General features: G+C 67.5%; 105 protein-coding genes, 1 tRNA gene and 4 pseudogenes (1 of these 110 cut by a window edge). 53 read left to right on the plus strand and 57 right to left on the minus strand.

Annotation, left to right across the window (positions count from 1 at the left end):
- Positions 1–1,020 (minus strand): annotated as a pseudogene (locus A5678_RS19045) (hypothetical protein); the annotation flags it as partial.
- Between the two features lie 223 nt (positions 1,021–1,243).
- Between A5678_RS19045 and A5678_RS19050 the strand changes: the two are divergent.
- The 3 genes from A5678_RS19050 to A5678_RS19060 are packed head-to-tail and all read left to right on the plus strand — an operon-like array spanning position 1,244 to position 4,159.
- Positions 1,244–2,839, plus strand: a complete 1,596-nt coding sequence (locus tag A5678_RS19050; protein WP_068045152.1) for a hypothetical protein — start codon at positions 1,244–1,246, stop codon at positions 2,837–2,839.
- Between the two features lie 7 nt (positions 2,840–2,846).
- Complete coding sequence (locus A5678_RS19055) at positions 2,847–3,500, plus strand: glycosyltransferase family 2 protein (RefSeq protein ID WP_068045155.1); 654 nt, start codon at positions 2,847–2,849, stop codon at positions 3,498–3,500.
- Positions 3,497–4,159: a DUF2064 domain-containing protein gene (locus A5678_RS19060; protein WP_068045157.1), complete on the plus strand. Its 663-nt coding sequence runs from the start codon at positions 3,497–3,499 to the stop codon at positions 4,157–4,159. Before A5678_RS19055 ends, A5678_RS19060 begins: the two co-directional genes overlap by 4 nt.
- 6 nt (positions 4,160–4,165) lie before the next feature.
- On the opposite strand, the gene A5678_RS19065 is transcribed toward A5678_RS19060, so the two are convergent.
- From A5678_RS19065 to A5678_RS28030, 11 genes and pseudogenes are all read right to left on the minus strand, one after another.
- Positions 4,166–5,518 (minus strand): hypothetical protein, encoded by a 1,353-nt coding sequence (locus A5678_RS19065; RefSeq protein ID WP_068045160.1) that lies wholly within the window; start codon positions 5,516–5,518, stop codon positions 4,166–4,168.
- A gap of 11 nt (positions 5,519–5,529) precedes the next feature.
- A complete protein-coding gene (menE, locus tag A5678_RS19070) occupies positions 5,530–6,612 on the minus strand; it encodes an o-succinylbenzoate--CoA ligase (protein WP_068045163.1) in 1,083 nt (360 codons plus the stop codon).
- Between the two features lie 68 nt (positions 6,613–6,680).
- Entirely contained in the window at positions 6,681–6,983 is a 303-nt protein-coding gene (locus A5678_RS19075; RefSeq protein WP_068045165.1) for a DUF3349 domain-containing protein, read from the minus strand.
- Between the two features lie 56 nt (positions 6,984–7,039).
- Positions 7,040–7,339 carry a hypothetical protein gene (locus tag A5678_RS19080; RefSeq protein ID WP_068045168.1) on the minus strand — a complete coding sequence of 100 codons (300 nt, stop codon included), beginning with the start codon at positions 7,337–7,339 and terminating at the stop codon, positions 7,040–7,042.
- Positions 7,339–8,574 carry an inorganic phosphate transporter gene (locus tag A5678_RS19085; protein WP_068045172.1) on the minus strand — a complete coding sequence of 412 codons (1,236 nt, stop codon included), beginning with the start codon at positions 8,572–8,574 and terminating at the stop codon, positions 7,339–7,341. The genes A5678_RS19080 and A5678_RS19085 overlap by 1 nt, the downstream gene beginning before the upstream one ends.
- Before the next feature lie 97 nt (positions 8,575–8,671).
- Positions 8,672–9,079: a VOC family protein gene (locus A5678_RS19090; RefSeq protein WP_067950123.1), complete on the minus strand. Its 408-nt coding sequence runs from the start codon at positions 9,077–9,079 to the stop codon at positions 8,672–8,674.
- A gap of 27 nt (positions 9,080–9,106) precedes the next feature.
- On the minus strand, positions 9,107–10,003 hold the full coding sequence (locus A5678_RS19095; protein WP_068045175.1) for an SDR family oxidoreductase: 897 nt from the start codon (positions 10,001–10,003) through the stop codon (positions 9,107–9,109).
- Between the two features lie 85 nt (positions 10,004–10,088).
- On the minus strand, positions 10,089–10,991 hold the full coding sequence (locus A5678_RS19100) for a 1,4-dihydroxy-2-naphthoyl-CoA synthase (RefSeq protein ID WP_068045178.1): 903 nt from the start codon (positions 10,989–10,991) through the stop codon (positions 10,089–10,091).
- A 14-nt stretch (positions 10,992–11,005) separates the two neighbouring features.
- Positions 11,006–11,461, minus strand: a complete 456-nt coding sequence (locus A5678_RS19105; RefSeq protein WP_068045181.1) for a nitroreductase family deazaflavin-dependent oxidoreductase — start codon at positions 11,459–11,461, stop codon at positions 11,006–11,008.
- Between the two features lie 103 nt (positions 11,462–11,564).
- Positions 11,565–13,166 (minus strand): fatty-acid--CoA ligase FadD8, encoded by a 1,602-nt coding sequence (gene fadD8, locus A5678_RS19110; RefSeq protein ID WP_068045183.1) that lies wholly within the window; start codon positions 13,164–13,166, stop codon positions 11,565–11,567.
- Positions 13,159–13,236: pseudogene (locus tag A5678_RS28030) on the minus strand (hypothetical protein); the annotation flags it as partial. The gene fadD8 and the pseudogene A5678_RS28030, both read right to left, overlap by 8 nt.
- A gap of 72 nt (positions 13,237–13,308) precedes the next feature.
- Here A5678_RS28030 and A5678_RS19115 point away from each other — a divergent pair.
- The 3 genes from A5678_RS19115 to A5678_RS19125 are packed head-to-tail and all read left to right on the plus strand — an operon-like array spanning position 13,309 to position 16,669.
- Positions 13,309–14,913, plus strand: a complete 1,605-nt coding sequence (locus A5678_RS19115; RefSeq protein WP_068045188.1) for an amidohydrolase — start codon at positions 13,309–13,311, stop codon at positions 14,911–14,913.
- A gap of 50 nt (positions 14,914–14,963) precedes the next feature.
- Positions 14,964–15,890, plus strand: a complete 927-nt coding sequence (locus A5678_RS19120) for an o-succinylbenzoate synthase (RefSeq protein ID WP_231983722.1) — start codon at positions 14,964–14,966, stop codon at positions 15,888–15,890.
- A complete protein-coding gene (locus A5678_RS19125) occupies positions 15,887–16,669 on the plus strand; it encodes an alpha/beta fold hydrolase (RefSeq protein WP_068045193.1) in 783 nt (260 codons plus the stop codon). Before A5678_RS19120 ends, A5678_RS19125 begins: the two co-directional genes overlap by 4 nt.
- A gap of 28 nt (positions 16,670–16,697) precedes the next feature.
- On the opposite strand, the gene A5678_RS19130 is transcribed toward A5678_RS19125, so the two are convergent.
- Together A5678_RS19130 and A5678_RS19135 are read right to left on the minus strand one after the other, a co-directional pair.
- Positions 16,698–17,213, minus strand: a complete 516-nt coding sequence (locus A5678_RS19130; RefSeq protein WP_068045196.1) for a hypothetical protein — start codon at positions 17,211–17,213, stop codon at positions 16,698–16,700.
- Entirely contained in the window at positions 17,210–18,655 is a 1,446-nt protein-coding gene (locus tag A5678_RS19135; RefSeq protein WP_068045198.1) for a serine/threonine-protein kinase, read from the minus strand. Before A5678_RS19135 ends, A5678_RS19130 begins: the two co-directional genes overlap by 4 nt.
- An 80-nt stretch (positions 18,656–18,735) precedes the next feature.
- Here A5678_RS19135 and menD point away from each other — a divergent pair, with 80 nt between their 5' ends.
- The 4 genes from menD (at position 18,736) to A5678_RS19155 (ending at position 22,912) form a co-directional block, all read left to right on the plus strand.
- Complete coding sequence (gene menD, locus A5678_RS19140; RefSeq protein WP_068045203.1) at positions 18,736–20,361, plus strand: 2-succinyl-5-enolpyruvyl-6-hydroxy-3-cyclohexene-1-carboxylic-acid synthase; 1,626 nt, start codon at positions 18,736–18,738, stop codon at positions 20,359–20,361.
- Between the two features lie 7 nt (positions 20,362–20,368).
- Complete coding sequence (locus A5678_RS19145) at positions 20,369–20,884, plus strand: DUF3592 domain-containing protein (RefSeq protein WP_156746993.1); 516 nt, start codon at positions 20,369–20,371, stop codon at positions 20,882–20,884.
- Between the two features lie 89 nt (positions 20,885–20,973).
- Positions 20,974–22,128, plus strand: a complete 1,155-nt coding sequence (locus tag A5678_RS19150) for a glycosyltransferase family 1 protein (protein WP_068045209.1) — start codon at positions 20,974–20,976, stop codon at positions 22,126–22,128.
- Between the two features lie 160 nt (positions 22,129–22,288).
- Positions 22,289–22,912, plus strand: coding sequence for an FHA domain-containing protein (locus A5678_RS19155; protein WP_068045213.1), 624 nt, complete (start codon positions 22,289–22,291; stop codon positions 22,910–22,912).
- A gap of 12 nt (positions 22,913–22,924) precedes the next feature.
- Here the strand turns inward: A5678_RS19155 and A5678_RS19160 are convergent, their stop codons facing one another.
- From A5678_RS19160 to A5678_RS19165, 3 genes are all read right to left on the minus strand, one after another.
- The gene (locus A5678_RS19160; protein ID WP_068045216.1) at positions 22,925–23,686 is read right to left on the minus strand and encodes an RNA polymerase sigma factor; all 762 of its coding nucleotides are present in this window, start codon (positions 23,684–23,686) and stop codon (positions 22,925–22,927) included.
- 79 nt (positions 23,687–23,765) lie between these two features.
- Positions 23,766–23,966, minus strand: coding sequence for a cysteine peptidase family C39 domain-containing protein (locus tag A5678_RS28210; protein ID WP_156746994.1), 201 nt, complete (start codon positions 23,964–23,966; stop codon positions 23,766–23,768).
- Positions 23,963–24,418 (minus strand): hypothetical protein, encoded by a 456-nt coding sequence (locus tag A5678_RS19165; protein ID WP_068045220.1) that lies wholly within the window; start codon positions 24,416–24,418, stop codon positions 23,963–23,965. Before A5678_RS19165 ends, A5678_RS28210 begins: the two co-directional genes overlap by 4 nt.
- Before the next feature lie 169 nt (positions 24,419–24,587).
- Here A5678_RS19165 and A5678_RS19170 point away from each other — a divergent pair, with 169 nt between their 5' ends.
- Both A5678_RS19170 and A5678_RS19175 read left to right on the plus strand, forming a co-directional pair.
- Positions 24,588–27,197 carry an alpha/beta hydrolase fold domain-containing protein gene (locus A5678_RS19170; protein ID WP_082945632.1) on the plus strand — a complete coding sequence of 870 codons (2,610 nt, stop codon included), beginning with the start codon at positions 24,588–24,590 and terminating at the stop codon, positions 27,195–27,197.
- Positions 27,198–27,228: 31 nt separating this feature from the next.
- Positions 27,229–27,477 carry a hypothetical protein gene (locus A5678_RS19175; RefSeq protein WP_068045225.1) on the plus strand — a complete coding sequence of 83 codons (249 nt, stop codon included), beginning with the start codon at positions 27,229–27,231 and terminating at the stop codon, positions 27,475–27,477.
- Here A5678_RS19175 and A5678_RS19180 read toward each other — a convergent pair.
- Positions 27,458–28,726, minus strand: coding sequence for a cytochrome P450 (locus A5678_RS19180; RefSeq protein ID WP_068045228.1), 1,269 nt, complete (start codon positions 28,724–28,726; stop codon positions 27,458–27,460). The two genes, A5678_RS19175 and A5678_RS19180, sit on opposite strands and share 20 nt — an antisense overlap.
- A gap of 226 nt (positions 28,727–28,952) precedes the next feature.
- On the opposite strand from A5678_RS19180, the gene A5678_RS19185 reads away from it, so the two are divergent.
- Entirely contained in the window at positions 28,953–32,126 is a 3,174-nt protein-coding gene (locus A5678_RS19185) for an adenylate/guanylate cyclase domain-containing protein (RefSeq protein ID WP_068045230.1), read from the plus strand.
- A 37-nt stretch (positions 32,127–32,163) separates the two neighbouring features.
- On the opposite strand, the gene A5678_RS19190 is transcribed toward A5678_RS19185, so the two are convergent.
- Positions 32,164–32,688 carry an SRPBCC family protein gene (locus A5678_RS19190; RefSeq protein ID WP_197502196.1) on the minus strand — a complete coding sequence of 175 codons (525 nt, stop codon included), beginning with the start codon at positions 32,686–32,688 and terminating at the stop codon, positions 32,164–32,166.
- A 567-nt stretch (positions 32,689–33,255) separates the two neighbouring features.
- Here A5678_RS19190 and A5678_RS19195 point away from each other — a divergent pair.
- From A5678_RS19195 to A5678_RS19225, 6 genes are all read left to right on the plus strand, one after another.
- Positions 33,256–33,423: a hypothetical protein gene (locus A5678_RS19195; RefSeq protein ID WP_156746995.1), complete on the plus strand. Its 168-nt coding sequence runs from the start codon at positions 33,256–33,258 to the stop codon at positions 33,421–33,423.
- 1 nt (position 33,424) lies between these two features.
- Complete coding sequence (locus A5678_RS19200) at positions 33,425–33,751, plus strand: hypothetical protein (protein ID WP_068045238.1); 327 nt, start codon at positions 33,425–33,427, stop codon at positions 33,749–33,751.
- Between the two features lie 4 nt (positions 33,752–33,755).
- Positions 33,756–34,019, plus strand: a complete 264-nt coding sequence (locus tag A5678_RS19205) for a hypothetical protein (RefSeq protein WP_068045241.1) — start codon at positions 33,756–33,758, stop codon at positions 34,017–34,019.
- Positions 34,020–34,105: 86 nt separating this feature from the next.
- Positions 34,106–34,516, plus strand: a complete 411-nt coding sequence (locus A5678_RS19210; RefSeq protein WP_068045243.1) for a hypothetical protein — start codon at positions 34,106–34,108, stop codon at positions 34,514–34,516.
- Positions 34,517–34,816: 300 nt separating this feature from the next.
- Positions 34,817–35,623, plus strand: a complete 807-nt coding sequence (locus A5678_RS27270) for a hypothetical protein (protein ID WP_068045251.1) — start codon at positions 34,817–34,819, stop codon at positions 35,621–35,623.
- Between the two features lie 154 nt (positions 35,624–35,777).
- A complete protein-coding gene (locus A5678_RS19225; protein ID WP_068045254.1) occupies positions 35,778–36,380 on the plus strand; it encodes a DUF2510 domain-containing protein in 603 nt (200 codons plus the stop codon).
- Positions 36,381–36,466: 86 nt separating this feature from the next.
- Here A5678_RS19225 and A5678_RS19230 read toward each other — a convergent pair whose 3' ends face one another.
- A complete protein-coding gene (locus A5678_RS19230) occupies positions 36,467–37,930 on the minus strand; it encodes an FAD-dependent oxidoreductase (protein WP_068045255.1) in 1,464 nt (487 codons plus the stop codon).
- A gap of 234 nt (positions 37,931–38,164) precedes the next feature.
- Here A5678_RS19230 and A5678_RS19235 point away from each other — a divergent pair, with 234 nt between their 5' ends.
- Positions 38,165–38,839 carry a response regulator transcription factor gene (locus A5678_RS19235; protein ID WP_068045258.1) on the plus strand — a complete coding sequence of 225 codons (675 nt, stop codon included), beginning with the start codon at positions 38,165–38,167 and terminating at the stop codon, positions 38,837–38,839.
- Between the two features lie 73 nt (positions 38,840–38,912).
- On the opposite strand, the gene A5678_RS19240 is transcribed toward A5678_RS19235, so the two are convergent.
- Positions 38,913–39,737 carry an SDR family oxidoreductase gene (locus A5678_RS19240; protein ID WP_068045261.1) on the minus strand — a complete coding sequence of 275 codons (825 nt, stop codon included), beginning with the start codon at positions 39,735–39,737 and terminating at the stop codon, positions 38,913–38,915.
- Between the two features lie 55 nt (positions 39,738–39,792).
- Here A5678_RS19240 and A5678_RS19245 point away from each other — a divergent pair, with 55 nt between their 5' ends.
- Positions 39,793–40,485, plus strand: a complete 693-nt coding sequence (locus tag A5678_RS19245) for a demethylmenaquinone methyltransferase (protein WP_068045265.1) — start codon at positions 39,793–39,795, stop codon at positions 40,483–40,485.
- An 8-nt stretch (positions 40,486–40,493) separates the two neighbouring features.
- On the opposite strand, the gene A5678_RS19250 is transcribed toward A5678_RS19245, so the two are convergent.
- Positions 40,494–40,847, minus strand: a complete 354-nt coding sequence (locus tag A5678_RS19250) for a DUF732 domain-containing protein (protein ID WP_068045268.1) — start codon at positions 40,845–40,847, stop codon at positions 40,494–40,496.
- A gap of 90 nt (positions 40,848–40,937) precedes the next feature.
- Positions 40,938–42,185, minus strand: a complete 1,248-nt coding sequence (gene menJ / locus A5678_RS19255; RefSeq protein WP_068045272.1) for a menaquinone reductase — start codon at positions 42,183–42,185, stop codon at positions 40,938–40,940.
- Positions 42,186–42,200: 15 nt separating this feature from the next.
- Between menJ and grcC1 the strand changes: the two genes are divergently transcribed.
- From grcC1 to A5678_RS19270, 3 genes are all read left to right on the plus strand, one after another.
- Positions 42,201–43,217 (plus strand): nonaprenyl/(2E,6E)-farnesyl/geranylgeranyl diphosphat synthase, encoded by a 1,017-nt coding sequence (grcC1, locus tag A5678_RS19260; RefSeq protein WP_068045275.1) that lies wholly within the window; start codon positions 42,201–42,203, stop codon positions 43,215–43,217.
- Positions 43,218–43,301: 84 nt separating this feature from the next.
- Positions 43,302–44,162, plus strand: a complete 861-nt coding sequence (gene htpX / locus A5678_RS19265) for a zinc metalloprotease HtpX (protein WP_068045278.1) — start codon at positions 43,302–43,304, stop codon at positions 44,160–44,162.
- Positions 44,163–44,356: 194 nt separating this feature from the next.
- On the plus strand, positions 44,357–44,713 hold the full coding sequence (locus tag A5678_RS19270) for a type II toxin-antitoxin system HicB family antitoxin (protein WP_068045281.1): 357 nt from the start codon (positions 44,357–44,359) through the stop codon (positions 44,711–44,713).
- 6 nt (positions 44,714–44,719) lie between these two features.
- Here A5678_RS19270 and A5678_RS19275 read toward each other — a convergent pair whose 3' ends face one another.
- Together A5678_RS19275 and A5678_RS19280 are read right to left on the minus strand one after the other, a co-directional pair.
- Positions 44,720–46,273 (minus strand): SulP family inorganic anion transporter, encoded by a 1,554-nt coding sequence (locus tag A5678_RS19275; protein ID WP_068045283.1) that lies wholly within the window; start codon positions 46,271–46,273, stop codon positions 44,720–44,722.
- A gap of 245 nt (positions 46,274–46,518) precedes the next feature.
- Positions 46,519–47,544, minus strand: a complete 1,026-nt coding sequence (locus A5678_RS19280; protein WP_068045286.1) for an NAD(P)H-dependent glycerol-3-phosphate dehydrogenase — start codon at positions 47,542–47,544, stop codon at positions 46,519–46,521.
- 488 nt (positions 47,545–48,032) lie between these two features.
- On the opposite strand from A5678_RS19280, the gene A5678_RS19285 reads away from it, so the two are divergent.
- Together A5678_RS19285 and A5678_RS19290 are read left to right on the plus strand one after the other, a co-directional pair.
- Positions 48,033–48,335: a PE family protein gene (locus tag A5678_RS19285; RefSeq protein WP_068045288.1), complete on the plus strand. Its 303-nt coding sequence runs from the start codon at positions 48,033–48,035 to the stop codon at positions 48,333–48,335.
- A gap of 19 nt (positions 48,336–48,354) precedes the next feature.
- A complete protein-coding gene (locus A5678_RS19290; RefSeq protein WP_068045291.1) occupies positions 48,355–49,488 on the plus strand; it encodes a PPE family protein in 1,134 nt (377 codons plus the stop codon).
- Between the two features lie 3 nt (positions 49,489–49,491).
- Here the strand turns inward: A5678_RS19290 and A5678_RS19295 are convergent, their stop codons facing one another.
- From A5678_RS19295 to A5678_RS19310, 4 genes are all read right to left on the minus strand, one after another.
- Complete coding sequence (locus tag A5678_RS19295) at positions 49,492–51,003, minus strand: NAD(P)/FAD-dependent oxidoreductase (protein WP_068045295.1); 1,512 nt, start codon at positions 51,001–51,003, stop codon at positions 49,492–49,494.
- 71 nt (positions 51,004–51,074) lie between these two features.
- Positions 51,075–51,689, minus strand: coding sequence for an RES family NAD+ phosphorylase (locus A5678_RS19300; protein ID WP_197502197.1), 615 nt, complete (start codon positions 51,687–51,689; stop codon positions 51,075–51,077).
- Positions 51,686–52,192 (minus strand): antitoxin Xre/MbcA/ParS toxin-binding domain-containing protein, encoded by a 507-nt coding sequence (locus tag A5678_RS27275; protein WP_068045301.1) that lies wholly within the window; start codon positions 52,190–52,192, stop codon positions 51,686–51,688. The genes A5678_RS19300 and A5678_RS27275 overlap by 4 nt, the downstream gene beginning before the upstream one ends.
- Positions 52,193–52,328: 136 nt before the next feature.
- On the minus strand, positions 52,329–52,820 hold the full coding sequence (locus tag A5678_RS19310) for a YajQ family cyclic di-GMP-binding protein (protein ID WP_066956577.1): 492 nt from the start codon (positions 52,818–52,820) through the stop codon (positions 52,329–52,331).
- Between the two features lie 69 nt (positions 52,821–52,889).
- Here A5678_RS19310 and A5678_RS19315 point away from each other — a divergent pair.
- Positions 52,890–52,973: transfer RNA gene (locus A5678_RS19315), tRNA-Tyr, on the plus strand.
- Between the two features lie 238 nt (positions 52,974–53,211).
- Here the strand turns inward: A5678_RS19315 and A5678_RS19320 are convergent.
- From A5678_RS19320 to A5678_RS19340, 6 genes are all read right to left on the minus strand, one after another.
- Positions 53,212–53,646: an FHA domain-containing protein gene (locus tag A5678_RS19320; protein WP_068045303.1), complete on the minus strand. Its 435-nt coding sequence runs from the start codon at positions 53,644–53,646 to the stop codon at positions 53,212–53,214.
- A gap of 91 nt (positions 53,647–53,737) precedes the next feature.
- Positions 53,738–54,238: a universal stress protein gene (locus tag A5678_RS19325; RefSeq protein WP_068045607.1), complete on the minus strand. Its 501-nt coding sequence runs from the start codon at positions 54,236–54,238 to the stop codon at positions 53,738–53,740.
- An 11-nt stretch (positions 54,239–54,249) separates the two neighbouring features.
- The gene (locus tag A5678_RS27615) at positions 54,250–54,420 is read right to left on the minus strand and encodes a hypothetical protein (protein ID WP_197502198.1); all 171 of its coding nucleotides are present in this window, start codon (positions 54,418–54,420) and stop codon (positions 54,250–54,252) included.
- Positions 54,421–55,194: 774 nt separating this feature from the next.
- Positions 55,195–56,499: a PPE family protein gene (locus A5678_RS19330; protein ID WP_156746996.1), complete on the minus strand. Its 1,305-nt coding sequence runs from the start codon at positions 56,497–56,499 to the stop codon at positions 55,195–55,197.
- 688 nt (positions 56,500–57,187) lie between these two features.
- Positions 57,188–58,117 (minus strand): DMT family transporter, encoded by a 930-nt coding sequence (locus A5678_RS19335; RefSeq protein WP_068045308.1) that lies wholly within the window; start codon positions 58,115–58,117, stop codon positions 57,188–57,190.
- 46 nt (positions 58,118–58,163) lie between these two features.
- On the minus strand, positions 58,164–59,033 hold the full coding sequence (locus tag A5678_RS19340) for an oxidoreductase (protein ID WP_068045311.1): 870 nt from the start codon (positions 59,031–59,033) through the stop codon (positions 58,164–58,166).
- A 90-nt stretch (positions 59,034–59,123) separates the two neighbouring features.
- Here A5678_RS19340 and A5678_RS19345 point away from each other — a divergent pair, with 90 nt between their 5' ends.
- The 6 genes from A5678_RS19345 (at position 59,124) to A5678_RS19370 (ending at position 68,244) form a co-directional block, all read left to right on the plus strand.
- Positions 59,124–60,110 (plus strand): diacylglycerol kinase family protein, encoded by a 987-nt coding sequence (locus A5678_RS19345; protein WP_068045314.1) that lies wholly within the window; start codon positions 59,124–59,126, stop codon positions 60,108–60,110.
- Between the two features lie 458 nt (positions 60,111–60,568).
- Complete coding sequence (locus A5678_RS19350; protein ID WP_068045317.1) at positions 60,569–63,808, plus strand: fatty acyl-AMP ligase; 3,240 nt, start codon at positions 60,569–60,571, stop codon at positions 63,806–63,808.
- 30 nt (positions 63,809–63,838) lie between these two features.
- The gene (locus A5678_RS19355; RefSeq protein ID WP_068045320.1) at positions 63,839–64,747 is read left to right on the plus strand and encodes a metal-dependent hydrolase; all 909 of its coding nucleotides are present in this window, start codon (positions 63,839–63,841) and stop codon (positions 64,745–64,747) included.
- A 20-nt stretch (positions 64,748–64,767) separates the two neighbouring features.
- Complete coding sequence (locus A5678_RS19360; RefSeq protein ID WP_068045323.1) at positions 64,768–65,673, plus strand: alpha/beta fold hydrolase; 906 nt, start codon at positions 64,768–64,770, stop codon at positions 65,671–65,673.
- A 10-nt stretch (positions 65,674–65,683) separates the two neighbouring features.
- A complete protein-coding gene (locus A5678_RS19365) occupies positions 65,684–66,760 on the plus strand; it encodes a PDR/VanB family oxidoreductase (RefSeq protein ID WP_068045326.1) in 1,077 nt (358 codons plus the stop codon).
- Positions 66,761–66,948: 188 nt separating this feature from the next.
- Positions 66,949–68,244 (plus strand): NRAMP family divalent metal transporter, encoded by a 1,296-nt coding sequence (locus A5678_RS19370; RefSeq protein WP_068045329.1) that lies wholly within the window; start codon positions 66,949–66,951, stop codon positions 68,242–68,244.
- 6 nt (positions 68,245–68,250) lie between these two features.
- On the opposite strand, the gene A5678_RS19375 is transcribed toward A5678_RS19370, so the two are convergent.
- On the minus strand, positions 68,251–69,255 hold the full coding sequence (locus tag A5678_RS19375) for a cation diffusion facilitator family transporter (RefSeq protein WP_068045332.1): 1,005 nt from the start codon (positions 69,253–69,255) through the stop codon (positions 68,251–68,253).
- Between the two features lie 177 nt (positions 69,256–69,432).
- Between A5678_RS19375 and A5678_RS19380 the strand changes: the two genes are divergently transcribed.
- Positions 69,433–69,654, plus strand: coding sequence for a hypothetical protein (locus A5678_RS19380; RefSeq protein ID WP_068045336.1), 222 nt, complete (start codon positions 69,433–69,435; stop codon positions 69,652–69,654).
- 643 nt (positions 69,655–70,297) lie between these two features.
- Here the strand turns inward: A5678_RS19380 and A5678_RS19390 are convergent.
- On the minus strand, positions 70,298–71,041 hold the full coding sequence (locus A5678_RS19390; RefSeq protein WP_068045341.1) for a 2-thiouracil desulfurase family protein: 744 nt from the start codon (positions 71,039–71,041) through the stop codon (positions 70,298–70,300).
- Positions 71,042–71,241: 200 nt separating this feature from the next.
- Between A5678_RS19390 and A5678_RS27620 the strand changes: the two genes are divergently transcribed.
- Both A5678_RS27620 and A5678_RS19400 read left to right on the plus strand, forming a co-directional pair.
- Positions 71,242–72,183, plus strand: coding sequence for a ferritin family protein (locus A5678_RS27620; protein WP_231983723.1), 942 nt, complete (start codon positions 71,242–71,244; stop codon positions 72,181–72,183).
- A 73-nt stretch (positions 72,184–72,256) separates the two neighbouring features.
- Positions 72,257–73,153 carry an alpha/beta hydrolase gene (locus tag A5678_RS19400; protein WP_197502200.1) on the plus strand — a complete coding sequence of 299 codons (897 nt, stop codon included), beginning with the start codon at positions 72,257–72,259 and terminating at the stop codon, positions 73,151–73,153.
- Positions 73,154–73,158: 5 nt separating this feature from the next.
- Here the strand turns inward: A5678_RS19400 and A5678_RS19405 are convergent, their stop codons facing one another.
- The 4 genes and pseudogenes from A5678_RS19405 to A5678_RS19415 form a co-directional block, all read right to left on the minus strand.
- Complete coding sequence (locus A5678_RS19405) at positions 73,159–74,508, minus strand: hypothetical protein (RefSeq protein ID WP_068045347.1); 1,350 nt, start codon at positions 74,506–74,508, stop codon at positions 73,159–73,161.
- Positions 74,509–74,612: 104 nt separating this feature from the next.
- A pseudogene (locus A5678_RS28215) lies at positions 74,613–74,738 on the minus strand (cytochrome P450); the annotation flags it as partial.
- Positions 74,739–74,777: 39 nt separating this feature from the next.
- Positions 74,778–75,971, minus strand: coding sequence for an MFS transporter (locus A5678_RS19410; protein ID WP_068045350.1), 1,194 nt, complete (start codon positions 75,969–75,971; stop codon positions 74,778–74,780).
- Positions 75,958–76,857, minus strand: a complete 900-nt coding sequence (locus A5678_RS19415; protein WP_068045353.1) for an NYN domain-containing protein — start codon at positions 76,855–76,857, stop codon at positions 75,958–75,960. The genes A5678_RS19410 and A5678_RS19415 overlap by 14 nt, the downstream gene beginning before the upstream one ends.
- A 109-nt stretch (positions 76,858–76,966) precedes the next feature.
- On the opposite strand from A5678_RS19415, the gene A5678_RS19420 reads away from it, so the two are divergent.
- Positions 76,967–77,839, plus strand: coding sequence for an alpha/beta fold hydrolase (locus tag A5678_RS19420; RefSeq protein ID WP_068045614.1), 873 nt, complete (start codon positions 76,967–76,969; stop codon positions 77,837–77,839).
- 45 nt (positions 77,840–77,884) lie between these two features.
- On the plus strand, positions 77,885–79,255 hold the full coding sequence (locus A5678_RS19425) for a cytochrome P450 (protein WP_068045356.1): 1,371 nt from the start codon (positions 77,885–77,887) through the stop codon (positions 79,253–79,255).
- Here the strand turns inward: A5678_RS19425 and A5678_RS19430 are convergent, their stop codons facing one another.
- Genes A5678_RS19430 through A5678_RS19440 form a run of 3 tightly spaced genes read right to left on the minus strand, consistent with a single transcriptional unit; the run spans position 79,256 to position 81,136 of the window.
- On the minus strand, positions 79,256–80,437 hold the full coding sequence (locus A5678_RS19430; RefSeq protein ID WP_068045360.1) for an FAD-binding domain: 1,182 nt from the start codon (positions 80,435–80,437) through the stop codon (positions 79,256–79,258). It lies immediately after the preceding gene.
- A 7-nt stretch (positions 80,438–80,444) separates the two neighbouring features.
- A complete protein-coding gene (locus A5678_RS19435) occupies positions 80,445–80,810 on the minus strand; it encodes an STAS/SEC14 domain-containing protein (protein ID WP_068045363.1) in 366 nt (121 codons plus the stop codon).
- Positions 80,807–81,136 (minus strand): hypothetical protein, encoded by a 330-nt coding sequence (locus A5678_RS19440; protein WP_068045368.1) that lies wholly within the window; start codon positions 81,134–81,136, stop codon positions 80,807–80,809. Before A5678_RS19440 ends, A5678_RS19435 begins: the two co-directional genes overlap by 4 nt.
- 82 nt (positions 81,137–81,218) lie before the next feature.
- On the opposite strand from A5678_RS19440, the gene A5678_RS19445 reads away from it, so the two are divergent.
- Positions 81,219–81,638 carry a MerR family transcriptional regulator gene (locus A5678_RS19445; RefSeq protein WP_231983716.1) on the plus strand — a complete coding sequence of 140 codons (420 nt, stop codon included), beginning with the start codon at positions 81,219–81,221 and terminating at the stop codon, positions 81,636–81,638.
- Here the strand turns inward: A5678_RS19445 and A5678_RS19450 are convergent.
- Together A5678_RS19450 and A5678_RS19455 are read right to left on the minus strand one after the other, a co-directional pair.
- Complete coding sequence (locus tag A5678_RS19450) at positions 81,616–82,125, minus strand: SRPBCC family protein (protein WP_068045374.1); 510 nt, start codon at positions 82,123–82,125, stop codon at positions 81,616–81,618. The genes A5678_RS19445 and A5678_RS19450 overlap by 23 nt on opposite strands.
- 112 nt (positions 82,126–82,237) lie before the next feature.
- A complete protein-coding gene (locus tag A5678_RS19455) occupies positions 82,238–83,491 on the minus strand; it encodes a cytochrome P450 (RefSeq protein ID WP_068045376.1) in 1,254 nt (417 codons plus the stop codon).
- A gap of 99 nt (positions 83,492–83,590) precedes the next feature.
- Here A5678_RS19455 and A5678_RS19460 point away from each other — a divergent pair, with 99 nt between their 5' ends.
- Positions 83,591–83,998 carry a hypothetical protein gene (locus A5678_RS19460; protein ID WP_156746997.1) on the plus strand — a complete coding sequence of 136 codons (408 nt, stop codon included), beginning with the start codon at positions 83,591–83,593 and terminating at the stop codon, positions 83,996–83,998.
- Here A5678_RS19460 and A5678_RS19465 read toward each other — a convergent pair.
- Positions 83,968–86,236 (minus strand): annotated as a pseudogene (locus A5678_RS19465) (FUSC family protein). The gene A5678_RS19460 and the pseudogene A5678_RS19465 sit on opposite strands and share 31 nt — an antisense overlap.
- Positions 86,237–86,339: 103 nt before the next feature.
- On the opposite strand from A5678_RS19465, the gene galT reads away from it, so the two are divergent.
- The 4 genes from galT (at position 86,340) to A5678_RS19490 (ending at position 90,318) form a co-directional block, all read left to right on the plus strand.
- A complete protein-coding gene (gene galT / locus A5678_RS19470) occupies positions 86,340–87,419 on the plus strand; it encodes a galactose-1-phosphate uridylyltransferase (protein WP_231983719.1) in 1,080 nt (359 codons plus the stop codon).
- The gene (locus tag A5678_RS19475; protein ID WP_068045386.1) at positions 87,416–88,507 is read left to right on the plus strand and encodes a galactokinase; all 1,092 of its coding nucleotides are present in this window, start codon (positions 87,416–87,418) and stop codon (positions 88,505–88,507) included. The genes galT and A5678_RS19475 overlap by 4 nt, the downstream gene beginning before the upstream one ends.
- Positions 88,504–89,223 (plus strand): Mut7-C RNAse domain-containing protein, encoded by a 720-nt coding sequence (locus tag A5678_RS19480; RefSeq protein ID WP_068045390.1) that lies wholly within the window; start codon positions 88,504–88,506, stop codon positions 89,221–89,223. Before A5678_RS19475 ends, A5678_RS19480 begins: the two co-directional genes overlap by 4 nt.
- Before the next feature lie 417 nt (positions 89,224–89,640).
- Entirely contained in the window at positions 89,641–90,318 is a 678-nt protein-coding gene (locus A5678_RS19490; RefSeq protein WP_068045396.1) for a PAS and ANTAR domain-containing protein, read from the plus strand.
- A gap of 2 nt (positions 90,319–90,320) precedes the next feature.
- On the opposite strand, the gene A5678_RS19495 is transcribed toward A5678_RS19490, so the two are convergent.
- Positions 90,321–90,806: a hypothetical protein gene (locus A5678_RS19495; protein ID WP_068045398.1), complete on the minus strand. Its 486-nt coding sequence runs from the start codon at positions 90,804–90,806 to the stop codon at positions 90,321–90,323.
- 90 nt (positions 90,807–90,896) lie between these two features.
- Positions 90,897–91,217: an LpqN/LpqT family lipoprotein gene (locus tag A5678_RS19500; protein ID WP_255396928.1), complete on the minus strand. Its 321-nt coding sequence runs from the start codon at positions 91,215–91,217 to the stop codon at positions 90,897–90,899.
- 12 nt (positions 91,218–91,229) lie between these two features.
- On the opposite strand from A5678_RS19500, the gene A5678_RS19505 reads away from it, so the two are divergent.
- Positions 91,230–93,860 carry a GH92 family glycosyl hydrolase gene (locus tag A5678_RS19505; protein WP_068045401.1) on the plus strand — a complete coding sequence of 877 codons (2,631 nt, stop codon included), beginning with the start codon at positions 91,230–91,232 and terminating at the stop codon, positions 93,858–93,860.
- A 17-nt stretch (positions 93,861–93,877) separates the two neighbouring features.
- Here A5678_RS19505 and A5678_RS19510 read toward each other — a convergent pair whose 3' ends face one another.
- The gene (locus A5678_RS19510) at positions 93,878–96,256 is read right to left on the minus strand and encodes a lysylphosphatidylglycerol synthase transmembrane domain-containing protein (RefSeq protein ID WP_068045404.1); all 2,379 of its coding nucleotides are present in this window, start codon (positions 96,254–96,256) and stop codon (positions 93,878–93,880) included.
- 158 nt (positions 96,257–96,414) lie between these two features.
- Here A5678_RS19510 and A5678_RS19515 point away from each other — a divergent pair, with 158 nt between their 5' ends.
- Positions 96,415–97,362: a class I SAM-dependent methyltransferase gene (locus A5678_RS19515; protein WP_068045407.1), complete on the plus strand. Its 948-nt coding sequence runs from the start codon at positions 96,415–96,417 to the stop codon at positions 97,360–97,362.
- Here the strand turns inward: A5678_RS19515 and A5678_RS19520 are convergent.
- The gene (locus A5678_RS19520; RefSeq protein WP_068045410.1) at positions 97,359–98,081 is read right to left on the minus strand and encodes a TVP38/TMEM64 family protein; all 723 of its coding nucleotides are present in this window, start codon (positions 98,079–98,081) and stop codon (positions 97,359–97,361) included. The genes A5678_RS19515 and A5678_RS19520 overlap by 4 nt on opposite strands.
- A 132-nt stretch (positions 98,082–98,213) precedes the next feature.
- Here A5678_RS19520 and A5678_RS19525 point away from each other — a divergent pair, with 132 nt between their 5' ends.
- A complete protein-coding gene (locus A5678_RS19525; RefSeq protein WP_068045413.1) occupies positions 98,214–99,332 on the plus strand; it encodes a DUF2235 domain-containing protein in 1,119 nt (372 codons plus the stop codon).
- A gap of 12 nt (positions 99,333–99,344) precedes the next feature.
- On the plus strand, positions 99,345–99,905 hold the full coding sequence (locus A5678_RS19530; RefSeq protein WP_068045415.1) for a phospholipase D-like domain-containing protein: 561 nt from the start codon (positions 99,345–99,347) through the stop codon (positions 99,903–99,905).
- Here A5678_RS19530 and recD read toward each other — a convergent pair.
- From recD to recC, 3 genes are read right to left on the minus strand one after another with little or no spacing between them, the layout of a single operon-like run.
- Entirely contained in the window at positions 99,902–101,614 is a 1,713-nt protein-coding gene (gene recD, locus A5678_RS19535; RefSeq protein WP_068045621.1) for an exodeoxyribonuclease V subunit alpha, read from the minus strand. The two genes, A5678_RS19530 and recD, sit on opposite strands and share 4 nt — an antisense overlap.
- A gap of 11 nt (positions 101,615–101,625) precedes the next feature.
- Entirely contained in the window at positions 101,626–104,925 is a 3,300-nt protein-coding gene (recB, locus tag A5678_RS19540) for an exodeoxyribonuclease V subunit beta (protein ID WP_068045618.1), read from the minus strand.
- Entirely contained in the window at positions 104,925–108,227 is a 3,303-nt protein-coding gene (gene recC / locus A5678_RS19545) for an exodeoxyribonuclease V subunit gamma (protein WP_068045419.1), read from the minus strand. The genes recB and recC overlap by 1 nt, the downstream gene beginning before the upstream one ends.
- A 156-nt stretch (positions 108,228–108,383) precedes the next feature.
- On the opposite strand from recC, the gene A5678_RS19550 reads away from it, so the two are divergent.
- Both A5678_RS19550 and A5678_RS19555 read left to right on the plus strand, forming a co-directional pair.
- Positions 108,384–109,217, plus strand: coding sequence for a lysophospholipid acyltransferase family protein (locus A5678_RS19550; RefSeq protein WP_068045422.1), 834 nt, complete (start codon positions 108,384–108,386; stop codon positions 109,215–109,217).
- Positions 109,217–109,651, plus strand: coding sequence for an SRPBCC family protein (locus A5678_RS19555; protein WP_068045425.1), 435 nt, complete (start codon positions 109,217–109,219; stop codon positions 109,649–109,651). The genes A5678_RS19550 and A5678_RS19555 overlap by 1 nt, the downstream gene beginning before the upstream one ends.
- Positions 109,652–109,673: 22 nt before the next feature.
- Here A5678_RS19555 and A5678_RS19560 read toward each other — a convergent pair whose 3' ends face one another.
- Positions 109,674–110,540 carry a cyclopropane mycolic acid synthase family methyltransferase gene (locus A5678_RS19560; protein WP_068045428.1) on the minus strand — a complete coding sequence of 289 codons (867 nt, stop codon included), beginning with the start codon at positions 110,538–110,540 and terminating at the stop codon, positions 109,674–109,676.
- Between the two features lie 178 nt (positions 110,541–110,718).
- Between A5678_RS19560 and A5678_RS19565 the strand changes: the two genes are divergently transcribed.
- The 3 genes from A5678_RS19565 (at position 110,719) to A5678_RS19575 (ending at position 112,786) form a co-directional block, all read left to right on the plus strand.
- On the plus strand, positions 110,719–111,234 hold the full coding sequence (locus A5678_RS19565) for a nitroreductase family protein (RefSeq protein WP_068045432.1): 516 nt from the start codon (positions 110,719–110,721) through the stop codon (positions 111,232–111,234).
- 87 nt (positions 111,235–111,321) lie between these two features.
- Positions 111,322–111,789, plus strand: coding sequence for a cyanase (cynS, locus tag A5678_RS19570; protein ID WP_068045436.1), 468 nt, complete (start codon positions 111,322–111,324; stop codon positions 111,787–111,789).
- 1 nt (position 111,790) lies between these two features.
- A complete protein-coding gene (locus A5678_RS19575; protein ID WP_068045438.1) occupies positions 111,791–112,786 on the plus strand; it encodes a patatin-like phospholipase family protein in 996 nt (331 codons plus the stop codon).
- 104 nt (positions 112,787–112,890) lie between these two features.
- Here A5678_RS19575 and A5678_RS19580 read toward each other — a convergent pair whose 3' ends face one another.
- Together A5678_RS19580 and A5678_RS19585 are read right to left on the minus strand one after the other, a co-directional pair.
- Complete coding sequence (locus A5678_RS19580) at positions 112,891–113,370, minus strand: hypothetical protein (protein ID WP_068045441.1); 480 nt, start codon at positions 113,368–113,370, stop codon at positions 112,891–112,893.
- A protein-coding gene (locus A5678_RS19585) for a molybdopterin oxidoreductase family protein (RefSeq protein WP_068045444.1) crosses the window boundary here: on the minus strand, positions 113,367–114,754 show its 3' portion. The gene runs 1,075 nt beyond the window's last position; the window shows 1,388 of its 2,463 coding nt (coding positions 1,076–2,463); its start codon lies off the right edge, out of view; its stop codon occupies positions 113,367–113,369. Before A5678_RS19585 ends, A5678_RS19580 begins: the two co-directional genes overlap by 4 nt.

Raw genomic sequence — 114,754 nt, forward strand, 5'->3', positions numbered from 1 at the left:
CGCCGCCCGCCAGGCGCCCTCCTCTGCCCCGGTCGTGTTGCGGTGACCGAACAGGGTTTGCGGCGCGAAGATCGCGGCGGCCGCCGCCCACGCCAGGTAGCCCTCGAACCCGACCCCGGCGGTCGATGTGTTCTGCGCGATGCCGTGGAACGCGTCGATGTCCCGCCCCAGAGGCAGGACCCACACCAGGATTCCGGCGGCCAGGGTCGACGTGCCGAGCGCGACGGTGGCCAACCGCGCGGCCCTGGTGCTGCGCAGCAACCACCTGGCCGCGACCAGGACGGCCACCAGCGCCACCACGCCGTACACCACCGCCGTCACGATGACGGCGACGTTCTGCTTGCCGAACGCGGCTTCCCCGCCGGCGCTCTGCAGCGCGTAGCGCACCCGCCAGTACAGGTTGAAGCCAAAGCTGAGCACCGCCAACGCCATCGATGCGTAGCCGATGAGCCTGGCCCACCTCAGCCACCCGGTGTGCTCGTCGCCCTCGGGAACCGGTCCCGTGCGAGCCCCGGCGGCCACCGCTTGCGCGCTCAGCATGCAGCCGGCGATTCCCACCCACGCGCCCGGCCCCACCCCGCCCGGCACGTGCACCGTGCCACCGAACCGGACGGTCTCGACCGCGTCGAAGACCACGAACACCAGCACCAGCAGCGCGTAGGGGACGTTGAGCCCCAGGCGAAGTCGGCCCGACCAAGCGGGGTTGAACCGCGCGCCGGAGGACCTCCAGGAACCCGCCACGGCGACGGCGATGACGGACAGCGCGGTCACGGCGAGCAGCACCGCGAACAGGGCCGGGCGGCTGTCGGGAATCCCGACGCCGAAGTACAGATTCCACGGCAGGAACAGCGCGGCGACGAGCAGCGCGACGGCGGTCAGGTCGCTGACGATGTGCAAGCGCCGCGTCGCATCCCCCGCCGGCGGAGCGCCGGGGGCCGGCCGGATGATGCGAGCGGTCTGCTGCGCCTGCCCGGGATCGATCGGGCCGGTAGGCGCGTCGTCACTGCTCTGGATCACCATGCCCCCCGGAATTCACGCGGCGGGTGAATACCCTGCCGGGTCGACCGCACCGCTCGCTTGCGAACATATTCTCCGGCGACCGTCCTGTCGTTCGAGAAGCTGGTTACGCTGCGCTAGTAAGCAAACCTTGTCGCCCGAATAACGGATACTGCCAACGGTATCGCAAGTGTAATGATGCCGGGACATTGCTGGTCGTGGGGTAGCCAGCCGAAGGAGAACCGGGATGGACGTCGTGTTGGGGGTCGCGGTCACTGGCCCCGTTGCCCGCTTGGCGCTTGTCGGGCCGGGCGCGGACGTGATCGACCAATCCGTCGTCGACCTGGGGGAGAACCCGGTCGGGAAACTCACCGAGACGGTGGTCGGCACCAATCGGCTTCTGGCGGACGAGAACCACCGGCTGGTCGGCACCCGGGTGTGCTGGAGCGACGATCCGCGGGCCGGTCAGCTGCGGCAAGCGCTGGAGAACTCCGGCGTCCCCAACGTCGCGGTGCTCTCCGAGTCGCAGGCGGTGACCGCCCTGATGCGCGCGGCCGGCCGGCCCGGCGCCGCGCTGGTGATGAACGACGCGACGGCGACGCTGTCGGTGCCGGCTTCGGCCGATGACCAGAACGCACCGCCGACCGTGCTGGCACAGGAGCCACTCGCCGGGGGCGACGCGACGGCGACGTTCAACACGATGATGGCCGAACTCAGCTCCCGGCCCAACGCCCCGAGCGAGGTGTACCTGGTGGGCGCTTCGCCCGAGGTGGCCCAGGTCGCCGACCAGTTTCACGATGCGTCGACGATGCGGGTGCAGGTCGCCGACGACCCCTCCTTTGCGCTCGCCCGTGGCGCGGCGATCGCGGCCGCGGCGACGGCATTGGCGGCCGGGGATGCCACCGCGATGGCGCCGGCCGTGGGGCTCACCGGGGACGAGACCGCGATGGCCCCCGTCGGGCTCACCGGGGACGAGACGACCATGGTGCCCCCGCCAAATGCGGAGCAGCCGCAGCTGGCGTACTCGATGACCGAGGACGGTGAGCCGCTCCCCGACCTCGATGAGTATGGGGACGAATACGACGACTTCGACGAGACCGCGGTCATCCCCTCGCGGCTCAGCCGCCGGTCCTTATTGGTGGGCAACGCCGTGATCGCCTTCGCGGTCATCGGTTTCGCCTCGCTAGCCGCCGCCGTGGCCATTGCGGTCCGTCCCACCGCGAGTCAACAGCCGGTGGTGGGACACCAGAATGCCGCCCCGGGAAAGTTCATGCCGTTGTTGCCCACCCAGCAGCAGGCACCGGTGCCACCACCTCCGGTTGATCAGCCCAACGCCGGTTTCCAGGGCGGCGTCGTCCCGGACGCCAACGGTCTCCTTCCGGCGCAGGGTGGTGGCGGGCCGGCCGTCCCCGCCGCGCCGGTGTCGCCCGGCACTCCCGGCCTCGTGCCCAACCCGAATCCCGCTGTGCCCCTTCCGGTCCCGATCATCGTTCCGGTTCCGGTGTATCCGCCGTACACCCCGCCGACGTTCACGACGCCGACAACCACGACCACGACCACGACAACGCCGACGGGTCCGTCCACCACGACACCGACAACGACGACGCCCACCACGACGGAGCCGTCCACCACGACACCGACAACGACGACGCCGACGACCACGACGTCACCGCACGTGATAACGACGACCCCACCGACGAGCACGAAGGCGCCGTTCACCTCGACGCAGGCGCCGACAACTCAGGCCCTACCCCCCAGCACGCAACAGACGGTGGCCCCGCCGCACACGCAGACCCCGCAAACGCTCGCCCCGCAGCAGCCACGCACCCATCGCGGGTTCTGAGGCGTCCATGCCCGACGCCGTGACGGTGGTGCTGCCCTGTCTCAACGAAGAGGAGTCGCTGCCCGCCGTGCTGGCGGCGATCCCGGCCGGATACCGGGCGCTGGTCGTTGACAACAACAGCACCGACGACACCGCCGGGGTCGCCCGGCGGCACGGTGCCCGGGTCGTGGTCGAGGCGCGCGCCGGCTACGGCTCGGCGGTGCACGCCGGCGTGGTGGCCGCGACCACTCCGATCGTTGCGGTCATCGACGCCGACGGTTCGATGGACGCCGGTGACCTGCCCCGGCTGGTCGCCGCGCTCGAACAGGGTGCCGATCTGGTGATCGGGCGGCGCCGGCCGGTGGCCGGTCTGCATTGGCCGTGGGTGGCCCGAGTCGGCACCGTGGTGATGAGCTGGCGGCTGCGCACCCGGCACGGATTACCGGTGCACGACATCGCGCCGATGCGGGTGGCCCGGCGCGATGCGCTGTTGAAACTCGGTGTCGCCGACCGACGTTCGGGTTACCCGCTGGAGCTGTTGGTGCGCGCCGCGGCCGCCGGCTGGCGCGTGGTCGAACTCGATGTCAGCTACGGACCGCGGACCGGCGGCAAGTCGAAGGTGAGCGGTTCGTTGCGGGGGAGCATCACCGCGATCCTCGACTTCTGGAAGGTGATCTCGTGAGCGTCGCGCCGGTGACGCTGCTGGTGGTCGCCAAGGCGCCCGAGCCGGGCCGGGCCAAGACCCGGCTGGCCACGACGGTCGGGGACCTCGTCGCCGCCGAAATCGCCGCGGCCGCACTGCTGGACACACTGGACGCGGTGGCCGCCGCACCGGCGGCGAGGCGGGTGGTGGCCATGACCGGCGACCTGAGCGCCGCCGCCGGTGCCGGCGACATCCGGGAACGGCTGCGGTCCTTCACGGTGATTCCCCAACGCGGTGACGACTTCGCCGACCGCCTGGCCAACGCCCATGCCGACGCTTCTGACGGCTATCCGGTCGTGCAGATCGGCATGGACACCCCCCAGGTGACCGCCGACCTGCTGACCGACTGTGCGCGCCTGCTGCAGGAGGCGCCGGCCGTGCTCGGGCCGGCCGTTGATGGCGGTTGGTGGGTGCTTGGTTTACGGAGCCCCGCAGCGGCCGAATGCCTGCGCACCGTCCCGATGTCCCAGCCCGATACCGGATTGCTGACGTACCGGGCGTTGCACGACTTGGGAATTGGGGTGTACCCGGCGCCGCAGCTGGCCGACTTCGACGTCGCCGACGACGTCGCCGCGGTGCGCGAAGCGTGCGGGCCCGCCAGCCGCTTCGCGAAGGTGACCCGCGCGGCCGGGCTGTAGCCGCGACTACCAGTTCGTGACGATGACGGTGTTGAGCGCCACGGCGCCGGCGGCGTTGAGCGCCAGCCACATCCGGTGCGACCGTACGGGCAGCAGCGCGGGCGCCGCGGTGAGCCAGATGGTGAAGGGCAGCCAGATCCGCTCGACCTCGGCCTTGCTGAGCATGCTCAGATCCGCGCAGGCGATGGCGGCCAGCACCGCGAGCAGCAGCAGGTGGAATCCGGAGCGGCGGCGGATGGCCGCCACGTCGAAGACCCGGCTGACGCCGGCGACGCTGCCCACCCCGATCGCGCACACCACGGACGCCAGGTTGGCCCAACTCCAGTACTGAAACGGGCGGTTTTTGGCGATGCCCTGCCAATAGCGTTGCTGCACAAGGGTATAGCCGTCGAACCAGTAGAACCCCGCGACCGCGAAGGTTGAGGCCACCGCCACCGCGGCCAGTGTCGCCGGGCCCAGCGCCCGCAGCACCGCGCGCCAGTCGGCGGCCGATGCCAGCACCGCCAGGGCCGGAAGCCCCATCAACATCAGGCCGTAGTTACAGAACACGCCCCAGCCCAGCAGCAGGCCCGCGGCGGCGGCCACCAACGCGGGGAGCCGGACCGGTCGGTGCACCGCCACGGCCAACAGCGCGATGCCCCATGCCGCGACTCCGGCGAAGTAGCCGTCGGCGGAGACCGCGACCCAGATTGCGGTCGGCGCCACGGCCACGAACGGCGCCGCCCGCCGCGCGGTCTGCTCGTCGGCCAGCGCGCGAACGGCGATCAGCACCGCGGCCGACGCGCTGGAGCCGACCAGCAGGCACAGCAGCCCCGCCCACGCGCCCCCGTGCAGGCCGACGCGGTCCAGCCAGACGAACGTCAGCAGCGCGCCGGGCGGATGCCCGGAGACGTGAGTGGTCCAGGAGTTCGGTTGGTAGTCGACGATCCGGCTCGCGAACGTGCGCACCGTGGCCGGGATGTCGGTGATGCCCGGCACCTGTGACAGATACTCGTCCCGGGTCGTCAGGCGGCCGGCGAAGCCGCGCTGCCACCCGTCGATCATCGCCAGCGCGAACGCCCAGCCGCAGGCGGTGACCCAGGTGCTCACCGTCAGGATCCGCCACGAAAGACGTTGCGCCAGAATCGGTCCCCACGCCACCGCGGCAACCGCGAGCGCGATGGCCGGCCCGGTGCCCCAACTGGCGTGGATTTCCCAGGCGCCGAAAATCGGCGCTGCCCCCGCGTGCGTGCCGAACCGCTCCTGGCCCACATCGGTCCGCGGCCGTATGCCCCAGTGCAGTCGCGGCAGGACGAACGCCGCCAACACCAGCACCACTCCGACCGCGACGGTCGCTAGCTCCCGACGTGCCACCCTCACGGTCGACCAGCCTATTGATCGTCCGAACCGCCGAAGCGGCGCGCCAACGCCGCCCGGTCCACCTTGCCGATGCCGCGCCGCGGCAGCGTGTCGACGAGGTGGACCTCGCGCGGGGCGGCGGTGGCGTCGAGGGTGCGCGTCACGTGGGCGCGCAGTGCGTCCAGCGTCGGCGCCGCGCAACCCTCGGCGACCACGATCGCGGCGCCCACCCGTTGGCCCAGCCGGTCGTCGGCAACGCCGAAGACCGCGCAGTCCGCCACGGCGGGATGGGTGCCCAGCGCGGACTCGACCAGCTGCGGCAGCACGGTCAACCCGCCCGTGCTGATCGCGTCGTCGGCACGACCCAGCACGGTCAGGACGCCGGCCTCGTCGACAACGCCGAGATCGTCGGTGCGGAACCAGCCCGGCTCGGCGAACGGGTCGGGGTCCACGGGGTTGCGGTAGCCCTTGGCCAGGGTCGCGCCCCCGAGGACGATGCGACCGTCGTCGGCCACCCGGACCGATACGCCGCCCAGCGGTACGCCGTCGTAGACGCAGCCGCCGGCGGTTTCGCTCATCCCGTAGGTGCGGACCACGGCGATGCCGGCGGCCGCCGCGGCGTCGAGCACGCCCCGCGGGGCCGGGCCGCCGCCGAGCAACACGGCGTCGAGTTCGGCGAGCGCGGCCGCGGCCGCCGGGTCGGTCAGCGCCTTGGCCAACTGCGTGGCGACCAGCGACGCGTAGCGCCGGCCCGACCCCAATCGCCGTATCGCGCCGGGCAATTCGGCGACCTCGAAGCCTTCGGAGACGTCCATCTCGACGGGCGTCGAGCCGGCGAGCGCGCTGCGCACCAGCATCTGCAGCCCGGCGATGTGATACGGCGGCAGTGCGAGCAGCCAGCTGCCCGGCCCACCGAGGCGGTCATGCGTGGCCGCCGCGCTGGCCGTCAGCGCGGCCGCCGTCAGCAGGGCGCCCTTGGGGGCACCTGTCGTTCCCGACGTCGTCACCACCAGGGCCACGTCGTCGTCGATGTCTTCCCCGACCCGAAGGGCCGCCGAAAGCGCATCCGAGGAAGGGCCGAGAACGACCAGTGCGGACTCCCGGCCGTCCAGCACACGTTGCAGAGCGGGTAACAACGACGAGACGGCCGAACCCGGCGAGACGGTCTGGGCGCGCAGTACGGCTATGCGGGGTCCTCGATCTGGTCCGCGTCATCGAACGGCCAGCCCTGCGCCTGCAGCCGGACCCGCACCCGCTCGACGTCGTCGGGTGTGGGCAACTCATCGGTGATCTGCGTGATCAACACGCCGATGTCGACGTCGTCGAACTCGCCGCGCCGGATCAGCTCGTTGGCCACTTCCTTGACCTCGTCGTTGGACATCCGGCGGGCCAGCAGCGCCAGCACCGGGAAGGTGTCCGTCGGCGGGACGCCTTCCGGGTATCCCGCGCGCAGCCACGAGACAATCGAATTCAGAAATCCGTTCACGCTGGTACAGCTCCCCCCGGTGTCCGGCTCGGTAACGCGGTGGGCATCGCTCGATGCTACTTGGGTTTGGCTCCAAGGAAAGCGACGCCGGTGTGATGGGCGATGAAATCCCGGGAGATGTACGCCAGAGCAAAGGCGATGACCAGGAGTACGACCGCATAGATCGCCCATGCGAGGGCCAGCAGCACCGGGTTCTTCGGTGATGAGCTCCCGTTGGCGCTTGCCTGCCCGGCTCCCACCGCGTGGAATCGGAGCCCCAGGGCGAACAGCGCCGGCAACGCGGCTCCGGCCAGCATGGCGAAGAGCAGGATCTTGAGGGAGGCCTGATAGTTGAACCAGTCGCTGAAGTGACTCATCAAACGTGCGCCTTCATCGTGGGGTCGTCGGAGTCGTACCGGGGCTTGGGGCCCACCTTGGGGGCACCGTCCGCCGGCGGCAGGTGATCGTCGGCGGCTTCGAGTCCGGTGGTCAGGTCGCCCTTCCATTCGGCGTTGACATTCTTGTGGTCGACCTTGACCTTGCGCGACCGGATGTAGATGGTGGCCGAAACCGCGACCAGCAGCGCGAAGCCGACGATCGCGCCGGGGTAGCCACCGATGTAGTGCACGATCCAGTAGGTGATCGCACCGACCAGCCCGGCCAGCGGCAGCGTCACCAGCCAGGCGACACCCATGCGACCGGCGACGCCCCAGCGGACCTCGCCGCCTGGCTTGCCGAGCCCACTGCCCAGCACCGAACCCGTGCACACCTGGGTGGTCGACAGCGCGTAGCCGAAGTGGGCGGAGAGCAAAATCACCGCGGCGGAGGAGGACTCGGCCGCCATGCCCTGCGGCGACTGAATCTCGACCAGTCCCTTGCCCAGGGTCCGGATGATGCGCCAGCCACCCAGGTAGGTGCCCAACGCCATCGACACCGCGCAGCCGACGATGACCCACAGCGGCGGCATGGCGGCGTTCTTGCTGACCGAGCCGTAGGACATCAGCGCCAGGAAGATGATGCCCATCGTCTTCTGGGCGTCGTTGGTGCCGTGCGCCAGCGAGACCAGCGATGCCGAGCCCCACTGGCCGTACCGGAAGCCGGCCTCGGTGCGCTTGGTCGGGATGCCGCGGGTGATCCGGTAGACCAGCCAGGTCGCCACGGCCCCGACCAAGATGGCCAGGATCGCCGAAACGACGGCCGGGATGATCGCCTTGGACACCACGCCTTTCCAGATCACCCCGTGCGCGCCGACCGCCGCGATGGTGGCGCCGACGATGCCGCCGATCAGGGCATGCGAAGAACTCGAGGGGATACCGAGGAGCCAGGTCAGCAGGTTCCACACGATGCCGCCGACCAGGCCGGCGAAGACCAACTCCAGCGTCACGATGTGCCCGTCGATCAGGCCCTTGGCGATGGTGGCGGCGACCGCGGTGGACATGAACGCGCCCACCAGATTCAGCACCGCGGAGAGCGCGACCGCCGCCTTGGGCTTGAGCGCGCCGCTGGCGATGGAGGTCGCCATCGCGTTGCCGGTGTCGTGGAAGCCGTTCGTGAAATCGAAAGCCAGTGCCGTGATTACGACAATGATCAAAAGGAACAACTGGATGTTCACAGCGCCCGATTCTGGTGGTAGGGGGATTCCATTGTCGAATGCAGGAAGACCCGAATCGCGGATGTATTTGGAGTCGTCGCCAGATGTTACCTCTCAGTTAACCAGAATTTCCCTGCGGTTTACCTCGGGTGTCGCGGCGCAGCGGGTGGTCAGGCGGGATTTGAACGAAGATCAGCGTGATCCCGTCCGGGTCCGTCACGTGCATCTCGTATAGGCCCCACGGTTCTTGACGCGCCTCACGTGCGATCGGCACGCCCCGGCTTTGCAACTCGGCCTGGGTCGCCTCGATGTCGCGGACCTGCAGCCACAGCGCGCCGGGAAAGGGGCCCCGGGAGTGGTCCGGGGAGCCGTAGCCCGCCAGCTCCAGCAACGACTGGCCGGCGAAAAAGACTGTGCCCGCGCCGTATTCACGGGCTATCGCGAGCCCGATCTGGTCCCGGTAAAAGGCCAACGACTGCTGATAGTCCGCCGGCCGGAAGAGCATCCGGCTGGCCAGGATCTCCATAGCGTCGTGTCTATCACATACGCCGGTTCAGCTGCCGTTTTCGCGGTTGGGCTGAATCCTTTGTCGTTGCATGAGCGTGTTGACCAGCCGCGGGCCGAAGGTGTCGATGGCCTTGGCGGCGATCGCCATCCGCGGGGCGATGCGCACCGGCCGGGTGCGGGCGGCGGTCAGCATCCATTCGGCGGCCTCCTCCGACGTGAGCGCCGGCATGCCCTCGTAGGCCTTCGTCGGCGCGATCATCGGCGTGGCGACCAGCGGGTAGTACAGCGTCGTCGAATGCACACCCCTCTGACCCCACTCGGTCTCCACCACGCGGCTGACCGCCGAGAGCGCCGCCTTCGATGCGTTGTAGACCGCGAACAGCGGCGACGCCTCCGACAGCACCCCCCAGGTGGACACGTTGATGATGTGACCGTCGCCGCGCTCGAGCATCCCGGGCGCCAGCCCGCGGATCAGCCGCAGCGGCGCGTAGTAGTTGAGCGCGATCGTCCGCTCGACGTCGTGCCAGCGCTGCAGCGACTCGGCCAGCGGCCGGCGGATGGACCGGCCGGCGTTGTTGATCAGGATGTCCACCCCGCCGAGACGCTTTTCGACGTCGGCGACCAGAGCGTCGACGGCGTCCATGTCGGAGACGTCGCACGGCAGGGCCAGCGCGGTGCCGCCCGACGTGGTGATCCGTTCCGCGAGCGTGTCGAGCAGTTCCTGCCGACGGGCCACGACGGCCACCGTCGCGCCCTGGCGGGCCAGCAGTTCGGCCGCGGCCTCGCCGATGCCCGACGACGCCCCGGTGAGCAGGATGCGCTTGCCGTTGAGGTCGACCGGCTTGATGGCGGGCCGGTTGACCAGCACCTGCGGGGCCATCGGGGGTCGCATGGTGGCCAGGACGAGCTGATCGGTGATCCGGCGCAGGGGACTCTTGCTCACGTGGGGAGTGTAGGGGCGGCCTTCTCGGCACCGAGCGTCACGCCTGCGTGACGTTAGCCGCCGAGCGTCACGCCAGCCTGACCCGTTAGAAGTAGCGGGGGAACCGGCTCCAGTCCGGCGGCCGCTTCTCCAGGAAGGCGTCGCGACCCTCGACGGCCTCGTCGGTCATGTAGGCCAGCCGGGTAGCCTCCCCGGCGAACAGCTGCTGACCCACCAGCCCGTCGTCGAGCAGGTTGAAGGCGAACTTGAGCATGCGTTGCGCCTGAGGGGATTTGGCGTTGATCTCGGAGGCCCACTCGATGCCCGTCTTCTCCAGGTCGACGTGGTCGACGACTGCGTTGACCGCGCCCATGTGGCACATCTGCTCGGCGGTGTACGCGCGGCCCAGGAAGAAGATCTCGCGGGCGAACTTCTGGCCCACCTGACGCGCCAGATAGGCGCTGCCATAGCCGCCGTCGAAGCTGCCGACGTCGGCGTCGGTCTGCTTGAAGCGGGCGTGCTCGCGGCTGGCCAGGGTGAGGTCGCAGACCACGTGCAGGCTGTGGCCGCCGCCGGCCGCCCAGCCGTTGACCAGGCAGATGACCACCTTGGGCATGAACCGGATCAGCCGCTGCACCTCGAGGATGTGCAGCCGGCCGGCGCGGGCGGGGTCGACGGTCTCGGCGGTGTCCCCGGAGGCGTACTGGTAGCCGCTGCGGCCGCGGATGCGCTGATCGCCGCCGGAGCAGAACGCCCAGCCGCCGTCTTTCGGTGACGGGCCGTTGCCGGTCAGCAGCACCACGCCCACGTCGGGGGACATCCGGGCGTGGTCGAGCACGCGGTAGAGCTCGTCGACGGTGTGCGGCCGAAATGCGTTGCGCACCTCGGGCCGGTCGAACGCCACCCGCGCCGTCGCGTCGGCGACGTGGCGGTGGTAGGTGATGTCGGTCAGGTCGTCGAACCCGGCCACGGGCCGCCAGGCCTGCGGGTCAAATGGATTGACTGTCAAGGTTTTTCGAACTCCTATGCCGGGTCCAAGCGGAACACTGCGCAGCGGCCGGCCAGGGCTTCGAACTCGTCGGGACGCCCTTCGGTGACGAGCCCCGCCCGCTTCATGAAGCCGACGCCCGTCGGCACCTCGGTGGGGAACAGCCGCAGGATCGGCCGCGCGTCGTCGGCCGACAGCTCGGCCATCCGTACCTTCTGCGCATGGCGGCCGCGCGCGATCGTGGCCTCGCCGGCGGCCCGCACGTTGGCCACCCAGTCGGCGCCCGGGAACCCGGCGACGACGTACTGCCTGCCGTCGACGGTCATGGGAGTCACCGGTGTCGAGCGTTGCGCGCCCGACTTGCGGCCGGCCACCGTCAACACGACGGGGCTCTCGCCGCCGAAACTCATTCCCAGCCGCGACATCTGGATGAAGACCTTGTTGGCCGGCTTCAGCCACCACGGCGGCTTGATCGATTTGCCGCTTCCCATAGGCAGCGACGTTACCTCTCGCCCGGTCGGCCGCCGAACGTGAAGTTAGTTTCACCCTCGCGACCGAGCGTGAAACTGACTTCACGCTCGGCACCAGGAGGACTCAGCCGACGGCGCGGTCGGCGCCCTCCCAGAACTGCGCACGCACGGCTTTCTTGTCGGGCTTGCCCAACGCGGTCACCGGCACCGACTCGACGACGATCACCTGCTTGGGCGACTGCACCGAACCCTTGCGCTCCTTGACCGCGGACTGGATCTCGACGGTCACCCGCGCGACCGACTCCTCGTCGGAGGGATGGTCGGGTCGCAGCACGATCACCGCGGTGACGGCTTCGCCCCACTTCTCGTCCGGCGTGCCGATCACGCACACCTGCGCGACGGCCGGGTGCTCGGCGACGACGTCCTCCACTTCCCGCGGGAACACGTTGAATCCACCGGTGACGATCATGTCCTTGACCCGGTCGACGATGAACCAGAAGCCGTCCTCGTCCTCGCGGGCCATATCACCGGTGTGCAGCCAGCCGTCTTTGAAGGTCTCGGCCGTCGCCTCCGGCAAATTCCAGTACCCGCCGCTCAGCAGCGGCCCGGACACGCATATCTCGCCGACCTCGCCCTGCGGCACGGGCTGGCCGTCGGGGTCCAGCAGCGCGGTGCGGGCGAACAGGGTGGGCCGCCCGCAGGAGGTGAGCCGCTTCTCGTCGTGGTCCTTCTTGGCCAGGTAGGAGATCACCATCGGGGCTTCGGACTGCCCGTAGTACTGGGCGAAGATCGGCCCGAAGCGACGGATGGCCTCCGCCAGCCGCACCGGGTTCATCGCCGAGGCGCCGTAGTAGACCGTCTCCAGCGAGGACAGGTCGCGGGTGTGCGAATCCGGGTGGTCCATCAGCGCGTAGATCATCGACGGCACCAGCATGGTTGCGGTGATCTTCTGCTCCTCGATCACCCGCAGCACCTCGGCCGGATCGAACTTGGTCAGCACGACCAGTTCGCCGCCCTTGATGATCGTCGGGACGAAGAACGCCGCCCCGGCATGCGACAGCGGGGTGCACATCAGGAAGCGGGGGTTCTCCGGCCACTCCCACTCGGCGAGCTGGATCGTGGTCATCGTGGTGATCGACTGCGCGGTGCCCAGCACGCCCTTGGGCTTGCCGGTGGTGCCGCCGGTGTAGGCCATCCCGCCGATGTGATCGGGCGGCAGGTCGGCCGCCACCAACGGCTGCGGCGGATACTTCGCGGCTTCGGCCACCAGGTCCACCGCGGAATCGCCCAGCGCTTCGGGGACCGGGCCGATGGTCAGGACCTGCTTGAGGCCGGGCACCTTCTCCAGCAGGCCCAGCGCGCGCTCGACGAACATCGGGTTGGGATCGATGATCAGCGACGTCACGCCGGCGTCGCTCAGCACGTAGGCGTGATCGTCCAGGGAGCCCAAGGGATGCAGCGCCACGCGCCGGTAACCCTGCGTCTGGCCGGCGCCGATGATCATCAGCACCTCGGGCCGATTCAGCGACAGCAGCCCGACGGTCGCGCCGGTGCCCGCGCCGAGCGCCTCGAACGCCTGGATGTACTGGCTGATGCGCTCGGCGAGCTGTCCACCGGTCAGCGTGGTGTCGCCGAGATGCAGCACCGGCTTGTCCTTGTTGCGCTTGAGCGCACCGACCGTCAGGTGTCCGGAATGAATGGGATGGCGCAGCAGCTCGTCACCCATGGCGTCGCTCCTCCTCATCGCTTCGTCCCCCGCAAGCGGGCGGTACCCCCACTGCATCGTCGCCGGCGCGACTCATGTGGCAAGACTAGAACGTGTTGCAATTCCGGTCAGCCACCCCCTCGGAGCACTAGCATCCGTGCACATGGCGCAGGCAGATCTCGTCGTCACCGGAACCGTTCTCACCGTCGACGAGAAGCGGCCCACCGCCGAGGCGCTCGCCGTCGCCGACGGGCGCATCGTCGCCGTCGGCAGCCGCTCCGATGTGGCCGAGCTGACCGGCGCCGACACGCAGACCATCGACTTCGGCGACGGCTGCATCATGCCGGGATTCATTGAGGCGCACGGTCATCCGCTGATGGAGGCCCTGGCGCTCTCGGACCGCATCGTCGACGTCCGGCCCGTCACCATAAGCGAAGCCGACGACGTCGTCGCCGCGGTCCACCGCGAGGTCGCCACCAGGGGAGCGGCCGGCGCCTACCTCAACGGCTGGGATCCGCTGCTGCAATCCGGGTTGCCCCAGCCGACGCTGGCCTGGCTCGACGAGATCGCGCCGGACGGGCCGCTGATCATCATCCACAACTCCGGGCACAAGACCTACTTCAATTCACACGCCGCACAGCGCGCCGGCCTGACCCGTGACACCCCCGATCCCAAGGGCGCCCGGTTCGGCCGCGACGCGCACGGCGAACTGGATGGCACCGCCGAGGAAACCGGCGCGGTGTTCCCGCTGCTGGCCGGCGCCATCGCGCCCGGCGACTACCCGGCGATGCTGCGTGCCGAATGCGCCCGCCTCAACCGCGCCGGCCTGACCACCTGCTCGGAGATGGCCTTCGACCCGGCTTTCGGTCCGCTCGTGGAGCAGCTGCGCGACGAGCTGACCGTCCGGCTGCGCACCTACGAGATCTCCAATCCGCAGATGCACACCGACGCCACCCCCGGCCAAGGCGACGACATGCTGCGCCAGGTCGGCATCAAGATCTGGGTGGACGGCTCCCCGTGGGTCGGCAACATCGCCCTGTCCTTCCCGTACCTGGACACCGACGCGACCCGCGCCATCGGGGTGCCGCCCGGCTCCTGCGGGCACGCCAACTACACCCGCGAGCAGCTGAGCGAAATCGTGGGCGCCTACTTTCCGCTGGGCTGGCCGATGGCCTGCCACGTGCAGGGCGACGCCGGCGTGGACACCATCCTCGATGTCTACGAAGAAGCATTGCGGCGCCACCCGCGTGACGACCACCGGCTGCGCCTCGAGCACGTCGGTGCCATCCGGCCCGAGCAGCTGCAGCGCGCCGCCGCCCTCGGGGTCACCTGCAGCATCTTCGTCGACCAGATCCACTACTGGGGGGACATCATCGTCGACGGCCTGTTCGGGCCCGAACGCGGATCCCGTTGGATGCCAGCGGGTTCCGCGGTGGCCACCGGTATGCGCATCTCGCTGCACAACGACCCCCCGGTCACGCCCGAGGAGCCGCTGCGCAACATCAGCGTCGCCGTGACCCGGACGGCGCCCAGCGGCCGGGTGCTGGCGCCCGAGGAGCGGCTGACGGTCGAGCAGGCCATCCGCGCGCAGACCATCGACGCGGCCTGGCAGTTGTTTTCCGACGACGTGATCGGCTCGCTGGAGGTCGGCAAGTACGCCGACCTGGTGGTGCTGTCGGCCGATCCGAGAACCGTCGCGCCCGAGCGGATCGCCGACCTCGAGGTGCGCGCGACGTATCTGGCCGGCCGCCAGGTCTACGGCGCGTGACGCCAACGGTCCAGGACCTGCTCGACCGCCTGCATGTGGTGGCACTGCCGATGCGGGTGCGCTTCCGCGGCATCACCACCCGCGAGGTCGCGCTCATCGAGGGCCCGGCGGGCTGGGGCGAGTTCGGGGCCTTCCTGGAATACGCGCCGCCCGCGGCCGCGCACTGGCTGGCCGCCGGAATCGAGGCCGCCTACCGCCCCCCGCCGGCGCCCCGGCGCGACCGCATCCCGATCAACGCCACCGTGCCGGCCGTCGACGCCGGCCGGGTGGCCGAGGTACTGGCCCGGTTTCCCGGCGCCCGCACGGCCAAGGTGAAGGTCGCCGAGCCCGGCCAGACGCTGGCCGACGACGTCGACCGGGTCAACGCCGTGCGCGAACTCGTGCCAACGGTGCGAGTGGACGCCAACGGCGGCTGGACCGTCGAACAGGCGGTGCGTGCGGCCACCGCTCTGACCGCCGACGGACCCCTGGAATACCTCGAACAACCGTGTGCGACGGTTGACGAACTCGCGGCGCTGCGCCGGCGCGCGGACATGCCACGCGTGCCGATCGCCGCCGACGAAAGCATCCGCAAGGCCGACGACCCGCTCGCCGTGGTCCGCGCCGGGGCAGCCGACATCGCGGTGCTCAAGGTCGCCCCGCTGGGCGGCGTTTGGGCCGTGGTTGCGATCGCGGCTCAGATCGACATCCCGGTCGTGGTCTCCAGCGCGCTCGATTCGGCGGTCGGGATCAGCCACGGGCTGGCCGCCGCGGCGGCCCTGCCGGTGCTGAACCATGCGTGCGGGCTGGGCACCGGCAGGCTGTTCATCGAGGACGTGGCCGACGTCGCCTCCCCTGTCGACGGCGCCCTGGCGGTCGGGCCGGTCACGCCCGACCCGGCGCGGCTACGGGCCCTCGCTGCGCCCGCGGAGCGGCGGGAGTGGTGGATCGACCGGGTCAAGGCCTGCCACGCGCTCCTTGTACCGTCGTCGGAGTGATCAACCTGGCTTACGACGACCGCGGCTCCGGTGAGCCGGTGGTGTTCATCAGCGGCCACGGCGGGGCGGGTCGGACCTGGCAGCCGTATCAGGTTCCCGCGTTCCTGGCGGCCGGATACCGCGTCATCACCTTCGACAATCGGGGCATCGGCGCCACCGAGAACGCGCAGGGTTTCACGACCCAGACCATGGTCGCCGACACGGCGGCGCTGATCGAGGGACTGAACGCCGCTCCGGCCCGCATCGTGGGGATGTCGATGGGTGCGTTCATCGCCCAGGAGCTCATGCTCGCCCGGCCCGAACTGGTCACCTCCGCGGTATTGATGGGCACCCGGGGCCGCATGGACAAAACGCGCGAATTCTTCCGCGACGCCGAGGCCGAGCTGGCCGACGCCGGTATCGAGGTGCCGAGCTCGTACGAGGCGAAAATCCGCCTGCTGGAAAATTTTTCACACAAGACACTCAACGACGACGTCGCGGTCGCGGACTGGATCGCCATGTTCAGCATGTGGCCCGTCAAGTCCACCCCCGGAACGCGTTGCCAGCTGGACATCGCCCCGCACACCAACCGGTTGCCGGCCTACCGCAGCATCGCGACGCCGGTGCTGGTGATCGGCTTCTCCGACGACGTGTTGACGCCGCCCTACCTGGGGCGCGAGGTCGCCGACGCGCTGCCCAACGGCCGGTATGTGCAGATCCCCGACGCCGGTCACCTCGGGTTCTTCGAGCGCCCGGACGCCGTCAACGAGGCGGCGCTGAAGTTCTTCGCCGGCAACTAAGCCGGAGCTTTGCCGACCGTCGTGTCGGTCACACGGGTTCGAAATGGTTGATGAGCCAGGTTCCGTTTACCTTGGCCAGGCCCACTCGCACCGAGCTCGAACTTATGGTCGGTGATGGCTGGTCCTTTGAGGTCGTCGTTTGGTTGACGAACACCAGAATCGCCGCCGCGTCGACGGTCAACGACTCCACCCCGGCCCGCGGAACGGTGGCGGTGGTTTTGACGCTCTTCTGTTGCGCCGCGGGCCGGACGACCTGCCTGGTGAAATTGTCGTAGTACTGCAGAAACTCACCCGTGAGCATGGCCTTGGCCGCGCCGAAGTCCTGGTCGAGGGTGTCCGGCGAATAGCTCAACACTTTGACGGTTCCGGTGCGAGCGGCCTGTATCGCCGCCTGGCGGGCGGCGGGTTGATCGGCGACCGGCGGCAGGTGGCGATTCTTGACCAGCGCCTGCGAGGCGCCCACCGACGCCGCGGCCAGCGTCCCGATGGCCAGCATCACTACCAGCAACCACCACGCCAAAAGCCGTCCGGTTCCGGTGGTCATGGCACGAACTCCACTTTGGACACCTTGTAGGTGTCGCCGACCTTCTCCACGTCGAGGGCCAATCGCCAGTTTCGTGGGTCCTGTGATGCGCCCGTGTTATTCGTGACTTTCGACGTGGCGGCGACCAGGACATGTGCCGTCGAGCCGTCGATCGAGTCCAGGGCCGCGCTGTTCACGGCTCCTTGACTCGTAACATTCGACTGCACGACCACCTTCCTGAAATCCGAGCCCTGTTTGGCAAAGTCATCGTGAAAGGCCCCGGTCGATCCATCGATGATTCGCTGCACGTCGCTGTCGGCGGACTGTGGGCTCAGGCTGGTCAGCCAGACGGCGAACTGTTTCCCGTAGTCGACATACGGCTGCCATTGCGGCGCCGCGGTGGAGGGCCTTGGATCCGGTCGTAGGACCTGCGCGGCGGCGAAGCCGGCGGCGCCCAGCAGCAGCACCGCCATGATCAACGGCACCACAATCGCCGGCCACTTGCGAGTGGTGCGCTCCTGCACCGGGTGGTGGTACATCGGCGGCCATGGCGTGTTCGCCTGGGTTGCCGGTTCACCGGGCGCCGGTGGCCAGGCGGGGGCGGTCAGGGTCTGATGCTGGTGAACCTCCGAGGCGGCGTCTGCGAGCGCGGCCGCGAAGTCAGTGCACCGTGGATAGCGTTGCGCAGGGTCCTTCGCCAGCGCCTTCGACAACACCGGATCCAGCCGCGCCAACTCCGGGCGGTGGTCCGCGAGCAGCGGCGCCGGGGCGTTGAGATGCTTGCTGATTACGACCGCCGCGTTGGAATGCTGAAACGGGGGCGCGCCGGTCAGCAAGTGAAAAGCCGTTACCGCCAAGGCATATTGATCCGCTCGTCCATCCATCGCCTCGCCCATCAGCTGTTCGGGCGCCGCATAAGCAAGAGATCCGACCGTCACGTTGGTAGCGGTCAAACCGCTGATATCGTCGCTCCGTCGGGCAATGCCGAAGTCTGCCAATAGAATTCGACGCCGATCCGATTCGGATGTCGTCAGCAGGATATTGGCCGGTTTGACGTCACGATGCAGCAGGTTGCGCTGGTGGGCGTAGTCGAGGGCGTCCGCGACGGCCGCGACGATCTCAAGCACCTCCCACAGTGGCAAGCCGTTGTCGCGCATGCGCAGCGCGCGAGCGGCGTCGGTGCCATCGACGTAATCCATGGTGATCCACAGCTGGCCGTCGAATTCACCGCGATCGTGTAGGCCGATGATGTTCGGATGCCACAGTGCGGCCGCCAGGTCTGCTTCCCGGTTGAAGCGCTGCCGGAAGTCCGCATCGTCAGTTAACGAGGCGGGCAGGATTTTCAAAGCGTCCAAACGCGGTAACCGTGGGTGCTGGGCCAGGTAAACCTCGCCCATTCCACCGGACCCGAGCAGGCGCTGAATGGTGTAACCAGCGAAGACAGCACCGTTGTCAAGCGGCATGCAATAGATCCTAATGACCGTGGCGTCGACGACCCCGCCGCTCCACGCCCCCGGTTCCCGGGTTGTGACAGGCTGTACTGGTGAACCCCTCGACGACACAGGCGCGGGTCGTCGTTGACGAGCTGATCCGCGGCGGCGTCCGCGACGTGGTGCTGTGCCCCGGGTCGCGCAATGCGCCGCTGGCGTTCGCGCTGCAGGACGCCGACCGATCCGGCCGGATCCGGCTGCACGTCCGCATCGACGAGCGCACCGCCGGCTACCTGGCCATCGGGCTGGCGATCGCCGCCGGCGCCCCGGTGTGTGTCGCGATGACGTCGGGCACCGCGGTGGCCAACCTCGGGCCGGCCGTGGTGGAGGCCAACTACGCGCGGGTGCCGCTAATCGTGCTGTCGGCCAACCGGCCCTACGAAATGCTGGGCACCGGGGCCAACCAGACCATGGAGCAGCTGGGCTACTTCGGCACCCAGGTCCGCGCCGCCATCAGCTTGGGCCTGGCCGAGGACGCGCCCGAACGGCTGGACGCGCTGAACGCCACCTGGCGATCGGCCACTTGCCGCGTCTTGACCGCCGCCACGGGATCGCGCACGGCCAACGCCGGCCCGGTGCAGTTCGACATCCCGCTGCGCGAACCTTTGGTGCCGGACCCCGAGCCGCACGGCGCCGCGATCCCGCAGGGACGCCCCGGCGGACGCCCGTGGACCTACACGCCGCCGGTCACGTTCGACCAGCCGCTCGACATCGACCTGACGCCCGACACGATCGTGATCGCAGGCCACGGCGCGGGCGTGCACCCCAACCTGGCGGAGTTGCCGACCGTCGCCGAGCCGACGGCACCGGCCCCGGCCAACTCCCTGCACCCGCTGACCCTGCCGCTGCTGCGCCCCAAGCAGGTGATCATGCTCGGCCGCCCGACGTTGCACCGGCCGGTCTCGGCGCTGCTGGCCGACCCGAAGGTGCCGGTGTATGCGCTGACCACCGGGCCGCGGTGGCCGGACGTCTCGGGCAACTCACAGGCCACCGGCACGCGGGCGGTGACCAGCGGGACGCCGAATCCGGCCTGGCTGAAGCGCTGCGCGGAGGTCAACAGGCACGCGAACGAAGCGGTGCGCGGCCAACTCGAGGCGCACCCGCTCACCACCGGCCTGCACGTCGCGGCGGCGGTGGCCGACGCGCTGCGGCCGGAAGACCAGCTGGTGCTCGGCGCGTCCAACCCGGTCCGCGACGCGGCGCTGGTCGGCCTGGACACCCACGGCATCCAGGTCCGCTCCAACCGCGGGGTCGCCGGCATCGACGGCACCGTGTCCACCGCGATCGGGGCCGCGCTCGCCTACGAGGGACGCACCGTCGCGCTGATCGGCGACCTGACGTTCGTCCACGACAGCTCCGGCCTGCTGATCGGCCCCACCGAGCCGACACCGCGCCGGTTGACGATCGTGGTCTCCAATGACAACGGCGGCGGCATCTTCGAACTGCTCGAGCAAGGCGACCCGCGGTTCTCCGACGTGTCGTCGCGAATCTTCGGAACGCCGCACGACGTCGACGTGGGCGCGCTGTGCCGGGCCTATCACGTCGAGAGCCGCCAGATCGAGGTCGACCAGCTCGGCGCGGCCCTCGACGAACCCGCCGCCGGGATGCGGGTACTGGAGGTCAAGGCCGACCGGTCCTCGCTGCGACAGCTGCATGCGGCCATCAAGGCGGCCCTGTGAGAATTTCGTGAACTACCCGAAAAGGTTGCTGCACATACTGATTCACGGCCGCAGCGAAAAGCCGCCGAGCACCCCGTCGAGAATTGCGTTGCGCTGGGCCCGCATCGCGGTGCTCATCGTGACCGGCTTGGTGACCTTGCAATCAGTCCTCCTCGTCGCGGGCGCCTGGCGCAACGACCTTGCGATCCAACACAACATGGGGGTGGCGCAGGCCGAGGTGCTCAGTGCCGGGCCGCGCCGCTCCACCATCGAATTCGTCACACCCGAGCGGGTCACGTACCGTCCCGAGTTGGGCGTGCTGTACCCGTCGCATCTGGCCACGGGCATGCGGATCTACGTCGAGTACAACAAGAACGATCCGAATCTGGTTCGCGTGCAGCACCGCAATGCCGGGCTGGCCATCATCCCGGCGGGGTCCATCGCGGTCGTGTGCTGGCTGGCGGCGACGGTCCTCCTGCTGGGGCTGGCGCTGCTGGACAAGCTGCTGGATCGTCGCACTGAGGCGGAAGTCACACCCGTCTAGCGGGGTTGAAAGCCTTCCGACCAGCAGATTTCGCGCGACGTATGCCCGCAGGCAACCTTCGCGACAAGCGACGCTGACACCGTAGTGGTGTGCGCGTTGCCATCGTCGCCGAATCGTTCCTGCCGGAAGTCAACGGTGTCAGCAACTCGGTGCTCCGGGTGCTCGAGCACCTGCGCCGGACCGGTCACGAAGCCCTCGTCATCGCCCCGGACACCCCACCCGGGGAAACCCCGGCGGATCGCATTCACGACGGGATCCGGGTGCATCGGGTGCCCTCGCGGATGTTTCCGAAGGTGACCACGCTGCCGCTCGGTGTGCCGATGCCCCGGATGGTGAGCGTGTTACGCGGATTCGACCCGCACGTCGTGCATTTGGCCTCGCCGGCGCTATTGGGATACGGCGGGGTGAAGGCGGCCCGGTGGCTGGGAGTGCCGACGGTCGCCGTGTATCAAACGGACGTGCCGGGTTTCGCGGCCAGCTATGGCATCCCCATGACGGCGCGGGCGGCGTGGGCCTGGTTCCGTCATCTGCACAGCCTTGCCGACCGCACCCTGGCGCCGTCCAGTGTGACCATGGAATCACTTGTGGCGCAACGCTTCCCGCGGGTACACCACTGGGCGCGCGGGGTCGACGTCTTGCGGTTCGCCCCCTCGGCGCGCGACGAAGCGCTCAGGCGGCGATGGTCGCCGCAAGACAAGCCGATCGTGGGCTTCGTGGGCCGGTTGGCACCCGAGAAACACGTCGAGCGGCTGATACCGCTGGCGGCCCGCGACAACGTGCAACTCGTCATCGTCGGTGACGGCGTCGACCGGAGCAAGTTGCAAAAGGCAATGCCGACAGCGGTTTTCACCGGCGCGTTGTATGGCGAAGAACTCGCCGCGGCGTACGCCAGCATGGATGTCTTCGTGCATCCCGGCGAGCACGAGACGTTTTGCCAAGTCGTGCAGGAAGCGCTGGCGTCGGGGTTGCCGGTGATCGCTCCCGACGCCGGCGGCCCACGTGACCTCGTCACGCCGTGGCGCACCGGTCTGTTACTGGGCGTCGGCGAGTTCGAGACGAAGTTGCCCGCGGCCGTCACCCATTTGATCGACGAACGCCAGCGTTATGCACTCGCCGCCCGGCGCAGCGTGCTCGGCCGCAGTTGGCCGGTGATCTGCGACGAGCTGCTCGGCCACTACGAGGCCGTCCTCTCGCCGTTTGCCCGCAGGCGGATGTTCGCCAAGCGGTACGCGCAGGGCGGTTGAGCCGGCGGTCGGCCCAGCGCCGGCCCACGCGGACGAAGATTTGCTCGTCAGCTCGGCTGAATGCTTCTCGCGGCCGTGTGTTGGGCTTAACATCCAAGTCTGGTGCCGGATCGGCGGGGCAAGGACAAGGGGCAGAATTGGCCTGATAGGAGGGGTCAGTATGTCTTCCCACTTAGAGGTTTGGAAACCGTCAGGGCGAGAGCTGGTCGCGCTGAGCGGTGAACGGGTGACCCTCGGCAAGTCCTTGACCAACGCGGTGTCGTTCGAGCACGACCCGACCGTGTCCCGCGTACACGCCGTCTTGGAGAACTTCGGTCAAGCGTGGTCGGTGCGGGACCTAGGTAGCCGCAACGGCACCTTTGTCAACGGAGAAAAGATCACTGCAGAACGGATTCTGCGGTCTGGCGACGAATTGCGGCTCGGCAGTTCACGGTTGGTCTTCTGGATGACCAGGGGCGCTGGCGAGGCGCCGGCCGATCAAGAAACCGAAACCGGCAAGTCCATCCTGCGACCGCCGCGGATGACCCAGCGCGAACTCGACGTCCTCAAAGTTTTGTGTCGCCCCTTTGTATCCGATGACCCGTTTCCCGAGCCTGCATCGGTTCGTCGGATGGCCCAGGAGCTATTCGTCACGGAAGCGGCCGTCAAGCAACATCTGCAACACCTGTACGACAAGTTCGGCATCAACACCGATGGAGATCGCCGGGTAAGGCTGGCCAACGCGGCCATCCGGCTCGGTGCCGTCAACCGCTCCATGCTGCGTGACCGTCGTACGCAAACGTGAGCGGCCGGGTGACTAGGAGACCTTGTCGAGCACCCCGCCGCCGAGCATGGCGACGGCATTGAGGGCACTGCGACGGTATTCGTCACATGTGGGGCACGACTCGATATGGCGGGCAATGCGTTTCCGCATCAGGACGGTGAACTGCCCGTCCCAGCCCGACAGCTCCGCGGCGAGCCGGGGGCAGCCGTTCCGCGGGGCGCGCCTTGCCACCAATAGCGCACCCAGGGAGCGTTCGATGGTGTCGCGCAGCCGCTGCAGGAGCTTCTTGCTGGAGTCATAGCTGATGCCCAGCGCTTGCGCGAGTTCGGTTCCGGTTACGCCGTGGCGGTAGGCGAGCTCCAGCACCTGGCGGTCGCGCTCGGACAATCCGCCGGCGGCCTGGGCGATCAGTTGGCGGAGCTCGTTCTGGGCCGTCAGCGTAAACGGCCCCGGACCCGTCGCCACATCATCGGGCAGCTCGTCACAGGCGGCCTCACGGCGACGTTCGGACAGGGCCCGCAGGGCGCGGCGACGGGCGATGGCGTACAGCCACGGCCTCAGCTTGTCCGTATCACGCAGCTTCGGCAACTCTGTCGTCGCGATGCAGAAGACCTCTTGCACGCAGTCGGAGGCCGCGTGGCGGTCACGCAGCATGCCGACGCAGTAGGCGTGAAGTGGGCCTGCATAGCGGTTGTAGATAGCGGCCAACGCCGCGCGGTCGCCGGTCGCCGCGGCGCGGGCGAGGTCGGTGTCGCTGATGATGCGGTTCTTCGGCACCGTGGTCATGGAAGTCATGACTGAAATGCTCGGGGTTGGCGGGTGATTTCGTAATTACCGCGGAAGCCAGTTTCATCTTCCGCAAGGGAAGGGTTTCCTACCCGTTTGGTAAGGGTCGGTACCTGGAGCACGCGTACGACCACCGCCCCATAACCGTGGGCGCGCCGGTGCCGTTTCCGGTGCCGCCGTGGGCGATGCGCAGCTCGCGGCCGTGATAGCCGAGCGCCACGGCAAGTGCGGCGGCACCGCAGTCGGCCATCTCAGCCTGAGCGATATACGGGATCGACCGCCCTTTCATCGCAGCCTCGGCAGCAACACGCTGATCAGCCGCTGCCGGCCCTTCGGAACAACAAGTTCACCGGCCGGCGCCGCAACGGGCCGTTCCAACCTGGCTCTCACCTCGGTAGCGGTCACTTCGACGACGACCGCGCCCTGCGTTGTGCCGGAAGGATCCCGGAATTGCGCGGCAGCGCCTTGGGCGGGCGGTGTCCCGTCGGCACGAATCGCGGTCACCGACATGCCTTCCGCGACTGCGGGCAGCGTCTCGGTCTGGGCAATGCTGATCGTGCAGACGGTCACGACGCCCGCCGTCGACAGCACAGAGAGTGCGAAAAGTCCCGCGTCGACCCACCCCTGCTGCCGGATCACCTCACCGGGGCGGGTTGCCGCGGATTGTCGGTCGCGCCACCGCTGACGAAAGACGGACTCATGCCGGATTTCGCGGTCATCGCTGTTTCGGTCAATTTTCATTCGTCGCTCCTAGGTCGCGGTGGGTCCCGGAAAGGCCACTCTCACGGATAGGAGCTTCAGCCACGCGAAACGGTGACACATTGTGGGGATGCTCGCCGGCGCCGGTCAGTAGCAAATCAAGTATTGCCGTACTCAAGACAACGGGTCAGCGCAGCGTGATGATCAGATGATGACGACCGATGCAGCCAGGACGGACCCATTGAGGCCGGACGTCGACGTCGTCGTGGTGGGCGCAGGTATCGCGGGCCTGTACCTCGCCCACCGGCTGAGCCGCGGCGGATACCGATTTCGTGTGTTCGAAGCGGGCGACGACCTCGGCGGCACGTGGTACTGGAATCGGTATCCGGGTGCCCGGGTCGACATACCCAGCTTCGACTACATGTACAGCTTCGATCCGGACTGGCAGCAGGATTGGCAATGGTCCGAGAAGTACGCCACCCAGCCGGAGATCCTGCGCTATCTGCATCATGTCGCCGACAAGCACGACCTGCGGCGTCACATCACCTTCTCAACTCGAGTCCGCCAGGCACGCTGGGACGACGAATCATCGCTGTGGCATGTGACCACCGACCGCGATGGGGAGGTCACCTCCCGTTTCGTCGTGATGGCCACGGGCTGTCTGTCCGTGCCCAAACACGCCGAGATCGACGGACTCGAGCGGTTCGCCGGCGAGGTCTACTTCACCAGCAGCTGGCCGCGCGAGCCAGTCGATTTCCGGGACAAGCGGGTGGGGGTCATCGGTACGGGTTCTTCTGGGGTGCAGTCGATTCCGGTGATCGCCCAGGAAGCCGAACAAGTGGTGGTGTTTCAGCGCACCCCGACCTTCTGCATCCCGGCCCGTAACGGACCCTTGACATCCGAGATGTTAGCGGTCCTTGCAGACGAGGCGGAATACCGTGCGGCGGCGAGGGTGTCGCGCGGTGGCGTCCCGATGGAGCGCAGCGTCACCCCGACTTTCAGCGTCCCGGAGGCTGAACGTCAACAGCGCTACGAGCGCGTATGGGAGTTGGGTCTACTGTTGGAGTCCATCAACGTCTTCGCCGACGTGATGAGCAATCCCGCGGCCAACCACGAGTTCGCCGAGTTCTTCCGCACCAAAATCCGCTCCCTCGTTGATGATCCACAGACGGCGCTCGATCTTTGCCCGACGGAATACCCCATCGGCTCTAAGAGGCCATGCCTCGACACGGACTATTACGCCACCTACAACCTGCCGCACGTGCGCCTCGTCAACATCAGGAAGGATCCGATCCGGCAAGTCACACAAACGGGCATCGATACCCTCGATGAGTCGTTCGCGCTCGATGCGATCGTTTTCGCAACAGGTTTCGACGCCGTGACCGGCGCGATAATGGCCGTCGACATCCGTGGGCGTAATGGGTTGGCGCTGAAGGAGAAGTGGGCGTACGGACCGCAGACTTACCTCGGGTTGACGACGGTCGGCTTTCCGAACCTGTTTCTCATCACCGGCCCGGGAAGTCCGTCGGTGTTGTCGAACATGACCGTGTCGATCGAACAGCATGTGGATTGGGTGCTCGACTGCCTCGGTCATTTGGACGCCAACGGCTTCGAAGTCATCGAGCCAACACAAACCGCCGAGGCCGGGTGGATGCAGCACGTCAACGACTGTGCCGACATCACCCTCTTCCCAACGGCGAACTCCTGGTATATGGGCGCCAATGTGCCCGGCAAGCCGCGGGTATTCATGCCCTACTGTGGGGGCGTCGACTTCTACCGCGTCAGCTGCGACGAGGTGGTCTCCCGCGATTACCTGGGCTTCGAGAGGTCAGGCCCCAACGGCTCGCGTTGCAACGACGGTGTGGTGCGCCGGTTGCAGCCGGACGTCGAGATGGTCCTCAACGAGGTGGCGGCGATGAACCTGCCGCCGATGGAATCGATGGCGGTCGAGGACGCCCGCGTGGTCTACGCGCAGATGTCGACGGCTCGACCGCCGGGACCGGATGTCGGCGAGATCGTCGACGATGTCCTGCCCGGCGCCGCCGGCGATTTGGCGTACCGGCTTTACCGGCCCCCCACCCCGGGCCCGCACCCGATCGTCGTGTATTTCCACGGGGGCGGTTACGTTTTCGGTGACGCTATCTCGGATGATCCGCTGTCCCGGGACCTATGTGTGCACAGCGACGCCGTGGTGGTCTCAGCCGACTACCGCCATGCGCCCGAGCATCGCTTCCCTGCGGCGGTCGACGACGCGATGGCCGCGGTCCGGTGGGTCGCCGACAACGCCCGGGAGCTGGGGGGCATACCGGGGCGGCTCGCGGTGTGCGGCTGGAGTGCGGGCGGGGGGCTCGCGGCGGTGGTGTGCCGGCTGGCGCGGGACATGGGCGGCCCGGTCATCATGGGGCAGGCGTTGTTGGCGCCGTGCACGGCCGGCGACGTGACACGCGCATCGTTCGCCGAAAACGCGGACGGCTACGGTCTCACGACGCCGCTGGTCGAATGGTTCTACGACCACTACATCGACGCGGCGGATCGAAGCGATCCCCGCTTCGCGCCCTTGTATGCCGCCGACCTGTCCGGGCTGCCGCCGGCGATCGTGGTGACGGCCGAGTTCGATCCCGTGCGCGACGACGGCGCGGCCTACGCCGCCGCGCTCGAGGCGGCCGGTGTCCCGACGGAGTATCTGTGCGCCCGCGGTCACACCCACCAATCGCTGGCGATGGTCGACGTGGTCATCTCGGGTGCACCGGTACGTGCCCGCATGGCGGATTCGCTGCGCCAATTCTTCATGGAGGCAAGGGTTTCGCAGCCCACACTCTGACGGCCCGGCAGCGCAGAAAGGACTCGCAACGATGATCACGACTCGTGCGGAGGCATCGCAATACGTCAAGGACGCCAAAGGCTTGAAGCTTGTCGTATTCGGAGCCGATGGGCACGAGGTCGCCGCGATGTTCGTGCAGGGATCCGTGACGTACAACCCGGAGGAAGCGACCTTCATCGCCGTCGCCGAGGACGGTCATCCGGTGGGCGAACTGTTCGTCGATGAATCGGTCGGCTATGACGAGAACATCGATGCCTTCGTCATCCGCACCGCGCGATAGTCACGGTGTTCATCGATATCGGGTCGAATTCGATTGGCAGCGTGGTCGGTCCGCTCAGCCCGGTGAGGGGCTTCCACGGCGCGGGGCCGGTGCGGCGGGCGTTGGGCATGCGCTGTGCCATGGTCGCCAGGGCTTCGGCGAGCTCGAGGCGGGCCAGGTTGGCGCCCAGGCAGTAGTGCATGCCGGCGCCGAACGTCTGCATTGCGGGGGCTCCCACGCGGGTGATGTCGAGTCGGTCGGGATCGTCGTAGACGGCGGGATCGCGGTTGGCTGCGGCGGTGTTCGCGATGACCAGGGTGCCCGCAGGGATTACCACGCCGGCGATTTCGACGTCCTCGAGCGCGATGCGCAAGGTGGCGGCCGCGATGGGGGAATGCCGCATCGTCTCTTCGACCGCGCTGTTCGCGAGATCGGGATGCGCTGCCAGCAACTCCCACTGGTCGGGACGGTCGCACAGCGCGTGCACGGAGGCGGCCAGCTGGTTGCGGGTGGTGTCGGTGCCGGCCACCAGCAGGCCCGCTGCCAGCATTCGTAGCTCGTCGGCGTTGAGGTGATCGCCGTCGTCTTCGGCGCGAATCAGGTCGGAGACGAGGTCGTCGGTCAGGCGGTGGCGTCGCTGCGCGACCATGTCGTCGATGTAGGCGTCGAGTTCTTCCCAGGCGGACAAGATGGTTCGCTGGTGGGCGGCGGCCTCCCAGCTGAAGGCCTTGAAGATGTCGTCTGTCCATTCCGAGAACAGCTTCCAGTCCTCGGCCGGGGCGCCCAAGAGCGCACAGATGATCGGGATTGGGTATTGACGGGCGATGTCGGCGACGACCTCGCAGCGCCCAATGGCGGCGTGGTGGTCCAACAGCTCGGTGATCACCTCGACGATCGTCGTGCGCAACCGGGCGGTGGCTCGCGGTGTGAAGGCTTTGGACACCAGTCGGCGCAGCCGGTGGTGCTCTGCACCGTCGAGGCTGATCAGGTTGGTCGCGACGCGCTCCCACAGTGGGCCGGTCGTGATCCCTTGGGAGGCAAGGAACATGCCCTGGGGTAAGCGGAATCGCGGGTCGCGCAGCACGCTTCGGACTAGTTCGTAGGTCAGCACCTCCGGCCCGTGTGGGCCGATCGCGATGGGCGCTCGGCGTCGCGCCTCGTGCAGAATCAGGTGCGCCTCATCGGGGCTCTGGCAATGTTCGTAATCGATCGTCGGAAGGCCGGCATCGAAGACGCTCGGGCAAGTCGAGGCGTCAACCGTGGTGATCATGGTGGTGCTCCCGAGGGGCGTCGGTTGAGTACTTCCGCCATCAACTCTCGTTGGTGCGAGAGCACCCCACACGCGTAGTCGACTACCTGTCTGCGGTATCACTACTCTCGCAAAGCGCCTGGGCTCATCGGGCCGGCGGATGAAAACGATGGCGCCGGGAGCAACGAGAAATTAGCGTATTGAGTCGGACGCTTGAACGTGGGTGCCGGGATTGGCGGAGGGTCGGATGACGACCAAAGCAGCGTGCCGAAGGTGCGGCACCGAGTTTCTAGAGAACGCACGATTCTGCCACGGTTGCGGCGCACCGGTCCGGGACCCCGATAGCCGCGCCGAGTACAAGCAAGTCACGGTCCTCTTCGCCGATGTTGTTCATTCGATGGACATCGCGTCGACGGTGGGGGCGGAGCGGCTCCGCGAGATGATGATGAGCCTGGTAGACCGTGCCACCGCGGTGGTGCAGCGGTTCGGCGGCACGGTGGACACGTTCACCGGCGACGGGATCATGGCCGTATACGGAGCCCCGGTCGCGTTGGAGGACCACGCTATTCGCGCTTGCCTTGCGGCGCTGGGCATCCAAGAGGAGACCGCCCGGCTTGCCGCTGAGGTGAGAGCCCGCGACGGTGTCGAACTCGCCTTGCGGATAGGGCTCAATTCCGGTCAGGTCATCGCCGGGGAAGTCGGCTCAACGGCGTTGCGCTACACCACCATCGGGGAGCAGGTCGGTATGGCGCAGCGGATGGAATCGGTGGCGCCGCCGGGCGGGGTGATGCTCAGCGTCTCCACCGCACGACTGGTCGACGGCGCGGCGACACTGGGTGAACCGGAGACGGTCCACATCAAGGGCACCCACGAACCGGTCACCGCGTACCGCCTGCTGGGCATCGGAGACCGGCATCGCGCCACCGAGCGCGCTGAACCGAATCTGGTCGGTCGCGGGTGGGAAATGTCCGCCGTCGAGGGCTTGTTGGACCACGCACTCGGCGGACATGGCGCTGTGGTTGAGGTGGTGGGCGAACCCGGGATCGGGAAGAGCCGTCTGGTGCGCGAGGTCGCCGCGCTGGCGGCGTTGCGGGGCGTGCAGGTGTTCAGCGCCTTCTGTGAGTCACACACCAGCCAGATTTCGTTTCATGCCGTGGCGCGTCTGTTGCGGGCGGCCATCGGCGTCGACGGTCTTGACGGGCAGGCGGCCCGTGCCCGGGTGCGAGAGCAAATCCCAGGCGCAGGCCCAGAGGATGCGCTGCTGCTCGATGACCTGCTCGGCATCGCCGACCCGGGCACTGCCATACCGGCGATCGATCCCGATGCGCGCCGGCGGCGGTTGGCCTCGCTGGTCAACTCCGCCACGTTGTCCCGCCAAAGCCCGGCGGTCTATGTGATCGAGGACGCCCACTGGATCGATGAGGTCAGCGAGTCGATGGTGACCGATTTCCTTGGGGTGATTCCGCAGACGCCCTCGCTGGTGTTGGTCACCTACCGACCCGAATACCGCGGGGCATTGGGTCGCGTCGCCGGTGCTCGCACGGTAACCCTTGCGCCGCTGAGTGATTCGGAAACCGCAACGCTGGTCGCGCATCTCCTCGGCTCCGACCCGTCGGTCATTGCGCTGGGCCGGAGAGTGGCCGAGCGGGCCGCCGGCAACCCGTTCTTCGCCGAGGAGTTGGTGCGCGAACTCGCCGAGCGTGGTGTGCTGCGTGGGGAGCCTGGTGCCTATACCTCGGCGGCGGAGGACGGGGAGGTGAGCGTGCCGGCCACGTTGCAGGCAACCATTGCCGCGCGCATCGACCGGCTCCATCCGAAAGCCAAGCGCGCGTTGAGCGCAGCGGCGGTCATCGGCTCGCGGTTCGGCCTCGACCTACTCACGGCGCTCGGTGTCGAGCCGGTCATTGACGAGCTGGTTGCGGCCCAGGTCATCGACCGGGTCAGCCTTGCCCGGAAACCGGAGTACGTGTTCCACCATCCGCTCATTCATTCGGTCGCCTACGAAGCACAGTTGAAATCGGATCGCTCCGATTTGCACCGACGGGTGGCGGCCGCGATCGAAGCCCGCGACCCGGAATCGGGCGACGAAAACGCGGCGTTGATCGCACAACATCTTCAGGCCGCCGGTGATCTGCACGCCGCCTACGGCTGGCACATGCGCGCCGCAACCTGGGCGACCAACCGCGACATCAGCGCGGCGCGACTGAGTTGGGAGCGAGCGGCGGAGATCGCCGACGCCCTGCCAGCCAACCATCAGCAACGAGCGGCCATGCGTATCGCCCCGCGCACCATGTTGTGCGGGACCGGTTGGCGAGTCCATGCCGGCGTTGCCGGTGACCGCTTCGACGAGCTGCGGGAGCTGTGCAGCGCCGCCGGCGACAAAGCGTCACTGGGCATCGCGACGGCGGGGTTGGTCGTCGGCTACGCGCATCAGGACCGGCTCCGCGAGGCGTCGCAGCTGGGATCGGAAGCCTGGGCCCTCGCCGAATCGCTCGGAGACGCGACCTTGACGGTTGGGCTGTCCTTCCCGGTGATCTACGGCAAGATCGAGAGCGCCGAATGGTGTGACGTGTTGCGATTGTCACAGGCCGTTGTCGACCTGGCCGACGGTGATCCGTCGAAAGGCAACTTTCTCGTCGGGTGTCCGTTGGCGCTCGCCTTGGCGTCGCGGGGCATGGCTCGTTATTTTCTGGGCCGGCCCGGATGGTCGGAAGACCTGCGGCACGGCGTCGCGATGGCCCGCCGCGCTGACCCGGCGTCCTACGCCGGGGCCGTCGGCTATGTCTACTTGCTGGGCGTGCCGTTTGGGGTGCTGATGCCAGACGCTCCTGCGCTGCGCGAGGTCGAGAACGCGCTACAAGTCGCGGAGCGATCCAGCGATGACGTCGTGGTGGGCTTCATCCGGGCGACGTTGGGCGTTGCGCTGGTGCACCGCAACACGATTGGGGAGCGCGGCCGCGGGCAGCAACTGTTGGCCGAGGTCGGGGAGGTGTTCCTGAGCCGACGACACAACCTGAGCGATCTCCCGATCGTCCAGGTCTACTCGGCACGCGAGACGGCGAGGCGCGGAGATCCCGATGCCGCCATACCGGTGATGCGCGCCGCCGCCGACCATCTGTTCGGCCACGGACGTATGCCGCTGTGGGGCATTCCGGCGACGGCTGTGCTAGTGGAGACGTTGCTCGATCGGGGAGCCGACGGCGACGTGGCCGAAGTGGAGGCCGCGATTGACCGACTGGCGGTCGCGCCGGCCGACGAAGGTCTGGTGATGCGCGACATCTGGTTGCTGCGGCTGCGGGCGCTGCTCGGCCGGGCCCGCGGCGATGCGGCCGCCTACCGCGGCGGTCGGGATCGCTACCGTGAGATGGCGAAAGCGCTTGGCTACAAAGGGCATATCGCGTGGTGCGAGGCCATGCCATGACGGCGGCCATTCGCGGGCATGCGCACCGTGTCTTGCGTTAGCCAGTTTCTTCAAGCACGTCGCGCAGGCGGTTGAGCGACGTGACAAATTCTCGTTTGGTGCGGGCACGCAACATTAACAACGGGGCGATCGCCCCCACCTCGAACGTCATCTCACGGCTTATCTCTGTTCTCTGTTCACCGACTGGTGCGCACCGGTAGGTGATGGACCCGATCTCGCGCCGCCACAGCCGCCCGACCTGTCTCCAACCGCGGATGCGCCAAAGATTCGGCGGTTCGTCGGCAACGACGATCCAGGCGATCGGGTCCAGGAACCACGCGAGGCCTTGGGTGCGCTCGACGAACTGGTCCCCGTAGGTAGCGTGGCGATCGACAGGCTCGCCCTCGAGGTCGCGCGTGATCCGAAAGTAGCGCTGCCAGTTACGAGGCGTGCTGACGAACCTGTACGCCACTTCAGGGTCGACGGCCACGGTAACTTGAGTGAGCCATCGACCCGGGGTCGAGAGCACTGCGCGCGCGGTCGTATCAGTCACGGCAAAACGTTGATCGTTCGAGCTGTCCACGACTTCTCCTCTCATTGCGTGCGGGAAAATCGTGCGCCACCAGACGATGACTCTTGCCCCATTGCCCCGACCGGGGTAGGGCCTCCGTGCCATTGGGCAAGGGTCGAAGGTCCTCGTTTTCTAACCTGAATCTGTGGATGGCCGTATTGGTTGGTCGGCCGTGATCTGAAATGCGCAATCGTACTGACTGCATATACGTTCGCGAGGAATCCAGGTCGTCTCGAGATGGACGACACAAGAGGGTCTCGAAACTTCGTTTCGGTCGTCTCACCAGTTGGCGGCAGACCTGCGGAGATCTTTTGTCCGTCGAACGGACGCTAACACCGGTTAGGCCATCGGCTAAGTCACGATTTCAACGAGAGGGCTACAGCCTCTGTCAACCGTTCGGCGGATGGTGAGCTGGCAAGCGTCGGCTTACAGTGACGCCTGGGGGAAAGTCACTCGTCGCGTCCGCAAGCGGATGTTCATTGAGTGCACCGCAATCAATCAATAAAGAAGTGGGGGGACTCCATGCACAAATCATCAATTCTGCTTACCCTTCGTCGGCCACGGCTTTTGATCGGACTGGTGGCCGTCGTTTCAGCAGCGGCGACCATCGCCATGCTGGTAACTGCCGGTTATCCGGACTCCGCACCCCGTTTGATGTGGATTTTCACCGCCGTCACTGCCGTGATGACGGCGATCGCAACCCTGTTGGCCATCGTCACCCAGACCCGAAACGACGGGAAAAAGTGACATGAAGAAGAGCCTCGTCGGCGGCATCGCCGCCGCAGCCGTCGCGGGCGGTCTCGCCCTCGCGGCACCAGCCGGATCAGCACACGCGGACGGCTATTTCGATGTCTGTGGGCCGGGCTACGGCGTCGAGGGCGGCTCCACGTCCTGCGCGTTCGCCTACAACGTCTACCAAGCGGCGAATGGCCAGAACCCGGTCTACGCCTACAGCCCGTTGACCAACGAGGTCTATCAGATGGAGTGCGGCCCCACCCGGCTAACTGGCCCCACTATGTACGGTCCCGCCGCGCGCTGCGTCGGCGGCAATAACGCTGTCGTCATCGTCTGGTGAGGCCATGAGAAAGACATTGCACGGCGAGATGAGCCGCCGCAGGGCGGCTTGGCTCGTCTTCGACACCATCGGGTTGCTGGTGTACCTGGTCGCCTGCTGTGCTTGGCTGGTCCCCTTGGAGCGGCCCGCGCCCCCCACGCCGGTCCCACTCACGGTCCAGCAGGCGATGAGAATGAACGGGCCGTCAGCATCCGACGGCCCATCCTCTGACCGCAGTGTGGTCGACATCGTCGACCCCCAATCCGATTCCGCATTGGAGCGCCTCTAACTGGCGTCGCCCGGTGCAACGAGCGATCACCATCCCGGCCAGCAGAGACGCCCCCTATGAACAACGAAAGGAGGGAATCGATCCCAATGCTGAAGAAGGCAATCTTCGCCGGATGGGCGGTGACGGCTTTCGCGGTCACGCTCGCATTCGCGGCCCCCGCCCACGCGGCGATGAGCCGCATCGTGTCGGAGGTGTACTGGTCAGGACCGGCCTGCATCCCGGTGCGCTCGCCTCACTACCCCGACGGCAGCTACACCCAGACATCGATGGTCTGCGGCGGGCATTCGACGGCCACCTATTACGCGTTCCCCGGCGAATTCATCGGGGCCGACCCGCAGCCCGAAGACGCGACCGTCACGCTGGGCTGCTCGCTGTACGTCGACGGGAATTCGGCCTACCAGGACTACGCGCGCGACGGTGACCACCACGACGTCAACTGTCTGCGGGTACTGCCCGCGCCGTACAGCTACGACGGCCCGGCCCAGAACCGGATGTAGGCGAGGAATGACCAATTTCGTCTATCGCTCCGCGACCAATGAAGCTGAACACCGTCACCGTCCGCTTGGCCGACTGCGAGAGCTGGACCGCCGTGGTGATCCGATGAGGTCGGCGGTCGTGAGGGCTTCTGGCGTCTCCAGTACGCCGCTCCACGTGGTCGTCGCGTCCACGCCGACCCATTACCGAAAGCCGATGCGCGCCAACGGGTTGGCCGCTGCCGCTCTGACCCGCGCCCCTGAGGCGGGCGACGCCGCCAAGCACGACACCGTCGGTGTCGCACATTATGTGAGGAGCTTCTAATGAGCACCGATTTCGTTGTCCACTCGGACGGCACCATCGACCCGCCGATTGAGGACTACTCGAACACCGACTGGTCCACCATGTCGGCGGAGGAGTTCGCGAACGCAGACACACAGCGGGCATGGTCTGTACCGCCCCAGTCGCAGCGGTACTACGACGAGTCGCCTTATCGAGAGGCGCCCCAACAGGATTGGGCGGGCGTGGTCAAGCTGGTCGGCGGCATCGTGGCTGCCGGGGTGGTGATCGTCGCCGTCATCGTGCTGGTGATCTCGCTGACCAAGCCGACACCGACGAATCCGACGGGTTATGCGACGGCGACGCAGACGGTCACTGCTAGTGCCCTCCCGACAACGGCGACGCAGACCCTCACGGCGATGCCAGCCCCACCACCACCCGTGATCGTCGCTCCACCGCCCATGACCGTCACCCAAGCCCCTGCACCGCTTAGCCCTGCGCCAGTGCCAGCACTGCCGCCCGGCGATTTGGGGTTACCTACGCCGATGAGTTATCCGACCTGCAACGGCCGGGGGATCGTGGTATTGGGAAATGTCACCACGCCGGGTAGGTATGCCGCTGGCGTAAAAAATCTGCTTAACGCCAACCCCGGCGCGTCCTACCTGCGCACCGATCAAGCGTGCCCATCGCTGCGCCAAGAGTCTGAAGAGGGCAATCCGATCTATGCCGTATTCAAATTCGCCGGTACAACTCGACGAGAGGTTTGTACGGCTGTCTATGCGGCCGGCAGCGGGGCCTATGGAAAGTGGCTGGATCGCTCAACTGACCCTGCGTACGTCATTCCCTGCTGATGTCCTTCGCAAGCAAACGCCGACAGAGCCTCGATGGCGAGTCAGAGCGATCAATCGAATCTCATCGGTGTGATCGCGGGGAGCGACCACCAGCACACAACAAAGGAGGAACAGTCAGTATGAACAACACAGCCGGCCGAAGGCTGGTGTTCGCGTGAACGCGGGATGGTTCCCGGACCCGAGCGGTCAACCGGGACAACGTTACTTCGACGGCCAGCGGTGGACGCAACACTTTGTCCCCACGCCGCCGCCGTTCCCCCAGCCGCCCGCTCCGGCGGTGGCGGTAGCGGTGTCGACCGGCAGTGGGACCAACCACGCGCTGCACGCCGTGCTGACACTTCTGACCTGCGGACTGTGGCTGCCGATCTGGATTCTGGCCGCCATTTTTGGTGGGTCGTCGAAATCGTCGGTTGCCGTCGGTGGCGCTGGCGGTGCGATCGCGAGCACTCGGTCCAACCACCGGACCTTGTTGATCGGGGCCGGTGTGTTTCTCGGGCTGGTGATGCTCGGCATCATCACCGAGCACCCTTGGTTGCTCATTGTGTTGGTTCCCATTGTCGGCGCCGGCGGATTTTTCTTTTGGAAGCAGAAGTCCGCTCGCGATCGCCGTGACCAGGAGCTCCGTGAGGAGTATCGCCGCGATGTGCTTTCGAACCGCGCCGAGTACGAGGACCGGCTGTACTGCAAGGGTGATCCGCGTGGCACCTATGGCCGGTATATGCCGCCCCCGCCGTTCGACCAAGCCGAGTCAACGTGACGCACTGAGCCACTTCGTACAACCAGGCTAAGGGGGCGGCGACCGTTGGCTTGAGCTCGAGAGCTAGGCCTGGCGCCGGGTAGGCGCTACGCGCTCAGTGGCCCGCAACGGATTTCGAATCGCTCCCGCACCGTGTCGAGAACATGTCGCTCGTGCTCGCGTTCGCGGCGGTGCCCGAGCATGAACCGTGCCAGGCCCGGCAAGCGGCGCGGTAGCGGGTACCACTTGTCGAAATCGAGGCCGTTGTCGGCGAACACGCGACTCGGGACGTTGTCGTAGATCAGGCTGATGTTGTGCTGGACGAGCGCGAAGAGCACGTACGGGAATGCCAACGGCGCCTTGCGCCGCAGTTCTTGCCAGTCGACTTCGTAGAGCGGGATCTCCCCGAGTCTGCCCAGGAACATCAAGTGGCCCAGGAAGTACCCCATGAAGGCGGGTAGGTGCAGAATGGCCGACCGCACGTTGATGGAAACGACTGCGCCACTGGGCGAAACGTACGGCTCGTACGGGTACTCGTCGGGGAACTTGACGTATCCGGTGCAGTTGACGACCCAGCTGCCCGGTTCGATCGTCTTCGTCGATCCGCTCCGGAACACCAACTCGGTCGTGCCATTGCGGTCAACCGCATCCTCGAAGTAGTCCATCACCAGATCGTTCAGCCCGGCGGAGATCGTCCGGTTCTCGGCTTCGGACAACACCCCCAACACGTAGTTGTCCGCCTGCGGGGTCAACAATGTGCCATAGGTGGCTCGAAACCAATCTTGCACTTCCGACTCGTTGGTGCCGTCGTACCGGTGACTCATCTGTGCGGCGACGGTGCTCAGCGGTGTGCCCTTCCACCACCGCTTGACGCCGCTCGGTAACAGACTGTCGCGGCAGGAGAAGAACGTTCCTCGGCCGGCGACGAGGTTTACCTGGCGGCCGGGGTATGCCGTGATCAGTGCGTGCGCGGTGTCCATCGCGGTCTTTCCGCCGCCGATGATCCACACCGGCGCATCGCTTTCCCTGATGTCGCCGGCCCGCACGTCGCAGTAGTCGGGCGACACCGAATGGACGCGCTTGCTGGAGATGTCCAGCGCTTCGTTCGGCCTGACTCCCAAGCCATAGGCTTTGATCAAGCGTTTCGCCTCGACGACGAGCGCACGGCCGTCGGCGGCCCTACAGGTGACCCGCACGATTCCGTTCGCTTCTTCTTCCGACTCGAAGTCCCAGCCGAGATACTCGTCCACCTGCACGCGCTCGCGTATCACGTCGACGCAGTGCTGAAAATGGTCGAGCACCTCACCCTTGGTCGCCAAGTAACTGCGGTCCTTGCCGAGGGTCCACTCGATGTTGCCCGCCGTGAACATGGGGTGCGGCTGGTGCAGGCGGACATAGGGGTAGACGTCGACCCACATGCCGCCGACGCGTGCCCGGCGGTCGATCAGGATCACCTTCTGATCGCGGGATAGGTATCGGCTGGCGGCGAACAGGGCGTTCAACCCGGCGATGCCGGCGCCGACGATGCACACGTCGCAGGTTTCCACGGGACCGGACTCGAGTGCGGACATCGGACCGCCTTTCCTCGCAGATGCCCACAATTATGTGTCCGCACCGTGCCACCGGAATGAGTAATCGACTACTTCATCCGGTGACTACTGACGTCCGCGGCGGCCTGTCGGGTGTTATGGCGTTCGAGCTTGTTCTGCGCCCAGTGACGCGGCATGCGGCGATGTTTGCAGATTATTCGAAACGGGAATTTTCGCAAACTGTAGTGCGGCTCGCTCAGCAGGGGTTTTGGTGAGGTGTCTGGGGCAGGTGGGGTTCGGCCGGAGGTTTCGCTAGCCATTATCGACGGCCAGCATGTCGTTCATATCGGTATCGAGGCATGGGTACGCGGGGCCGAGCCGCCCATCAAGATCGTCGGGAATTACTCGAATCCGTCGGAGTTCCTATCCCTTGACTCGGCGGCAAACAGCGATGTGGACGTCGTCCTGTTTGCACTGCAATACGACGACGGTCCTGAGTTCGGCGCCCTTCGGCAGCTCTGCCAGGCCGGCAATCGAGTCGTCGTCTACTCGTACCTCGCCAGCGACGAAATCATTCTGACGAGTCTCGACGCCGGAGCCGTGAGCTACGTGGCAAAGTCGGAGAGCGGCGTTCATTTGTGCGAGGCGATCTGGGCGGCGTGCACAGATACGCCCTACGTTGCACCGAGGATGGCCAGAGCGCTGCTGAGCGACCGGACCGCGGGTCGGCCCCGTCTGAGCGAGCGGGAACGTGAAGTTCTCGTCGCGTGGTTTCAGACCGAGAACAAAGAGCAGGTGGCCAAGAGGCTCTTTATCGAGCCATCAACGGTCCGTACGCATTTGCAGCGAGCCCGGGCGAAATACGCGGCGGTCGGTAGGCCGGCGCCGACCAAGTCGGCACTGATTGCCCGAGCGATCCAGGACGGCATCCTCAGCGTCAACGATCTGTGATCTAGGGCGTGATCAGCTGCAGGCTGGTCTGCCGAGCCAAGCATTCGGATCGGGCTACAGGTTGTCGCTCCGGTTAGCCCTGAGCCAGCTCAGCGACGGGCTGCCATTCCGCCCAGGTGCGCAGCCGGCTCTCGTAGTCGGCCTTGGCCGTTTCCAGCGGCGATGCGCCGAAAAAGACTCGCAGCGGCGGGTTTTCGGCGTCGACCACCTTCAGCAAGGCGGCGGCCGAAGCCTCCGGATTGCCCGGGCTGGCCCAGCGCTTGCTGCGCTCGGCCTGGACGGCGGCGCGGACGTCGTCGTACGCCGGCAGCGGCTCGGCATGCTTGGCCGAGTCGCCGGCCCAGTCGGTGTCGAAGCCGCCAGGCTCGATCAACGTGACGTGCACGCCGAACGGGGCGACCTCTTGGGCCAGCGCCTGCGAGAAGCCTTCCAGCGCCCACTTCGACGCGTGGTACATGGCTACCAACGGGAACGCGGTGATGCCCCCGATCGAGGAAACCTGGACGATGTGGCCGCTGCGCTGGTCGCGCAGGTACGGCAACGCGGCCTGGGTGATCCACAGCGCCCCAAAGACGTTCGTCTCGATCTGATCGCGCGCCTCTTGCTCGGAAAGCTCCTCGACGAACCCGAACTGCCCGTAGCCGGCGTTGTTGACGACGATGTCCAGGCGCCCGAAATGGTCGTGTGCCTGCTTGACCGCGGCGAAGTCCGCGTCCCGGTCGGTGACGTCGAGGCGAATCGGCAACAGCGCGTCGCCGTACTTCTCGACCAGGTCGTCCAGCGACGCCGTGTCGCGTGCCGTGGCGGCGACCTTGTCGCCCCGCTCCAGCGCCGCTATCGCCCACGCCCGTCCGAAACCCCGCGATGTACCGGTGATAAACCAAACTTTTTCAGCCACGCAGCGGTACAACGCCGATGTCGCCACCTAATTCCCGGCGGGTAGCGTCTTCATCGTGAATCGCGCGGCCTTGGACAAGGACCCACGGGCTGTCGCGTCGATGTTCGACGGCGTCGCGCGCCGCTACGACCTGACCAACACCGTGCTATCGCTGGGGCAGGACCGCTACTGGCGGAAAGCCACCCGGTCGGCGTTGGCGATCGGTCTCGGCCAGAAGGTGCTCGATTTGGCCGCGGGCACCGCGGTGTCAACGGTCGAGCTGAGGAAGTCGGGGGCGTGGTGTGTGGCTGCCGATTTCTCGGTCGGGATGCTGGCGGCGGGTGCCGTGCGCAACGTGCCCAAGGTCGCCGCCGACGCCACGAGGCTGCCGTTCGGCAACGCCGTATTCGACGCTGTGACAATCAGTTTCGGGTTACGTAACGTCGTAGACCCCCAGGCGGCGCTGCGCGAGATGGCGCGCGTCACCCGGCCCGGTGGGCGATTGGTGGTGTGCGAATTCTCCACCCCGACCAACGGGCTGTTCGCCACCGCCTACAAGGAGTATCTGATGCGGGCGCTGCCGCGGGTGGCGCGCGCGGTGTCCAGCAACCCCGACGCCTACGTCTACCTCGCGGAGTCGATCAGGGCGTGGCCCGACCAGGCGAGCCTGGCGCGCGACATTTCCCGGGCGGGATGGGCGGGGGTGCGGTGGCGCAACCTCACCGGCGGCATCGTGGCCTTACACGCGGGCTACAAGCCGCTGCGGTGACTTACTGATCAGTGAGCGCCGGCGCGCTGCACGAAGGGGATCTGGTCGGGGCAGTAGTGGTCGACCGCGGCGCCCAGAAACTGGAACGCCTGACCCTGGGTGGTGCCCCGGGGCAAATTGTGCTGAATGAAATTGGCCGACTTGTAGGGGTCGCCGTCCACGCCCCGGCCGATCCGGTCGCAGGTGATCTTGCCCAGCCACGCGAGCTGGTCCTGCGGCTGGTAGATGCCGAAGCCGTTGACGGTGTTCTTGAACGGGGCGTCGTAGTCATTCGACGGCGGCGGCGAGGCCAGCGCCGGCGCGGCCAGCGCGATGGCGGCGGCGGCCAGGCCGCCGATAGTAGCCAGCTTCGTTCCCTTCATTAGCCGGACTATACACCGCTCGCCTGAAGCGCGCGGAAAATTGTCAACTGCCCCAACCAGGCGCAAAGGCTCTTCCCGCACGTCAACGGCTCAGCTGAACGGCACTCGGCGATCAATGAACCGGGACAGCCGTCCGCCGGCCCGCCAGGCCCGCGCCACCCAGTCGGCGTCGTCGTCGGTGACCAGGTTGGCCATCACCCGCACGGCGATCGTCATCAGCTTCGGGGAGCGCATCGCGATCGGTCCCGTCGCGGGCAGGAACCGCTGAAAGGTCAACAGCAACGCCAGCCGGCGCGCGACCGAGAACCCCCGGCCGTAGTGCTGCTGCAGCAGCGACGGCCACACCTGGGACAGGTCTTGAGACAGGCCACAGCAGTCCAGCAGTTCGGCGGCCAGCCGCCCCGTTTCCAGCCCGTAGTCGATGCCCTCGCCGTTCAGGGGGTTGACGCAGGCGGCCGCGTCGCCGATCAGCATCCAGTTCGGTCCGGCCACCCCGGACACCGCGCCGCCCATCGGCAGCAGTGCCGACACCACGGCCCGCGGCGGCCCGGTGAAGCCCCACTCGTCGCGGCGCAGGTCGGTGTAGTAGTTGATCAGCGGTCGCAGCGCCAGGTCGGCCGGCCGTTTCACCGTCGACAACGCGCCGACGCCGATGTTCACCTCGCCGTTGCCCAGCGGGAAGATCCAGCCGTAGCCGGGCAGCACTTTGTCCTTGGAGCCGTCGGGTCCGCGCAGCTCCAGATGCGACGTCAGCCAGGGGTCGTCGGCGCGCGGAGTGGCCAGATACCCGCGGGCCGCGACGCCATACACCGTCTCCTGATGCCAACGCCGGCCCAGCTTGCGGCCCAGCGAAGACCGGGCCCCGTCGGCCACGATCAACTGCCGGCAACCCACCTCCGTGCCGTCGGCCAACGTCAGCGACACCACTCGCCTGGACGAGTCATGATGCACCGCAACGGCTTTCGTCCCCAACATCATCCGCGCGCCGGAGTCCTCGGCGACCTTGCGGATCCGGTCGTCCAACTCGAGTCGGGCCACCGCGCTGCCGGTCGAGGGAAACGACGGGCCCGGCCAGTCGACTTCCACCTCGCCGCCGAACCCGCTCATCCGCAACCCGCGATGCCGGATGCGGGTGTCCAGCCAGTCGCCCAGCCCGAGGCGCTCGCACTCGGCGACCGCGCGCGGGGTCAGCCCGTCACCGCACGCCTTGTCGCGGGGGAAGCTTGCGGAGTCGATGACCAGCACGTCGTTGCCCGCCCGCGCCGCCCACGCGGCCGCCGCCGAACCGGCGGGTCCGGCGCCCACGACCACCACGTCGGCTTTGGTCTCCACGCTCACCAGTATGTTGGTCGGGTGAGTACTCCGGCGACGGTGGTGGCGGGCGTTGACTTCGGTGACCCCGCGTTCGCCGCGACGGTGCGCGACGGCGTCGGGCGTATCGAGCAGCTCATGGACACCGAGCTGCGCGGCGCCGACGAGGTGATGACCGACTCGCTGACGCACCTATTCAAGGCCGGCGGCAAGCGATTCCGGCCGCTGTTCACGGTGCTGTCCGCCCAGATCGGGCCGGACCCCGACGCACACGAGGTGACCATCGCCGGCGCGGTCATCGAACTGGTGCACCTCGCCACGCTTTACCACGACGACGTGATGGACGAGGCGGAGGTGCGCCGCGGCGCGCCCACCGCGAACGTCCGCTGGGGGAACAACGTCGCGATCCTGGCCGGCGATTACCTGTTTGCCACGGCGTCGCGGCTGGTCTCGCGGCTGGGGCCCGAGGCGGTGCGACTGATCGCCGAGACGTTCGCCCAGCTGGTGACGGGGCAGATGCGCGAGACGCGCGGCCTGACGGGACCGGCCGAAGGGGCCGACCCGATCGAGCACTACCTGAAGGTGGTCTACGAGAAGACCGCCTGCCTGATCGCCGCGGCGGGCCGTTTCGGCGCCATGTTCTCGGGCGCCGAGGCCGAGCAGGTCGAGCGGCTCAGCCGGCTCGGCGGCATCGTGGGCACCGCATTCCAGATCTCCGACGACATCATCGACATCGACAGCGACTCGCGCGAGTCCGGCAAGCAACCCGGAACCGACGTCCGCGAGGGTGTGCACACCCTGCCGATGGTCTACGCGCTGCGCGAACCCGGGCCCGACGCGGCGCGGCTGGGCGAACTGCTGGCCGGGCCCATCGACGACGACGACGCGCTGGTTGAGGCGCTCGCGCTGTTGCGGGCGTCGCCGGGCATGGCGAAGGCCAAGCGCACGTTGGCGGAATACGCGGCCCAGGCGCGCGACGAGCTGGCCCTTTTGCCCGACGTTCCCGGCCGTCGCGCGCTGCAGACGCTGATCGACTACACGATCAGCCGGCACGGATAGCGCGTCGGCGGAACCCGGAAGGTCCTCTCGGGCGTTCAATTGACAGCGGTCAAGCAATGAACGGGCTCTCGTAGGAGGACACCGATGACCTGGCATCCCCATGCCAACAGGGCCAAGACCTTCGTCCTGCTGGTCGGTATGTCCGCGTTGATCGTGTTTGTCGGATCGCTGTTCGGCAGGACGGCCATGTTCTTCGCGGTGCTGTTCGCAGTCGGGATGAACATCTACACGTACTACAACAGCGACAAGCTCGCGCTGCGGGCGATGCATGCGCAACCGGTGTCCGAACTGCAGGCGCCGGTGATGTACCGAATCGTGCGCGAGCTCGCCACCGCCGCGCACCAGCCGATGCCCCGGCTGTACATCAGCGACACCAACGCGCCCAACGCGTTCGCGACCGGCCGCAACCCGCGCAACGCCGCCGTATGCTGCACCACCGGCATTTTGGACATTCTCAACGAGCGCGAGCTGCGCGCAGTGCTGGGCCATGAGCTGTCCCACGTCTACAACCGCGACATCCTCATCTCCTGCGTCGCCGGCGCGATGGCGTCGGTTATCACCGCCCTGGCCAACATGGCCATGTGGGCCGGCATGTTCGGCGGCAACCGGGACGGCGAGAATCCCTTTGCGCTGCTGCTGGTTTCGTTACTGGGTCCGATCGCCGCCACCGTGGTGCGGCTGGCGGTGTCCCGGTCGCGCGAGTACGAGGCGGACGAATCGGGGGCGGTGTTGACGGGCGACCCGCTGGCGTTGGCGTCGGCACTGCGCAAGATCTCGGGCGGTGTTCAGGCCGCCCCGCTGCCGCCGGAGCCACAACTGGCCAGCCAGGCGCACTTGATGATCGCGAACCCGTTCCGCGCTGGCGAGCGCATCGGGTCGCTGTTCTCGACGCACCCGCCGATCGAGGACCGCATCCGGCGGCTGGAGGCGATGGCGCGGGGTTAGATATCGCCCGCGCTATCAAATCCGTGGCGATTCACATGCTTGGGGAGCCGGGGCTTCCCGGAGGATGTGTGGGTCGCCGTTTTTGATAGCGCCCGCGCTATCAAATCCGTGGAGAGTCACATGCCTGGGGCGCCGCGTCCCCCTGGGGATGAGTGACTCCCGATTTTGATAGCGCCCGTGCTATCAAAACCCGCGTGGACCGCTACACCTACCGCGCTCAGTGGTTGCCCGACTACAACGAGTATCTGGGCGTGTGCATCGAATTGCCCTACATGAGGCGCGAAGCGCCGACCGCGCCACAGGCCGTGGCCGCCATCGAAGAGGCGGTGAAGGAGCATGTGGAGGCCCTGCGGGCCACCGGCGAGCGGATCCCCACCCCGCTTTCCGAACTCCGCTACAGCGGGAAATTCCTCGTCAGAACGTCACCGCAGCTGCATGCCCGCCTGGCGCTAGAAGCCACCGAACAGGGCGTGCCGATGAACCAGTGGATAGTCCAGAAACTCAGCGGGCGGACGCCGAGCAGCACCTTTGGCCTGTCCGGCTTCGATTAACCGGAATCAGGCAGCCGCCTCGGGCCTTTCGGGTCCGATGGCCTCACTTGCCTCCTTGCGAACGGAATGCCCGGTCTCGAGCCGGCCCCTGATGTGGACCGTGCCGCCGGTGGCCTCATGCTGGCGCTGCCAGTCGCTGATCGCCTGGTGTGCCGCGTGATCTAGGTAGTGCACCGAAACCTCCACGGTGGCAATGGATCCGCTGGGAATGGAAGCCAGCACCCGCGTCAGCCGGGGGAGCGCAAGAAACGTGCACGCCGCACCCTCGATGAGTATCTGCCACTCGCCGTCGACGGCCTTGGCATCGACCTTCGCCCGGATCACCCGCCAACCGGTCAACGCGATGGCCAGCGCGAGCCCGATCAGAACCCCGTGCAGCAGGTTGAGGAAGACGACGCTGACGGCGGTCACGACGTAAACGGCGAGATCGCCGTGCTTCATCGCGGTTTCGATGTGGGCCGGCTTGAGCAGCTGAACGCCGATGACGATGAGCAGCCCGGCGAGCGCCGCGGTCGGGATCTCTTCGACCAACTCCGCGAAGGGAACGGTGAACAGGAGGATCCACACGCCGTGCATCAAGGCCGAGGCGCGCGATTTGGCGCCCGCGATGACATTGGTCGAGCTGCGGACGATCACGCCGGTGACCGGCAGCCCACCAATGGCCCCCGAAACGATGTTGGCGGCACCCTGTCCCACCAACTCGCGGTTGAAGTCGGTGCGCGGCCCGTTGTGCATGCGGTCGACCGACACCGCTGACAGCAGGCTCTCTACGCTGGCGATCAGCGCGACGGTGATCACCCCGATCGCAACGGCGCCCCAGTTACCGTGCGGGATGTCGGGCAGCTGCAAGGCGTCCAGCGGCGACCCGTCGAGGTCGATCCGGCGCACATGGAACGGAAATACGACCGACACCACCGTCACGGCCACGATGGCGACCAACGGTCCCGGTACCCGGCGCACCTGGGCCGGAACCCACCGCCAGGCGACCAGGATGACGATCACCAGTACGCCCAGGATGACGCCGGGCCGATGCGCGCCGATGATCTGGCCCGGCAGGCCGATGAGGTTGTGCCAGGCCGTGCTCTTGGACTTCCCGCCGAGCAACACGTGCGCCTGCTGCAGGGCGATCGTGATGCCGATGCCGGCCAGCATCGCGTGCACGACCACGGGCGAGATGGCCAGCGCCGCCCGTGCGACGCGGCTGAGGCCCAACAGCACCTGCAGGGCGCCCGCGGCGACGGTGATCAAACAGGTTACGCCCCAGCCGAAGTCGGATACCAGGTCGGCGACCACGACGGTCAAACCCGCGGCGGGACCGCTGACTTGCAGCGGCGACCCGCCGATGGCGCCGACCACGATGCCCCCGACGATCGCGGCGATGAGGCCGGCGAGCACCGGGGCGTTGGAAGCGATCGCGATGCCCAGGGACAAGGGGAGCGCGACGAGGAAAACGACAAGTGACGAAGGAAGGTCGTGCCGGATGATCGATCGGACCCGGTCTTTGCGTGAGTCCTTGGCCTGGTCGAGAGGTTTATTGCCGAGCTGTTCGATGTTTTGCATCGGTCTCGTCCCTCGTTAGGAGTTAGCGGGGGAAGTTCCGATATCCGCCCCGTGTTGCGTTGTATTACGTCGGCGTAACACCTTGGCGCACAGACGGTTACGACCCGCCCGGACCCACAGGATCGCGGCCGGGCACCCCTGGCTGCGTTAGAGACGGTATTTTGCTGGCAAACCCGGGGTCAAGCGGACGAGCCCAGCCCATATAGAACGCAAAGATTTAAATTCCGCATCAGCTGACTGCCGCGTCAGAACCCCGAACCGTACACCTCGTGGCCCGGGACCTCGGCGATCAGACCGCGATAGGCTTCTTCGACGGTCGACCCATGGTTGATCACCGCGTCCACTTCGCGGGCGATCGGCATGTTCAGCCCGAACTCGTTGGCGAACTCCATGATCACGCTGGCGGCCTTGACACCCTCGGCGACCTGGTTCATCGAGGAGATGATCTCGTCGATCGGCTTGCCGGCACCCAGTTGCTCGCCGACGTGGCGGTTGCGGCTGCGCTGGCTGGTGCAGGTCACGATGAGGTCGCCCAGGCCGGCCAACCCGGGGAAGGTCTCGGGATTGCCGCCCATGGCCACACCGAGCTTGGTCATCTCGCGCAGCGCGCGGGCGATCACCAGCGCTCGGGTGTTTTCCCCGATGCCCAGCGAGTAGCCCATGCCGACCGAGATGGCGTAGACGTTCTTCAGCGCCCCGGCCATCTCGACGCCGATCACGTCGTCGGTGGTGTACACGCGGAAACGCCGGGTGCGGAACAGCCCGGACAGCCGGGTCGCCAGATGCTGGTCGGGCATGGCCAGCACCGCAGCGGCGGCGTAGCCCTCACCGACCTCGCGCGCGATGTTCGGCCCCGCCAGGATGCCCGCGGGATGACCCGGCAGTACCTCCTCGATGATCTGCGACATCCGCATGTTGGTGCCCTGCTCGAGCCCCTTGACCAGTGACACCACCGGCACCCACGGACGCAGTTCCTTGGCCAGTTCGGCCAGCACGCCGCGGAAGCCGTGGGAGGGCACGCCCATCACCACGACGTCGGCGGAGTTCGCCGCCTCGGCGAAGTCGGTGGTGGCGCGCAAGGTGTCGCTCAACACCACGTCATTGCCGAGATAGCGACTGTTGCGGTGCTTCTCGTTGATGTCGCCTGCGGTCTCCTCCGAACGCACCCACTGCAGCGTCGGCCCGCGGCGCGCGCAGATGGACGCCACCGTGGTTCCCCAGGAACCACCACCAAGGACAACGACTTTGGGTTCGCGCTTCTCAGCTGCCATGGCGATCAGCGTATTGCCGACACCTCACATTTAGTAGCAGTTCAGGTCGCAGGAGTTGACCCTGGCGCAGCCCCGTGGGTCGCGGCGAAGCGTCCGGTCGGCTTCGACCTGTTCCATGCGGAATCCATAGATGCGCCTGACGAGCCTGTGTATTGAATGTGTCTGCGGAGCACTTTCCCGGCACTAAACACAGTTGAATATTGGAAACGCATAACCAATTCAAAGATGTTCCCACTGCGCGCGGGGAAAGCTGGCCCGATTCATGTCGAACCCACAAATTGTGCGGAAACCGTTGGCGCTCAGCGGGTCCGAAGCGGCTGCGCAGGTGGCTGCAAGGCAGAGCGGCGGCGACGAGATTAAAAATCAGTCTGAGCGTTCTCGAAATCGCGAGTTCACGGCCGCTCAATTGCATTCATCGGTTTGATCCGCCTGATCGGTGTTTATAGCGTTTCGCGGCAATCGTCCGATTCGCCGAAAGGGAATGCCGCGTGTCCTATGTCAGTGTCGATCCCGAAAAACTGTCGGCGGCAGCCGGCGATCTTCAGTCCATCACCGCCGCGTTGAGCGCCGGCAATGCGGCGGCGGCCGGCCCGACTACCGCGGTGGTTCCGGCCGCCGCCGACGAGGTGTCCGCGCTGACCGCGGCGCGCTTCGCCGTCCACGCACAGCGATATCAGGCGCTAAGCGCCAGGGCCGTCGCCATCCACGAGCTGTTGGCGGCCACGTTGGCGTCGGGTGCGGGTTCCTACGCGGCTACTGAGGCTGCGAACGCCGCGGCATCGGCGCTTTAGAACGAGCGGAGACACCGACGTGGACTACGCGTTATTGCCGCCGGAGATCAACTCGGAGCGGATGTACACCGGCCCCGGGGTCGGTTCGTTGTTGGCGGCCGCGGCTGCCTGGAGCGAGCTGGCCGTTCAAGTGCACGCCAGCGCGGCGTCGTACCGGTCGGTGATCTCCGCGGTGACCGGCGGCCCGTGGCTGGGTCCGGCCTCGCTGGCGCTGGCGTCGGCCGCTGCCGCCAACGCGGCGTGGCTGCAAGGGACCGCCGAAAGCGCCGAGCTGACTTTCGAGCGGGCCGCGGCGGCCGCGGCCGCGTACGAGACGGCGTTCGCGCTCACGGTTCCCCCGCCGGTGATCGCGGCCAACCGCGCCGTGCTCGCGTCGCTGATCGCGACGAACGTCTTGGGACAAAACAGCGCCGCCATTGCGGCCCTGGAGGCGGAGTACTTCGAAATGTGGGCTCAAGACGCGTCGGCGATGTACGGCTATGCGGCAGCGTCCGCCACGGCTAGCCAGTTGACCGATTTCGCCGAGCCCGAGGAAGTGACCCACCCGGCCGCTCCGGCCCAGCAGGCCGCCGCTGTCGCGAACGCGGAGGCATCCACCACCCAGCAGAACCCCGCGCCGACCTTCGGCAACCTCAAGCCGATCGACGATTGGATCTCGGCGAACACGCCGTTCGACGACATGGCCGCGATGTACTCGAAATATGTTGTCCCGTATGTGTCTTCCGGCCAAGTGGGCGTTCAGACGGCGCAGTCCTTCGGCCAGATCAGCAACGGCATCACGGCCATGACGACGTTCGGGAAGGGTCTGCTTCCGGCGGCCTCTTCGGCGGCTCAGGCCGCCGGGGGTGGGGCTAACGCGCTCGGCGCCGCCGGGGCCGGCATCGGTAATGCCGGGTCGGTCGCTGCGGGCGTGGGGCGCGCGCTTCCGATGAGCGCCTTGTCGGTTCCGCCCAGTTGGGCTCCGGTAACCGCCGTGACGAATCCTGGGGTGGCAACGCTGCCGAGCGCGGCGGCGGCCCCGGCCGCGGCGGATGGGCTGCACCCCTTCCCGATGACGCCGTTGGGGCCGACGGCCGGGCACGCGGGCTGGCGTCAGACTCCGACATACGGATTCAAGCCATCGGTGATGGCCAAACCGCCGGCGGCCGGATAGCGCTCAGCCCGCCAGGGGTTCCCGGTCGGCTGCCCGGCCGAACACCATCGCCTCCTCGATGCGGTCGAAGCGGTAGTCGATGGCATCGGCGAGGTAATTCTGCCGCACGTTCCAGGGCCGCTTGGTTCCCGATTTCGGCAGCGCGTGAACTGAGCGCAGCACGTAGCCGGCGTTGATGTCCCACGACGGCTTCTCGGCCATCGGCTCGTTGCCACGATGCGGGTAGGCGTGGGTGTAGCCGTGAGAGGTCATGTGCGCCAGCAACTTTGCCGTGGCCCGGGCGGTGATGTCGGCGCGCAGCGTCCATGAAGCGTTGGTGTAGCCGACGCACCAGAACAGGTTGGGCACATCCTCGAGCATGTGGGCCTTGTAGACGAAGCGGTCGTTGGTCTTGATCTCGTTGCCGTCCAGGCTGATCGAGGTGCCGCCCAACGCCTGCAGCTGCAGGCCGGTGGCGGTGATGACGATGTCGGCGTCGAGGTGTCCGCCGGATTTCAGCGCGATACCGGTCGCGTCGAAATGGTCGATGTGATCGGTGACCACGTCGGCGCGCCCGGCGGTGATGGCGTTATACAGGTCCGCGTCGGGGATCAGGCACATCCGCTGGTCCCACGGGTTGTAGCGCGGTTTGAAGTGGGTGTCGACGTCGTAGCCGGCGGGCAGACTGCTGATCGCCTTGCGCCGCAACAGCCATCGCACCAACCCCGGCGCCTTGCGGGACAGAGCGAAGAACACCGCCTCGGTCAGCGCGCTGTACATCCGGACGGCGAGATGAGCCACGTTGCGGGGCAACACTTTCCGCGCGACGGCGGCGACCGTGCCGTACTTCGACGCCGAGATGAGATAGGTCGGCGAGCGTTGCAGCATGGTCACTTTGGCGGCCCGGTCCGACAGCGAGGGAAGCAACGTGACGGCGGTGGCCCCGCTGCCGATCACCACGATCTTCTTGCCGCTGTAGTCCAGGTCTTCCGGCCAGTGCTGAGGATGCACCACGACGCCGCCGAAGGTTTCGATGCCCGGAAAGTCGGGGGTGTACCCCTCGTCGTAGTTGTAGTAACCGCTGCCGAAGAACAGGAATCGGCCGCGGTAAAGCTTCCGCGCGCCCTCCTGTTCGAGGGTGACGGTCCAGGTGTCGGTGGACGAATCCCAGTCGGCCGAGCGGACATAACTGTTGAACCGGATGTGGCGATCGATGCCGTACTTACGCGCGGTGGCGACCAGGTACTCGCGGATGTGTACGCCGTCGGCGACGCCTTCCTTCCGGGTCCACGGCTCGAACGGGAAGGACAGCGTGAAGATGCTGCTGTCCGAGCGCACCCCGGGGTAGCGGAACAGGTCCCACGTGCCGCCGATCTGCGCGCGCCGCTCCAGGATGGTGTAGGTCAGCCGGGGGTTGCGCTCGCTGATCCGGTAAGCCGCGTCTATGCCGGAGATGCCGGCGCCGACGATGATGACGTCGGAGTAGGCGGCCTCGGTCGGTGTCTGGTCGGCGGCTTCCTGGGGAGTCACGGTCATCGTGAACCTCGCTCACTTTGTGGGACTGGTCACTAGAGTAGGCACCCACCGGTTGGCCGGGCCAGTGATCGTCATAACGGCTCCATGAGCACGTCGACGTGGAGCGGCGCGCACCGGTCGATCAGCCAGATCTGGTCGGCGGGGCTGGCGAAGATGCGCGCGTGGGACGGGTCCTGAGCGAAGGCCTCTGCGCACCTGTCGCCGAAGAAGACGTAGGCCTTGGTGTCGTTGCATTGCCGCGACATCCACACCAGCCCGTCCAGGCCGGCGCCGTGCGCGGCTTCGGCCCAGTGCACCGTGGTGTCGTAGCTCGACGCCGGGCTCGCTGTGAGCTCGTTGGCGGCGACCTTGAGGCGTCGCAGCCCGGTGCCGTGCAGCACGCACAGGCGCATGGGCCGCGTCACTTTCAGCCGGACGAGCACTTTGTCCGCGTATTGGTCGTAGGGCAGGAGGCCGCCCTCGACGGGAATGTCGTGCAGCAGCGTCTCGGCAATGGCCGCGTCCTCGGTGTCGGCCGCGTACATGATCGGCACGATCGGGTCGCCGAAGAAACCGAAGCGGGTGCGCGCGCCGATGCCGGGGTTGAAGTCGGTGGCGGTTCGCGTCGCCGACAGCACCCGGTAGAGCGGGTGTCCCGCCGGCAGGGTAGCGGTGGCCGGGTCGAACGGGTCCGGTGGTCGTTTCACCACGAAACGGCCAGGGCCTCCGCTGCGACCGCGACGACGCGGTCCGGATCGGTGGCGAGGCGGTCCACAGGCCGCTGCCCGTCCAGGTAGGTGGTGGGCGAGCACAGCCACTGCACCAGGCCGGCCTCCGACCAGCCGTGGTCCTCCGCGATCTCGCGGAGCCGGGCGATGACCGCCAGCGGTTTCCCGTCCGGGCCGAACTGGAACCCGGGGTAGGCGAGGTAGTTGCCGCGTCGCACGGCGACCAGCGCCTTGTTGCGGTGGGACGTGGTGGCGAGGTTGCGCGGCGCGCTGGACCGCGACCCCATCCGTTTGCCCGCGTCGGTGCTGCTGAGCATCCCGAACTCGGCCTCGATGCGGGCGTAGAGGTTGTGCTCGGCCTGCACCGCCCGCGCGACTGCGGGTTCGGTGTACACGGCGACCGACGACAACGCCACGCCCACGGCGTGGGCGCTCTCGCGTAGCCGCTCGTGCGCGGTGGCCAGCTCGGCGACGGTGGTCATGGGATCACTCCAGAGTTCGGTTAGTGCAGTTCATTCTACTGCACGAACCGAACGCATGCGGCCCGTGGAGCGCGAGCGTAGCCCCGCTGCGAAATAACCAGCGCGATTTCGCAGTGCCATTACGCTCGGCCGGCGGTTACCGATAGTTGACGAACTGCAGCGCGACGTCGAGGTCGGCCTGCTTGAGCATCGAGATGACGGCCTGCAGGTCGTCGCGCTTCTTGCTGCTGACCCGGATCTCGTCGCCCTGGATCTGCGTCTTGACGCCCTTGGGACCGTCGTCGCGGATCAGCTTGGTGATCTTCTTGGCGTGCTCGCTGTCGATGCCCTGCTTGAGGGTGCCGCTGACCTTGTATGTCTTCCCCGACGCCTGCGGTTCGCCAGCGTCGAAGGCCTTCATCGAGATGTCGCGGCGGATCAGCTTTTCCTTGAAGACGTCGACGGCCGCCTTGACGCGTTCCTCGGTGGACGACGTCAGCTCGATAGCCTCGTCGCCCTTCCACGCGATCGTGGTGTCGGTGCCGCGGAAGTCGAAGCGGGTGGCCAGCTCCTTAGCGGCCTGGTTGAGTGCGTTGTCGACCTCTTGGCGCTCGACTTTGCTGACAATGTCGAACGATGAGTCCGCCATTCGATCCGTCCCTTCATCCGGTGATGGCCGTTTGTGCTTTGTCTACCCCCTCGTTGTAACCTGTCTGGCGGCAGGTTGCCCGAGCGGCCAATGGGAGCGGACTGTAAATCCGTCGCGAAAGCTTCACAGGTTCGAATCCTGTACCTGCCACCAAGGTTTGCAGCTCAAAGCGCGTTTTAGATTCCGGCCAGGATGCCCGCGTCCGTGTCGCATCCTATCGCCTGGCGGTTGCTCGGCTTGGCCAGGCCGCCCGAAACTCGTCGACGGATTGGTCGGTGTCGCTCACTGTCCGCCCGTGCCGCCCCAACAGACTGCAGAGGTGAGGCAAGTTCGTGACCTCGCGACTCACGGAGACCGTTTAGTCACCGAGACCAGGTCTACTAGCCCAGGATTATCCGGTCAGGAAGACTAGCCGGAACTTACCGATTTGCACTCGATCGTTATTGGCCAGCGCTGTTGAGTCCACCGGGTGACGGTTGACGTAGGTGCCGTTGAGGCTGCCGACGTCTGCGACGGTCCAGGCGCCGTCTTCGCCGAGGCGAAACTCGGCGTGGCGGCGGCTGACGGTGATGTCGTCGAGCAAAATATCGCTGTCGGGATGGCGTCCCGCCGAGGTGACTGGCTGATCGAGCAAGAATCGAGAACCGGCGTTGGGGCCACGCGTAACAATCAGCAGCGCCGATCCGCTCGGTAACGCTTCGGCGGTTTCCGCGTCGGTGATAGCGGTCGAACCGTTATCCACCTCGCCAAGAAAGTCCGTGCCATGGTCAGCGGTGGTCTCCCCCACTGCTTCAGTGAGATTTCGGTCGTCCTCGTCGCGGTTCACGTGTCGGTTCCACTGCCCGGTGCTCGGCTTTATCGAAATACCCAAGTTCCGGTGCCGTTATGCCGCCAGACCCACCTAACCGAGAGATTTCTCAGTCGGTGGTGTGGACGAGCAGCACATCGGTCTTGGCCCTGCGCAAGACGTTTCCGGGCACCGACCCAAGCCACTTGTCGCTGCGCGTGTTGAGTCCCACGTTGCCAACCACCAACAGATCGGCCTTCGCCTCCTTGGCGAGGTGGAACAGCGCGTGTACCGGATCACCTCGGATCGGCCGCGCCTCGATGTCCCTCGCCCCGGCCGCTCTGGCCCGGTCGCTGGCCTCCCGCAGGACCGCATAGATGGGGGCCATCCCGTGCACCTTGTAGTCGCCCTCGTTCCCGAGCGCGACCTCGGCGCGGCCATCAAGCACACGATCTGGCCGGGCTTGCCTTCCCCAGCCGCCCTTGTCTCCCTTGTCCATAAACGACAAGTAGGCCATCGCGATGATCAACTTCGCGTTGTTCCGGGCGGCGAACGCGGCTGCGTGGTCCACGGCGCGCAACGACGTGTCCGAGCCATCAGTGCCGACCACCAGGGTCTGGTAGGCGCTTATTTCGTTCCGAGTCATGCGGGCTTGCCTGGTTGGTGCTTAGCGGCCTCTTCTCGTGCGTACTGGACCATCCGCTCGCTCAGGCGGACGAGTGGGTCTTCGTGCCCGCCAGGCATGGTGTAGGCCAGCTGGCGCAACTCGGTAGCGAAGCCGTACAGATCCCGGCTTAGAGACGCATCACTCATGAGACGACTTCTCGCACTTGTGAAATATGGATTTGGAACTTGCCCGACGGCGAGTAAGCGCCCACGAGGATCTTCCCGACAGACCGCCACCGGATATGCGCTTACGCGCCCGATATACCCGCTCTCCGGTAGATGGCAAACGCAATCTTCACAATTCCCGATGTGGGTACCTGAGCAAGCGCATTCGCTCCCTTCGACAGATCGGGCAACGTCACGGAGCAGGACGGCACCAAACGGGCTGAGTGGGCATCAGCTGGCGGCGCCGGGCGCCAACGGGGACAGGGCTGTTCGGGAAGAACCAAAACCCGGGCGTCGGATTTTGGACCTAGAAGTCACCCGCAGATTTGGCCTAGCTGTCCGTCAATGGGACTCGCGCCCTCGCAATCGCCCAGTTGGTATCTGCGCATGGGGTTATCGCGCGGGAGGTTGTCGATGCAAGCCTGATGGGCGGCGGCACCGGTGATGCCGGCACAGGGATTGTCGGCTCGTGCCTGTCCTGCTGGCATCCAGAGGAGCCCCAATGCTGCGGCTATTGCCGCCGCCACGCCTATTACTGCCGTCCTCATTGGTCTATCCCTTCCCGACCCCGATGGCCACTGATTATCGGGTAGATCGGGGCGGACGGCGACTCGAGCGACATGCGGTAGGCGCACGAACCCTAACCGCTGTCCACGAACCTTGATGGCTCAAAGTAAGTGCATTGCAGCACAACGTATTTGAGTAAGATTGGATGACACCTGTGCGCGGGCGAACCCGGCATGGTGCGCCTTCATCTCATCCGCCTGACGGAGGTCGCCGCATGATGCTGCCGAAGATCGGCGGTCCGTAGCCTTTCTCGTCGGGCTTGTCCCGCTGGGCTTTACGTGCCCCCGGTGGCATCGGCGGGATGAACATCGGGGTGAGTGGCGCGCCCTCGGCTGTCGTTGCCAGCAATGGGCCCTGCGCGGCGGACAGCTGGATCGGGGAGGTGACCGCCGAAGGCGGGACCACAAGATTGCCAACGTACATGCCCTTGCCCAGAGAAGCGGTGGCGGAACTCTCTACCGCACTGGCCGTAGCGGCGGGCGGGGCAAAGTAATTGGGGGCCCCGCCCACGGCCTCGGGACCGGTGAGGTTGTAGGCAATGGCCAGGTTGCGGGGTGTGGGGGCCAGGACGTCTGGGAACTGACCGGGGAAGTAATCGTGGCCGCTGGTAATCAAGCCGATGAAGGACTGCGGGTTGAAGACGCCGCTGCTGATCAGGTTTTGCCCATAACCGTTGAGGGTCTGAACAAGCGGATTGGCGAAGAATTGCGTCGGGTCGGGTGCTGCGAGCGGGGCGGCCGCCAGTGGGGCGGCTGCAGCCGCCCTGCCCACCGCAGCCGTTTGAACCGTAGTGGCCGTCGGAGTGGTCATCGGCGACGGCGGGTTGAACGTCGGCATCGCCATGGTCTGCAGGCTGCTGGCGTGATAGCCGAGCATGGCCGTCGTGTTACCCGCCCACATCTGAAGGTATTGGGCCTCGTTGACAGCGATGGCGGGGAAGTTGATGCCGAAAACGTTTGTCGCGATCAGATGAGCCAGCTGCGCGCGGTTGGCGGCGACCACACTCGGGTGCACCACGGCCGCCTGGGTGGCGGCGAACGAGCTGGCCATCGTGTCAGCCGCCATCGCCATATGAGCGGCCTGGAGCGAGGTGGTTTGTAGCCAGGCGACATAGGGCAGGGTGGATGCGGTCATCGCCGTCGCTGATGGCCCCTGCCAGGGAATCTCCGCCACGACGGAGGCGTAGCTCGCGGCGGTCTGTCCCAGCTCGATTGCCAGCTGGCGCCAGGCCTCGGCAGCGGTGAGCCACGATCCGGGCCCCGGCCCTGAATGAATCAGCGCCGATGTGATCTCGGGAGGAGCCCAGAAGTCCATCGCCGACCCCCCGTCAAAGCTTGGAGGCGATAATTCTGATACCGCGCATGCGGGCCTGCGCGGCCAGGCGTCCACCAAGGGACCGATTTTCACACCCCACGTGCTGTCCCTTTCGGTGACGTTCCTGTTCGGTACGTGGCCCGATTCGTCAATTGACAGCGTATGCGGCGGCGTGGTCACTCACTTCGGGAATCGTGAGATTCGAGTGGTCACGCTCATTCAGCAGGGCACCGCGACGTCTATCGATTCGTCACCAGCGCCGAAATCCGGAACCTCGCGCGAAGGGAGAGAGGGCGCCCGTGCGTGGTCAGGCCGCCAGGGTCGGAATCGGTCCAAACTCCTACGTGGAAGTGAAAGTTGACGCAAGAGAGTGGCCCGTCGTCGCCGCTCTTCCCGTCACAGGGTCGGCAACTCACCGGGCGCATCCCCGGCGGTGATCCTCTCCGGTGGGCCCCACCCTGCAGGGTTTAGCGCAGACTTTCGAATCCAGGCGTTCCGGCACATTTGGCCCACTTGTCCGTAGTCGGGGCTGGCCTGGCAATTGCCCATTCGGGGGCCCTGCATCGTGCCATCGGTCGGGGATCTGTCGATGCAAGCCTGGTAGGCCGTGGGATCGGTGATGCCGGCACAGGGGTCGTCGGCGTGCGCTTGTGCTGCTGGAATGCAGAGGGGTGCCAGTGCTATGAGTGCCGCCACCGGCGCCCCCATTGCCCTCCTCATCATTTCTTCCTCTCCTGACCCCCCTATGGCCGCCGTGTTGTCGCCACCTATCCAGTGTCGCACCTTCTGATGCGGGCAGTCGAGCATCGTGCATCCTTGCGCGGGCTCGCAGAGTTCGGGCCACCGACGTTCGTTCCGAGCGGCAGCTTCAGCCGCTCAAGCGTTGCGGCGAGGTCACATTCGACTCGTCGACGGTCCTGACGTCGCGGCCGGCGCCCGCGGACACGGTCGCGGCCTCGCCGCGAGCCAGCCCCACCGTTGCGACGATCACCAACACCGCCGCAACCGCCAGCACAATCCAATCAAAGCCGTGGGCGTCCAGCGTCTCGCCGAGCACGGTGATCCCAAGGATCGCGCCCACAATGGGTTTCGCGGCGATGATCGTCGGCAACGACGCCGTCAAAGCGCCTGCCCGGTAAGCCGATTGATGGAAAATCATCCCGGCCGCCCCGCAGAACACCCAGCCGTACAGCTCGGGTCTGGTCCACAACTGTTCGGGGTTGTGTTCGAGGATGTCCACGACGCCCTTCATCAGAACCGCGAACACCGCCAGCAACGAACCGGCGACAGCCCCCAGCAACATCGCGGCCACCGGGCGGTCCGACCAGATCCGGGCGCCCAGTAATCCCAGGAGCAGCGGTGGGCTCATCGCGATGGCGACGATCAGCCACACGTGGGGCGCTGCACGCTGCTGGCCGCCGGTCGGATCACCGACCGCGATGACGACCACCAACGCCGCGGTCAGCAACACCGCCCAAAACCACTCCGCGCGGGTGACCGGGTGGCGGCTCATCCGCGCGTAGATCGGCAGCGCGAACAGCAACGCCGTCACCTGCAGTGACATCACCAAGAGCACCGAACCCTTATCCAGGGCCGCGGCCAGCAAGACGTAGCTGGCGATGTCCCCGAGGCCGCCCATCCACCACCGCGTATCGCGCAACAACATGCCGAAGAGCGCCAGGTGGCCGACCGGTTTGTCGGTAACCTCCTGGGCGGATCGCTGACGGACCACGTTGCCAATCGCCGACGCCAGCGCGGCGCACAGGGCGAGAATCGCCGCCAGATCAGCCCTCGACATGCCACCAATCTAGTCGGGCCCCGGCAAACCGCTCGCCGAGTGCGCTTCAGAGCGGGAACGCGGTGCCCGTGAGCTGTTCGGAAAGGCCCCACAGCGCCGCGGCGGTGCCGGCCCGCTTGGCCGGCCAGTTACGCCAGGTCGGCTGGGTGCGGCCGTACAGACCGAAGCGCGGGCCGACGAAGGTGTCGCCCGGCAGATCCTGCGACACGGCGTACAGCGTCTGGCGGGCGCCGAAGTCGGCGTCGGTGGACACAATGCGGTCGACCGCCAACACCGCCGCGTCGCCCAGCTTTCGTCCGGAGTTGCCTTGCAGGTTCGTGTGCGACCAGCCGGGGTGGGCGGCCAGCGCGCGCAGCGAAGAACCGGCGCTGTCCAGACGCCGCTGCAGTTCGCTGGTGAACAGCAGGTTGGCGAGCTTGGACTGGCTGTAGGCCAGCCACGCCGAATACGGGCGGGACTGCCAGTTCAGATCTTTGAGGCTGACGTAGCCGAAGTGGTGCATCAGCGAGGACACCGTCACCACCCGGTCGGTGACCTTGGGCAGCAGCAGGTTGGTCAGCGCGAAGTGGCCGAGGTGATTGGTGCCGATCTGACCCTCGAAGCCGTCCGCGGTCACCGCGTGTTTGGTGGCCATGATGCCGGCATTGTTGACCAGCACGTCGACCGTGGCCAACTCGTCGGCGAAGTGCCGCACCGAGCCCAGGTCCTGCAGGTCGAGTTGTCGGACCTCGACGTCACCGGTCATCCGCTCGGCGGCCGCCTCGCCCTTCTCCGTGTTGCGCACCGCCAGAACGACATGGGCCCCGACCCGCGCCAATTCGCGGGCGGTGACCTCGCCCAGACCGGCGTTGGCCCCGGTGATCACGACGATGCGTCCGGCGAACGAGGGCAGGTCTGCTGCGGTCCAACCAGGCATGCAGCCACCCTAACCACGTGATCTCACCCATCGGGGCGCCGCAGGTATCGTGCGTGGGATGGCCGGCGGAAACTCTCCTGGACGCCACGGATGTATCTAGGGGTCATCGTCAATCCGCTCGCGCGCAGGAATCGCCGCGGGTGTGGCGACCGCGTCGCCGAGCTGCGCCGCATCGTCGGGCCGTGGGGCGAGGTGCACGAAACCGCCTCGATCGAGGACCTCGGCAAAACCCTGGACCGGCTTCATCCCCGGGTGACGCACCTGGTCGGAGACGGTGGCGACGGTGCGCTGCACTGGCTGATCAACGAGATCGAGCGCTGCGAGAGCGACCCGGAACGCTGGCCGACGTTCGTGCCCAGCAACGGCGGCAGCGTCAACGCCGTCGCCCGCAAGGCACGAGTGCGTGGGCGGCCCGATGCGATCATCCGCGCGCTGGCGGCCGCCGCCCAACGCGACCGGCCCCCTCCCGAGTTGCGCCTCGACACCTTGCGACTCGACGGCGAGACCGCCGACGGCGCCGCGTTCCATCGCCTCTGCTTCGGGCTGGCCGCCGGGGGCGTCGGAAACCGGTTCTACGACATGTATTACGGGAAACCCGATCACGGCCGAGGGGAAGTCGTGCGGGTGATCGGGCACTCGTTCCGCGACTACCTCGCTACCAAAGTCGGCCGCTCGCAGAGCTCCAATTACGCCTCCGTGCTGTTCGCCCCGACGCGCGCCAGGGTCGTCATCGACGGCGAGGAGGTACCGACGCGGACGCACCGCCTGCTGCATGCCGGCGCCATCGACTTGCGGATCGGCGGCCCGTTCCGGCTTTTCCCGAAGGCCGAAAAACCCGGCGCGCTGCATTTCCAGGCCGGCGAGGTAAGACCCTCACGGATCGTCGCGCGGCTTCCCGCATTGCTCACCAACGGCACGGTCCACGGTCGTCGGGTCCGCGACGTCAACGGCCGCGAGATGATCATCGAAGCCGAGGGGGAGCCGCTATCGCCGATCATCGACGGCGAACGCTTCGTCGGTATCACCAGGCTGGTGGCCCGTGCCGGCCCGCTCATCCGCGTCGCCCGGACCGGCTGACTCCGTAACTCAGTAGATCAGCAACGCTGAGCGCTGAGACTCGTGGCGGAAATCACTCGCCGGGTGTCATCGGGAGGCTCGAGGTTTTGATTCGCTTGGGCGCTTTTACGCCGTTTGCGTTGGTGACACGAAATTGCGAGAGAATGGCACACGTTTGCAAACACAAGAATTCAGGATTAGCGCAAATCCGTATCTCAGTAACTGCGCGCTTACGGAAGGGGGTGACACTAAAAACAGCTGGTGAGGATGATAACTGAAATACTGAAGTCCGTAGTTGCGGACGCGCCGCCCGGCAATTCGTGACGGTGGGAGAGCCTATCCTGTGAGATTAGTGTGCAGCGCCGAAAAAGACTCTATACGCTTTGCCTGGCATCCATTAGAGGCGTTACATTGGCTTTATCGATTGATCCGAATGTCCTTATCGCTCACAGTGAACCCGGAAGGGGGTGGCTCCTGCGATGGAGACGCTCATTGATCACCTGCACATGCAGGAAGCGCTGACCCCGGACAAGACCCTCTTCCGGTTCGTCGACGACGAAGGCCGCGAGCAGGAGCACTACACGTACCAGAGTTTCGCCGAGCGGACGCGTGAGCTGGCCGCCTACCTTTCGGCAGAGGCCGGGCTGCGCCCGGGAGACCGCGCGCTGCTGGTCTACCCGCCCGGCCTGGAGATGGTCGCGGCGTTCTATGCGTGTGCCCGCCTCGGGGTGATCGCCGTGCCGGTCAGCCCGCCGCTGCCGATGTCGTTCGAGTCGGGGCTGGCCAAACTCAGCTTCATCGCCCGCGACTGCCAGGCCAAGGCGGTGCTGTCCACCAAGCAGTTCGAGTACGACTACCGCCTGCTGCTCAACCACCTCGACGACGGATCGCCCTGGCCGGACGCCCAGCGGCCCCCGGAACTGCCCTGGTTCGGAACCGACGGCACGCAGGACTTCGGTGGCACGCCCGTGCCCGACACGCCCGGATCCGTGCTCTTCCTGCAGTACACGTCGGGCTCCACCAGCGACCCCAAAGGCGTGGTCGTCAGCCACGCCAACGTCATCGCCAACGCGTCGGCCTTTTCGCACGGCGAGGTGGCGGCCAGCTGGCTCCCGCAGCACCACGACATGGGCTTGATCTCCGCCTACCTGTTCATCCCGCTGATAGGTGGAACCACGCACGCTATGTCGCCGCTGGACTTCCTCAAGCGGCCGTCGGCCTGGCTGCGGCTCATCAGCGACGCGCGCGCCACCCACACGCCGGTGCCCAACTTCGCCCTCGAGTTGTGCCTGCGCGAGGACAAGCTGCCCACGTCCGAGCTCGCCGGGCTCGACCTCAGCTGCCTGGAGAGCATCGTCGTGGGCGCGGAACCGCTGCGCGCCAGCACGTTCGAGCGCTTCCGGCAGCGTTTCGCCCCCTACGGGCTGGAGCCCGGCGCGCTCACCGGCGCGTACGGCATGGCCGAAAACACGCTGATCGTGTCGCTGCGCGGGCGCCAGACCCTGGCGCTCAACAAGCGCGCGCTGGAGAAGAACCTCGCGCGGGTCGAGAAGGCTCAGCCGCAGAACAGCAACCAGGCCCCGGTGGTGAGCTGCGGGAAGCCGATCGACGGCAACGTGGTCCGCATCGTCGATCCGGAGTCCGGGCAGGCGCTCGGGGAGGGTCGGGTCGGCGAGGTCTGGGTGGACGGGCCTTCCAAGGGCGGCGGCTACTGGAACCGCCCCGAGCTGAGCGCGGAAGCCTTCGCGGCCCGCATTCCCTGCGATGCCGAGCACGCCTACCTGCGAACCGGCGACCTCGGCTTCCTGTACGAGGGCGAGCTGTTCGTCTGCGGCCGCAGCAAGGACCTGATCATCGTGCGCGGTGTGAACTGCTATCCCTCCGATATCGAGGGCATCGTGGAGCGGTCGGCCCCGGAGGTGCGCGGCGGCTGCGTCGCCGCCTTCTCGGTGGAGCAGGACGATCAGGAAGTGCTGACCGTGGTGGCCGAGGTCCGCAGCGATGGCGCGCTACCGGATGGCAAGGCCTTGGCGCGGGCCATCCGCCGGCACGGCCACATCGACCCGCACACCATCGCGTTCGTGCCGCCGCACAGCATTCCCAAGACCACGTCTGGGAAGATCAGGCGGGCGGAGACGCGCCAGCTCTGGCTGGACGGCAAGCTGCCCGTGCTGTCGAGCTACACGCATCAAACCAATGACAGGTCGGACGTAGCCGCGGGCCCGCTGGACCGGTTCCGCAATCTGATCGAGAGCTACGACCTCACCGGCGAGGAGGACTGCTCGTTCGCAGACCTCGGCATCGACTCGCTGGCGCTCGCCGAGCTCCGCGCCGACCTGCAGGCTCTGCTCGAAGAGCACGGCGCGGGGGAGCTGGCCGAGGAGGTCAACACCCGGCTGCTGCAGCGGCTGACCGTGGCCGAGTTCTTCCGGCTCATGCGGCAGTTCGGTGAGGGGTCCGGGCAGCCGCTGGACGCGCTGCGTCAGGCGCTGGAACAGATCTCCGCCGAGTACGAGGAGTACGAGACCGCGCGGATGCGTGCCGATGCACAGCTTCCGCTGCCGGCCCTGCCGCCGGCGCGGTCGGGCGCGCCCAGCGACGTCTTGCTGACCGGCGCGACCGGATTCCTCGGGCCGTTCCTGGTGAGCAGCCTGCTCGGCCGGACGTCGCTCACCGTCCACGCGCTGATCCGCGCCACGGACGAGGCGCACGGCCTGGACCGGATCGTCGCGTCGTTGCGCAAGGCCCGGTTGTGGTCCCCGGCCCTCGAGGCGGAGGTCCGCAAGCGGGTGCGCGTGGTATGCGGTGACCTCGCCGCGCCGCAGCTGGGCATCGGCGAGGCGGGTTTCCGGCAACTGGCCGAGAGCGTCGACGCCATCGTCCACAACGGCGCCCTCGTCAACTACGTCAGGACCTACGACGCCCTGCGGCCGGCCAATGTGATCGGGACGCACGAGCTGCTGCGCCTGGCCATGACCGCGCACCGCAAGACTTTCCACCTGGTCTCCAGCACCTTCATCTACGGCTGGAGCGTCAAGCCGGTGGTCGGGGAGTCCGACGCGAACCTGGAGATGAACGCCCTGGACTTCGGCTACTCGCAGACCAAGTGGGTCGCCGAGCAGCTGGCTTTCGCCGCCCAGCGGCAAGGGCTCGACGTGCGCATCTTCCGGCCCTCGCTGATCTCACCGACCAGCGCGGGCTTCGGCAGTCAGGACGACATCCTGGTGCGCACCATGGCGTTCATGATCGAGCACGGCGTTGCCGCCAACGCGCTCAACCAGCTGAGCCTGCTGCCGGCGGACCTGATCGCCGACCACATCGTCGCGCTCATGGAACTGCCGGCCGAAGCCGGCACGGTGTTCAACATGACCGCGGACGATTACTACAACATGACCGACATCACCCGCGTCTTGTCCGAGCGCTACGGCTACCGGTTCGACTACCACGACATCGGATCGTTCGCCGCCGAGATGAACCGTCGGTGCACGCCGCGGGACCCGATCTACCCGCTGGTGGATTTCCTCACCCGCTCGGCGGACAAGATCGCGGCGATGCGGGACAAGCGCTACGGCAACAGCCAGTACCAACGTGCGCGGGCGCAGGCCGCGGTCCGCCTGCGTGAGCCGGCGCTGACGGAGACGGTCGAGAATCTCGTCCGGTTCTTGCGCAGTGAGCGCCTGATCACCGAGGCTGAGGCCGAGGCGCAACGCAGCGCCTAACCCGCGCGACAACAAGCAAGGGGGTGCACCATGTTCACCGTCGACGACCAGGCGACGGGGCCGCATGACGCGTCGCTCGATCACGAGCGGATCGTTCTGCAGGCGCGTGACGTCGACTTCGACTGGGCGACGCTGCCGTTCTACTACGTGCCCAACGAGCCCTTCACCACGCACTTCTGCAACGTGCTGCACCTGCTGCTGCCCGCAGGCGAGGAGTTCATCGTCGACGCGTTCAAGAACACGCTGCCGATGATCAAGGACGATCAGCTGCGGCTGGACGTGCAGGGTTTCATCAGCCAGGAGGCCATGCACTCCCAGGCGCATTCGGGGGTGCTGGACCACTTTGCGGCCAACGGCATCGACGTCACGCCGTTCACCGACCAGATGGCCTGGCTGTTCGGCAAGCTCATCGGGGACCGGCCGGCGTGGGGCCGGCGGCGACGCCAGAGCTGGCTGCTCGAGCGGGTGTCCATGGTGGCGGCCCTCGAGCACTACACCGCCATCCTGGGCGAATGGATCCTCGACACCCCGCAACACGACGCCTTCGGCACCGACCCGGTGATGCTGGACCTGCTGCGCTGGCACGGCGCGGAGGAGGTAGAGCACAAGGCGGTCGCGTTCGACACGATGAAGCACCTGCGCGGCGGCTACTGGCGCCAGGTGCGCACCCAGCTGCTGGTGACGCCCGCGCTGCTGTGGTTGTTCATTCGCGGTGTGCGGTTCATGTACTCGGTCGACCCGTACCTGCCGCCGGGCACCAAACCGCGCTGGCGCGACTACTTCACCGCGGCTCGGCGGGGTCTGGTGCCCGGCCCCTTCCAGTTCCTGCGGGTCATCGGCGCCTACTACACGCCGAGCTTCCACCCGTCCAAACTCGGCGGGGTCGGGCGCGCGGTCGACTACCTGGCCCGGTCACCAGCCGCCCGCGCGGCGCACTGAGTGTCCCGGAGTTGGCACCAATGACTCAACGCAGCAACGTAATTGCGTCCGACGGCGTATCCCTCGCGGTCCACGCCCGCTCGGAGATCGACCGAGGGCGCCCGACCATTTTGGCGATCCACGGTTACCCGGATAACCACCACGTGTGGGACGGCGTCGCCGAAGAGCTCAGCGAGCGCTACAACTTCGTGGCTTTCGACGTACGCGGCGTCGGTGCATCGTCCAAGCCGGCGAGGCGCTCGGGATATCTTCTGCCGCAACTGGTTTCCGATATCGGCGCGGTGATCGACAGCCTCGGCGTGGACCAGGTGCATCTGGTGGCCCACGACTGGGGTTCCATCCAGGCCTGGGCGGCGGTCACCGACGACGCGGTGATGGGCAAAATCGCCTCCTTCACGTCGATCTCGGGCCCGCACCTGAACTATGCGGGCAAGTTCCTGCGGTCCGCTCGCTCACCCCGGGGCGTGTTCGACGTCCTCAGGCAGGCGCTGGCCTCCACGTACATCTGGTTCTTCCTGTGCCCGGGGGCGCCGGAGTTGGCGATCTGGTCCCGGGCGACCGTGGTGGTCTTCGCCGCGGTTGAACTGATCGGCCGTCCCCGCCGCGCCGGCCGGCAGCGCGCGGCGACCACCCGGTCGGTCCGCGACTACGTCAACGGGCTCAACCTGTACCGCGCCAACATGCCCGGGCCGTTCCTGGCGCCCGGGAAGGAGCTGCCGCAGACCAAGGTCCCCGTGCAGGTGCTGGTGGCGCGCAAGGACTATTTCGTGTCGCCGCCCCTCCAGCGGTTCACCGGCTCGATACCGACTCGCGGCAGGGTGATCCCGATCGAGGGCGGGCACTGGGTGGTGTCCTCCCATCCGGAGGTCATCGCCCGGCTCACGGCCGAATGGGTCGACCAGGTCATCGGCATCCGACAGGCATAGGAAATTCCCTGTGGCACAGGCGATTTGGAGTAGCAGACCCGCCGACCTGTACGGTCGCCGCAAGCGGGATCGCCTCTACACGGCGTTGTGGGGAGTCGGCACCCTCTTCGGCGGGTTGGCGTCGGCGTCGCGGTGGGACCCGTCGCGGGTCGTGCCGGTGTCGCGGGTCAACACCGCGGTGGTCAGCAAGCGCGAGCTTCTCGCGCCCGACGTGGTCGCGTTGACGCTCGCCGACCCGCAAGGGGGATTGCTGCCGTCCTGGACGCCCGGCGCGCACATCGATATCCGGTTGGCCTCGGGCCGCCGCCGCCAGTACTCACTGTGCGGTCCGCCGGGACGGCGCACCGACTACCGCATCGCGGTGCGCCGGATCGCCGACGGCGGCGGTGGATCCATCGAAATGCACGACACCTTCGCCGTGGGCGACACCGTCGAGTTCGAAGGCCCCCGCAACGCGTTCTATCTCGTCACCGATGAGCGCGAGGTGTTGTTCGTGATCGGCGGCATCGGGATCACCCCCATCCTGCCCATGGTCCGGGTCGCCCAGCAGCGCGGAATCGATTGGCGCGCCGTGTATGCGGGGCGCAGCCGTGAGTACATGCCGCTGCTCGACGAGCTTATGGCGGTGGCGCCCGACCGGGTCACCGTTTGGGCAGACGACGAGCTCGGCCGCATGCCCGCCGCCTCGGAACTGCTCGTCGATGCCGGGCCGACGACGGCCGTCTACGTGTGCGGCCCGACCGCCATGCTCGAATCGGTGCGCGCGGAGCGTGACCAGCACGCCGACGCGCCGCTACATTACGAACGCTTCGGCCCGCCGCCCGTCGTCGACGGCGTCCCGTTCGAGCTGGAACTCGCCCGCTCGCAGCGCGTGCTCAGCGTGCCGGCCAACCGGTCGGCGCTGGACGTCATGCTGGACAGCGACCCGTCGACCGCGTACTCCTGCCAACAAGGCTTCTGCGGCACCTGCAAGGTGAAAGTGCTTGCGGGGCAAGTTGATCGCCGCGGGCGCACCGTAGAGGACGACGGCGAAATGCTGGTCTGCGTCTCCCGGGCCGAGGGCGATCGCCTGGTGATCGACGCCTGACCCCGGTTGATCCCCGCAGCGGATTCGTCCCTCTCGCCTGCGCCGATAACGTACTCTCGCATTTGGAGAGGATCAATCTCACTTTAGAGAATGACACTCTTCACCAAACTGCAGCGGTTAGGTGAGCCTTAGTTATCATCGGCAGGTCGGGCCGCGTCAACGCAGTCGTGTGAAGGAATGAGGCAAGGGTGACCGATACCACCACATCAGTGGCGGAAGAATTCGACGGTCGGCCGTCGGTATCGCTGCGGGTCCGCGGCCGATGGCTGCGTTGGGGGCTGCTCGCGGTCTGGGGTCCCGGTCTGGTGGTGATGTTGGCGGACACCGATGCGGGGTCGTTGATCACCGCGTCGCAGTCCGGCGCCCAATGGGGCTACCGGATGGTGCTGCCGCAGCTGATGTTGATGCCGATCCTCTACGTCGTGCAGGAGATGACGGTGCGACTGGGCATCGTCACCAAACGCGGTCATGGCGCCCTGATTCGGGAACGGTTCGGCCGCGGCTGGGCCTGGCTGTCGGCCTTCACGTTGTTCGCCTCCGCGATCGGCGCGCTGCTGACGGAGTTCGCCGGCGTCGCCGGGGTAGGGGAACTTTTCGGTGTCTCACGGTGGGTCAGTATCCCGGTCGCAACGGCCGCGCTGCTGGCGTTGGCGTTCACCGGCAGCTACCGGCGCGTCGAACGCATCGGTCTCATCATCGGCGCGGCCGAGCTGGCGTTCCTGGTCGCCATGGTTTTGGCACGGCCGCGGCTCGACGCGCTGCTGGACGGCTTGTCCTCGATGCCGCTGGGCAACTCGTCGTATCTGCTCTTGGTCGCGGCCAACGTCGGCGCGGTCATCATGCCGTGGATGGTGTTCTATCAGCAGGGCGCCGTGGTGGATAAGCGGTTGTCGGAGGCCACGATTCGGCAGGCCCGCTACGACACCGCCACCGGCGCGGTCCTGACCCAGGTGATCATGATCGCGGTGGTCGTCACGGTGGCCTCGACGGTGGGCGCGCACGACGGCGGGGTGTCCCTGAACACCGTCGGCGAGATCGCCAATTCGCTCACCCCCTACCTGGGCCGCACGGGTGGGACGGTCCTGTTCGGTCTGGGGATGCTGGGCGCGGCGCTGGTCGCCGCGATCGTGGCCTCCCTCGCCGGGGCATGGGGGCTCGCGGAGGTCTTCGGGTGGCGCCACACGCTCAACGAGCGGCCCAACCGCGAGACCGCCAAGTTCTACATCACCTACGGGCTCGCGCACATCGTCGGCGCGGTGCTCGTCCTGGCCAGCGTCGACCTGGTCAACCTGGCCGTGGATGTCGAAGTGATGAACGCCCTGCTCCTACCGATCGTGCTGGGTCTGCTGCTGGCGTTGGAAACCAAGGCGTTGCCCGCGCAGTGGCGCATGCGCGGGCTGCACAAATACATCACCTGGGCCCTGTGTCTGGTCGTCATGGGCTTCGGGCTGTACATGGTCCCCCAGGCGCTGGGCTGGGCTTAAAACGGCCTATTGCTTAGGGTGCGCCGGGTAGGCGTGGACGAGTGCGCTGTTGAGCCTGGGCACCGCGTGAGTGAGTTGGTGTTCGGCGTCGTGAGCGATGCGGTGGGCATCCTCGAGGCTGGTACCGGGATCGATGTCGAGTTCCGCGTCGGCGTGCAGCTGGTGACCGATCCACCGCATCCGGATGCTGCGCACGCTGCAGACGCCAGGCCGCGCGCCAAGGCATGCTTCGGCGGTGTCGACGAGCCTGGGGTCCACCGCATCCATGAGCCGACGGAAGATGTCGCGCGCGGCGCGGTACAGCACCGCCACGATCGCCACCGTGATGATCATGCCGATGACCGGGTCGGCAACCGGGTGGCCCAGAGCAACACCGATCGCTCCGAAAAGCACTGCCAGCGAGGTGAATCCGTCGGTTCGCGCGTGTAGGCCGTCGGCAACGAGGGCGGCCGAGCCGATCCGGCGGCCGATCCGGATACGGTAGCTTGCGACCCCCTCGTTGCCCAGGAAGCCCACGATGCCGGCCGCCGCGACCCAGGCGACGTGATGGACAGCGACGGGGTGGATGAGCCGCAGGACGGCTTCGTAGCCGGCGATGATCGCCGACAGGGCGATCATGCCGATGACGAACAGGCCCGCGATGTCTTCGGCGCGCCCATAGCCGTAGGTGTATCGCCGGGTGGCCGCGCGACGGCCCAAGGAAAACGCGATCCAGAGGGGGACCGAGGTCAGTGCATCGGAGAAATTGTGAATGGTGTCGGCGGCCAGCGCGATCGATCCCGAGACGGCGGCGACGATCACCTGTATGCCGGCGGTCGCGGCCAGGCCGATGAGGCTGATCTTGACGGCCCGGATGCCGGTGGCGCTGGATTTCAGAGCGGTGTCGACACTGTCGGCGACGTCGTGGCTATGCGGGACGAAAATTTGGCTGACGATGCCGCGGACCCGGTGGGCATGTTCGTGGCCAGGCCCATGGTGGTGCTCGTGATCGTGCCCGCTATACGCGTTCACCGCCGCGCTCCCCGATTACCTGCATGCATACGCAGATAATAAGTCACTCAACCATTGCTCGCGAGCGCTCGCCGGCGGCGGCAGAACAGCTCGACCAACGCTTAGGCGCAATTGGAAAACCTAGACGCCCGGTCATGACAAGGACGATGATCGTGACTGACGGCTAAGGAGTCGATCATGTTGCTCAACAGATTTGCCGCCTGGACCGGGTGGCTGTCCACGCTGCTCGCGTTCGCGGCGCTCCCGATGGCGCTCTTCGCAGCCGGTACCGGCCACCTGGGCTGGGCGATGGTGGCGGCCGCCGCGCTGCTGTCTTGTGTCGTCGTCGGGGCCGGCGTCGTCGCGGGGGTCGTACACTACGACCACCGACATCACCGAAGCACTCCCCACCTCTTCTAGCTGCTCGACGCGTCATCGCCCGAATGGGTTCGGGCGCAACCCATCTCTGTCCGCATTCGCGCCTCGACGGCGCGCTCCACGCCTAACAATTGATATGAGGAATACAACCGGTGTCACCACCGGGACCGTTGAAATCCCTAGTGGGCTGACTGGGGTGGATGTCGGGGTTGCGATCGATGTGGTTGTGTTGCTGAGCAATTGGCTGCCGCCAAGGCCTGGCACCAAAGTCAGCGCCGTTGCACCGCTGAACAGCGCGATCGCCGTCATCGCTCGAGATTTCATGAGAATCTCCATTCTCGATTGTGCATACGGCCAAATGTGGCGCGCCTATACCCCCCGGGGTAGGAACTAAAGTCCGTTGCATTTGCGGTGGCGCTGCCCCATTCCGGCACCGAGGACAATCCCGATACTGATGACGAGCCTCGTAATTATTTGGAAATTAACCACTTACGGCCTGCCGCCGGGCGTGCTATCGGCGTCACCACCACGCGTGCAGTCGGTGGGTCCGCAGCAGCAAGACCCCGCTGCTTCCATTGGGCAACCATACCCCGGTAGGGTAAAAGCGTCGACGTCATCGTCGCTGAAGGTGTCTGGTCGTTACGGGCGCAGGCGGAGCCACCACAGCCGGGAATCGGAAAGCAGGTCAGCGGCTTCGAAAGCCGTCGGAGGGCGTCTCTCGGCGCCCGACTCTTCCCAGCGTCCGCGCCGCGCCCGCGGCGAGCAGCGCCTGCCGCGTACCGCGGAGCTCCGCGGCGAGGTCGTGTTCGAGCGCCGGGACCCCTAATCCCCGACGGTGCAATTGTCGATCCAGCGCGGCGATGAACAAGCCCTCGCCGGTGCGCCGGCACCCGAGAACGGCGCGCTCGTTCATCACATCCCGAGTGAGGGCGGCGGCCGGGCAGGCCGCGACCACCTCCAGCGAGGCCCGCATGTCCAGCGTCGTGGTCACCCCACACGATGGTGAGGCGCCGATCCCGACGATGCCGGCCACCGTGATGCCGGAACGCTGGTAGTCGGCGACGTCGCGGGCGACCTGCCGCGCCAAGCGCCGATAGACGAGGCGCGTCCAAAGCACGAACGCGCCCAGCAATGGGCCGCGCAGCCGGTACAGCAATCCGCCCTTGGAGTGGTACAGGTGCAGGCTGTGTGGCTTCAATACCCCACCCCAGGCTTGCCGCTCCGGACACGGCAGCTGGTGAATTCCGTAACCCGCGTTCGTCAGCTCTTCGACCACCTCCCGCACCGCACCGGGTCGGGTGGCGCCGCCCGCGTAACGCGTGTTCTCGTTCAGCAGACAGTGCGAGACGAGCACAACCCGCAGACCGCGCTCGTCGCGCAGCTGGTCGAGCAGTAGCCGGGCTCGCGGCGGCGTCGGTCTGCCGCGCATGCTCGATACGGTATCTCGGCTCGGACGGCCGCGGAGCGGCTTTTCGTCGCTGCTCGCGGCCGACAGGTGGCGCCGCCCAGGCGCGAAGCCGTGCTGGTCGAGCGATGGTACGGGACTTCCGCCCCTAGGTCTGCCATGGTGCCGACCACTACCGTCGGCGCTACAGCGCGACGTTCGATACATCAAATGCGGGGTTGACCATGTATCAGGCCAGATGGTTGATGGTTGTGGCCGGCATGGCCGCACTGCTGATGGCGGCATGCTCCAGTCACCCGGCGCCGCCGGCATCGTCGACCTCCCCGCTGGCCGATTCGACCCGATCAAACGCGTTGTCAGCCATGCACGGTGAGGCGCTCGCCCATGCGAAGTATCTGGCGTATGCCACCCAGGCGCAGCAGGTCGGGCGGACCCAGGCCGCGCAGGACTTCACCAATGCCGCGCAGACCGAGCACATGGATCACTTTGCGCGCGAGGCCGATCTGGTCGGGCTGGGCAGCGACATCGCGGCCAACCTGCGCGACGCGATCAACGGCGAGACGAATGAGGCCAGCGTCATGTACCCGGGTTTCGCGAAGCAGGCCGCCGCTGAAAACGACCAGGCCGCGGCATCGGCTTTCCGCGAGATCGGCGCCGACGAGGCAACCCACCTCAAGCACTTCCAAGCGGCACTCGACGTGGTGGGCAACCCTGGCGGCGGCGCTTCGCTACCGGCCGGTGTAGCGCCGACGCCGGTGGCCATCACGCCCGGGCCCCCGCGGTCCTCCGGGGCCACGCTGGCGAACCTGCGCACCGCCATGCAGGGCGAGGCCTTCGCCTACGCCAAATACATGCGCTACGCCGATCAGGCGCGGCGAGAGGGTAACTCGGCTGTAGCGCAGCTCTTCACCAACACCGCAAACATCGAGTTGAACGAGCATTTCGCGACGCTGGCCACGCTGGCCGGGTTGGTGGGGACCGACACCAACGCCAACTTGCAAGACGCGATCAACGGCGAGCAGCACGAGGCCGACGTCATGTACCCCGACTACGCCCGCCAAGCCGACCGGGCAGGAAACCCTCAGGCCGCCAACCTGTTCCGGGAAATCGCCGGTGACGAGAAGACCCACCAGCAGACGTTTCAGAGGGCACTGGCTGCGTCATGACCACATGGCGGAGGCGGGAACCGGGCGGCAGGGCCGCCGGCACGTCGGGGTGCCATAGCTAGTGCTTCATGAAGTGTCCTTCGAGTCCGGCGGGGTGCCTTGCGCGGCCGATCTCTACCGGCCCGCAAAGGCGGGAAAAGGCCTCGCGTGCGTGGTGATGGGACACGGCGGCAGCGCCACCAAGCGCCTCGGGCTGCCGGCGTACGCAGCGAAATTCACCGCGGCGGGCCTCGCGGTGCTGGCGTTCGACTACCGGCATTTCGGAGCCAGCGGCGGCGAACCTAGGCAAGTGATCGACGTCGCCGAACAACGAGACGACTACCGGGCGGCGGTGCGATACGTGCGAGGTCGCGAAGATATCGATCCGCATCGGGTCGCTTTGTGGGGGACCTCGCTCAGCGGCAGCCACGTGCTGGCGGTCGCCGCGACGGATCCGGAAATCGCCGCCGTGGTGCTGCAGGTACCGCTGATCGACGGTTGGCACCGTGGGCGCAGGCTCCGCGAGCGTCTCAGTTGGGATGTGACGTGGCGGACGCTGCAATTCACCGTCGCCGCGTTGTGCGACGTGATTGGCGCGAAGTTGGGTCGGCCGCCGTATCTGGTTCCCGTGGTAGCCGATCCCGGCGAGATTGCGGTATTCACTGAGCCCGAAGCGAAATCCGCGTTCGAGGCGCTGGGCGGCGAAGCCGTCGGCTGGCGCAATGCGTTGGCTCCGCGCATGCTGTTCGCCCTGCCGCGCTACCACGAAGGCACCGCGGAGAAGTTGCGCATGCCGGTCCTGATGTGCGTGGGCGACCGGGACCTGCAAGCGTCGCCCAGATTCGCGGTGCGCATCGCGTCAGGGATGAATAACGTTGAACTGCACCGCTATCCGGTGGGGCACTTCGACGTCTACACTGGCGCGCTGTTCGAGGAGATCAGCGCCGTGGAGACGGAATTCCTACGCCGGCACTTGATACGGGATGGCTGACGGGTTCAGGTCCAGGGGCCCGGGAAGTGGCCGTCCTGGTCTTGCACCATCACGATGTCCTTGCAGTCCCCGTTCAAGGCCGCGGCATTCTCACCGCGGCATACCAGCGTCCAGCCCGATATTCGCGCGAAGGGCCGAACTGACCAAGTGGTCGCAATCGGATCGGTGGCGGGCAGGGCGAGGACGGCAAACGTATTGCCGACGTTGGTGATGTAGAGGTGGTCTTCGAAAAACGCCACCTTGGCAATCGACATCTTCTTCGCGTCATCCCGCGTCTTCAGGAAATCCCACTGCTGGCTACGCAGGTTCCACACCCCGAAGCCGAACGAGGAGGTATCCGAATCATGGCCGTCGACAAACAATTTCCCGTCCGACAACGTCGCGGACAGCCCGCCGCCGGGAATGCGATCGGAATCGCCGATCTTGATGACGGCCTTGGCGTTCAGGTCATAGAACATCGTCGACAACGCCGGGGGATTGTGGGAATCCCAGTGCGTGACTTGCACCAGTTTGTTTGGACCATAGGTCAATTCGGCGTCTACGCTGCGAATGTCGTTGTCCTGGTAAATCACCTCTCCGCTGGGCCGGCGCAGCTCTGCGCCCGACGTCTTGCCCGGGTCGGTGTTGCGCTGAAACGCAAGGACGTCCTGCCAGGCGCGCCCGGATTGTGGGTCGCTCCACGGCGTCGACAGGTCGGTGGCGGAAAGGATGACGGTCCGGGGCGGCGACGTGGGGGCGTGTCCGTCGGTGAAGGCGTTGGTCCAGGCCACGCCCGTCGCGGTCGAGGCGAGCCCCCAGTCCTTCGCCGCGGTGAACTTGAGGTTCGGGGTGGGCGGCTGCAGTTCCTTCGTCGCCAACGGTTGACCCGCCTTGAAGTCGTAGGCGTATGCGGTCGTTTTCGTGACGGCGGGTTGTTGCGCTTGGGCGGGTTTGACGGTCGTGACGATGTAGACGACCCTCATGTCCTCCGCACTGCCCGTCAGCGCGCAGATGGCGCCGGTGAGATTCTCGCCGGCGGCGACCGCCGGAACGGCCGGCGCGATGTATCGACCGGTTTTGGGATCAAAGATTTTCGGGCGGATGTCCTCGAGCGCGGATTTGCTCGACGAAGATTTGTCCGGGCAACCGAAGTACGCCGTTCCGCCGTAGCTTTTCCAATCCTTCTCCAACGGACCCGTTATCGCCGCTGGTGACGGAGCCGCGCTGGTGGCGGTTTTCGACGGAGAAGTCGAGGTGGTCGGGGTCGCCGCGGGCGGGGACGCGGTTTCCGAACAGGACGCGACGGCCAGGCAGGCGACCGACGCGACGAGGGCAAGCCCGAATTTGGGCACAGTTTGCCCCGTGAACGGCCGCATCGGAAAACCCCCGTTAAGTTCGTGTAACCAATGAGCGTAAGGCGGGCGGGGACGAACCGCGACTTGTATCCCGCGGTATTCGTCACACCGGGCCCGCCGACCGGCTAGCGGTCGAACTCGATGGGCAGGCTCTTCGGGCCGCTGAGGCTCACCATGGGTTTCCAGGGAACCGGTCCCGCGGTGCGCGGGTTCAGCAGGCGGCTGACCACCACCTCGGCACCTTCCGCCATACAAATAGGAAGGTATGTATGGTGGCCGTGCGCCGAGGTCTACCCGCGTCGTATGCCGCCGACCAGTTGGCCGCCGATCAGCCCGACCGCGAACACGCCGCCGATGACTCCCGAAATGAGCAGCGGCAGTTGACCGTTCGCACCCCAGAGGAAGCCGGCCCACAACCCCGCGACCAGGACAGCCAGCCCGATGCCGCCCTGGAACACGCCCTGCGCGCTGGCCTGATGTTCCCGGTCGACCAACCCCGAGATCCAGGCCTTCCCGACGCCGTCGGTGCAGCCGGTGAACAATCCGTAGGCGCCGATCAGCAGCCACGCCGTCACGGTGTCGGTGGTGAGCCCCAGCCCGATGTAGCCAACCGCGAAGAATGTGAGGCCGAGGCCGAACAGCGCCGGTCTGCCGATGCGGTCGGCGAGCGAACCGGCCGGGTAGCTGGCCAGGGCATAGACCGCGTTGTATCCGACGTACGCCAGAATCACCCCAACCACCGAGAAGCCAATTTCATTGAGCCGCAACAACAACAAGGCGTCCGGGAAATTGACCACGCTGAAGAGCACCAGCAGCGCGGTGACCCGCCAATAGGGCTGCGGCAAAGCCCGCACACCGGCCCACATGGACTGCCGCTGCGCTGGTGGGCCGCGATGGGCGCGCTCGCGCACCAGAAAGACGAGCGCCACGCTGAGCACGGCGGGCACGATGGCGACATACAGCAATGGCGCGATCCGATGGTCCAGCACCTCATACCCCACCAACCCGAGCAGCGGACCGAACACGGCGCCAAAGGTGTCCATCGCGCGGTGGAAGCCGAAAACCCGGCCGCGCAGGGCCTCGTCCACATCGTCGACCAGCAGCGCGTCCCGCGGTGCGCCGCGGACGCCCTTGCCGAGCCGGTCAACGACGCGACCGGCGAGCACTCCCGGCCACGCCGCCGCCACCGCGATGATGATTTTTCCGAGCGCCGCCATTCCGTACCCGGTGGCGATCAACGGGCGTCGCTGAAACCTGTCGCCGAGCGGCCCCGCCGCGAGTTTCGTCAGCGACGCCGCGCCCTCGGCCGCACCCTCGACGGCCCCGACCACCGACGGGGGCGCACCGAGCACCGCCGTCAGGTAGATCGGCAACAGCGGATACAACAGCTCGCTGGCGGTGTCCTGCAGGAACGAGACCCCGGAGAGCACCCGAACGTTGCGGGTCAGCCAGCGGGGCCCTGACCGGGTTTCACTCTGCGGCACGAAGTCGCACCATCCGCGTCGTCGACGTCTCGTCCAACTCAACGACATCGGACCGCGAACGCAGGAAATCGCTGAATGACCGGAATCCCAGAGACCTTTCGCTGAACGACGGGTCCATCCGCTTCATCTGTGCCTTCACCGCCGAATTGTGCAGCCAGTCGACGTCGTCCTTCTCCAGGCCGATCTGCAGCGCGCGCGTCAGCAGCGCCGTCGCGGCCGCCTGCGGATCGGGTGGCTCCGGCTCGTCGGGCTGCGCCGGCTTGGCGCGCCCGTCCCGTCGCTTCGACGGCTTCGCCTCGGCCTCGGCGTCCGCGGCCGCGGGCTCGGGTTCGAGCGCCGGAACCCCCGGCAGCGAGTCGTAGATGACGAACTCGTCGCAGGCCGCCGCGAGCGCCCGGCTCGACGCACCGGCCACCCCGATGCCCACGACGTACCGGCCGAGCCTCTTGCAACGCTGGGCCAACGGGATGTAGTCCGAGTCACCGGCCACGACCACCACGTGGGTAAGGTCGGGCAGGCGGAACATGTCCTCGACGGCGTCGACGGCCAGCCGGATGTCGGCCCCGTTCTTGCCGTAGGCCGCAGCGGGGAACAACTGCACCAGATCGACCGCGCGGGCCACCAGCTGCCCGCGGTACCCGGCGTTGATATCCGCCGACCAGTCCGCGTAGGCACGGGTGAGCACCAGCGTGCCGAACGACGATGCGAAGTCGAGGATCGCGCCGACGTCGACGGTGGCCCGGTCCAGCCGCCCGGCATACTGGTCGAGCCCCTTGGCTTTGTCCCGTTGGAACGAGTTGCGGCCGTGCACCTGGTCGTATCGCGAAATCACGATGTTGTCGAAGTCGAGGTAGACGGCCACGCGGGCCGCAACCGGTTCGGTCATGGACTAAATCATCGCTGAGGCCCGCGGCACTGTGGCGATCGGAAGCGGTTTCCGTCACGATTTGGCCCGACGCGGCCGTAAGCGGGACCAGAGCGGGTATCCCCGCGCCATGAACGAGTTGAAGTTTCTCGAGCTACACGGTGATCGGGTCGCCTACCGCGACGAGGGCGCTGGCGAGGTGCTGCTGCTCATCCACGGGATGGCGGGCAGCTCGGAGACCTGGCGGTCGGTGATACCGCAGTTGTCGAAGAAGTTCCGGGTCATCGCGCCGGACCTGCTGGGCCACGGCGAGTCGGCGAAGCCCCGGACGGACTATTCGCTGGGCGCTTTCGCGGTCTGGCTTCGTGATCTGCTCGACGAACTCGGTGTCAGCCAGGCCACGCTGGTCGGTCAATCGCTCGGCGGCGGGGTGGCAATGCAGTTCGTCTACCAGCACCCCGATTACGCGAAGCGGTTGATCCTGATCAGCAGTGGCGGCCTCGGTCCCGACGTCGGTTGGGTGCTGCGGCTGCTCTCGGCGCCCGGGGCGGAGCTGGTGCTGCCGATCATCGCGCCGAAGCCCGTCCTGTCAATCGGCAACCGACTCCGGTCTTGGCTGAGAAACGCCGGCATCCAGTCGCCGCGCGGGGCCGAGCTGTGGAGCGCCTACTCGTCGCTGTCGGATGGCGAAACGCGTCAGTCTTTCCTGCGGACGCTGCGATCGGTGGTCGATCACCGTGGCCAGGCGGTCAGCGCGCTCAACAGGCTGCGGCTGCGTGAGGACTTACCGGTCATGGCGATCTGGGGCGAGTGTGACGCCATCATTCCCGTCCATCACGCGTACGCCGCGCACGACGCTCGTACCGACGCCAGGCTCGAAATCCTGCCGGGTGTCGGCCACTTCGCACAGGTGGAGGCGCCGAACCAGGTGGTGGAGCTGATTGAGGACTTCATCGCGACCGGCGACCGCCGGCAATCGGAGACCACACAGCCGCAGTTGTGATCTAGGCGTCGCTTCCCTGCGCGCGCCGGTCGTAAAATTACGGCGATGCGCAATGCCCCGCGTACCGCGCTTCCACCGGGGCCCCGGCTGCCCCGGGCGGTACAGGCCGCGTTCATGCTGCACCGCGGCTCGCACTTCGTTGCCGCCTGCCGCCGCCGTTATGGGAGCGTGTTCACGCTGCGCGTCGCAGGCATGGGCACGCTCGTCTACCTGGCCGACCCGGCGGCCATCAAGACGGTGTTCGCCGGTGACCCGCAGGTGTTTCATGCCGGCGAAGCAAATTCAATTCTGAGCGGGTTGCTGGGCGAGAGCTCCCTGCTGGTCATCGACGAAGACGTGCATCGGGATCGGCGCCGTCTCATGCTGCCGCCGTTCCATCGCGACGCCGTCGCACGCCAAGCGGGGCTGATGGCCGAGATCGCCGCGGCGAACATCGCAAGGTGGCCGGTGGGAGAGAGCTTCCCGGCCGCGCCAAAGATGTCGGAGATCACCCTCGAGGTGATCCTGCGTACGGTCATCGGCGCCACGGACCCGGCCCGGCTCACCGCGCTGCGAGAAATCATGCCGCGGCTGCTCACCGTGGGTCCGTGGGCGACGCTGGCACTGGCGAAGCCGGAGCTGCAGCGGTACTTCCCGTGGCGGGGGCTGCGTCGGTGCATGGCCGAAGCCGACCGCCTGCTGTACGCGGAGATCGCCGAGCGCCGCGCCGATCCCGACCTGGCCAGACGCACCGACGTGCTGGCCATGCTGGTCCGCGCCGACGACGGTGGCCGCACGATGTCCGACCGCGAGTTGCGGGACCAGTTGATGACGTTGCTGGTGGCCGGGCACGACACCACCGCGAACGGGTTGTCGTGGGCGCTCGAACGGTTGACCCGCCACCCGGCCGTATTGGCCAAGGCGGTGGTCGCGGCCGAGGCCAGCGCCGCGGGTGACCCGGCCGGCGAGGGGTATCTCGACGCGCTGGTGAAGGAGACACTGCGTATCCGTCCGGTGGTGTTCGACGTGGGTCGGGTGCTCACCGAACCGGCCGACGTGGCCGGCTACCGGCTGCCGGCAGGGGTCATGGTGGCGCCCGGGATCGGGCTGGTGCACACGAGCGCCGCGGTGTATCCGGACCCAGGCCGGTTCGATCCGGACCGGATGCTGGGCGCCACCCTGAGCCCGACGACGTGGTTCCCGTTCGGCGGCGGAAACCGCCGCTGTCTGGGCGCCGGCTTCGCGATGGTGGAGATGCGCGTGGTGTTGCGCGAGATTTTGCGCCGGGCCGAGCTGAACACCACGACCGCGGCCGACGAACGACAGAAGCTGAAATTCGTTGTCCTGATACCGCATCGCGGCGCGCGCATTCGGCTCAGCGCGATGAAAGACGTTTCCATTGCAGCGCCCGCACCAACGCAGGAGCCGGCCCGGTAGCTATATGCCGTAGTCGGGCAGTTCGAAGTCGTCGCGCACGCTGCCCGCGAAAAGCGTTGCCAGTGGGGCGAAATGCATGGTCCGCAGCGCCAGGTTTCGGAGCCACAGCCCGAACTGGGTGCGCGTGGCGAAGAAGCCGATGTAGCGCGAGGCCCCGGCTTGCTTGCTCGCGATGAAGGGGCGCATGCGCGCCTCATAGGCATCGAACGCGCGGGTATGGTCGCCCTGGGCGCGGGCGAGTTCGCCGGCCAGCACGTAGGCCTCGGTGATCGCCAGGCCGGTACCCTCGCCGCCGAGCAGTGAAATGCACCCGGCCGCATCGCCGGCCAGCAAGACCCGGCCACGCGACCAGCGATCCATCCGAATCTGGCTGACGACGTCGAAGTACAGGTCTTTGACACCGCCGGGGCCATCGTCGAGTGCGGCCAGCATGTCGTGGGCTTCCCAGCCGCAGTCGCCAAACACCCTGCGCAGCTCCTCTTTTGGTGGCGCATCGGCGTGGCGGTGTTCGGTGGCGCGGAAGATGAATAAGAACGTGGTGCGGTCGCCGCGAAGCGCGAAACGCGCCAGCTGACGCCCGGGTTCGGCGTACGTGACGTAGGCCAGCTCGTCGCGCGGGCGGTAGCCGTCGACCACACAGGCCGCGACCTTGCATCCCAGATAGCGTTCGAATTCTCGCTCGGGCCCGAAGACCAGACGGCGCACGTTTGAATGCAGTCCGTCGGCGCCGATCAACAGGTCGAAATCGCGTGTGCCGCCGCTGTCGAGGGTGAGTCGGACACCGTCACTGTGCTCCTCGACGGCGGCGATGCTGTCGCCGAAGATCGTTTCCACCTTGTCCTCGATGGTGGTGTAGATCGCGGCGGCCAGATCGCCACGCGGCAGGCTGGTGAAGTCGGCGCCAAGGAGCCGGCGAAAGACGTTCACATCCACGTCCGCCTTCACCTCGCCACGCGAGCCGACCGAACGGAGCCGTTCCATCTGGTAACCCGCGGCGCGGATGGACTCCTCGATGCCCATGCGCTTGGCCACCTGGTAGCCGACGCCCCAGAAGTCGATCATGTAGCCGCCGGTGCGAAAGTGCGGGGCCTGCTCGATCAGCGTCGGCGCGTGGCCGGTTCGATGCAGCCAGTGCGCGAGGGCAGCCCCGGCCACGCCGGCACCGCTGATGGCGATTCTCATGGTGGCTCTACGCTTGCACCCACTCCCATGCGGCGTCTAGTCGTTCACGGTCGAACGTTCGCAACTCGCCGCGCATCAGCAACGCGGCAGCCACGTTGACGCACCACTGCTCCCACCGTGGTGCGCCGACCACGGCCACCTTGGCAAAGTCGTTGCGGTGCTTGATATCGAACAGCGTGTTGAGCCACGCCGCGCGCAGGGTCCATCCGGCGAAGGGCTCATCGATGAGAAACAGCACCTTCAGCTTGCCGAAGCGGTCAAGCAAGGTTTGCACCGTGGGGGTGAGTACGTCGCGGTAATCGCGTGAGGTGAGTTTGTTCGTCGCACGCAGCCCCACCACGTCGCTGTCGCCCTCGCGCGTGACGTCTATCACGGCTGGCCCCCCGTTCGGGTGTAAGGCGCGAACAGCTCATCGGGCGCGGCGGCCAAATCGGCAGGAGCGTCGATCGTCACGACGAATGCGTGGTCGTCTTCCTCGGTGCTGAAGTGGAGGAACCGGCAGCACTCCCGCTCGCGGCGAACCAGCTCCCGTGCCTGCGTGGCGGCGTCCGGCCGGTACCGGAGTCGCATGCGGCGACCGTCGCGTTGGTAGCTGTCCAGCGCCGTCGCATTGAGCTCTTCAATCCACGCAATCCGCGCCGCGTGGTCGGACGCCGCGAGGGTGCAGGCGACCGGTGTGGATCGATGTTCGGTAGACATCACTCCAGGATCGGACTTCAAGTGGGTTGAGGGTCAAGAACGCACGCGGGACCATGGGCGTATGGCTCTCAGAATTGGCGAGTTGGCCGATGCGACCGGGACAACCGCGTCGACGATTCGCTATTACGAACAGATCGGCCTTCTGCCCAGCCCGCGAAGGGTTGGCGGTCAGCGTCGCTATGACGACGACGATCTCCGACGGGTGACGTTCATTCGACGCTGCCGCGACCTTGACTTCTCGGTCGAGCAGGTTCGCGGTCTCGTCCGACTCACGCACGATCGTGATCGTTCCTGCTTGGAGGCCCGGGACTTGGCGGAGCTTCATCTGAACGCTGTACGGGAAAAGCTCGCGGAATTGCGGGAGCTCGAAAGCCGTATCGCCGAATTGATCGCGGGCTCGAACGTCGAGTGCGGTGGCGTGGCCGCTGCGGATTGTGTCGTGCTGGAAGGGCTGTCGGAGCCCAGCGATGCCGCTCGGATTACCCTCGTGGGTCCTCGATGAGCCGTCTGAGATAGCGCAACTCAGTTCGGGTGTGTTCGCGATCCTTTTCGACGCCGTTCAGCAGGTGCACGAACGCCAAGGCGGCGATACGCCCCACCAGATGGCGAGGGAAGCGTGCCCACACCCGTGCGCTGACGCGAGTGGTCGACGCATCGTGCGGCTCCACGCGCCAGGTCACACCCTCGCCCACCTGCAGCGAAACTCCGAACCAGCGATATCGCGCGTCGGCTTCCCAGGTGACCGCCGTGCCCGGGTCCACAGCCGTGATCGTCCCCTCGGCGACACCGGGTATCCCGCCGATCTTCTCCGCGATTCGCAGCCTGGCGCCGACCTGTGTCGGTGGCAGTGAGTCGAGATGCTCCAAGCTCTCGTGCTCGCCGTTGGAAGCCAGCCACCAGCGGTCGATGTCGCTGAGCACACTCCACACCTGCGCGTGCGGTGCCGCTATCAGGACCGATTCGCTGAACTCGAACACCTTGAACCGCATCCCTTCTCTGCTCTGTTTCTCTGCTCTCGTTCCCCAATCACCCAGTGTAGTATGCGCATATGTGAATGCTTCGGCCTGCTTGCGGTCCGGCCGCGCGACGTGGAAAGCCGGCCTAGTGGGCGACCGGGGCCCGCGTGCCCCGGTAATCGACCAGCCAGTGCTTGATGCCGTTGATGAACGACGACCGAAGCCGTTCGGGATCCGACAGCGGAGTCAGGTCGGGCAGGTGATCGGCGAGCGCGTTGAACATGAGGTCGATCGTCATGCGCGCCAGGTTTGCGCCGATGCAGTAGTGCGCCCCGGTGCCGCCGAAACCGACGTGCGGGTTCGGGCTGCGCAAGATGTTGAAGGTGTAGGGCTCGTCGAAAACCTCTTCGTCGAAGTTGGCCGAGCGGTAGAACAGCACGACGCGCTGGCCTTTGCTGATCCGGACCCCACCGAGCACGGTGTCCTGGCACGCGGTGCGCTGAAAAGCCGTTATCGGTGTCGCCCAACGGATTATCTCGTCGGCGGCGGTCTTGGGTCGCCGCGCCTTGAACAGCTCCCACTGCTCCGGGTAATCGGTGAAGGCCATCATTCCCTGCGTGATGGAGTTGCGCGTCGTCTCGTTTCCGGCGACGGCGAGGGTGACCACGAACATGCCGAACTCCGCCTCGGACAGCCGCTGGCCTTCGGCGTCGGCCTGGATCAGCGTGGTGACGATGTCGTCCCCAGGATGCTCCCGCTTGCGTGCAGCCAATTGCATTGCGTACCACATCAACTCGCCCGCAGAGGTCAGCGCGTCGTTGCCCGCGAACTCCGGGTCGTCGCTGCCGATCATGTTGTTGGTCCAGTCGAACAACTTTTGGTAGTCCTGGTGCGGAACGCCCAGTAGCCCGCAGATGGCCTGCAGCGGTAGTTCGCAGGCGACCTGGCGGACGAAGTCGCCCGAACCGGCCGCGGCGGCTTGGGTCACGATGCGCCGCGCGCGCTCCGACAGTTCGGCGCGCAGCCGCTCGACCGCGCGGGGCGTGAAGGCCCGCGAGACGATCTTGCGCAATCGGCTGTGCTCGGGGTCGTCCATCATGATCATCGATGCCCGGCCCGCCTCAATCTGCCCGGCCGCCAAGTCGTCTCGGTAACGCGGGACGATCGACTTGGTCGCGGAGGAGAATACGTCGCTGCGCAGCGAGGCATCGCGGATGTCGCGGTGCTTGGTCACCACCCAGTAGCCCCCGTCGCCGAACCCGCCGGCGTCGGGCGCCTGCTCGTTCCACCAGATCGGTTCCGTCGCGCGCAGTTCGGCGAACTCCCGCGCCGGCAGCCGGTGGGCATAGATATCGGGATCGGTGAAATCAAAGCCCGGTGGGAGGTTCGGTGTGGCCATCCGATTTCTCCTAGAGACGTGTCTATTGGGATCGGTAGCAAACCCGACATGTCTTACTGCCAGCACCATAAAGCCGAGCCTCGAAGAAAAGAAGCCTTCATGAAAATTGCAGCGATGGCGGTCGCCGGCCTGACGGTCTGCGCGCTGGTGACGGCCTGCCCCGCGGGGGCCGACGTGACGGCGCGACCACTGTCCGGCCACGGTTACCGGCTCGAGCCGCCGGCCACCCCCGACCCGGAAGCGGAAGTGGCCGAGCTGCAGCGACAGGTGAACGAATTGCACGACAACTGGGACAACCTGACGCCGGCGCAACGTCAACAACGGCTGGCGCAGCTGCAGCAGCAGGCCACCACGGTGTCCAACGACGTGCAAGATCTTCCGCCGGCGCAGCGGCCGGGGGTGGAACTGCGGCTGCTGCAAACCACGCTTGCGTTGTTCGACCTGGTGCGAAAGGCGCAGGGGCCCAATCAGCCGTGCTATTTCCCCGCTTGCCTGCCCGGCCTCTGAAATCCGTCAGTGTGGAATTCGGTGCTGGCGGTTTCGCGCCCGCCGAGGTTGGTGGCCGCGGTCACGATGGCCCGCTCGATCTGACGCAGCGCGTGCACCGCGGTGAGGAATCGCCGGGTATCGGGCCCCGGTGATCCCGCCTCGCCGTCTCGCTGTCGCGCCAGGGTTTCGGCGGCGTCGAGGTCGTCCGCCGCAGAGACGATGGTCGGCGCGCGGCCGCTGCCGATCGCGGCGGCCAGCGCGTCGATGTTGTGGCGCGTCTGCGTCGCGGCGACCGAGAAGGTGTCGGCAAGGGGCGGCGACCCCACCGGGTCCTGGTACTGCTCGCTGCTGCGCGCCAGGCTGCGGCCGTACCGGTCGCAGGCCGCGAAGATGCGCAGCGCCCGGCGAATGCTGCGCCGGCCCGCGAGGCCGGCAACCCCCGCCAGCAGCGGCTTGGCGGTGACCCGGAACTGCTGCAGATCCCGGTCCAACTGGCGTGCCTGCTCGGACGGGCTGACGCTGTCCTCCTCACCGAACATGGTCGCGGCGGACACCTCGATCAGGGTCGACAGGCTGGCCAGAAACGTGCGCGTGTCGTCGCGGATCGCGGCCCTGGTGTGCGTCGGCAACACGACGACGGCCACGGTGGCTCCGATGACCGCCCCGAGCGCGGTCTCTTCGATCCGCAACATCAGTACGCCGAAAGAGAATTGGCCGAGCAGGCCGTACAGCAATGCCAGCATCGTGGTGATCCAGAAGGTCATCAGGCTGTAGGTGACCGTCATGAAATAGAAGGCGCAGAACAGGCACACGAAGATGCCGGCGAGCGCGGCCGTCCGGTCGCCGGCCAGCAATGTGGCCACCAGCACGCCGCAGGGCACGCCGAGCAAGGTCCCGAGCAGGCGTTGCCAGCCTTTGGTCAGGGTCTCGCCCCACGAGTTGGTGCCGGCGAAGATGACGAACGCGGCGATCACCGCCCAGTACCAGCGCGCCGGCGACACCAGTTCGCCGGCGACGATCGCGAGCGATGCGGCGACGGCTACCTGGATGGCCTGCCGGGTGGTCGGTAGCAGACCCGACGGCTGCGCTTCCTCGGCGGGCTCGGCGGGCGCGTCCGGGGGTGCGCCGTCGGACGCCGGCGGCCGCTCGCTGTCGGTGCTCTCCGGCGCACCGTCGGTGGCCGCGCGGTCGACGATGGCCCGGACGTCCGAAGTCGCTGTGGCGGCGTTGATTATCGCCAGGGCGAGGCGGCGCACGGCGGCGCTGCCCGGGTCATCGTCCGCCTGGGCCGTCGCCGGACCGCACTGCTCGTCAAGCAGCCGTTGCGCCAGGGCGGCGGCTTGCCGGAGGCCGTCGGGCTCGGGTAGCCGGATGGCCCGCGCCAGCCGCGAGAGCGCGTCGATGAGCGCGACCCGGGGCGGGGCGGGTATCGCGCCCGGGTCCTCCGACATGAGTGCGGCGGCCCGGCGCCCGGCCGTGGCCACCCATTCGATGGCCAGCTCGGCGTCCAGCAGCCACGGGGCCAACCGTTCGGCGGTGACACCCGGCCACAGCATGGCCGGATCGGCCTTGTCCTCGATCTGGCTCTGCACCATCAGGGCGGTCTCGTTGAGCCGGAGGGTCCGCGCCCGCATGCGACGCCGGCGCCGTTCGTCGAGGCGGCCGGTACGCACGGCTTCGGCGGTGGTGTCGACGACGATCGCCATCCGCGCCCGCAACGCCCGGACCGTCGCCCGCAGCACGCGCTCGGGCCGATCGGGCATGACGTAGGTGGTCAGCACGAACGTGCAGACAGTGCCCACCGCGACCGCCCCGATCATCCACGGCAGCTCCGAGACGCGCGCTCGCAGATACAAGGTGAAGAAGCAGATACAAGGTGAAGAAGTAGGACATGAACGCGACCATGCCCAGCGCCCGGCCGCGCGCCCCGAAGCGGCGAATGTACGCCGCGGTGAACACGACGATCACGAACACCGCGTCGCTGATCACCTGGTGGGACGCGAGCACCGCGGCGGCCGTGATGGATACGGCGGCGGGCAGGGGCAGCAACGCCATGGTGATCCGCTGCTGGTGCGGGTCCGGCTCGTTGACGGACCGGGACGCCACCATCGTGATGACGACGCCCAGCAAGGCGACGGTCAGCGGCTGTCCCGTCGCCCGGGTCAGGACGTAGAGCGCCAGCAGCGAACAGCCGAGCGCGGCCGTCGTCCGCGTCGCCATCCGCAGTCGCAGCAAACCGGGATCGGAGCCGATCACCCAGTTGCCGGCCTGTTCGTAGAGAACGGTTATCGCCCTACCCCATTTCTCGCCTGCCGGACGCATCGTGGTTACCCGAAAGCACAAGCTAGTCTTCGACATCGTGACAGCGCCGACGCGGGTGAAGCTGGCCGACGGTCGTGACCTGCTCTTCTTCGCGCTGCCCGGCCACCGCCCGGCGCCGGTCGAAGACCGCAGGCCGCTGCCGGCGCGCGGCGGGCAACAGACCGAGCTCCGGTTCGACCGGACAACCGGGCAGTGGGTGATCGTCGCGGCGCTGCGCCAAGACCGCACGTACAAGCCGCCCGCCGACCAGTGCCCGCTGTGCCCGGGTCCGACCGGGCTGATTAGCGAGGTGCCCGCTCCCGACTACGACGTGGTCGTCTTTGAGAATCGATTCCCCAGCCTCGCCGGCGGCGGGCCGGCGCTCACGGCCGCCGGTGACGGCTTCGTGTCCGCGCCCGGGCAGGGCCGGTGCGAGGTGATCTGCTTTTCCAGCGACCACACCGGCTCTTTCGCGGGGCTCGAACCCGCGCACGCCCGGCTGGTCATCGACGCGTGGCGGCACCGCACCGGCGACCTGATGGCCACGCCGGGCATCGAGCAGGTGTTTTGTTTCGAGAACCGCGGCGAGGAGATCGGGGTGACGTTGACGCACCCGCACGGTCAAATCTACGGCTACCCCTATCTGACGCCGCGCACCGCCACCATGCTCGACCAGGCGCGCCTGCACCGAATGCGCCACGGCACCAACCTCTTCGGTGACCTACTGGCCGGCGAGGTCGCCGACGGCAGCCGCATCGTCGCGCGCGACGACCTGTTCACCGCGTTCGTGCCGTTCGCCGCGCGCTGGCCGGTCGAGGTGCACATCTACCCGAACAGGTTCGTGCGCAACATCATCGAACTCGACGAGGACGAACTGGCCGGATTCGCGCGGGTCTACCTCGATGTGTTGAGGCGGTTCGACCGGATGTATGGCTCGCAGCTGCCCTACATTTCGGCGCTGCACCAGTACGCCGACACCGACGCACAGGCCGACGGCTACTTCCACGTCGAGTTGATGTCGATCCGGCGCAGCGCCACCAAGCTCAAGTACCTGGCGGCCTCCGAATCGGCGATGGACGCGTTCATCAGCGACGTCACGCCCGAAAGCGTGGCGGGGCGACTGCGGGAGCTCGGATGACGGTCCGGTACGCCGCGCCCGGGCGGATCAACTTGATCGGGGAGCACACCGACTACAACCTCGGCTTCGCCCTGCCGATCGCACTGCCGCAGCGCACGGCGGTGACGTTCACGCCCGACCGCGGCGACGCGATCACCGTCGCCAGCGACCGCGCCGACGGGCCGGTGCGCATTCCGCTGGACACCGTTCCCGGCGGCGTGACCGGCTGGGCCGCCTATGTGGCCGGGGTGATGTGGGCGCTCCGTCAGGCCGGCCACCCGGTGCCCGCCGGCGCGATGCGGATCACCAGCGACGTCGAGATGGGGTCGGGCCTGTCGTCGTCGGCGGCGCTGGAGTGCGCGGCGCTGGGGGCGATTGCGGCGGCCGCCGGGGCGCGCATCGACGCGAAAGAGCAGGCGCGGCTCGCCCAGTGCGCCGAGAACGACTACGTCGGCGCCCCAACGGGTTTGCTCGATCAGCTGGCCGCGCTGTTCGGCCGGCCGGCGACGGCGCTGCTGATCGATTTCCGTGATCTCACGGTCGCGCCGGTAGCCTTCGACCCGGACGCCGCCGGCGTCACGCTGCTGCTGATCGACTCCCGCGCCCGCCACGCCCACGCCGGCGGCGACTATGCCGCGCGCCGCGCGTCGTGCGAGCGGGCCGCCGCGGATCTCGGGGTGTCATCGCTGCGCGAGGTCCAGGACCGCGGTCCGTCCGCCGCCGCCGCGGTGAGCGATCCGGTCGACGCCCGCCGGGCCCGCCACGTGCTCAGCGAGAATCAACGCGTGCTCGATTGTGTTGCCGCGTTGGCTGATTCGGACTACACCGAGGCCGGGCGGATATTCAGCGCCTCGCACGCGTCCATGCGCGACGATTTCGAGATCACCACCGAACACATCGACCTGATCGCGGACACCGCGGTGCGGGCGGGCGCCTTGGGCGCGCGGATGACAGGCGGGGGGTTCGGTGGCTGTGTGATCGCGCTGGTGCCGACGGACCGCACCGGCGCGGTCGGTGAGGCGGTGCTACGCGCGGTGAGCGACGCCGGTTTCGAGCAACCGGTCATCGCCCGAACCCGCGCCGGCGCCGGCGCGGGGCCGGGTGGGTGAACGAGCCGGCCGGCTACGTCGAAGTTCGGGCGTACGCCGAGCTCAATGATTTCCTGCCGGCCGAGTCGCGCGGGCTGGCGGCACGCCGCCCGTTCCGGCCTCACCAGACCGTGAAGGACGTGCTGGAGGCGATGGGCATCCCGCACACCGAGGTCGACCTCGTCCTGGTGAACGGGTCCCCCCGGGACTTCGCCCACCGCCCGAGTTTCGGCGATCGCATCGCCGCCTACCCCGGGCCGCGGCGGGTGCGCGATCCGCGGTTCGTGGTCGACGTCAACCTCGGAAGGCTGGCGTGGCTACTGCGCCTGCTCGGGTTGGACGTGTGGTGGTCGAACGCCGCCGACGACCAGACCCTGGCCGACATCAGCGTCGATCAGCGCCGGATCCTGCTCACCCGTGACCGCGGCCTGTTGAAGCGCCGCGCCATCACGCATGGCCTGTTCGTTCGCCCCGACGATCCCGAGGAGCAGGCGCTCGACGTGCTGCGACGGCTGGACCTGGGGCACCGGCTGGCGCCCCTCACCCGGTGCGTCCGCTGCAACGGCACGTTGAGCCGGGTCAGCAAGGACGAGGTGATCGATCAGTTGGAGCCGCTGACGCGCGAGCACTACGAGGAGTTCAGCCGGTGCTCGGAATGCGGGCGGATCTACTGGGCCGGGTCGCACTACGCCAAGTTGGTCCAGCTGGTCGAAAGACTCCGCGGCCAGCTGGGTTGACGTGTTGGGGACGCGCGGTTTCACGTCATTGCTGTAACGCACGTCCGATAGCTGTAACGTAACGGATATGCCGGGGATGATGTGCGCTGTCTGCGGGACGAGCTTCTCGGCGCGATCCGACGCGGTCTACTGCTCGTCGGCGTGCCGGCAGAAGGCTCATCGCGCCCGGTCGGCGCGCCGGACGGCGGTGCTGCGGGAGGCTCTCCGTCGAAGCAGCGGGGCGGGCCGCGGCGCGGACTCCGACGCCGCTAGATCGCTGCAGCGATCGGTCGCCAGTTCCATGCGACGCGCGCGCGAACAGCTCGACCGATCGCGCGAACTGTGTCGCGTGTCCGAGCTTCGGCTGCAGGAAAGCGACGTTGTCCTCCAAGAATCGGTCAAGAAGTGGGCCGCAAAGTCGTACCCGGAGCATGCGTCATGGCTTGGGAACTAGACGGGCAGACGGCAGCGGTTGAGCAGGCCCTCGCCGGCGGTACGCCGCAGCGGGCCGGTTGGTTTCGTTTCTACTTCGAAGGCCAGCGCTGGGAATGGTCGGATCAGGTGCAGCGAATGCACGGCTACGAACCCGGAACGGTGACGCCGACGACCGAGCTGGTGATCGCCCACAAACATCCCGCCGACCGCAACGAAGTGGCCGCCACCATCAATGACATGGTTGAGAACCGGCGGCCGTTCAGCACCAGGCACCGCATCGTCGACACCCGCGGCAACACCCACGAAGTGGTGGTGGTGGGCGATCAACTCTGCGACGGCAGCGGCGACGCCATCGGCACCCACGGCTTCTATGTCGATGTGACGCCGACGTCCAGCCGCAAGCGCGAGGAGAACATCAGCGCGAAGGTGGCCGAGATCGCCGAGCGTCGCGGCGCCATCGACCGAACCAAAGGAATGTTGATGTTGGTCTACGGCGTTGACGAGCTGGCGGCGTTCAACCTGCTCAGATCGTTGTCCCAGGTGCGCAACATGAAGCTGGGCGTGCTCGCCGAACAAATCGCGAAAGACTTCTCCGAATTGGGCAAGGAAATCATCACGTCGCGCTCACGGTTCGACCAACGTCTGCTCACCGCGCACCTGCGGGCGTCCGGCGGCGGGTAGGGCTATTCGGCCGGGGTCAGGCGCACCGCTCCGAGGTGCATCCGGTCGACCGCCTCGGCGAACTCTTCGCGTGTCGGTATTCGTTGATCGCGAAATTTCAGTCCGATCATCCGCTGGGCGCGCTGAACGCCGTAGGACTCGGCGCAGCGCAGGAAGAGGTCGGAGACGACGGCGCGGTCGCGGATGAGCTCCCCGCGCATCGCGGTCTGCTTGCCGTCGTAGGTGACCTGCGCCGGAGCGCCGCCGCGGAAATTCTGCTTCCATCCAGCGCCGGTCAGTGCGTACAGCTGGTTGTCAATCGTGTGGGCGCTCACCGGAATTGAGAACGGCCGGCCCGTCTTCCGCCCGGTGAAGTTCAGCACCATGAGCTGCTTGCGGGCGGCGCCGGCCAGCGGGGTGCGCAGCAGAAACCCCAGTACCGGGTTGACGATGCGCAGCACCGCCGACGGTGGGTGCCCGGCGTCGATCGCATAGGACTGCTCTGGCATGCGCTTACCGTAAGCCCAATCGGGTTCCGCGGCCTAGCGATGGGTGCTGGCGCCGCGGAGTGGTCCCCGCGGCGCCAGCCCGTTCCTCGGTCAGGGGGTGATGGTGGTCTGGTCGTCGATGATGTTGGTGGCGTCCATCAACGGGCCCTGATCGGCTTGTGGGCCCTCGGCGTTGAGCTGAAGCACGAAGACCGCGCCCTGGCTGGGGATCACCACCGTCTTCTGCGCGATGACGCGCGTGCCGCCGTCCTTCTGGTACGTGCCGCCAAGCTGCCACGCCTGGAAGCCGCCGAGCGTGGACGCCTTGCCGTCACCATTGCCCTCGTATCCGGGCAGGTTCTGCACCTCGCCCGGCCCGCAAATCGTTATCCAATTCGTCTGGAAAACCCCACCCGATACACCGTTGTCCAGTAAGAGACAGGTATGCGGTCACGAAGGGCCCTCGTCGCGCTCCTGGCGGCGTCGGTCGTCTTCATGGCGTTCGTCGCCGCGGCGCCGCCCATTGCCTACGACGGCGAGCCCGCATTCGTGACCAATCCGGTCGACCACGTCGCCACGCTGGTCGGCACCGGGACGGGCGGCGAGACGGTGGGCGAGATCAACAACTTCCCTGGCGCCACCGTGCCGTTCGGAATGGTGCAGTACTCACCGGACACCGAGGGCAATTACGCCGGCTACAACTACGACAACCCGCGCTCCACCGGGTTCAGCATGACCCACGCCTCGGTGGGCTGCGCCGCGTTCGGCGATATCTCAATGTTGCCGACCACCAACGGAATCGGAGTGCAACCCTGGAATGCGTGGGAGCGGATCGCCCACGACGACACCGAACGGGGCGTGCCGGGCTATTACACGGTGCGGTTTCCGGGCACCGGGGTGAAGGCCGAACTCACCGCCACCACGCGCACGGGTGTCGGCCGATTCAGCTACCCGCGCAACGGCCGCCCCGCCCTGCTCCACGTGCGCTCGGGCGCGTCGCTCGCGGGCAACTCCCGCGCGACCATCCAGATCGGGGAGGACAACACCACGATCACCGGCTGGGCCACCAGCGGAGGATTCTGCGGGAAGAACAACACCTACACCGTCTATTTCGCCATGAAGTTCAGCCAACCCTTCACCTCGTTCGGGGCCTGGGATGGCAATGCGGTCTACCCCGGCGCGCGCAGCGCGAATTCGCCGTACAGCGGCGGATACGTCGCATTCCCGGCCGGGGCGGTGCTGGAGGTGCGGACCGCGATCTCCTACGTCGGCATCGACGGTGCGCGGGCCAACCTGGCCACGGAGGGTGCTGCGAGCTTCGACGAAGTCCGTGGCGCCGCGTCGAAAATGTGGAACGCCTCGCTGTCGCGCATCGCGGTTGCCGGCCGCAACGACGATGACCTGGAGACGTTCTACACGACGCTCTATCGATCGCTGTTGCACCCCAACACCTTCAACGACGCGGACGGACGTTACATCGGATTCGACGGCGGCGTGCACACGGTGGCCGCGGGGCACACGCAGTACGCCAACTTCTCCGACTGGGACACCTACAGATGTTTGGCGGCACTGCAGGCGCTCCTTTTTCCGGATCGGGCCGGCGACATGGCCCAATCGCTGGTGAACGACGCCGAGCAGAGCGGAGCGCTGCCACGCTGGGCCCTGGCCAACGCCGCGACCGCCGAGATGAGCGGGGACAACGTGGTGCCGCTCATCGTGAACTTGCACGCCTTCGGGGCCGAGGACTTCGACACCCGAACGGCACTGCGCTACATGGTGGATGCGGCGACGAAAGGCGGTGTCGGGCTTAACGGTTACGTCGAGCGGCCCGGGATTGACACGTACCAACGCTTCGGTTACGCGCCGTTCTCCTTCGAATTCCGCACCGACGGCTGGATCGCCGCCGCGTCCATCACGCTCGAGTGGTCGCTCGACGACTTCGCCATCTCGCGGTTCGCCGATTCGCTCGGGGACACGGCGACCGCCGCCGAATTCCAGGGCCGGTCGCAGTACTGGCAGAACCTGTTCAATCCGACCACGCGGTACATCTCGCCCCGCAGCTGGACCACTTTCTTCCGCGCCGGCCCGGCGTTCGTGGTGTCCCCCTCGGACTTCGGCCAGGTCGGCTTCGACGAGGGTAACGCCGCGCAATACATCTGGTGGGTGCCGCACAACGTGGCCGGCCTGGTGACCGCGCTCGGCGGCCGCCAGGCGGTGGCCGGCCGGCTCGACGGTTTCACCAAGAAACTCAACGTCGGTCCCAACGAGCCCTATCTGTGGGCCGGCAACGAACCCGGCTTCGGCGTGCCGTGGCTGTACAACTACATCGGTCAACCCTGGAAGACGCAACGCACGGTGGACCGGGTGCGCGGGTTGTTCGGCCCGACGGCCGACGGGGAGCCGGGGAACGACGACTTGGGCGCGCTGGCCAGCTGGTACGTCTGGGCTGCCCTGGGCCTCTATCCGAGCATTCCGGGAACGTCGATACTCACCGTGGCCGCACCGCTCTTCGATCGTGCCGTGATCGCCCTCCCCGGCGGCAAGACCATTCGGATCTCCGCACCGGGCGCGTCCGGACCGCACCACCTCAAATACATGAGCGGGCTGCGCGTCGACGGCCGGGCAAGCGATCGCACGTGGTTGCCCGAGTCGTTCATTCGCACCGGTGGGGACCTGAACTTCTCGCTCGCCGGATATCCGGACAGGCTTTGGGGCACAGATGAATCGTCCGCGCCGCCGTCGTTCGGTACGGGCAGTTCGGCCGTAACTGTCAACGTCCCCAGCCCCATCGTCACCATCGCGTCGGGCACCACGGGCTCGGTAAGACTCGACGCTCAACGAATGATCGGTGACGCCGGCGGCTACGCCGTCACCGGCACCGCCTCGGACCCCGGGATCACCGTGACGGCCGCGACCGGCCAGTTCTCCTCCGAGGGGTCGGCGACCATCGACGTACCCATCAAGGTCGAACGATCGGTATCCCCGGAGTACTACTTGGTGTATCTGACCTCTACGGTCGGCCAAAGCGCCCGCACGTCAACCATTCTCGTGGTCGTGCAGCCCGGAGCTGGGTGATCCGGCGGCGCACGCTTTTAGATCATCTCGTTTTTGGTCAACCACCGCATCACCGGCCAGCCGGCGAACACCGGCAGCCAGCAGGTGAGCACCCGATACAGCAGAACCGACGGCAGGCCGATGGCCGCCGGCACCCCGAAGGCGGCCAGGCCACCGATCAGCGCCGCCTCGACGGCCCCCACGCCGCCGGGCGTCGGCGCGGCGGACGCCAGCGTTCCGCCGACCATGGTGACCACGGTGACGGTGACGAACGAAGCACCGCCGCCGAAGGCTTCGACGCTGGTCCACAGCGCCAGCGCCGCACCCAGAGTCGTTCCCGCGCAGCCCAGTACGATGAGCCCCAGTCGTTGCGGCTCTCGGGCGACCTCGACGAGGTCGGTTGTCACCTCCTTGAGTTTGGGGCGCACGTCGGTGGCCAGCCAGCGTCGCAGCTTGGGCACGAACAGAAAGGTGCCGACAATCCCCAGCGCCACGCCCGCGATCAGGTAGAGCACCGTGGCGGTGGGGACGAAGTGGGAAAGGTTCATCGACGCGCCGGCGACGGTGCTGAACAGGATCAGCAATACGAGGTGCATGATCACCTGCACGGATTGCTGCAGGGCCACCGCCGTGGTGGCCCGCATGGCGGACAGCCCGCCGCCCTTTTGCAGGTATCGCGTACTCAGCGCCAGCCCGCCCACCCCGGCCGGCGTGGTGGTCGCGGCAAAGGTGTTGGCCACCTGCGCGATTGACAGCTTCCAGAAGTTCACCGTCTCGTCGGCGGACGCCCACAGCGCCGCGGCCGCCCCGACGTAGGTGAGCGCCGACACCGCCAGGCCCAGCAGCGCCCACCACCAGTTCGCGGTTCTGAGTTGGGAGAAGAACGTGGGCGCGGTGCTGATGAACGGGTACGCGACGTAGATCAGCGCCCCGAAGAGCACCAGCTGGATGATCTGGCTGCGGGTGAACCGGGTGATGGTTTCGGGTTTGATCTGGTCGGCCCCGGTCTGCCGCTTCACCTCCGCGCGGGCGGCCGAGATTACGGCGCCCGCATCCGAGATCGACCTGCGAATGGGCCGCGGCACGGCGACTTTCGTCAATCGTCGCGACGCGCCCAGGATGGTGTCCCGATCGAAAGCCTCGATCGCGGCGGCCACCGCGGATTTGGGGTCATACAGGGCCGAGGTCGTCACCAGCAGCTGGGCGATGTCGGATTGGAGTTGGGCTTCCGTGGCGCCGTATTCGGCGCTGTGGAAGCCGCCGAAGAGCACGGCGCCGTCGTGGACGGTGATTTCGTTGGCCCGCAGGTCGCCATGCGCGATCTGCTGGTCATTGAGGAACCGCAGCGCCTGCCACACCTTGTCTACGGGCGTGGACTGTGCGCATCGACCGAGCGGCAGACCATCAGGTGGCTTGTGCGAGTAGAGGATCCAGCCGCGATCGAGGGTGGCGACGGCGATCGTCGAGGTGTTGGCCAGGTTCACCTCCCCGATGGCGATAGTCATCAGCGCCCGGTGCTCGACGGCGCGGCGCATGGAGGTCACCAGGGGCGCGGTCTCGGTGTCGCGCAGCCGCAGCTTGATCCACAGTTGGCGCAGCGTGCCGCCGCTGCGCTGATGCGGGCCGTACAGCTCGATGACCGCTGTGCGGTCGGGTTCATCGCATCCGGCCGAAAGGACGAGCGGACCGCGACCGGCGGGCCGGACCACGGTGAGCCGCGAGACGACGAATCCGCGCCTGGCCATCGCGCGCACGGCCGCCTCCAGGGGCACCTCGAGCGCGGGGGTGCCGACCACGAGGACCACCAGCGAGCCGACGAGCCAGCCGACCGCCAGGCCCACCAGCGCGCGGGCCGGCACGATCGCGCTGACCACCAGGTGGATCGGCACGAAGGCCAGCAGCAGCGCCCACCACCAATGCCGCCAGCGCGCGGGCAGCCACGGACCCGAGACGGTCAGCACCGCCGCCAGCATCCCGATCCAGCGGGGGTCGTCGAGGAACTGCCCCAACACGGTCTGCAGGTGTTCGGAGAGGTCGAAGTGCCAGCGGGGCGCCGAAAACCCGTTGCCGCCCACCGACAACGGCAGCGCCGCGAGCAGCGCGGCGGCCGCATACGCCCCGAGCAGTTTCCATTGCCGGCCGACGATCAGGCCGATCAAGATCATGAACGGCAGGGCCAGGATCGCCAAGCCGTACGCGAGGTACACGAGATCGGACTGTCGGGGGGAGAGCACGCCGACGATCTGCGAGATGGACTTTTCCAGCGCGTCCCACTGCGGCCGGGTGATCAGCGAACTGGTGATCACCATCGCGAGGAAGGTGGCGCTCGCGGCCAGCCGCAGAATGTCGTTGGTGCGCCGGGTCAACGGCTGCAGCAAGCTGCCGGAAACGCTGACCTCGCGCCCGTCGACTCGCATGTTGTAACGATCCTTCGGATCCGTTCGGCGCCGCTGGTCAATCTGCTCGGCGGCTCGCCGACAACTTAACGCCCATATCCGCTTGCGCGACAGCTCCCACCCACGTGGCGCGCGTAGGGTCGTGTAGGTAGGTGAGCTAGCGAATCGGAGGGCGGAGCGTGGGGAGAACGGACAACGACAGCTGGGAGATCACCGAGAGCGTCGGGGCGACGGCGCTGGGCGTGGCGTCCGCCCGCGCGGCCGAGACGCGAAGCGAGAATCCCCTGATCCGGGATCCCTTCGCGCAGGTCTTTCTCGACGCCGCAGGCGACGGCGTGTGGAACTGGCACTCGGCACCGCAGCTACCGGACGAACTCGTCGAGGCCGAACCCGAACTGCCGCTGCAGATGCAGGCGATGGTCGGCTACATGGCCTCGCGGACAGCGTTTTTCGACGAGTTCTTCCTCGCCGCGACGCGGGCCGGCATCCGACAGGCGGTGATCCTGGCCGCGGGCCTGGACGCGCGGGCGTGGCGGCTGTCCTGGCCGGATGGCACGACGGTCTACGAGTTGGACCAGCCCCGCGTGCTGGACTTCAAATTGTCGACGCTGGCCGAACACGGGGCCCAGCCCGCGTGCCACCGGATCGCCGTCCCGGTCGACCTTCGCCACGACTGGCCGGCGGCGTTGCGGCGGGCCGGGTTCGACCCCTCTGCGCCGAGCGTGTGGTCGGCTGAGGGGCTGATGCCCTACTTGCCGGCCGCCGCCCAGGAGTTGCTGTTCGACCGCGTGCACGGGCTGACCGCCCCCGGCAGCCGGGTAGCCGTGGAAGCGCTGGGGCCGAAGTTCCTCGACCCGGAGTTCCGCGCGAAGCGCCGCGCCCGGATGGACCGGGTCCGCGCGCTGATGGCGCGGGTGGACCCGGACCGCGAGGTGCCGAGGACCGACGAGCTGTGGTACTTCGAGGAGCGCGAGGACGTCGGTGACTGGTTTCGTCGCCACGGCTGGAGCGTGACTGTCACCCCGTCCGACAAGCTGATGGCCGGCTACGACCGCGCGGCGCCCAATGAGGTCGAGGATGCCGTGCCGGGAAACCTGTTCGTGTCGGCCGAGCGGGCGGCCGACTAGCGGCCGTCCGCCTCCGAGTCCTCGCGACGGCCGGCGCGCCAATGCCGGTATCCGCGCCGCGCGGCGAACGCGCCGACGATGGCGGTGACGCACCAGACCGCGATCGCCGCGTACGCCAACGGCGACGACCGGTTCCCGATTGAGGCGCCCAGCGCGGTGTAGACGAACGCTCGCGGGACCGACCCGACGAACGCGCCAACGGCCATCTGCCACAAGGGAACTCCGAACGCGCCAAACGCATAGGAAGCGAGCGCATCGGAGATGCCCGGGACGAAGCGCTGACCGACGACCGCCCACAGCCCGCGGCGTTCGATCAAGGCATCCATGCGGTCGGTCCGTTTCGGACCCAGCAGCGCACGCGCGCTGTCCCGGCCGGCCCGGCGGCCGATGAGGCTCGCGACGACCGCGGTACCCACGGTCGCGCCCAGCGTCACGAAGACACCGAGCACCGGACCGAACAGCAGGCCGCTGGCCGCGGCCAGAATCGAGCCTGGCACGAACAACGCGCCCAGGAAGGCGGACACGGCGACGTAGGTCGCCGGCGCTGCCGGACCCGTCGCCGATACGACGCGCCGCACCTCCTCGACGTTGATGACGCGCGCGACGGCCACCAGATAGAACAGCACCAGAAGGAATATGACGAACACGGCGAGCCGCACGATGTGTGTTCGTCGGGAAGTGGGTCCGGATTCCGGCGCGGAATCGTCGCTGTCGTCCATGCTGTCCGCGATTCTCCCGCACCGGCCCGGTTCGGCCCACTCGGCATCGGCGGAAAGGCGTCACGGCGCACGTGCGGCCGCCGTAGAGTGCTACCCATCAGGGAATTGCATACCTGTGAGAGGCCTTCCTCGATGTCCGAGCACCCTGAGCCACCGCGGGGCAAGCGGATTGTCGTCTGCCTCGACGGCACCGCCAACCAGATCGGGGCCGGGAATCTCACCAATGTCGCCAAGCTGTTCGAGATGTTGGAGAAGGACGATCCGGCCGGCCAGCTCGCCTACTATGACCCCGGTGTCGGCACGCTGGCGCCGGCATCGGCGCATTCTTGGTTGTCCCGCACCAAGGACTTACTGTTCGAGCAGGCGTTCGGCGCGGGGCTGAAAGGCAATGTAGCCCAAGCCTACCGCTACGTGATGCAGCATTGGCGTCCGGGCGATGCGCTCTATATCTTCGGATTCAGCCGCGGCGCCTACACCGCGCGTGCGTTGGCCGGCATGCTGCTGCGGCCGGGATTGATGCGGCCCGGCTCGGAGAACCTGCTGCCGTATGCGGTCGAAAAGTACGCCATCAATCGGTATTTCACTGAGGACGAGTACGCCCACTGGGCCGAGTTCGCCCGCGCGTTCTGCTGGCGTACCGAGGGCGAGCCGCTGTTTTCGACTGTGCGGCAAAACAGCCCGAATCAGGTGTGGCACCACGCGGTGCCGGTGGCGTATCTCGGCTTGTGGGACACCGTGAAGGCGGCCGGCTTCCTGCGGTTCGGTAACCTGCGGTGGCCCTACACTCGCTCGCTGCCCAATGTGGCGCGCATTCGCCACGCCGTCTCGATCGACGAACGTCGCCGCCCCTACCGGGAGTACCTCGTCGAGCGCCATCCGCAGGGGCTTTCCGAACGCTGGTTCGCCGGCGTGCACGCCGATGTCGGCGGTACGTTCATGCCCGATCACCGGCTTGCCACGATCGCGTTGAAGTGGGTCACCGACGGGATCGTCGGTGAACTGGCGATCAACGCGGCGGCCTACCGGCAGCAGTGCACGGTGACCGAAGACTTCGCGGACGCGCCGATCCACAATAACGGCAAACTCTGGTACCTGGTCGGCCGTCGGCGCCGGCCGATGGGGCCCGACGGGCTGGTGCATCCGAGCGTGCTCGTGCGCCGACGTGACAACCCGGGCTACCTGACGAATCTGACCGACGAAGCGCAGCGGCTCAGCGCCGAACCGACCGACTGGACGTCCCCCGCGTTGTGAAGGAGAAGCGCCATGGCACTCAGTTCGCTGACCACTCTCGACCAATACAAAGCCGCGCCGTTTCCGCCCGGCTATCCCGACAACACGCGAACGTTCTACAGTCCGGTCGACCGTGTGCACGAGGCGCTGAAGGACTTGTTGACGTCGGCCGACAAGAGCATCGTGGTCGCGATGTATGGCTACGATGACCCCGAACTGAATTCGGTGCTGCAGTCCTCGCTGAACGACGAAAAGATCTATGTACAAATGAGTCTCGACTCCACCCAAGCCGCGGGGAAGTCCGAGCGCGCTCTGCTGGCCCCGTGGCTCAACGACAAGACCGGTAACAGCATCGCCATCGGTCACAGTGAGAAATCGGCGATCATGCACTTGAAAATGGTGATCATCGACGGCGTCGACGTCATCACCGGCTCGACCAACTGGTCCAGCGGCGGAGAATCCAAGCAGGACAACCAACTCACCGTGATCCGGGACCCGTACGTGTGCGCGGAAGCCCGCTCACGGATCGACATCATCCACGACGGCATGCTCAAGCAGATGGCGGCGAAGACGCAATCCGGCAGCGCCCACTAGGCGACGCCGCGCCCACCTGACGAGCGCAGCCGCTGCGCCAGTCCGGTCGCCCGCACGGCGCGACGCTCGATGGCCGCGCGCACCGAAGCCTCGCAACCCGCCACCCGGACCTTGCCCTTCGCCCGCGTCACGGCCGTGTAGAACAATTCGCGGGTCAGCAGCCGCGAATCCTCGGGCGGCATCAGCACCGTCACCTCGTCGGCCTGGCTGCCCTGGCTCTTGTGGATCGTCATGGCGTGCATGGTTTCGACGTCGGTGAGCCGGCTGGTCGCGAAGTTCAGGGTCCCGGTGGCGCCGGCAATGACGGCCCGCAGCCCGTCGCTGCCGACCACGACCACCCCGGTGTCGCCGTTGTAAACCTTGAGCCCATAGTCGTTGGCGGTCACCAAGACTGGCCGACCGGCGTACCACGCCGAAGATGGCGGCTGACCCGTCTCCTCCGAGAGCCAGCGCTGCACCTGCCGGTTCCAGTGCGACACCCCGTACGGCCCGTGCCGGTGCGCGCACAACAGCCGGTGCTCGTCGAGCGTCGCCAACGCCACCCCGGTCGCGCCGAGCACCGCGGCCTCCCGCACGCGCAGCGCGTGCGGAACCAGGACCGCGCGCAGGCGGTCGGTCGACCCGTCGGCGTCGAGCCACTCGACGTGGTCGCCGCCGGCCCGCAGCAACCCCATCACACGGTCGGCGTCGCCGATCCGGATCGCTTCGGCCAGCGCACCGATCGACTCGCCGAATCGATGCGGTGTGCGCAGCGCCGCGACCCGCACGTCGTCGCGGACAGAGAGCCCGTCCACCAGGTCGGCCAGCACCGCACCGGCTTCCACCGAGGCAAGCTGATCGGGGTCGCCCACCAGGATCAGCCGCGTATCGGGCCGCACCGCCTCCAGCAGGCGGGCCATCATCGTCAACGACACCATCGACGTCTCGTCGACGACGATGACATCGTGCGGCAGCCGGTTGGCACGATTGTGCTTGAACCGCACCGACGTATCCGGCCGCGAACCCAACAGCCGATGCAGCGTCGTGGCCGGCAAGCCCACCAGCCGCGCCCGATCCGCCGCGTCCAGCCTCTGCACCTCGGCGGCCACCGCCTCGGCGAGCCGCGCCGCCGCCTTGCCGGTCGGCGCGGCCAGCGCGATCCGGGGCCGCGGGAGACCGCCAAGCTCGGCCTGCCCGGCCAGCAGGGCCAGGAGCCGCGCCACCGTGGTGGTCTTGCCGGTGCCCGGTCCGCCCGTCAGCACCGTAACCGCCTGCGAGACCGCGATTTCGGCGGCCGCACGTTGCTCGTCATATCCGGGTGGGAAGAGCCGCTCGAGGGCGGGCACATCGCCCCTTGCCCGGGGAACGGAGAGCGCGAGCAGGTCGTCGCACACCTGCTCCTCCTCGAGCCAGTACCGGTCCAGGTACACCAGCCCCCCGAACATCCGCAGCACCGGCGGCGAGCCGAGCAGCGGACTGGCCCGCACGGCGGCCACCCACTCGTCGGCGTCGGGCCAGTGCAGCCCCGCGTCGCCGACCTGCGCGGCCACGGCGTGGAGGTCGACGCACACCGAACCGCCCCGCAGCGCGCGCACCACCAGCGCGACCGCCAGCGCCACCCGCTCGTCGGACTCGCCCGCGAGCGCCGTAAGACGCTGCGCCACATGGACATCGGCGGCCTCGAACACGCCGGCCCCGGTGTAGGTCCGGAGCAAGCCCTCGGCGGCCATCGCCTCCAACGTCACGCGGCAGCCCTCCCGTCGAGCAGGTCCGACAGCTCGGCTACCAATGACGGCGGCGGCCGCCAGCTGAACACCCCCGACGGGTGTCCGTCGACCACGGGCGTGCCCGCGCCGCACATCCCGCGCACGAACAGATAGAGGATGCCGCCAAGGTGTCGGGCCGGATCGTAGTCCGGCAGCCGCCACCGCAGGAACCGGTGCAGCACAACGCTGTACAGCAGCGCCTGCAGCGGATAATCGGAGTGCAGCATCGCCTCGGCCAGCCGGGGCCGGTCGTAATCGGCGGACGTCAGCGGCCGGTCCGGATCGCCGAGCCAGTTGGTCTTGTAGTCGACCACCAGATAACGGTGCGTCGCGCCGTCGGGCACCCGCAACACGGCGTCGACGGAGCCGGTGAGGTAGCCGCGCAGCGGTTGGTCACCGAGGGGGCGGCTGATCAACCGATCGGCATACGACGCCAGCGCGTCGTCGGCCGGCAGGTGCGCGCGCAGCAGCGCCCCCATATCCGCCAGCCGGATCTCGGGCGCGGCCGAGCGCAGATCGCCGCCGGCCAGCGGGAACTCGAAGTCCAACTCGCGCAACCGATCCCGCAGTCCCATCCGGCGCAGGGTCACGTCGCCGACCAACGGACCCAACGGTGTATCGTGCATCGGCACCATGGCCGACGCCAGCACGTCCGGGGCCACGTCGACCGGCCACCACACCGAGTGGCCGCGGATGTTCGACTCCAGCTCGGCGGCCAGATCAGCGGCCAACGGGTCGGTCGTCTCCAGCACGGCGTGCACCAGCGTTCCGAACTTGGCGCCCACCGGCAGGTCGGCCATCGGCGACGGCACTTCCGGCCCGGATGCGCCCTGGGCCAACGGAATATCACCGGCTTCGTCGTCCAGTTCGGTGACCTCCGGCTCGCTGCTCACCCCTACGGACCCGAACGTTTCAGTCACCCGGATCAGACCGGAGTACGAGGTGCGCCGCCACCCCGTGTCGATGCCGCGATGAAAGTGGCGGCTGTCCAGGTCGGGCGGCACCGGCTCGGGCGGCACGGACGGCGCCGCGGCCACCACCGACCGCTCGATCACCGGACCGCCCGCCGCCTCCCACTCGCGCAATCGGGCCATCGCGTCGTCGTCGGAGATCTTCGCCGGTTCGCATCGGTCGGGGACGAAGGCCTCTCCCGGTCGGCGGCCACGCAGCAGCCGGGACAGTCCGCCGTTGGGCTCGTCGAACGCCGGTGACCACCACGCCACGACCTGCGCTTGGGCGCGGGTCAGCGCGACATAGGTCAGCCGGCTGTCGTCGCTGGCGTCCTCCTTGCGGCCCAGCTTCTCGACGGCCTTGAAGTCCGGACTCTCCTTGCCGCCGATGTGCAGACAGCGCACGCCCTCGTCGTGGAACAGCACCACATCGCGGTCCTGGGCATTGCGGTTGAACGCGAACGGCAGATACACGATCGGGTATTGCAGGCCCTTGCTCACGAAGACCGTCATGACCTGCACGGCCGCCGCGTCACTGTCCAGCCGCCGGTTGCGTTCCGGCGCGCCGACGCGTTCGTCCCGTTGCCTGCGCAGCCAATCGCGGAGCGCGGGCAGGCTTGAGCGCTCCCGATGCGCGACCTCCTGCAACAACTGCGCGATGTGCGCCAGGTCGGTCATCTGGCGTTCGCCGCCGTGGGCGGACAGCACGCGGCCGCCCATGCCCGAAAGCTGTGCGGCCTCGAAGATGGCCGCGACGCCGCGTTCGCGGGCGTGACCGGCCCACTCCCGCAACGTTTCCGCGACCCGGTCGGTCAGCGCGTCACCGCCGGCCGCCAGCGACTCCGCCGTCTCGCCGAAGAACATCGTCGCCGCCGCGGCACGCACCATGCCGGGCCGGTGCGGTTGGTCGAACGCCTCCAGGAGGCAGAGCCAGTCTTCGGCGGCATCCGAGGAGAACACGTCGGAGTCGCCGGTGTACACCGCGGGTACGCCCGCGTCACACAGCGCCTTGAAGCAGGCGGCGGCGTCCTTGTGCTTCTCCACGATCACGGCGATGTCGCGGGCCTGCAGCGGCCTGCCGGCGAACTTCGCGCCGGCCGCCAGCAAGGCGCGGACATCGGCGGCCAGGTCGGCGCCGATGTGCGCGCGCAGCTCGTCGATGGGCAGGTTCTGAATCCCGCGGCGTCCCAGGGTTTCTCGTTGCACCACCCGCAACCGGAACGGGTCATTGTGCGGGGCGCCGGAGAGCCGGTGACCCCGGTGGTAGGCGTCGACGTCGTCCACCACGATCGCGGGGTCGCCGAGTTGAGCGCCACGCAGCACCACTTGCAGGCGGTCGATGAGCGCCGCATCGCTGCGCCAGTTGACGGCCAGCGTCTTCTTCTCACCGGCCGTCTTCGCCGCCCGCAGATACGTCACGATGTCGCCGCCGCGAAACGCGTAGATGGCTTGCTTGGGATCACCGATGAGGATCACGGTCGAACGCCCGCTGAACGCGCGGTCGATCACCTGCCATTGCACCGGGTCGGTGTCCTGGAACTCGTCGACCATGACGATCGGCCAGCGGTGATGCATGCGCACCCGCGCGGGGGAGTCGTCGGTCGCCAGCGCATCGGCGAGCCGGCTCAGCAGGTCGTCGTAGTCGAGGACGCCCATGCGCCGCTTGCGCGTATCGAGTTCCGCGAGAACGTCTTTCGCGAACGTTACGCAGACGGCGGCCCGCGAACCGGGCTCGGGGTCGAGCGGCCGCAGCTGCGTCGAGGGATTCCTGACGACCTCGCGCGCAAGGCGCAGCGCCTCACGGTAGCCCAGCGCCGGATCTTCGCGCTCTTGCCCGAAGTGCGCAAGGTAGAGGTCGTCGACGATCTGGACGATCAGATCGTCGAGGCTCTCCAGCAGCGTGACGTTCGCGGCGGTGTCGCCGGCCACGCCGAGCGACTTCAACACCAGCTGGCAGAACTGGTGCGTGGTGGCGATCGTCGCCGCATCGAAGCGGGCCAGCCCGTCGCGGAGGCGCTGCTTGCGCACCGCTCGCTGGTCCTCGGTGCCGTCGAGCAGGTACGCCACCAATTCATTGGTGCCGGCGCCGTCATCGAAAGCGGCCACCGCTTCGACCATTTGGCCGCGCACGCGCTCCCGCAGCTCCTGGCTGGCGGCCCGGCCGAACGTGATGAGCAACATCTGGTCCAGCGTCGCCGCGCCCTCGGCGACGTAGCGGGTGACCAGCCCGGCCAGCGCGAACGTCTTCCCGGTGCCGGCGCTGGCCTGCAGCACGGTGGTGGACCGATCGGCGGGCAGCGGCCCGAGCAGGTCGAACCGCTCGATCATGTCGGTTTCCTTTCGGCACGCAGCATCGGCAGCCAGACCCGGGCGGCGTACGCGCCCAACCGGGTGTCTTCGCCGTCGTGCTCTTCACCCGCGCGCGGCGGCCCCATCAGGTCGGTCAGCCGAGCGTTCTTGCCCCACGCGCGCACGTGGGCGGGTGCGGAGTCTTCCGCGGGATACCGGTCGCTGGATTTCCACCGGTATTGCGCCTCGCGCAGCGGATCGTCGCCGCAGTGCCGGGCGGCGGCCCAGGCATAGGATGTCTTGATGGGCAACGGGATCGGCTCCCGGCGCCCCGCGTCGTAGACGGCCACCAGCTCACGCAGCACCGCCGAGGCGTCCTCGTGAGGCCGCCCGAGCCCCTCCACCCGCGGGGTGGTGCCCCTCTTGAGGCGGCCGATGCACACCGCCGACCAGTCCCGGCCGGGGTCGTGAGCGATCAACGCCAGCAACGGAATCCATGACTCGAGCAGATGCTTGCCGTCCAGCTTGGAGTAGGTCACCGACACCAGCCGCTCGCCGTACACCGGTGCCACCGTGCCGGTCAGCCGCCGCCCGGAGCCGAGATCGATGTCGACGTCGTAGGCCCGGGTGTCGGCCCGGCGGTGTTGCTGCGCCGCGGCCGCCAGCAGGGCCGCCTGATCCCGGATCTCGGTTGCCCTGCGCCATCCCAGTTGGCCCGGTGGCAGCGTGCCCCGCCGCCACTCGGCCTGCCGGGCGTCGTCCGGCGTCCACCCGCGCAGAATGTCGCTCAGCATCCGGTCGCCGACCGTCCACTCCTCGAGGCCGTCGAGGTCGACGGGCATGGCGTCCTGCACACCGTCGACATCCCGCGGCAGCGTGAACTCCAGGGCGCGGAAGAAGCCCTTGACCGGGTCCTTGAAGAAGCTGACGAGGTCGGCGAGGATCACGTCGTCGGCCGGCGGTGGCGGCAGCGGTCCCGAGATGAACCTGGGCGCTTCGGCGCGCTCGCCCGTGGCGGCCCGCGCCGCCCGCACCACGGTGGGGTCGAAGCTGAAGGCAACTTTCGGCACCAGCTTTCCCGGGATGACGTTGCGAACGTCGAAGGGCTGCAACGGATGCTCGACGACGATGCGCTCGCGAACCTTGCCGGCCCGCTCGCTCGAGGCGGTCATGTCCAGGGTGTCGAGGAGCTCGGCCAGCGGCACCGCGGGCGGGCGCGGCTGACCCGAGTACTCGTTGGCGCCGGTGTAGGTGATCACCAGCTTCTCGGTGGCCGCGCCGATGGCGTCGAGCAGCAATTGCCGGTCCTCCGAGCGGATGTCCCGTTCGCCGGTCATCGGGTCGCGGGCCAGCGCGTCGTCGCCGTCGACGACACCGAGCCGGGGGAACACGCCGTCGTCGAGGCCCACCAGGCACACCACCCGGTGTGGCACCGAGCGCATCGGGACCATGGTGCAGACCGTCAGCGTGCCGCTGCGGAAGTTGGCCCGCGTCGGGCGTCCGGCGAGGCGCCCCTCGAGCAGTGCGCGGATGTCGGGCAGCCGCAGCATCGTGTCGGCGTGCGGCCCGGCGTCAGCCAGCGTCGAAGCGAACTCCCGGTGCATCTGACTGGTCTGCCACCGGTCCGAGTCGTCGATGCGCGTCAGCAGCTCGATGCCGCCGGCCAGCGCGGAAAGCCAGTCGCGCAGCGGCCGCGCGCCCGTCAATGAGTCGACCGCGCGTTGCAGCCGGTCCACGAATTCGGCTAACTGGCCGGCCAATTCGACGCGGTTGCTGCTGACGTCGTCGAGGGGCAGTGTCGCGTCGAGCCAGGCGTGCGAGTCGTCGGACATCGCGACGCCGGCCAGCACCCGGTCGATGCCGAAACGCCAGGTGTTGTGCACGAAGTCGACGTGGTACGGCCGCCGATGCTCCTGGTCGAACCCCCACCGGATGTTCGCCTGGCGGACCCAGCGGGCGATGGCCTCGAGGTTGTCGTCGGTGAAATCGAAGCGGGCGCGCACGGGCGGCACCTCGGCGAAGTCGAGCACCTCGCTGGCTGTCACCCGGCCGCCGGCCAGTGCCAGCAACCGCGAGGCCACACCGAGTAGCGGATTGGTCTGGAGCGGCGAGCGGTCCGCGAGCCGCACCCGCAACCGGTGCGCGGGATGCGCGCCGTGCACCATGTCGCCCAACCCGAAATCGGCGACGATCAGCGGCGCGTACGTCTCGATGTCCGGGCACATCACCAGGATGTCGCGCGGCTCCAACGTAGGGTCGTCCTGCAGCAGGCCGAGCAGCACCTCGCGCAGCACATCGACCTGGCGCGCCGAGCCGTGACAATTGTGTATCTGCACGGAGCGGTCGTCGGCGGCGAGGTTACGCCCTTGCGGCCGAACGGCATTCGCGGCGATGTCGGACTGCAGCCAGCCGAGCAGCGTGCCGGGGCGTTCCGGCGCGGGGAGATATTCGTCGGTCCGCGGATCGGCGGGCAGGCCGCGTTGCAGCTCGCGCAGGTCGCGCCCGAGCGTGGCCAGCAGCGGATGGCCCACGGTGCGATGGCTGGTGTCCAGGCGGCGAGGGATCGCGCCGCGGGCGCCGGCCAGCGCGCGCCACAGTTGGTCGCTGGGATGCGGCAGCCATAGGTGCAGCTCGTGATGGGCGGACAACGCGTCCAGCAGCTCCACGTCGGTGCACGCCAGCCGGGTGTGTCCGAACAGCGACAGCCGCGCCGGCAGGTCGGCCCCGCCTGCACGCAGCTTGGCGAGGGTCTTCTGCTGCCGGATGTGCGGGGGGTCGGCGGCCACGGCGGCCACCAACTCCCGCCAGAGCTCCGGTTGCCAGGCCAGGTCGGGGTCGAGGTCACCCGGATCGCCCGCCAGCCAATCGGCCAGCAGGTGCGGGCGTTGCCTGGCATAGGAGGCGAACAAACCGGCCAGCCGGCGGGCCACCGAGTAGCGCCGGCCGCGGCGCAGCTCGGCCTCCGCCCCCGTCGGCGCGAAGTGGCCCAGATGCCTTGCCAGGGTGCGGCACCACGGCTGATCGAGCGAGCGGTCGATCACCCGCAGCAACGGCCAGGCCATCGCGTCCGGCGACCAAGGATCCTCGTCCGCGGTGCCGGTGAGTTCGGCGATCAGGGAGCCGGGGCTACGGAACACCACCCCGGCGCACACCCCGTCATCGCCCCGGGCACGACCGAGCACATGCGAGAGCCGCTGGCTGAGCCAGCGCTCCACGCCGCGCGCGGGTACCAGCACCAGTTCCTCGGCGAACGGGTCGGTCTGCGGGTTTGCCAGCAGGGCGCCGAGGCCGTCGGCAAGGAGATCGGTGCGTTCGGCACGGTGGAGATGAAGCGCCATTGCGGTGCAACGATAGACCCCGACACCGACACCGGGAGGCAGGACGGCCATCGGGGTCCGGTACCTGGGCCATCAGGGGGCGTGGTGACACACCGCCCGCCGCGATAGCGACGAAAGGCCCTGCGCCTGTCGGCTCCGCTGTGCCAGGCTGAGACCATGGCCGGCGTCGCGGATGCCATCGGGTGGGCGAGTAGGCAGATCGGGGACCGGGTTCCCAAGGCGGACCTGGATCAGCGCGACCCGGACTTCATCCGGGACCAGTTGCCCGGCACCTGGCTGGTGGCGTCGCTGTACTTCCGGGCCGACGTCCGCGGACTCGACCGCATCCCGCCGCACGGCCCGGTGCTGCTGGTCGGCAACCACAGCGGCGGCAACGTCCCACCCGACACGTTCGTCTTCACCCTGGCGTTCTGCTCGTACTTCGGGGTGGAGCGCCCGTTCTATCAGCTCGCGCACAACCTGGTCACCCTCTATCCACCGCTGCGCTGGTTGCGCAAATTCGGCACGGTGGCGGCTAGCCCCGAAAACGCCCGTCTCGCTTTGGAATCCGGTGCCGCCGTGCTGGTGTACCCGGGCGGCGACTACGAGGTCTTCCGGCCGTCCTGGCAGCGGCACGTCGTCGACTTCGGTGGCCGCAAAGGCTTCGTGCGACTCGCCCGCGACACCGGCGTGCCGATCGTGCCGGTGGCCAGCGTCGGCGGCCAGGAGACCGCATTCTTCCTCGGCCGCGCGCAGTGGCTGGCCAAACTGTTGCTGCTCGACAAGGTGGTCCGGCTCAAGAGCGTGCCGATCTCGCTGGCGCTGCCGTGGGGCCTCAACGTGAGCGACCTGCTGGGGCACATCCCGTTGCCCGCCAAGATCGTCATCGAGGTGCAGGAGCCGATCGCAGTGCACGACGATGACCAGGCGGTGTACGACGAGGTGATCGCCAGCCTGCAGGCCGGTGTCGATCGGCTGGCCGCCGAACGCCGATTACCGGTGATCGGCTGATGCGCGTCGAACGGCGGATCGTAGTCAACGCGGACCGCGACACCGTGTGGAAGGTGCTCAGCGACCCGGATCGCTATCCCTCGTTCCTGCCGCACCTGGAGCGCTGGGAGACGCTGACCGAGGGCCCGGCCCGGGTGGGTGCCCGCTACACGGTGCTGTGGAAGATCGGGTCGATCCCGGTGGGCGGCATCGCCGAAGTGGTGGAGTTCAATGCGGCCCGAGATCTGGCCTGGATCAACATCACTGGCGTCACACAGCGGGGCCGGTTCCGGTTGCGCGACGCCGGACCGGGCCGAACCCGGGTGACCTTTCGGCTCGCCTACAGCTCGGAGGGCGGGCTGCTCGGCCTGATCGCGGATCGGGTGGCGGCGTTCTGGGTCGGCCGCTCCCTCGACGAGAGCCTGAAAAACCTTCGCCGCCTCGTCGAGTCGTAACCTGCCGCGCCGGTGAATACGCCTACTTGGCCAGTGTGAACTGGTTGATGTCGATGTAGCCGTCCCGGAAAGCCTTGGCGCAACCGGTCAGATACCTCATGTATCGCTGGTACACCTCCTCGGACTGGATCGCGATCGCCTCGTTCCGGTGTGCCGCCAGCGCCGCGGCCCACAGGTCGAGCGTTCGGGCGTAGTGCAGTTGCAGCGACTGCCTGCGGGCCAGGTTGAAGCCCATCTTCGAGGCGTGGAACTCCACCATCTCGATCGGCGGCAACTGGCCGCCCGGGAAGATCTCGGTGGCGATGAAGTTGTTGAAGCTGGTTTGCTCTTCGGTCATCGGGAGGCCGCGCTCGACGATCTGCTCCGGGGTCAGCATGGTGATCGTGTGCAGCAGCATCACCCCGTCGTCGGGCAACAGGTGATAGGCCTTTTCGAAGAAATCGTCGTAGCGGTCGTACCCGAAGTGTTCGAACGCGCCGATGGAGACGATCCGGTCGACGGGCTCGTCGAACTGTTCCCAGCCCTGCAGCAACACCCGCCTGCTGTGCGTGGTGGTCATCGCGTCGAACATCTTCTGCACGTGGGCGGCCTGGTGCTCCGACAGCGTCAGGCCGATGACGTCCACGTCGTACTTCTCGAGCGCGCGGCGCATCGTGCCGCCCCACCCGCAGCCGACGTCCAGCAGCGTCATCCCGGGCCGCAAACCCAGCTTGCCGAGCGCCAGGTCCATCTTGCGGAGCTGCGCCTCTTCGAGCGGGATATCGCGCATGCGGTCGAAGTACGCGCAGCTGTAGGTCATTGTGGGGTCAAGGAACAGCCGGAAGAAGTCGTCGGACAAGTCGTAGTGCGCCTGGACTTCCTCGAAGTGCGGCGTCAGGTTCTCCGTCATGCGGGGCTACGCGCCTTTCTGAATCCGGGGCCATTCAGCTGTACACGAGCGCGCGGCGCAGCTGGTTCAGCGTGGCTTCCCGGAAGGGCCGGAATCAAACTTCAGCGGGCGTATTCGGGGAATTCGAGTGAGGCTACTCCCGTTTAGCGGGAGGCGGCTAGAAATTGAGGAGGGGCACATGGAGGCTTGGGACGCGATCCGCGCCCGGCGCAACGTCCGGCAGTACAAGCCGGATCCGGTTTCCGAAGACGACCTGAACCGCATCGCGGAGGCGGGGTGGCGCGCGCCGTCGGCAAAGAACCGGCAGCCTTGGGACTTCGTGATCGTCACCGACCGGGCGCAGCTGCAGCAGCTGTCGACCGTCTGGCAGGGCGCCGGACACATCGCGGCGGCCGCGGCCGCGATCGCGATCGTGGTGCCCGTGCCGCCCGACGAGCGCAGGGTGATCACCGACAACTATGACGTCGGGCAGGCCACGATGGCGATGATGATCGCGGCCACCGACCTGGGAATCGGGACCGGGCATTCGTCGGTCGGGGACCAGGAGAAGGCGCGCGCCATCCTCGGTGTCCCCGAGGACCGGCTGGTGGCCTTTCTGTTGGGCGTCGGGTATCCCGCCGACCGTCCGCTCACCCCGATCCGCACGCCCAATCGGCGGCCCTTCGCCGAGGTCGTCCACCACGGTCGCTGGTGAGGACCCCCGTCCCCGCTTTTGATATGGCCCGCGATATCAAGATCGGAAGCACCTCATGGTTCCGACACAGCGCCGCCGCCGGCGTGCATGCTGGGGGCCATGAACAGACACGAGATCACCGAACAGATCGTCCTGGCCCGCCTCAGGCTCGGCCTGACGTGGCAACAGCTGGCCGAGGCCATCGACAGGCCGGTGGTATGGACCACCTCGGCGCTACTGGGCCAACACCCCATTCCCGCTGAGCTGGCAACGATTCTCGCCGAGAAGCTAGACCTGGACGAGTCGGTGGTGCCCGTGCTGGCGGCACCGCCCATGCGCGGCGGGTTACCCACCGCCGTGCCGACCGACCCAACGATCTACCGCTTCTACGAGGCCCTGCAGGTCTACGGCGGCGCCATCAAGGAGCTGATACACGAACAGTTCGGCGACGGCATCATGAGCGCGATCAACTTCAGCGTCGACCTGCAGAAGAAATCGCACCCGTCCGGCGATCGCGTCGTGGTGACACTGGACGGCAAATTCCTTCCTTATCAATGGATTTCGGCAGGAACCTGAGATGCCCGCCGAGGCGAAACCGGTAGACCTCGTTCTCTCCGGCGGGGGCGTGAAGTTCATCGGCCTGGTCGGCGCGGTCACCGCGCTCATGGATGCCGGGTACTCGGCCTATCGGGTGTCCGGCGCTTCGGCCGGATCGGTGGTCGCGGTGATCTCGGCGGCCGCGTCCAAGGGAAATCAACTGACCAGTGGTCAGCTCAGAGAGCTCGCGCTGTCGGTGCCGTTGCGCAGTTGGCGCGACGCGGGCCCGGTGCCATTCGTCGGGTCCGCGTGGGGGCTGGTTCGGGACACGGCCATGTACCGCGGCGATTTCGCCCACGAGTGGATCCGCAGCGAGCTGAAGAACCTCGGGGTGGTCACGTTCGGTGATCTGGCCCTCGACGACGGCGACCTGCCTCCCGAACGGCGCTATAAGGTTGCGGTCACGGTCGCCGACGTCACCGCCGCGCAGCTGGTGCGACTGCCCTGGGACTATCAGCGGCTCTACGGGCTCGATCCCGACGAGCAGCCCGTCGCCGACGCGGTCCGCGCCTCGATGGCGATCCCGTTCTTCTACCCGCCGGTCAGGCTCACCGACACCCTGGGGCTCACGTCCAACCTTGTCGACGGCGGGGTGCTGTCGAATTTCCCGATCGACTCGCTGGACCGCACCGACGGCAAATCGCCGCGCTGGCCGACGTTCGGGATCACGGTGATGCCCAAGCTCGCCGAGGGCGTGGAACAGGTGTTCCCCGCGTTGCGGCCGCTGCGCTTCCTCAAGCAGTCCGCTCTGCTGCAAAGCCTGTTCACCACCATGTTGGTCGGCCATGACCAGGCGCAGCTGAGCCTGCCGTGGGTCAAGTGCCGCACCATCGGGGTCGCATCCACCGACGTGAGCGTTCTCGACTTCGGCATATCCCGGGGCCGCCTGGAAGAGCTCTGCGACAGAGGCTATGCGGCCGCGCAGGACTTCCTGTCGACCTGGGACTGGCCGGCGTATCTGGACCGGTTCCGATGAATCGGCGCGGAAGTGAAGTGACTGCACGTCGCGCACGTGTCACACTGGCGGCGAGGAGGCGAAGGAAACGCGGTGGCGGCTGGCAGCGGCCACCGCGTTCGCCATTAGTTCATCAATACCTGCGGTGAGAGTTCCTTCAGCATCGCGTTGGCCCAGCGCATCTGGCGCAACGTCTCCGGGTGGCAGCGCGACGCCACGCTCAGCAGTTCGGAGTCCCTGGCGGCCTGCGCGCCCTGGGCCAGCAGCTCCCAATCCAGTGACACCCCCGCCGCCAGGCGGTGAATCCGCCGCAGGTCGGCGAGCAGCACCAGTCCGGGCTCCGGACGGTGCCGCAGCATGCCGCTCATCCGCGACTGCACGGCTCCGGTGATCGCGCGGGTGCGGGGCTCGGCGGACAGGCGCAGACCGTAGCGGCGGCCATGCTCGGCCAGCTCGTTCAGGTGTTGCTGCGACCAGCCGGCCAGGTCGCGCGCCAGGTGATTGACGTCCTGGTCGCTGTGGTGCCGCGCGGCCACCAGGTTCAGATTGTGCGCCAGCTTGCGTTCGGAGCGGTGCAGCTCGCGGATCGCCATTTTGAGCTTCATCGCCGGCCTCCGGTTGTCAGCACCTCGGTCACGCCGGCGGCCGCGCCGCCCGTCGTGGCGGGCACCGCCCCATTGACCGGCGCGGACGCCGTGGTGGTCGGCGCATGCGCGGCGCCGTTTGTTTCGGCATGGCCCCCTCGGGCTTTCCGGCTCTTTTGGAGCCGGGCGGCGGCCGTCTTGTAGATCGGCTGCTTGGAAACCGGATCCCAATCGGTGACCGTGAGTTCGTTGCCGGCCCGCTGATGGGCCTTGTTGCCGGTGTCCCAGTAGCCGTAATGGAACGGCACGAACAGGACGCCCTCGCGGATGCCGCAGATTCGGGCGGCGCAGGTGACGCAGCCGCGTGGCGTGCTCACCTCGACGAGGTCGCCCTCGCCGATGCCCAATCGCCGGGCGTCGGGTTCCGACACCTCGACCCACACCTCGGGCGCGGCATCTTGAAGTTGTTGTGCCCGAGCGGTTTTCGTTCGGGTGTGGAAGTGGTACACGGTGCGGCCGGTGATCAAGACGAACGGATGCTCGGGGCTGGGCCGCTCATGCGGGGGAACGTATTCGGCCGCCTTGATGATGGCCTTGCCGAAGGGATTCATGGACCGGTATTCATCGGGCTGCAACGGGGCGCCCGTGATCAGGTCCTTGCCGTAGGCCTCGCAGTAGTCCGGTGTCGCCCAGAAGTTCGCGTCGGCGTAGAGCCGTTCGGTACCGTCGGGATGCTCTGCGTTGCACGGCCATTGGATGCCGCTGCCGCCGCGCAGCTTCTCGTAGCTCAGGCCGGTGTAGTCGCACGGCCGGCCCGCGGTGCATTCCTTCCACGCCTCGAACGCCGACTCGGGATCGGTCCACGGCGGGAACGGTTGGCCGTCCTTGTCGCGGAAGTCCATCCGCCGCGCGTAGTCCAGGAAGATATCAAGGTCTGAACGTGCGGAACCCGGTGGATCCACCGCCTTTTCGGACAGGTGCACGGTGCGGTCCGCGTTGGTGAAGGCGCCGGTTTTCTCCCCCCACGCCGCGGCGGGCAACACCACGTCGGCGAGTGCGGCGGTCTCGGTCATGAAGATATCCTGCACGATGAGGAACAGCCGCTCCTGGGAGAAGATGTCGCGGATTCGTGGCAACTCCGGCAGCGACACTGCGGGATTGGTGGCGGTGACCCACAACATCCGCAGGGTCCCCTCCTCGGCGAAGCGGAACATCTGCATGGCATGGGTCGGCGGGGCGTAGTGCGGAATCTGCAGGGGCTCAAGGTTCCACAACTTCGCCAGTTCCTTGATGTGGGAGTCGTTGGACCAGTTGCGGAAGCCGGCCAGGTCCCCGTCCGCGCCGCACTCGCGGGTGTTCTCCGCGGTCGGCTGCCCGTTCATCTGCAGCAGACCGCAGCCCGGCT

The sequence above is a fragment of the Mycobacterium sp. E2733 genome (genome assembly GCF_001667585.1).
In the GTDB taxonomy this organism is placed as follows: domain Bacteria; phylum Actinomycetota; class Actinomycetes; order Mycobacteriales; family Mycobacteriaceae; genus Mycobacterium.

Coding starts and splice junctions, on each gene's coding strand:
- A5678_RS19050 (WP_068045152.1), top strand. CDS start 1,244: ATGGACGTCGTGTTGGGGGTCGCGGTCACTGGCCCCGTTGCCCGCTTG.
- A5678_RS19055 (WP_068045155.1), top strand. CDS start 2,847: ATGCCCGACGCCGTGACGGTGGTGCTGCCCTGTCTCAACGAAGAGGAG.
- A5678_RS19080 (WP_068045168.1), bottom strand. CDS start 7,339: ATGAGTCACTTCAGCGACTGGTTCAACTATCAGGCCTCCCTCAAGATC.
- A5678_RS19090 (WP_067950123.1), bottom strand. CDS start 9,079: ATGGAGATCCTGGCCAGCCGGATGCTCTTCCGGCCGGCGGACTATCAG.
- A5678_RS19105 (WP_068045181.1), bottom strand. CDS start 11,461: ATGGGAAGCGGCAAATCGATCAAGCCGCCGTGGTGGCTGAAGCCGGCC.
- fadD8 (WP_068045183.1), bottom strand. CDS start 13,166: ATGGGTGACGAGCTGCTGCGCCATCCCATTCATTCCGGACACCTGACG.
- A5678_RS19115 (WP_068045188.1), top strand. CDS start 13,309: ATGGCGCAGGCAGATCTCGTCGTCACCGGAACCGTTCTCACCGTCGAC.
- A5678_RS19120 (WP_231983722.1), top strand. CDS start 14,964: ATGCGGGTGCGCTTCCGCGGCATCACCACCCGCGAGGTCGCGCTCATC.
- A5678_RS19130 (WP_068045196.1), bottom strand. CDS start 17,213: ATGACCACCGGAACCGGACGGCTTTTGGCGTGGTGGTTGCTGGTAGTG.
- A5678_RS19135 (WP_068045198.1), bottom strand. CDS start 18,655: ATGCCGCTTGACAACGGTGCTGTCTTCGCTGGTTACACCATTCAGCGC.
- A5678_RS19155 (WP_068045213.1), top strand. CDS start 22,289: ATGTCTTCCCACTTAGAGGTTTGGAAACCGTCAGGGCGAGAGCTGGTC.
- A5678_RS19160 (WP_068045216.1), bottom strand. CDS start 23,686: ATGACTTCCATGACCACGGTGCCGAAGAACCGCATCATCAGCGACACC.
- A5678_RS28210 (WP_156746994.1), bottom strand. CDS start 23,966: ATGAAAGGGCGGTCGATCCCGTATATCGCTCAGGCTGAGATGGCCGAC.
- A5678_RS19165 (WP_068045220.1), bottom strand. CDS start 24,418: ATGAAAATTGACCGAAACAGCGATGACCGCGAAATCCGGCATGAGTCC.
- A5678_RS19170 (WP_082945632.1), top strand. CDS start 24,588: ATGACGACCGATGCAGCCAGGACGGACCCATTGAGGCCGGACGTCGAC.
- A5678_RS19175 (WP_068045225.1), top strand. CDS start 27,229: ATGATCACGACTCGTGCGGAGGCATCGCAATACGTCAAGGACGCCAAA.
- A5678_RS19180 (WP_068045228.1), bottom strand. CDS start 28,726: ATGATCACCACGGTTGACGCCTCGACTTGCCCGAGCGTCTTCGATGCC.
- A5678_RS19185 (WP_068045230.1), top strand. CDS start 28,953: ATGACGACCAAAGCAGCGTGCCGAAGGTGCGGCACCGAGTTTCTAGAG.
- A5678_RS19200 (WP_068045238.1), top strand. CDS start 33,425: ATGAAGAAGAGCCTCGTCGGCGGCATCGCCGCCGCAGCCGTCGCGGGC.
- A5678_RS19205 (WP_068045241.1), top strand. CDS start 33,756: ATGAGAAAGACATTGCACGGCGAGATGAGCCGCCGCAGGGCGGCTTGG.
- A5678_RS19210 (WP_068045243.1), top strand. CDS start 34,106: ATGCTGAAGAAGGCAATCTTCGCCGGATGGGCGGTGACGGCTTTCGCG.
- A5678_RS27270 (WP_068045251.1), top strand. CDS start 34,817: ATGAGCACCGATTTCGTTGTCCACTCGGACGGCACCATCGACCCGCCG.
- A5678_RS19230 (WP_068045255.1), bottom strand. CDS start 37,930: ATGTCCGCACTCGAGTCCGGTCCCGTGGAAACCTGCGACGTGTGCATC.
- A5678_RS19250 (WP_068045268.1), bottom strand. CDS start 40,847: ATGAAGGGAACGAAGCTGGCTACTATCGGCGGCCTGGCCGCCGCCGCC.
- htpX (WP_068045278.1), top strand. CDS start 43,302: ATGACCTGGCATCCCCATGCCAACAGGGCCAAGACCTTCGTCCTGCTG.
- A5678_RS19275 (WP_068045283.1), bottom strand. CDS start 46,273: ATGCAAAACATCGAACAGCTCGGCAATAAACCTCTCGACCAGGCCAAG.
- A5678_RS19280 (WP_068045286.1), bottom strand. CDS start 47,544: ATGGCAGCTGAGAAGCGCGAACCCAAAGTCGTTGTCCTTGGTGGTGGT.
- A5678_RS19295 (WP_068045295.1), bottom strand. CDS start 51,003: ATGACCGTGACTCCCCAGGAAGCCGCCGACCAGACACCGACCGAGGCC.
- A5678_RS27275 (WP_068045301.1), bottom strand. CDS start 52,192: ATGACCACCGTCGCCGAGCTGGCCACCGCGCACGAGCGGCTACGCGAG.
- A5678_RS19310 (WP_066956577.1), bottom strand. CDS start 52,820: ATGGCGGACTCATCGTTCGACATTGTCAGCAAAGTCGAGCGCCAAGAG.
- A5678_RS27615 (WP_197502198.1), bottom strand. CDS start 54,420: ATGAGTGATGCGTCTCTAAGCCGGGATCTGTACGGCTTCGCTACCGAG.
- A5678_RS19335 (WP_068045308.1), bottom strand. CDS start 58,117: ATGTCGAGGGCTGATCTGGCGGCGATTCTCGCCCTGTGCGCCGCGCTG.
- A5678_RS19340 (WP_068045311.1), bottom strand. CDS start 59,033: ATGCCTGGTTGGACCGCAGCAGACCTGCCCTCGTTCGCCGGACGCATC.
- A5678_RS19345 (WP_068045314.1), top strand. CDS start 59,124: ATGTATCTAGGGGTCATCGTCAATCCGCTCGCGCGCAGGAATCGCCGC.
- A5678_RS19350 (WP_068045317.1), top strand. CDS start 60,569: ATGGAGACGCTCATTGATCACCTGCACATGCAGGAAGCGCTGACCCCG.
- A5678_RS19355 (WP_068045320.1), top strand. CDS start 63,839: ATGTTCACCGTCGACGACCAGGCGACGGGGCCGCATGACGCGTCGCTC.
- A5678_RS19360 (WP_068045323.1), top strand. CDS start 64,768: ATGACTCAACGCAGCAACGTAATTGCGTCCGACGGCGTATCCCTCGCG.
- A5678_RS19380 (WP_068045336.1), top strand. CDS start 69,433: ATGTTGCTCAACAGATTTGCCGCCTGGACCGGGTGGCTGTCCACGCTG.
- A5678_RS19390 (WP_068045341.1), bottom strand. CDS start 71,041: ATGCGCGGCAGACCGACGCCGCCGCGAGCCCGGCTACTGCTCGACCAG.
- A5678_RS27620 (WP_231983723.1), top strand. CDS start 71,242: ATGTATCAGGCCAGATGGTTGATGGTTGTGGCCGGCATGGCCGCACTG.
- A5678_RS19405 (WP_068045347.1), bottom strand. CDS start 74,508: ATGCGGCCGTTCACGGGGCAAACTGTGCCCAAATTCGGGCTTGCCCTC.
- A5678_RS19415 (WP_068045353.1), bottom strand. CDS start 76,857: ATGACCGAACCGGTTGCGGCCCGCGTGGCCGTCTACCTCGACTTCGAC.
- A5678_RS19420 (WP_068045614.1), top strand. CDS start 76,967: ATGAACGAGTTGAAGTTTCTCGAGCTACACGGTGATCGGGTCGCCTAC.
- A5678_RS19425 (WP_068045356.1), top strand. CDS start 77,885: ATGCGCAATGCCCCGCGTACCGCGCTTCCACCGGGGCCCCGGCTGCCC.
- A5678_RS19430 (WP_068045360.1), bottom strand. CDS start 80,437: ATGAGAATCGCCATCAGCGGTGCCGGCGTGGCCGGGGCTGCCCTCGCG.
- A5678_RS19440 (WP_068045368.1), bottom strand. CDS start 81,136: ATGTCTACCGAACATCGATCCACACCGGTCGCCTGCACCCTCGCGGCG.
- A5678_RS19450 (WP_068045374.1), bottom strand. CDS start 82,125: ATGCGGTTCAAGGTGTTCGAGTTCAGCGAATCGGTCCTGATAGCGGCA.
- A5678_RS19455 (WP_068045376.1), bottom strand. CDS start 83,491: ATGGCCACACCGAACCTCCCACCGGGCTTTGATTTCACCGATCCCGAT.
- A5678_RS19460 (WP_156746997.1), top strand. CDS start 83,591: ATGAAAATTGCAGCGATGGCGGTCGCCGGCCTGACGGTCTGCGCGCTG.
- A5678_RS19475 (WP_068045386.1), top strand. CDS start 87,416: ATGACGGTCCGGTACGCCGCGCCCGGGCGGATCAACTTGATCGGGGAG.
- A5678_RS19490 (WP_068045396.1), top strand. CDS start 89,641: ATGGCTTGGGAACTAGACGGGCAGACGGCAGCGGTTGAGCAGGCCCTC.
- A5678_RS19495 (WP_068045398.1), bottom strand. CDS start 90,806: ATGCCAGAGCAGTCCTATGCGATCGACGCCGGGCACCCACCGTCGGCG.
- A5678_RS19505 (WP_068045401.1), top strand. CDS start 91,230: ATGCGGTCACGAAGGGCCCTCGTCGCGCTCCTGGCGGCGTCGGTCGTC.
- A5678_RS19510 (WP_068045404.1), bottom strand. CDS start 96,256: ATGCGAGTCGACGGGCGCGAGGTCAGCGTTTCCGGCAGCTTGCTGCAG.
- A5678_RS19520 (WP_068045410.1), bottom strand. CDS start 98,081: ATGGACGACAGCGACGATTCCGCGCCGGAATCCGGACCCACTTCCCGA.
- A5678_RS19525 (WP_068045413.1), top strand. CDS start 98,214: ATGTCCGAGCACCCTGAGCCACCGCGGGGCAAGCGGATTGTCGTCTGC.
- A5678_RS19530 (WP_068045415.1), top strand. CDS start 99,345: ATGGCACTCAGTTCGCTGACCACTCTCGACCAATACAAAGCCGCGCCG.
- recD (WP_068045621.1), bottom strand. CDS start 101,614: ATGGCCGCCGAGGGCTTGCTCCGGACCTACACCGGGGCCGGCGTGTTC.
- recC (WP_068045419.1), bottom strand. CDS start 108,227: ATGGCGCTTCATCTCCACCGTGCCGAACGCACCGATCTCCTTGCCGAC.
- A5678_RS19550 (WP_068045422.1), top strand. CDS start 108,384: ATGGCCGGCGTCGCGGATGCCATCGGGTGGGCGAGTAGGCAGATCGGG.
- A5678_RS19555 (WP_068045425.1), top strand. CDS start 109,217: ATGCGCGTCGAACGGCGGATCGTAGTCAACGCGGACCGCGACACCGTG.
- A5678_RS19560 (WP_068045428.1), bottom strand. CDS start 110,540: ATGACGGAGAACCTGACGCCGCACTTCGAGGAAGTCCAGGCGCACTAC.
- A5678_RS19565 (WP_068045432.1), top strand. CDS start 110,719: ATGGAGGCTTGGGACGCGATCCGCGCCCGGCGCAACGTCCGGCAGTAC.
- cynS (WP_068045436.1), top strand. CDS start 111,322: ATGCTGGGGGCCATGAACAGACACGAGATCACCGAACAGATCGTCCTG.
- A5678_RS19575 (WP_068045438.1), top strand. CDS start 111,791: ATGCCCGCCGAGGCGAAACCGGTAGACCTCGTTCTCTCCGGCGGGGGC.
- A5678_RS19580 (WP_068045441.1), bottom strand. CDS start 113,370: ATGAAGCTCAAAATGGCGATCCGCGAGCTGCACCGCTCCGAACGCAAG.